Annotated in this window: 76 protein-coding genes and 4 pseudogenes (2 of these 80 running past the window's edge); 10 read left to right on the top strand and 70 right to left on the bottom strand. The window is 40.1% G+C overall.

Annotation, left to right across the window (positions count from 1 at the left end):
- Positions 1-185, bottom strand: partial view of a hypothetical protein gene (locus KI375_RS10610; protein ID WP_212973482.1) — the start only. The gene continues 226 nt to the left of window position 1, outside the view; 185 of the gene's 411 nt are visible here — the first part of the coding sequence; its start codon is at positions 183-185; its stop codon lies off the left edge, out of view.
- A 167-nt stretch (positions 186-352) separates the two neighbouring features.
- Between KI375_RS10610 and KI375_RS27370 the strand changes: the two are divergent.
- Positions 353-609, top strand: a pseudogene (locus KI375_RS27370) (Tn3 family transposase); the annotation flags it as partial.
- A 74-nt stretch (positions 610-683) separates the two neighbouring features.
- Here the strand turns inward: KI375_RS27370 and KI375_RS10615 are convergent.
- From KI375_RS10615 to KI375_RS10630, 4 genes and pseudogenes are all read right to left on the bottom strand, one after another.
- Positions 684-1,248: pseudogene (locus tag KI375_RS10615) on the bottom strand (hypothetical protein).
- Between the two features lie 327 nt (positions 1,249-1,575).
- Entirely contained in the window at positions 1,576-2,151 is a 576-nt protein-coding gene (locus KI375_RS10620) for a PadR family transcriptional regulator (RefSeq protein ID WP_212973483.1), read from the bottom strand.
- 169 nt (positions 2,152-2,320) lie between these two features.
- Positions 2,321-2,674, bottom strand: a complete 354-nt coding sequence (locus KI375_RS10625) for a VOC family protein (protein ID WP_212973484.1) — start codon at positions 2,672-2,674, stop codon at positions 2,321-2,323.
- Between the two features lie 433 nt (positions 2,675-3,107).
- A complete protein-coding gene (locus KI375_RS10630) occupies positions 3,108-3,668 on the bottom strand; it encodes a hypothetical protein (RefSeq protein WP_212973485.1) in 561 nt (186 codons plus the stop codon).
- Between the two features lie 175 nt (positions 3,669-3,843).
- Here KI375_RS10630 and KI375_RS10635 point away from each other — a divergent pair, with 175 nt between their 5' ends.
- Positions 3,844-4,446 (top strand): TetR/AcrR family transcriptional regulator, encoded by a 603-nt coding sequence (locus KI375_RS10635; RefSeq protein WP_212973668.1) that lies wholly within the window; start codon positions 3,844-3,846, stop codon positions 4,444-4,446.
- Positions 4,447-4,963: 517 nt separating this feature from the next.
- On the opposite strand, the gene KI375_RS10640 is transcribed toward KI375_RS10635, so the two are convergent.
- The 4 genes from KI375_RS10640 to KI375_RS10655 are packed head-to-tail and all read right to left on the bottom strand — an operon-like array spanning position 4,964 to position 7,951.
- Positions 4,964-5,413 (bottom strand): YdeI/OmpD-associated family protein, encoded by a 450-nt coding sequence (locus KI375_RS10640; RefSeq protein WP_212973486.1) that lies wholly within the window; start codon positions 5,411-5,413, stop codon positions 4,964-4,966.
- An 18-nt stretch (positions 5,414-5,431) separates the two neighbouring features.
- Positions 5,432-6,235, bottom strand: coding sequence for an alpha/beta fold hydrolase (locus KI375_RS10645; RefSeq protein ID WP_212973487.1), 804 nt, complete (start codon positions 6,233-6,235; stop codon positions 5,432-5,434).
- A gap of 4 nt (positions 6,236-6,239) precedes the next feature.
- Positions 6,240-7,520, bottom strand: a complete 1,281-nt coding sequence (locus KI375_RS10650; RefSeq protein WP_212973488.1) for an RNA polymerase sigma factor — start codon at positions 7,518-7,520, stop codon at positions 6,240-6,242.
- Entirely contained in the window at positions 7,517-7,951 is a 435-nt protein-coding gene (locus tag KI375_RS10655) for a YciI family protein (protein WP_212973489.1), read from the bottom strand. Before KI375_RS10655 ends, KI375_RS10650 begins: the two co-directional genes overlap by 4 nt.
- A gap of 1,296 nt (positions 7,952-9,247) precedes the next feature.
- On the opposite strand from KI375_RS10655, the gene KI375_RS10660 reads away from it, so the two are divergent.
- Positions 9,248-9,847, top strand: a complete 600-nt coding sequence (locus KI375_RS10660; protein ID WP_212973490.1) for a hypothetical protein — start codon at positions 9,248-9,250, stop codon at positions 9,845-9,847.
- Between the two features lie 522 nt (positions 9,848-10,369).
- Here the strand turns inward: KI375_RS10660 and KI375_RS10665 are convergent.
- From KI375_RS10665 to KI375_RS10700, 9 genes are all read right to left on the bottom strand, one after another.
- On the bottom strand, positions 10,370-11,284 hold the full coding sequence (locus KI375_RS10665; protein ID WP_212973491.1) for a phosphotransferase: 915 nt from the start codon (positions 11,282-11,284) through the stop codon (positions 10,370-10,372).
- 77 nt (positions 11,285-11,361) lie between these two features.
- A complete protein-coding gene (locus KI375_RS10670) occupies positions 11,362-12,351 on the bottom strand; it encodes an IS1595 family transposase (protein WP_483861600.1) in 990 nt (329 codons plus the stop codon).
- 107 nt (positions 12,352-12,458) lie between these two features.
- A complete protein-coding gene (locus KI375_RS10675; RefSeq protein WP_280528641.1) occupies positions 12,459-13,055 on the bottom strand; it encodes a transposase in 597 nt (198 codons plus the stop codon).
- Positions 13,056-13,136: 81 nt separating this feature from the next.
- A complete protein-coding gene (locus tag KI375_RS10680) occupies positions 13,137-14,120 on the bottom strand; it encodes an ISL3 family transposase (protein WP_306419815.1) in 984 nt (327 codons plus the stop codon).
- Entirely contained in the window at positions 14,080-14,427 is a 348-nt protein-coding gene (locus KI375_RS27375) for a transposase family protein (RefSeq protein ID WP_244852533.1), read from the bottom strand. Before KI375_RS27375 ends, KI375_RS10680 begins: the two co-directional genes overlap by 41 nt.
- Positions 14,428-14,580: 153 nt before the next feature.
- On the bottom strand, positions 14,581-15,495 hold the full coding sequence (locus KI375_RS10685) for an NADP-dependent oxidoreductase (RefSeq protein ID WP_212973492.1): 915 nt from the start codon (positions 15,493-15,495) through the stop codon (positions 14,581-14,583).
- A gap of 217 nt (positions 15,496-15,712) precedes the next feature.
- On the bottom strand, positions 15,713-16,051 hold the full coding sequence (locus tag KI375_RS10690) for a VOC family protein (protein WP_212973493.1): 339 nt from the start codon (positions 16,049-16,051) through the stop codon (positions 15,713-15,715).
- An 83-nt stretch (positions 16,052-16,134) separates the two neighbouring features.
- A complete protein-coding gene (locus KI375_RS10695) occupies positions 16,135-16,698 on the bottom strand; it encodes an NADPH-dependent FMN reductase (RefSeq protein WP_212973494.1) in 564 nt (187 codons plus the stop codon).
- A gap of 55 nt (positions 16,699-16,753) precedes the next feature.
- Positions 16,754-18,106, bottom strand: a complete 1,353-nt coding sequence (locus KI375_RS10700) for an MFS transporter (RefSeq protein WP_212973495.1) — start codon at positions 18,104-18,106, stop codon at positions 16,754-16,756.
- A gap of 228 nt (positions 18,107-18,334) precedes the next feature.
- On the opposite strand from KI375_RS10700, the gene KI375_RS10705 reads away from it, so the two are divergent.
- Complete coding sequence (locus KI375_RS10705) at positions 18,335-19,264, top strand: LysR family transcriptional regulator (RefSeq protein ID WP_212973496.1); 930 nt, start codon at positions 18,335-18,337, stop codon at positions 19,262-19,264.
- A gap of 377 nt (positions 19,265-19,641) precedes the next feature.
- On the opposite strand, the gene KI375_RS10710 is transcribed toward KI375_RS10705, so the two are convergent.
- From KI375_RS10710 to KI375_RS10720, 3 genes are all read right to left on the bottom strand, one after another.
- Positions 19,642-20,403 carry an ABC transporter permease gene (locus tag KI375_RS10710; protein ID WP_244852535.1) on the bottom strand — a complete coding sequence of 254 codons (762 nt, stop codon included), beginning with the start codon at positions 20,401-20,403 and terminating at the stop codon, positions 19,642-19,644.
- The gene (locus KI375_RS10715; protein ID WP_212973497.1) at positions 20,400-21,371 is read right to left on the bottom strand and encodes an ATP-binding cassette domain-containing protein; all 972 of its coding nucleotides are present in this window, start codon (positions 21,369-21,371) and stop codon (positions 20,400-20,402) included. The genes KI375_RS10710 and KI375_RS10715 overlap by 4 nt, the downstream gene beginning before the upstream one ends.
- Before the next feature lie 69 nt (positions 21,372-21,440).
- Positions 21,441-23,474 (bottom strand): multicopper oxidase family protein, encoded by a 2,034-nt coding sequence (locus tag KI375_RS10720; protein ID WP_212973498.1) that lies wholly within the window; start codon positions 23,472-23,474, stop codon positions 21,441-21,443.
- 250 nt (positions 23,475-23,724) lie between these two features.
- Here KI375_RS10720 and KI375_RS10725 point away from each other — a divergent pair, with 250 nt between their 5' ends.
- Entirely contained in the window at positions 23,725-24,201 is a 477-nt protein-coding gene (locus KI375_RS10725) for a MarR family winged helix-turn-helix transcriptional regulator (protein ID WP_212973499.1), read from the top strand.
- A gap of 322 nt (positions 24,202-24,523) precedes the next feature.
- On the opposite strand, the gene KI375_RS10730 is transcribed toward KI375_RS10725, so the two are convergent.
- From KI375_RS10730 to KI375_RS10745, 4 genes are all read right to left on the bottom strand, one after another.
- Positions 24,524-24,955, bottom strand: a complete 432-nt coding sequence (locus KI375_RS10730; RefSeq protein WP_212973500.1) for an SRPBCC family protein — start codon at positions 24,953-24,955, stop codon at positions 24,524-24,526.
- Between the two features lie 34 nt (positions 24,956-24,989).
- Complete coding sequence (locus KI375_RS10735; protein WP_280528642.1) at positions 24,990-26,627, bottom strand: FAD-dependent monooxygenase; 1,638 nt, start codon at positions 26,625-26,627, stop codon at positions 24,990-24,992.
- 16 nt (positions 26,628-26,643) lie between these two features.
- Positions 26,644-27,282 (bottom strand): PadR family transcriptional regulator, encoded by a 639-nt coding sequence (locus KI375_RS10740; RefSeq protein ID WP_244852537.1) that lies wholly within the window; start codon positions 27,280-27,282, stop codon positions 26,644-26,646.
- 706 nt (positions 27,283-27,988) lie between these two features.
- On the bottom strand, positions 27,989-28,525 hold the full coding sequence (locus KI375_RS10745; RefSeq protein WP_212973502.1) for a dihydrofolate reductase family protein: 537 nt from the start codon (positions 28,523-28,525) through the stop codon (positions 27,989-27,991).
- Positions 28,526-28,629: 104 nt separating this feature from the next.
- Between KI375_RS10745 and KI375_RS10750 the strand changes: the two genes are divergently transcribed.
- Complete coding sequence (locus KI375_RS10750; protein WP_212973503.1) at positions 28,630-29,592, top strand: helix-turn-helix transcriptional regulator; 963 nt, start codon at positions 28,630-28,632, stop codon at positions 29,590-29,592.
- Positions 29,593-29,660: 68 nt separating this feature from the next.
- Here KI375_RS10750 and KI375_RS27945 read toward each other — a convergent pair.
- Positions 29,661-29,771 (bottom strand): annotated as a pseudogene (locus KI375_RS27945) (hypothetical protein); the annotation flags it as partial.
- A gap of 215 nt (positions 29,772-29,986) precedes the next feature.
- Here KI375_RS27945 and KI375_RS10760 point away from each other — a divergent pair.
- The 3 genes from KI375_RS10760 (at position 29,987) to KI375_RS10770 (ending at position 33,572) form a co-directional block, all read left to right on the top strand.
- Positions 29,987-30,691 carry a helix-turn-helix domain-containing protein gene (locus KI375_RS10760; RefSeq protein ID WP_306419812.1) on the top strand — a complete coding sequence of 235 codons (705 nt, stop codon included), beginning with the start codon at positions 29,987-29,989 and terminating at the stop codon, positions 30,689-30,691.
- 1,053 nt (positions 30,692-31,744) lie between these two features.
- Complete coding sequence (locus KI375_RS10765) at positions 31,745-32,725, top strand: AraC family transcriptional regulator (protein WP_212973504.1); 981 nt, start codon at positions 31,745-31,747, stop codon at positions 32,723-32,725.
- A gap of 187 nt (positions 32,726-32,912) precedes the next feature.
- The gene (locus tag KI375_RS10770) at positions 32,913-33,572 is read left to right on the top strand and encodes a peroxiredoxin-like family protein (protein WP_212973505.1); all 660 of its coding nucleotides are present in this window, start codon (positions 32,913-32,915) and stop codon (positions 33,570-33,572) included.
- A 457-nt stretch (positions 33,573-34,029) separates the two neighbouring features.
- Here the strand turns inward: KI375_RS10770 and KI375_RS10775 are convergent, their stop codons facing one another.
- From KI375_RS10775 to KI375_RS10800, 6 genes are all read right to left on the bottom strand, one after another.
- On the bottom strand, positions 34,030-35,019 hold the full coding sequence (locus KI375_RS10775; RefSeq protein WP_212973671.1) for a ketoacyl-ACP synthase III: 990 nt from the start codon (positions 35,017-35,019) through the stop codon (positions 34,030-34,032).
- Between the two features lie 99 nt (positions 35,020-35,118).
- Positions 35,119-35,277: a hypothetical protein gene (locus KI375_RS10780; RefSeq protein ID WP_212973506.1), complete on the bottom strand. Its 159-nt coding sequence runs from the start codon at positions 35,275-35,277 to the stop codon at positions 35,119-35,121.
- Positions 35,278-35,432: 155 nt separating this feature from the next.
- Complete coding sequence (locus KI375_RS10785) at positions 35,433-36,032, bottom strand: TetR/AcrR family transcriptional regulator (protein ID WP_212973507.1); 600 nt, start codon at positions 36,030-36,032, stop codon at positions 35,433-35,435.
- A gap of 79 nt (positions 36,033-36,111) precedes the next feature.
- Positions 36,112-37,131 carry a glycoside hydrolase family 113 protein gene (locus KI375_RS10790; RefSeq protein ID WP_212973508.1) on the bottom strand — a complete coding sequence of 340 codons (1,020 nt, stop codon included), beginning with the start codon at positions 37,129-37,131 and terminating at the stop codon, positions 36,112-36,114.
- Positions 37,132-37,800: 669 nt separating this feature from the next.
- Positions 37,801-38,223 (bottom strand): hypothetical protein, encoded by a 423-nt coding sequence (locus KI375_RS10795; protein ID WP_212973509.1) that lies wholly within the window; start codon positions 38,221-38,223, stop codon positions 37,801-37,803.
- The gene (locus tag KI375_RS10800) at positions 38,204-38,677 is read right to left on the bottom strand and encodes a MerR family transcriptional regulator (protein ID WP_212973510.1); all 474 of its coding nucleotides are present in this window, start codon (positions 38,675-38,677) and stop codon (positions 38,204-38,206) included. The genes KI375_RS10795 and KI375_RS10800 overlap by 20 nt, the downstream gene beginning before the upstream one ends.
- A 490-nt stretch (positions 38,678-39,167) precedes the next feature.
- Here KI375_RS10800 and KI375_RS10805 point away from each other — a divergent pair.
- A pseudogene (locus tag KI375_RS10805) lies at positions 39,168-39,332 on the top strand (ATP-binding protein); the annotation flags it as partial.
- 96 nt (positions 39,333-39,428) lie between these two features.
- On the opposite strand, the gene KI375_RS10810 reads toward KI375_RS10805, so the two are convergent.
- The 38 genes from KI375_RS10810 to KI375_RS10995 form a co-directional block, all read right to left on the bottom strand.
- A complete protein-coding gene (locus KI375_RS10810) occupies positions 39,429-40,340 on the bottom strand; it encodes a conjugal transfer protein (protein WP_212973511.1) in 912 nt (303 codons plus the stop codon).
- Positions 40,341-40,355: 15 nt separating this feature from the next.
- Positions 40,356-41,366: a bifunctional lytic transglycosylase/C40 family peptidase gene (locus tag KI375_RS10815; RefSeq protein ID WP_212973672.1), complete on the bottom strand. Its 1,011-nt coding sequence runs from the start codon at positions 41,364-41,366 to the stop codon at positions 40,356-40,358.
- An 8-nt stretch (positions 41,367-41,374) separates the two neighbouring features.
- Complete coding sequence (locus tag KI375_RS10820; protein ID WP_374706833.1) at positions 41,375-43,573, bottom strand: CD3337/EF1877 family mobilome membrane protein; 2,199 nt, start codon at positions 43,571-43,573, stop codon at positions 41,375-41,377.
- Entirely contained in the window at positions 43,560-46,013 is a 2,454-nt protein-coding gene (tcpF, locus tag KI375_RS10825) for a conjugal transfer ATPase TcpF (RefSeq protein ID WP_212973513.1), read from the bottom strand. The genes KI375_RS10820 and tcpF overlap by 14 nt, the downstream gene beginning before the upstream one ends.
- Positions 45,997-46,389, bottom strand: coding sequence for a conjugal transfer protein (locus KI375_RS10830; protein WP_212973514.1), 393 nt, complete (start codon positions 46,387-46,389; stop codon positions 45,997-45,999). The genes tcpF and KI375_RS10830 overlap by 17 nt, the downstream gene beginning before the upstream one ends.
- Positions 46,390-46,450: 61 nt before the next feature.
- On the bottom strand, positions 46,451-46,951 hold the full coding sequence (locus KI375_RS10835) for an antirestriction protein ArdA (RefSeq protein ID WP_212973515.1): 501 nt from the start codon (positions 46,949-46,951) through the stop codon (positions 46,451-46,453).
- 39 nt (positions 46,952-46,990) lie between these two features.
- Positions 46,991-47,254, bottom strand: coding sequence for a hypothetical protein (locus tag KI375_RS10840; RefSeq protein ID WP_212973516.1), 264 nt, complete (start codon positions 47,252-47,254; stop codon positions 46,991-46,993).
- Positions 47,255-47,458: 204 nt separating this feature from the next.
- Positions 47,459-47,680 carry a hypothetical protein gene (locus tag KI375_RS10845; RefSeq protein ID WP_010097509.1) on the bottom strand — a complete coding sequence of 74 codons (222 nt, stop codon included), beginning with the start codon at positions 47,678-47,680 and terminating at the stop codon, positions 47,459-47,461.
- Between the two features lie 25 nt (positions 47,681-47,705).
- Positions 47,706-48,908 (bottom strand): MobT family relaxase, encoded by a 1,203-nt coding sequence (gene mobT, locus KI375_RS10850; RefSeq protein ID WP_212973517.1) that lies wholly within the window; start codon positions 48,906-48,908, stop codon positions 47,706-47,708.
- 227 nt (positions 48,909-49,135) lie between these two features.
- The gene (locus tag KI375_RS10855; RefSeq protein WP_212973518.1) at positions 49,136-50,476 is read right to left on the bottom strand and encodes an FtsK/SpoIIIE domain-containing protein; all 1,341 of its coding nucleotides are present in this window, start codon (positions 50,474-50,476) and stop codon (positions 49,136-49,138) included.
- A complete protein-coding gene (locus KI375_RS10860) occupies positions 50,476-50,856 on the bottom strand; it encodes a YdcP family protein (protein ID WP_212973519.1) in 381 nt (126 codons plus the stop codon). The genes KI375_RS10855 and KI375_RS10860 overlap by 1 nt, the downstream gene beginning before the upstream one ends.
- Before the next feature lie 12 nt (positions 50,857-50,868).
- Positions 50,869-51,183: a YdcP family protein gene (locus KI375_RS10865; protein WP_212973520.1), complete on the bottom strand. Its 315-nt coding sequence runs from the start codon at positions 51,181-51,183 to the stop codon at positions 50,869-50,871.
- 141 nt (positions 51,184-51,324) lie between these two features.
- Positions 51,325-51,468, bottom strand: a complete 144-nt coding sequence (locus KI375_RS10870) for a hypothetical protein (RefSeq protein WP_212973691.1) — start codon at positions 51,466-51,468, stop codon at positions 51,325-51,327.
- Between the two features lie 79 nt (positions 51,469-51,547).
- The gene (locus tag KI375_RS10875) at positions 51,548-52,609 is read right to left on the bottom strand and encodes a DNA cytosine methyltransferase (RefSeq protein ID WP_212973521.1); all 1,062 of its coding nucleotides are present in this window, start codon (positions 52,607-52,609) and stop codon (positions 51,548-51,550) included.
- Between the two features lie 425 nt (positions 52,610-53,034).
- Positions 53,035-55,524, bottom strand: coding sequence for a S8 family peptidase (locus KI375_RS10880; protein WP_212973522.1), 2,490 nt, complete (start codon positions 55,522-55,524; stop codon positions 53,035-53,037).
- A 2-nt stretch (positions 55,525-55,526) separates the two neighbouring features.
- On the bottom strand, positions 55,527-56,486 hold the full coding sequence (locus tag KI375_RS10885) for an AAA family ATPase (RefSeq protein ID WP_212973523.1): 960 nt from the start codon (positions 56,484-56,486) through the stop codon (positions 55,527-55,529).
- A gap of 285 nt (positions 56,487-56,771) precedes the next feature.
- Positions 56,772-58,325, bottom strand: a complete 1,554-nt coding sequence (guaA, locus tag KI375_RS10890) for a glutamine-hydrolyzing GMP synthase (RefSeq protein WP_212973524.1) — start codon at positions 58,323-58,325, stop codon at positions 56,772-56,774.
- 289 nt (positions 58,326-58,614) lie between these two features.
- Complete coding sequence (locus tag KI375_RS10895; protein ID WP_212973525.1) at positions 58,615-60,810, bottom strand: transglutaminase TgpA family protein; 2,196 nt, start codon at positions 60,808-60,810, stop codon at positions 58,615-58,617.
- Positions 60,807-62,021 carry a DUF58 domain-containing protein gene (locus tag KI375_RS10900; protein ID WP_212973526.1) on the bottom strand — a complete coding sequence of 405 codons (1,215 nt, stop codon included), beginning with the start codon at positions 62,019-62,021 and terminating at the stop codon, positions 60,807-60,809. The genes KI375_RS10895 and KI375_RS10900 overlap by 4 nt, the downstream gene beginning before the upstream one ends.
- A gap of 2 nt (positions 62,022-62,023) precedes the next feature.
- A complete protein-coding gene (locus KI375_RS10905) occupies positions 62,024-62,977 on the bottom strand; it encodes an AAA family ATPase (protein WP_212973673.1) in 954 nt (317 codons plus the stop codon).
- A gap of 584 nt (positions 62,978-63,561) precedes the next feature.
- Positions 63,562-64,389, bottom strand: a complete 828-nt coding sequence (gene nadE / locus KI375_RS10910) for an ammonia-dependent NAD(+) synthetase (protein ID WP_212973527.1) — start codon at positions 64,387-64,389, stop codon at positions 63,562-63,564.
- 18 nt (positions 64,390-64,407) lie between these two features.
- Positions 64,408-65,889 carry a nicotinate phosphoribosyltransferase gene (locus KI375_RS10915; protein WP_212973528.1) on the bottom strand — a complete coding sequence of 494 codons (1,482 nt, stop codon included), beginning with the start codon at positions 65,887-65,889 and terminating at the stop codon, positions 64,408-64,410.
- A 210-nt stretch (positions 65,890-66,099) separates the two neighbouring features.
- Positions 66,100-66,660, bottom strand: coding sequence for a cysteine hydrolase family protein (locus KI375_RS10920; RefSeq protein WP_212973529.1), 561 nt, complete (start codon positions 66,658-66,660; stop codon positions 66,100-66,102).
- Positions 66,657-67,247 carry an HAD hydrolase-like protein gene (locus KI375_RS10925; RefSeq protein WP_212973530.1) on the bottom strand — a complete coding sequence of 197 codons (591 nt, stop codon included), beginning with the start codon at positions 67,245-67,247 and terminating at the stop codon, positions 66,657-66,659. Before KI375_RS10925 ends, KI375_RS10920 begins: the two co-directional genes overlap by 4 nt.
- A 398-nt stretch (positions 67,248-67,645) precedes the next feature.
- Positions 67,646-75,403 carry a non-ribosomal peptide synthetase gene (locus KI375_RS10930; RefSeq protein ID WP_212973531.1) on the bottom strand — a complete coding sequence of 2,586 codons (7,758 nt, stop codon included), beginning with the start codon at positions 75,401-75,403 and terminating at the stop codon, positions 67,646-67,648.
- Between the two features lie 219 nt (positions 75,404-75,622).
- Positions 75,623-77,326, bottom strand: a complete 1,704-nt coding sequence (locus tag KI375_RS10935) for an ABC transporter ATP-binding protein (protein ID WP_212973532.1) — start codon at positions 77,324-77,326, stop codon at positions 75,623-75,625.
- Positions 77,319-88,049, bottom strand: a complete 10,731-nt coding sequence (locus KI375_RS10940) for a non-ribosomal peptide synthetase (RefSeq protein WP_212973533.1) — start codon at positions 88,047-88,049, stop codon at positions 77,319-77,321. The genes KI375_RS10935 and KI375_RS10940 overlap by 8 nt, the downstream gene beginning before the upstream one ends.
- Before the next feature lie 413 nt (positions 88,050-88,462).
- Positions 88,463-100,201, bottom strand: a complete 11,739-nt coding sequence (locus KI375_RS10945) for a non-ribosomal peptide synthetase (protein ID WP_212973534.1) — start codon at positions 100,199-100,201, stop codon at positions 88,463-88,465.
- Positions 100,202-100,210: 9 nt separating this feature from the next.
- A complete protein-coding gene (locus tag KI375_RS10950) occupies positions 100,211-104,098 on the bottom strand; it encodes a beta-ketoacyl synthase N-terminal-like domain-containing protein (protein ID WP_212973535.1) in 3,888 nt (1,295 codons plus the stop codon).
- A gap of 80 nt (positions 104,099-104,178) precedes the next feature.
- On the bottom strand, positions 104,179-105,426 hold the full coding sequence (gene ectB / locus KI375_RS10955) for a diaminobutyrate--2-oxoglutarate transaminase (protein WP_374706834.1): 1,248 nt from the start codon (positions 105,424-105,426) through the stop codon (positions 104,179-104,181).
- A 183-nt stretch (positions 105,427-105,609) separates the two neighbouring features.
- Positions 105,610-106,305, bottom strand: coding sequence for a thioesterase II family protein (locus KI375_RS10960; RefSeq protein WP_212973537.1), 696 nt, complete (start codon positions 106,303-106,305; stop codon positions 105,610-105,612).
- Positions 106,302-107,237 (bottom strand): ACP S-malonyltransferase, encoded by a 936-nt coding sequence (locus KI375_RS10965; protein ID WP_244852581.1) that lies wholly within the window; start codon positions 107,235-107,237, stop codon positions 106,302-106,304. Before KI375_RS10965 ends, KI375_RS10960 begins: the two co-directional genes overlap by 4 nt.
- A 272-nt stretch (positions 107,238-107,509) precedes the next feature.
- A complete protein-coding gene (locus KI375_RS10970) occupies positions 107,510-108,214 on the bottom strand; it encodes an ABC transporter ATP-binding protein (protein ID WP_212973539.1) in 705 nt (234 codons plus the stop codon).
- Positions 108,215-108,283: 69 nt separating this feature from the next.
- On the bottom strand, positions 108,284-110,794 hold the full coding sequence (locus KI375_RS10975) for an ABC transporter permease (RefSeq protein ID WP_212973540.1): 2,511 nt from the start codon (positions 110,792-110,794) through the stop codon (positions 108,284-108,286).
- Between the two features lie 18 nt (positions 110,795-110,812).
- Entirely contained in the window at positions 110,813-111,508 is a 696-nt protein-coding gene (locus KI375_RS10980) for a 4'-phosphopantetheinyl transferase family protein (protein WP_212973541.1), read from the bottom strand.
- A 629-nt stretch (positions 111,509-112,137) separates the two neighbouring features.
- Positions 112,138-113,046, bottom strand: a complete 909-nt coding sequence (locus KI375_RS10985; RefSeq protein WP_212973542.1) for a glycoside hydrolase domain-containing protein — start codon at positions 113,044-113,046, stop codon at positions 112,138-112,140.
- Between the two features lie 215 nt (positions 113,047-113,261).
- Entirely contained in the window at positions 113,262-113,726 is a 465-nt protein-coding gene (locus tag KI375_RS10990) for a GNAT family N-acetyltransferase (protein ID WP_212973543.1), read from the bottom strand.
- Between the two features lie 462 nt (positions 113,727-114,188).
- A protein-coding gene (locus tag KI375_RS10995) for a catalase (RefSeq protein ID WP_212973544.1) crosses the window boundary here: on the bottom strand, positions 114,189-115,343 show its 3' portion. The gene runs 894 nt beyond the window's last position; the window shows 1,155 of its 2,049 coding nt (coding positions 895-2,049); the start codon falls outside the window, past its right edge — the gene reads right to left on this strand; its stop codon occupies positions 114,189-114,191.

Here is a 115,343-nt window from a genome sequence, read left to right on the forward strand (position 1 = left end):
TGAAACCACTTTACGAAAATCATGGCCCCGGCGATATTTGCGATGATCGAAGCAACCGCAATGGAGATCCAATTTAACTGGGAAAACCACAGGCCTGTTACAGCACCTAACAGGTAAGCCGTGGCAACACCGGCAGCTCCTGAAATAACTCCCGCATATAAACCGACTAATAAACCTTTTCTCATTATTACTTGTGCCTCCTTGATTTATTGTATTAAAAGCATATCGAAAAGCCGACGGGGGCCGGTAGTTATGTATATCACTTTTTTGAAATGATAAATATCACTTTTTTTAGAAGGTATTTCGGATCGATTCATGTTATTTAAAATGACTTTTTATGCGGGAAAATCTACGGACTGAAGATCAGGAGATTGCGGTTCTTTCCCTCTATCTATTGCAAAACTGTCTCGACTATATTAACACAATCATGATTCAATCCGTTTTATCGGAAAAGAAGTAGCTGGATATGATGACGCCTGAAGATTTGAGGGCGTTAAGTCCGCTTATCTATGGCCATGTAAATCCTTATGACATTTTAAATTGGATATGATGGAACGAATTCCAATCGAAGAAAGGCAATCAGAAATAGAAACCCCTTTACATTTCTAATTTTCTTCCTTATTGCTGGTACTACCCCTTTTCTCTGAGCACTGATCTCAAAATATTAATTCTAGACGTAGTATTCATACTTCTTTTTTAGTACTAAGTTTGACATTTCCATAATGATCGACAGCGAAGCTAAACAATACTTTCACCAGAAACAGTAAGCCAATGATCAACATATATTGAGTTCCTGGCAGCATGGGCATCACCCCTAGACCAACAGACAAAAACAAGCCCGCTACAAATAATTGTACATGCTTCCCAATAAGGGCGTTTACGATATAAGCCCCGATGATTGTATGAGCCCATATCCCTACTGAATACCCAATATTAGTATTGAGAAGCAGGGAAATGAGTACGATATGGACGTGGATCGTGATGAATACGATCCGATTTTTTCCGCGCCGCATAAAAATTGCTAGTTGATGCTGTAAAATTCGCTATAACGCCCGAAAAAACATCGAAAATCGATAATAATGCCAGGGCGCTGCGCCATACTGGCAAATCGTTAGCCAATTCAGGGAATCGGTAATATAACGCAGCCGTCAATACACCGCCAAAAAGCAGTATCGCTAAAATGGATCCAACAGACTGTTTCTCACCAAATACATCGTGCAAAAAAGGAGGAAATCGAAACTGTCTCATTTCACGCCACTCCCATCATCAAAAAATAACATTTTGTTCTTTGTAAAGTTTTGTACTAAAAATGATCGTAATAGAGAACATTAATAGGGCTTATCTATAGCCTGACGATAGATGGCGCATATCAATGAAAATAAAAATCCCCAATTTCTCAGTGTGAAAGTGAAGAAATTGGGGATGTAAGGATGATCTAAAAATGTTTTTACTTGTTATCGGAAGTCTTTGAATGAAATGCTGTTATCTTCCATTCTCATTTCCTATTAACAGGAACTTTTGTGTTAATTGAATCTCTCCTTCTGAATCATAATCAGGGCGTTAAGCTTTCTGGTTTTACTCCCTTTCAATCCCTTCTCCATTCTCCCGATGATTATTGATTAACTGTAAAATCCACTCTTCGTCAAAACGGAGCTTTTCTAACCGATGCTGGAAAAAGATCAGCATATACTTTTGTTCTCCCTTGGGGATCCGTTCATCCTTGCCCGCATACTCCAATCGTTCTTCCTCATGGCGGATCTCATATCGCAGGTAATCCTTGTATTGGTGTAAAATTAAAAATTGTAATTCCTTACTGATCAGACCAAAATTCTTCAACTTCGTATAAAAATGTAACTCGTAATCCACTGAGTATGGAATCGGTTCTTCCATCAACCGAAAAAAACGCATTCTGCCTTCATCTGTGAGTTTATAAATTTTTTTCTTTTTTCCTTTTCCCCGTTTAGTGCCCTCCGGTTGTTCATCGAGGACCTGTTCGATCAGACCATCTGAAAGCATGCCGTGAATGAGTGGATAAAGCGCCCCCCAGCTAATTTTTCGCGTAGGTCCAACAATTCCGTTCAAAATCTGATGCAGCAAATAGCCGTGCATCGGGTTATTCATCAATTCGCCGAGTATGAACAATTCGTTCAAACAAGAGCCTCCCTTTTTAAATTTAGCTGCTATAGCATACAGTTGCCCGAAAACCGTCACGCAGACTGCTGCTAGGCCAGCCCATCGTGGGGTTGCGGCAGAAGCAGCGCGGCGGCGATCAGGTTCACAGTTGCGATGCCGTACTTAAGCAGAAAAATTCTCATTGTCTTTAATGACCGCTAACCAAGTAAAGGGTATTACCTTCAGGATCACTGAAGTGTACGACCTGGGCTGCTTTACCCTCAACAGAATCATGGAATTCAACACCGCGGGATTTCAATGTCTCGACGGCTGACTCTAATTCTTGAACCTCAAATCCAATAGACATGCTTCCTGATTTTTCCGGTTGAGATTCTTGTTCTTCGGCAAGGTGCAGGAGACCAATTGTTAATCCCGGTGCTTCGATCTGTACAAAATGCTCGTCCATTCCGTTTTGTAGCTTTAATCCAAGAGTTTCGACGTAAAATTGAACGGCCCTTTTTAAATCCGCTACCATTACAGTCACATTGGCACTTTTAAACATGGTATATTGCCTCCTTTAAATGTTTGATCGTTTTTATTATATCAAAAATTTATAATTAGTAAACATGTTTTTATGATATATATTTATGGATATTCCATTTAAAATAAAGTTGCACCGTTTTGAAAAGGTGAATGTTGATAAGGTTACATCGTTGACATGCATTTCGAAAAAAGGAAAATATTTTTCCAAAGAATCATTGCTAATAAAGTCAAGAAAATGGTTGGTTTGATTTATGTTGGATAAAGTATACGTTTAGCCCTTCAAACTCAAGAATAGATGAGGAATACGGATCAGTCGTTTTTCGAACCCTAAACAACTTTATTCTCTCTGGACATGTGCTTGTTTTGGAACAACTCAGTCGTGACTCGTACTAACTCAATTGTGGCTTACAAAAACTAATAGAAACCTCAGAGTAAAACCAATCTGCATGTTTTTATTCAGCTTCTTCACTGGTATTTCCATAATGATCGACTGCAAAGCTAAACAATACTTTCACTAGAAACAGTAAGCCAATGATCAACATATATGGAGTTATTCCTGGCAGCATGGGCACCACCCCCAGACCAACTGACAAAAGCAAGCCCGCTATAAATAATTGCCCACGCTTCCCAATAAGGGAATTTACGATAAAAGCCCCGATGATCGTATAAGCCCATATCCCTACTGAATAACCAATATTAGTATTGAGAAGCAGGGAAATGAGTACGATATGGACGTGGATCGCGATGAATACGATCCGATATTTTTTCCGCGCTGCATAAAAATTGCTAGTTGATACTGTAAAATTCGCTATAACGCCCGCAAAAACATCGAAAATCAATAATAATGCCAGGGCGCTGCGCCATACTGGCAAATCGTTAGCCAATTCAGGGAATCGGTAATATAATGCTGCCGTCAATATACCTCCAAAAAGCAGTATCGCTAAAATGGAGCCAACAGACTGTTTCTCACCAAATACATCGTGCAAAAAAGAAGGAATTCGAAGCTGTCTCATTTTACGCCACTCCCATCATCAATAAATAACACCTTTTTACAAAGTTATGTAGTATGTATAGCACTTATCTCTAAAATTATTATATCTATATGAACTGCATTGTTCAATATATTTTGTACTATTTTTATTGAATCAGTATAAAACTTCGGTTACACTACATATGAGGTGAACAATGATGAACGGTTACGAACGACGGAAACAGAAAAAAATTGATCAAATATTCAGCGTATCGATTGAATTATTTTTCAAATACGGCTTTCAGAAGGTTAGCGTGAATGAGATTGCACATAAAGCGAATGTTTCCCCTGCAACCATATATAATTACTTCGGGACGAAAGAACAGCTCTATACTGATTCCCTGATGAATTGGCTGGACAAGCAGTTGAGACAGTACGAGGACATCCTAAATTCCAGGTTATCTTTTCTTGAAAAGACTAAAAAAATCATGCTGTTCGAGGCTAAAAACTTAAAAATTTTAGCGGATGAGTTTCCGAAAGCCCCATCCTCTGATTTAAGAGGGTTGATACAAATGATGGATGGATATAACGAGCAGAAGGTCGTGCCTTTTTTTAAGAAGTTTGTCGCGCTTGGAAAACAAGAGGGGTATATTCGAAAAGATCAATCTGAAGAGATGATGATGCGTTATTTTACAATGTTCCAAAATGAACTGGTCCGGAATTGGGAGGGATCGAATCAAAAACGGATAACCGAGAATATGGATCATTTGATGGAGTTGTTCTTTTATGGGGTAGCTGGACGGGCACAGCCTCAGGAATAGTACAAACCGAATCCCTTTTTTGCGAAATTAACAATACTACTTTGTAATCATTAGAGCTATTAAGAAAAAACCTATTTTATTAAGATTTTATCAATGATCGTCTTGCAGTTGAGTGTCAGTAATAATGCTACTTTTAGAGTGTTAAGAGTCTCTCCTTCACCAAAGAAGTTTTACATGTAGCTTTGAAATTAAGTTTATCAAAAGTCCCGCAAAACCTCATTTTAGGGCAAACAAAAAGAATCCCTTTTGAAAAAGATTGATCAAAAATGGATTCTTCTCTTGTGAATTAGTAAACATTTTATAAAAAAGTTCGATCATTTTCTACCTATGATCTTTAAATATCGCCAGATTGCTGAATAACAAGGAAATACATAAGTTGTTATATGCTTAACTTTTAATACACTTCTCCATATCCCTCTAATGGCGCCCTGTTGGACGACTTATGCGTAAGTTTCAAGGCCATGCTGTTCTAAGCCGCATACTGATAAATTTGTTAGAACATTAGTGGAGACGCCATTTACCGAAGTTTGCCTTCGCGCAGCAAATTGACGGACTTCTCAATGCGTCGCTGCCTAGTTTCGGCGGTTTTGGCGCCCTCGATATTCAATACAAACCGACGCTTGTTGCTGTAGGATAAACTATCGAAAAACTGCCGGGCCGCCGCATGACGATCCAACGCTTCTGCAAAATCATCCGGCACGTTGACCTCACGCGGCATAGTGTCCAGCTCGATGTCAACCTCTATTTCATCGCCGGCCTGAATACCGGCCCCATCCCGATTCTCTCGGCTAACCGGCAGCATGAACTTTCCACCCATCAACGCTACTGTGCTGCGATATGTATACGAGCCGATCGTCACTTTGACTGGTGGCTTTTTTCCAGCTCCGAGAGCCTCAACAATTTCCTCAGGGACTTGAATTCCTGTAGCCGTTTTCCTGCTCAATTCTAATCTCGTTTTAAATTTCATGAACGTTCTCTCCTCAAATTATTTATTATTTCCACAAAACTCTTTTATTAAGGGGGCAAGCGACTTCGGCTTCACAATGTGAGTCTCGCCCTCCAATACATGGACATCCGCTTGAGGCAGCACCTTGGCGAGCGACTTCATTCCGTTTTGCATCCATGAATGGCTTTTGCTGCCATATACAACGAGTACCGGAACTCTCACAGAAGACCAGTAGTCGGCTGGTAGTGGCTTTCCTCTCTGGAAGTCCACTGTCAGCAGCGTATCGTACGGAAGCGTGTGTGCAACCGCTTTAAGCTTCGACCACGCTGGCATAAGCGGCATCATCGCCACAGCGATTGCGGGAAGACCGACACCTTTTCTCATAAAATACTTAACTGCTGCGCCTCGTCGATTCACAGCTAGCAGCTCATCGAACTTAGATGCGTAATCATCCGGCACCGGGGATCGGCTATGATCGACGACAAACGGCGACTCATACAAAACGAGCTTCGTTACGGATGAGAGTCGTTTGGCCGCTTCGAGCGCCAAGGCTGCACCGGAAGAAATGCCGTAAATACAAGCCGATCCTCCCGCTTCTTTAATCAGCGCCGAAATATCCTCGACTTCCCGCTCGATTGCATAAGGCTTCACCTCGTTACTGTCTCCCCGTCCGCGGCGATCATAGGTGTATACGGTAAAATACGAGGATAACTGCTCAGCCAACGGACCGTTCGGGCCAGATGCCCGATAGCAGAGCGCGCCGTCGACTAAAATCAAGGCAGAGCCATGACCGATTTTCGTATAAGCAATTGACGTTCTGTCCTTTGAAATAACGTGATTCATATTCTCATCCCTCTTTCCGACTAGTGTCTTGCTTTTCCATACATACCTCGGCCCGTTTCCGCAGTAATTCTTGTTCACGCGTATTGTTCGTTAACGATGCCGCGCGTTTGAATTCCCCACTTGCTTCCTGAAAGCGACCAAGCTTCATAAGAAAATCCCCACGTACGCTCGGCAGCAAATAGTAGTCACTCAGCGCTGGCTCCTCGCTTAGCGTATCGACTACCTCCAAACCGATGGCCGGACCAAATGCCATGGAAAGCGCAACTGCGCGGTTCAGCTCGACAACCGGTGACGGCATAATTTGGGCAAGCCCATCGTATAGAGCGGCAATTTGCACCCAGTTTGTTTCTGCAGCTGTGCCGGCTCGGGCGTGACAGGCGGCAATGGCGGCTTGCAATGCATAAGGACCGAATGCACCGCCAAGCTCTTCCACTCTCTTCAGTGACACGAGCCCGCGCTGGATTAGCAAATGATCCCAAAGCACACGATTTTGATCGAGTAATAAGATCGGCTCGCCAGCTTCAGCGACACGAGCCCGAAACCGCGACGACTGAATCTCCATAAGCGCCACCAGACCATGCACCTCGGGCTCCATTGGGGCAATCGCGGCCAGGATACGACCGAGACGAAGCGCCTCCTCGCAAAGCGCCGGTCGCATCCACTTGCCTCCCGAAGTCGCCGCGTAGCCTTCGTTGAACATCAAATAGATAACCTCAAGCACGGAGGACAGGCGTGCATCCAGCTCCTCCTTCGCAGGAAGCTCGAACGGTACGCGCGCTGATGCAAGCGTACGCTTTGCACGTACAATCCGCTGGGCAATCGTCGGCTCTGGGAGCAAGTAGGCATGTGCGATTTCCTTCGTCGTCAACCCGCCCAGAAGACGCAGCGTAAGTGCAACACGCGCTTCCGGAGAAAGGATTGGATGGCAGGTCATAAAGATTAGACGGAGCATGTCATCGCCTACATGGTTATCCAGTTCCGCTTCAAGATCGTGTTCGATACTTGTATAGTACTCGCGACCAAACTCTTCATATTTGCGTACCATTGTTTGATTTCTCCTCAATTGGTCGAGAGCACGGCGTTTGGCAACGGTCATCAGCCATGCACTCGGATTATTCGGTATTCCTTGCTTCGGCCACTTCTCCAAGGCGATAACCAGCGCATCCTGCGCCAGATCCTCGGCAAACCCTACGTCCCGAACCATTCGGACCAGACTGGCAATCAAGCGAGGAGATTCAATCCTCCAGACGGCATCGATCGTTCGGTGGGCTTGTGAATTGCTCATGAATGCTTATCCTGTTCTACTTGCTGACGTAGTCGGGAATCCAGCTCCAATATATTCGTATCCTCCGTCAATCCGGACGTGTCAAACACTTGCCTTAATTCGATCTCGCCTTGACCGAAGCCATGGGGATCAGGCATACGCAATGCCCATTCAATCGCCTCTTCTCTCGATTTCACCTCGATCAGCGTAAATCCGGCAATCAATTCCTTTGCCTCGGTGAACGGTCCGTCTTTAATGACTGGCTTGCCCCCGGGAACCGGATATGAAATGCGAATGCCTCCCGAGCTCGGGTGTAAACCTTCTGCCGCCAGCAGCACTCCGGCCTTTACCAGTTCCTCGTTGTATTTCATCATCGCATCCATTAATTCCTGGCTCGGTCGCGTCCCTGCCTCCGAGTCGTTCGTCGCTTTCACAATCATCATAAATCTCATGTCGTATGTTCCTCCTTTTCAACTTATTATTCACTGCCTTCATTTAAACGACGAACGGAATGTTCGAAAATCGACACGTCCGCGAAAATTTTTTTCAACGGCCATATCCTCTTTAGAAAAAAATTCCACGCCGAATCACTATACCACTTTAAAGTAAGTATAGAAAATATGTATAAAATTAGTTAATCGAATTTTAAATGATACAAAAACCACTCATTAGACTTAGATAAATTCAATTTGCTTATTTTACACTTAATCCAATCCTATTTATATTTTAACATAAATATCCAAATTTTCTTTAAAGCTATTGTTCAACTGGACAGTCAAAAGTTCTTGTCAAAAAATTATTGAATTTTTAAATGGAAAAATAAACCAATTACGCGGATTTTATGATATCTTGTATAGACACCGCTTTCAAATAGAATGTACTTTCCATGAAATTAAGCAAGTTATCGGTGGACTTGGATATCAGTTCTGGAGTAAGTCGATGCCAAAACTGAAACGATGGACTAATTTTTCGTTACTTGAGAATACCTTCCAAGATTATCGTTTCTGAAGCAACAGTGATGGTGTATTTGGCTCAAAACCCGCATTTATCCATAAACAAAATAATTCAAGCTAAGCAGGATTCACTGGCTTCTTAAAGCTGGGAACTTTTGACTGTCCAGTTGTTCAACAATACCAGCTAATATAAGGTCAACCGGGTGTAAAAGACGTGTTACAATAAAAAAAGAATGAACTAAATACCCCCACTTTCGACTTTCAGAAAAAAGAGCACACTGAACTAAACCCGTCCTGATTGGAAAAAATTGGCCAGGTTTGTCTAGAAGGATTCGTGTTCTTGCTTTTGACTTACACGCTCACAGTCTTATATCGGAAACCGAACTACAGGAGTGAACAGCATATTCCCAGTAGGATCCATTCCAATTCTAATATCTAGGGATATCGCGCAGTATCCAAGAATGAAATAATTGGTAAAGCCCGCCACCATTGACCTAGCTTTTGTCCGTGTTGTAATACGTAACGTAGGATGGCTAAAAATAAAGCCTAGAGGCTCATCCTGCATTTGATGGTAACACGGACAAATCGATTCTAAGTATTCGTTGATGGGGCCCCGACCCCTTCCACCGCATACTTAGAATCGGGCACTACGGTCAATGGCAAGCAGCTATCGCTGTGGCTTTGAGCAAACATTAAATTTGATACTTCTATTTACAGCCGAAGGTAACGAAAATATTTAATTGTCAAAGATCAAATTTTTGTTCTTGAAATATATAATACGAGGGAGTGTTGAAAATGATAAAACAGGAAGAACTACTTGCCCACCAACTGCAGCTGCAAGCTGAAGCAGATGCAATTGTTGAAGAAATGCACCTTAAGCAATTGCTGGAAGAAGCCGGTACACCAGTAAAGGTAGGGAGTGCGGCTCTAGGTTTAATGGTTTGGAGAGACCTTGATATTACAGTCGTTTGTTCTAAGTTAAACATCGCTACAATTTCTGGAATAGCTTCGCAATTGATGTCCAATTCTCAAGTCCGCGATTTGAAATTCATCAATGATACGGGCAATTGGAACACTGATCCAGCCTATCCCGACGGTTATTTTCTAGGTATCACATACGAATCCAACATCGGGGACAAATGGGAACTGGATATTTGGTTTGTGGACGAGCCTGAAAAACAGCCCGATTTGAAGCATATTCGCACGATGCCTGATCGACTAACTCCGGTAGCGATTGTCTCTATTTTAAGCATTAAAACCGTTTGGGCTACACGACCCGAGTATGGGGAGAAAGTAACAAGCTTCGATATCTATACTGCTGTATTAGATCGTAACGTACGTACACCTGACGAATTCAAGAAATGGCTGGAAAGCCGAAGCAACCATTTCAAGTAAAAAATCCAAGAGTTTATTGCTTCTTTTTAATCTCGGCTCTTTTGCCCATATTTAAGACGAATGTAGCCAGCTCTTCGGAATATCCGTAATCATGATCAATCCTATTCCGGACTATTACCCGTTTCGGTTCCTATCGCGAAAGGAGTGTATACATTTTCATAAGCCCATCACCGTTCCGATGCCGAAAAACGCGGTCAAGATGTTCACGGCAATCCAGGACGGGATGTTGTAGCTTTAAAATAAGGTTTGTTCAAAACGGGTTCTTCTTTGTGAAAACTGCACAACTTTTATAAAAGGCTATGTTAAATTCTAATGTTGATATTTGACCATAAGAAAACCGCCTTCGTTGAAAAGGCGGTTTATTGCTATCGTGTCCTGTTAGCGCAACGACTTACTCTGTTGAATTTCGTGTTCCTCAACATAAAGCGGCATCAGAGAAGGCGGATCGTACCTTATCGCGGCCTTTAAACGACAAAATGGTGCCCATAGCCATAGCCCCATAGCCGCAACGAAATAATGAGCCTAATCCGACAGTGCCCGCATGATGTTGGATTTCGCCTCTGCCGCAATCGCTTCATTCCCGTCATCGACCGCTTGCATTAAGATCAGTATGGGGATGTATACCGCGATCAGCCGCGCCAGCAGCTTCGTTTCCTCGTCCGCTCCTCCGTACGTTTCGAAAAACACGCCGCGAGCGTAAGGTGGTAAAAAGCTATAAGCAACGCTCAAATCGCAAGCCGGATGGCCTACGCTCAGATCGCCCCAATCAATGATGCCGGAAACGATCCCGTTCTCATTCACAAGCATATTTTTGAAATGAAGATCGCCATGTAGCAGTGCATTCACCGCCTCGACACGGTCCTTTTGCAGCCTGCTAATATACGCTTCGATCATACCGGACTCCTCCGGCGACAAGTGTTCAACCACCTTCGATAGAAAGCCCTCCAATTTCACTTTGCGCGATGCTTTGTCAGTCAAATTTCGATGATCTTGCTGAACTCCGCACTTCAGCGCCGCCTGCACCGGAAACTCATGCAATCTCCGCAAAAATTTCGCCAGCGTCTCTGCCGATAAAGCCCGGCGTTCTTCCGTCAAACCGATTGGGAAATCTCCTGGCACGTAGGCATAGCCAAGAAATGGTGCCGGGTATTCGTCACTTGCTTCGCCATAAAACAACGGTTTCGGATAGGGGATGGTCATATATGCCTCCAGCTTCGGCAGCAGCTTCCCTTCCATACGAATCGAGCCAACTGCAATCGTTCTTCTTGGAAACCGGAACACGTACTCGTCACCGATGAGAAAAACCGTATTGTCCCAGCCCCAGCCCAATCGCTTCACTTGCTTCGATGACAGCTGAGGAAATTGTCTGCCGATCAGCGTCCGCGCCTGCTCTTCGTTAACCTCCCACTCCGCATCCCATACATTCGTTCCTCCCATGAATTGTCTGCCTCCTCGTTCCTTACGTTATTTAGATGTTTACATTCCCTAGAAGTTACGCATAACTGCCCGTTAGCTTAACAAGAATAAGCAGAAAGCCGAAGTTTGGTGTTCGTGTCGGTCACAGTAAACAGGCACGATTTGACCAACATATTTTTCTTATTCGATGCGGTATTCTCATATTCCTTGTTGTCTAAGTAACGAAACCACGCCAAGTAATTCTGCAAATACTTTGTTGCAACACCATTGAAGCGATCCATCCATTTCTTCAAGCGGCTGTGGTAGCTGTTTACGTTTTGGATATGGTACACGCCTTTCACACGTTGTTTTCCGTCGGACTTGAATCGGTAATGAGTCATACCTTTTGAATTCGCATAGGAGCTAAATGCCCTCCATGAATCAGTGCATAACACGTTTGAGTCAGATAGATGACCACCAATCGCTTTGTCTAATTTTGTAGTCCGAATACGTCCACGCCCAAGTACGCCAGAGTAAATCATTTTCTGACGGTCACAGGCAACCAGCACGCACACTTGATCGTGGCTTATACCACGATATTTCGCTTTGCCGCCACGTTTACGTGGCTTGCGTTCGGCAATATTCCGCTTGCCCTTTTCCGAGTAAAGAAAGTAGGTCTCGTCCATTTCAACAATATCTTGAAATGCTTCGGTTGGAATCTGCTTCAGAGCGGAAAGAATCTTATGCCGCCAGTAAAACAAGGTGACATGCGTGACTTCATCGTTTAACTGCTCTGCACATTTTCTCAGAGAAAAGCCCTCAATCATGCATTCGATAAAACGAACCCACATATGAGGTCGCCTCGTTCGTTGCAGAGGGGTGTTCGTAAGGTCATTGAATGTTTGGTGACAAGACTTACAACGGTAACGTTGACGTTTAACCTCTCCAGTGCGTGTTCTTACAGCGTACTTTCCAAATCGAACAACAGAATGGTTTTTGCAATGCGGGCAAACAAGTCCATCTTTATGCTTCTGCTCTTGAATTTCATCAATCGCTCGAACTGGAAGTGCCACTCCCTTGGTTCGGGACTGCAAAAAGTAGATATTTATATTGCCCTTATTATAGAACGTTTGTTCTTAACTATCAAATATCAACAACAAAGTTTAACATAGCCTTATAAAAAAAGGGGTAATCGGAAAATAGTGTGGAAGGAGGGTTAAAAAATACCCTCCTCCATTGCCTTAGTCAGTGTGGAAAAATCAGCACCATAGATTTCTTCATACACCCATTCATAGCCAGTTAGTTCCCAATTTGGGAATTGATCAGGTAACACTTTTCCGAAAGTAACTTCAATTTTTTTGAATTTCTTTTTCTTCTTAACTTTACGATAGCCTTGTGTAAACAAAATTTTTGCTCTAAGGGCTTCGAAAGAATAACCACGACCAACATGATTCATTGTCTTAATTAAACGGTTCAAGGACTCGGTATAGGCGTTGGTAATCGGAGGATCGAAATAGTTGAATATCTCTTCTTCCCAATTATTCATTGACTTTATAAGATCTTTAAAATATGTCATTAATTCTTTAGGAACATTTGAAAGCCAGTTTTGGTACAGTTTATAGGCTTCATCAATTGATTCAGCTTCATAGATGTCAAAGAAATCCTCTTTAAGTTCGTATGCTTGACCAAGTAATGGGAACTTATCAGTCCATACTTGCAACTTTATTTGATCATCGAAGTCGTTAAGGTCTTTTCGTCTTGTAAGAAGCACATAACGATCTCTCATAAGTTGTCTGCGTTCTTTGTCTGACAATTCATTAGGGTTAATGTAATAATTTCACCAGAAAACCCCGCAAATAATTTCGGGTAATCGGAAAATAGTGTGGAAGGAGGGTTAAAAAGTACCCTCCTCCATTGCTTTGATCAGTGTGGAAAAGTCAGCTCCATAGATTTCTTCATACACCCATTCATATCCAGTTTGTTCCCAATTTGGGAATTGATTAGGTAACATTCTTCCAAAAGCAACTTCAACTTCTTTGAATTTCTTTTTCTTTTTAACTTTACGATAGCCTTGTGTAAACAAAATCTTTGCTCTAAGGGCTTCAAAAGAGTAACCACGACCAACATGGTTCATTGACTTAATTAAACGATTCAAGGACTCTGTATAGGCGTTTGTAATGGGAGAATTGAAATAGTTGAATATTTCTTCTTCCCAATTATTCATTGACTTAATCAGGTCTTCAAAATATATCATTAATTCTTTGGGAACATTTGAAAGCCAGTTTTGGTACAGTTTATAGGCTTCGTTGATTGATTCAGCTTCATAGATGTCAAAGAATTGCTCTTTAAGTTCGTATGCTTGACCAAGTAACGGGAACTTATCAGTCCATACTTGCAACTTTATTTGATCATCGAAGTCGTTAAGGTCTTTTCGTTTTGTAAGTAGCACATAACGATCTCTCATGAGTTGTCTACGTTCTTTGGCTGTCACATTTTGACGGTTAGCTTTTCGGATTTTTTCTAAGGCTTCATTGGCTAATTTAACAACATGAAACTTGTCAATTACGATTTTGGCATGTGGTATCACTGTATTAACAGCACTTTTATAAGGATTCCACATATCCATTGCTACAAGTTCAATTTTATCAATATTTTGAAGATTTGAAAGATAACTAATAACCGTATCTTTATTACGTTTTCTTAAAATATCAATCACTGACTTATTTTCAACATCTGTGATGACGCAACGATAGTTTTTCAGCAAATGAATTTCATCAATACCAAGCCATTCAGGAGTTCTATAATCTGTTTGAGCTTCAAGTTCAGCAACATAATCATTAAAGATGTTTCGTACCGTGACTGGCTTCTTTAATCCAATCTATAAGTCTATTAGTAACAGAACGACTAACATCCATATCTATCAAATCCTCAAAGAATGTTCCATTACATTCACGGCATTTATAACGTCGTCGTTTTACATAGATACCTACACGTTTTGCGTGCATTGGTAAGTCAACAAATAGTTGTACTTTCTTACCATGCTTATACAAATTAGGAATGGCACCACATTTTGGACAGTGTGAGGGAGGTGTAAGAATAGTCTCTACTAAGAATCGATAATCATCTTCACTCTCCATCATATCAAGAATAATAAAGTTTGGTAGATTGAGCATATTGGTTAACATATATTTTTTCCTTTCTTGATAGTTCAATGATCTAATGAGACTTAATCCGCTTTACTTTGTTGGTAAAAAAAATGAAAAAGAGGTTGTCGCCAAAAGTAAAATTTTTGGGACAGCCTCCAATTATCAGTCTCAAAACATGGTTTAATAGCATGTTTAGTTGATTGTAAGGACAACTTTTCCGCAACCATGCCCAATTTCGACTTCTTGGTGTGCCTTCGCAACCTCGTCAAGAGGGAACATATTTCTAACATGTATGTTTATCTTCCCTTGAATGTAAAGATTAACAAGTTCGGAAAGCCGATCAGTTGAACGTTGGCTACGTATAGGGCGAACACCAAGCTCCTCTACTCGGTCGAAAGCAACAATTGTACCAATTCGATTCTTGTTTTCAACGAGCTTCACTGAGGCTTCCAATGCTTCGCCTCCCGCAGCATCGAAGGCAACGTTCACTCCCTCTGGCATGAGAGAACTTACTCTGTCTACAAGTCCATCTCCATAGGTGACAGGGATTGCGCCAATCGATCGAAGATAGTCGTGATTGCGTTCGCTGGCGGTACCGATGACAGTTGCTCCCCATGCTTTGGCTAGCTGAACAGCGAAGGTACCAACTCCACCAGCTGCAGCATGAATCAATACGGTGTCTCCCTTACAGACTGCGAGTTCCTGTAAGGCGGTGTGAGCAGTTTGACCAGAGGCTGTGATGACTCCAGCTTCCTCCCAAGGCATCTCCAATGGTTTTCGTACAATCTGATCAACATTGACAACTACATATTCAGCATAACAGGCCATTAACTCCCAGCCTAAAACTTCATCGCCAACTGAAAAATCTGTGACACCATTCCCGAGCTGGTCAATAGTTCCGGCGAACTCGTTGCCTAGTATCTGCGGGAAACTCACCGTTAACCCCGGTGGAGTCCAACCGCTACTACGAACCGCACAGTCAAATGGTTGGATTCCAGCGGATTTGATTCGGACTCGAACCTGGCCGGTACCTGCTTGTGGGTCATCAAATTCCATTACACGCAACACATTCGGCGGGCCATAACTAGAAAATGCAGCTGCTCTCATGTAACATCTCTCCCTCCATTTAAAATCTCTTTTTCTTGTTTGGTCGGGCTGAATAATTGAATCATGTGACCTTTACCCATAGAAAATCATCCTTTCTTACAAAATTTTATTCAGTCAACGATTGAAGATCCCATTCTTCTGTTAATAATGCGGTTCTGGAAATCGTAGTTTCAAGGTAACAAGTTCCGCTATAGAATGCTTATTGGATTCGTCTCATTCAACTGAAAACCTCGATAGTAAATCCACCTGGAGCTTTAACATAGAATGTCCATCGATGAGCCCTTTTTGGCGGTTTTACATCAACTCCATCATCCCTCAAGTGTCTGTTGATCTCATTTACCTGATCTTCGCTCTCCTGCTCAAAACCTATATGAAACGACTTAGGATAACTGACCTGTTTACCTTTCATCAAAGCGAGCAATAAACCCTTGTCATCTAACAGTACAGCGAATGAATCGCTATAAGTACTTTTGGTTTGTAAGCCAAAATATTTTTCTAGAAACTCCCGAGTAGCGTTAACGTCAGTGACCGTAAGGTTAATGTGATTTAGTTTCATAGTTTACACTTCCTTCTTAAATTATAAGTTTTATTGACTCATGGCTGAAGCTTTGCAAAAGCATGACCATCGATAAGGTTTGCTCATTTATTTCGTAGAACACTCAACGCACTACTCCAGGAGATAACCTGATCAAGCATTTGATTAGAATTATCCTCATGGTAACTAGCAGGTTTAAATTCGGTCATGTTTTCAAAATCGGTCATGAGAGAAAAAGTAACTGCTGTACGTACGTCTGCAATTTGTAATTCTCCTAAAATAAGACGTAGGTTTTCTATTGCACGCGCACCGCCCAAGCTACCATAAGCTACAAATCCGGCTGCCTTGTTGTTCACTTCTGGATTCAAATAATCAAGTGCATTTTTTAATACTCCTGATGTTGCATGATTATATTCGGGTGTTACGAAAATATAGCCATCAAAAGAAGCCATCTTTTCAGACCATGCCTTAACATTTGACTCTGTGACTTTTTGCATTGCTTCAGGTATTGCAGAACCCAGAAATGGTAGATTGAATTCTAATAGATCTACTAATTCATACGTTGCTTCATCGTTACGCTTTTTCGCAAAATTGTTAATCCAATTAGCAACAGCTTCTCCATTACGACCTTTACGTGTACTTCCAAGGATAATGCCTATTCTTAACATTATGATTCCCCCTTGTAATTGTATTGTTAATCGTTAAAGATACTTTTTAGTTAATTTAAGGAGAGTTTTTTCTAATTTTAAATTGACCACTTCTCCTCTCTACTCTGGCAAACTGAAAATTATATAGCAATAAAATGATCACATGCAAACAAGCCATGACAAGATAAATATTGCTGTACACGACATCTTCAGGATATAAATTTCCCGGATTCCAATGGGATCGAGATCCCATATCTACTACCTTGCTGAAGATACTTGCAGAAATGGCTCCAGCTATAAAATTCAGCATCGATAACATTCCCATGCCCACCCCAGCCTGCTCCTTTGGAAGCGTTTGGGAAATTGTATTCGACATGGCGATGAGCATGAATGTTTGCCCTACATTACCGAAAATCAAAAAGACAGCTATGATAATCGAAGAGACTCCCGCAAAAGAAGATAATAATATAAAGCTGGTTACCAGTAGTGTGGATGCAACATAGAAAAGATTTGAATTACCTTTGGTATCAGCCATTTTGCCGCCTTTTCTTCCCAGAATCGCTGCTGTGATGGAAGCCGGTACCATCGTGAAGCCAATTACTTCGGGATCAAGATTATTCACATCTGACAACAGCAGAGGACTCAGAAAAGGGATAGAGAATCCAATCCCACTGACCAGAAACGCAATCATTAGTCCAAGCGAATATTGCTTATTTCGGAATAGTTCGGCACGAACAAACGGTTCCGCTGTATAACGAATGCGTATGATAAACAAAATGAGTAGGAACAAACAGATAACGGCATATATCCAAGCACCGTTTGTAACAGCTAAAAGTAATAGTGCTACCTTTCCAGCTAAAAGTCCTCCGCCAATCCAATCTATTTTCCCCACCTTTCCTTGTTTATCATCCAAATATTTACGATAAAAAGGTAATGTGAGGAAAACGAAGAGTGGCAGGCAAAACAACCACCGCCAATGAACAACGCTGACGATGAGGGAAGCAACTATTGGACCTAAAGCACTACCAAGAGCCAAACCAGCTGCTGATATCCCTAAAGCACGTCCCCGGCTTTCTGGAGGAAAATAGCGAACTGGAATGATCATTGCCGTTGCTGGAATTACCGCAGCGCCCATTGCCTGTAGTATCCTTCCAAGTAAAACCATCCAATATGCTTGGGATGCAAGACCGATCATTGAACCGAGAGCAAAGATAATCAGTCCGACCGTCAATAAATTTTTTAGTTTATAGGTATCTGCTAACCTCCCGTAAGTGACTGATCCGATTGCATAAATCAACATATAGGCTGTTGAAACCCAGCTTACCTGTGCGAAGGAAAGATGAAAGTCCTTACTGATTTCAGGTAGGACGATGTTAAACATCGTTGCACTCATCACTGATATAACAAGAGTGATAACGAGAATACGCATCAATTTTTCTCCTGTGTGCTGCTGACGTCCGATTTTTTATCCCTCCTTTTAAATGACTAAACTCAATTGAGCGTTTCTTCATTTTTTACCTATAATTTTGCATGCTCTTTTAGGAGGCATGTTTGTTGTCAACTCTCAATATTTATTCTAATATGGATGATAAATAACTTATAATATATATTTAATTATCATTTTATAACCTTAAGTGTATGGAAAGAGGTGACGAACATGGAACTGTTGCAACTGCATTATTTTCGAACAGTTGCCAGATTGGAACATATGAGCAAAGCGGCACAAGAGATTCGCATCGCACAACCTGCTCTCAGTAAAACCATCTCTCGGTTGGAGGAGGACTTGGGGGTACCCTTATTTGATCGAAAGGGAAGGAACATCCAACTCAACTCGTATGGAAAGGTATTTCTGAAGAAAGTGGAAACTGCGCTTTCAGTACTAGAAGAGGGTCGAAAAGAAGTTGAGGATCTCGCAGGGATGGAGCGAGGGCGTGTTTTTTTATCAACAACAACTCATAAATGTTTTTCTGACCTTATAGGTTCTTTCATATCGATGCATCCTGATGTCAAACTTCAAATCAACCAAGCAACAACACAAGAAAAGGTGAAACAATTAAGAGATGGTGACATTGATTTTTGTATTACTTTTCCACCACTAGAACTGGAGGGAATAGGAGGGAAATCTTTTCTCACTGAAGAAATATTATTAGCTGTTCCTCTCACACATCGATTCGCTAATCGTAAAGGTATCGACTTGAGTGAATTGGCTGATGATTCTTTTATAAGTATAAAAGAGGGTAATCCTTTTAGAGGAATGACGGATGATTTTTGTAAAAAGGCAGGTTTTGCTCCTAATATTGTTTGTGAGGTTGATGAACTTTCTGCAATAAGTCATTTCCTTCGAACCGGCATTGGTGTTGCACTTTTGCCAGAAACCTTAATAGAAGATAAAAAGACACCATTCCACCTGATTCATATTGATAAACCTATTTGTCAGCGTACCTACCAAATCGCATGGCTTGAAAAACGCTATCTGTCCATAGCGGCACGTAAATTTCTAGATTTCGTGGACCATTATTTTAACGAATTTCGAAAACAAAACAATCAAGTTTCACCTCAGGCGAATCTTATGAGCCAAAAGTCATAAACGAAAGGAACCTGGTGATGACGTAGTGCCAGGTTCCTTTATTAACTCAAAGAGAAAATATTGTAAGATTTTCTACACAATTATCCGATTTATGTTTTTACTAACATGAATTGGCTATAACAGCATTTCCACACGATAATCCGAATACCCATAATTTCTACTCCCAAAATTATTATGTTTTAGTAAAAATATTTTTCTACACGATAATCCGAATTAGTGCTTTATGATCATTAATTAAATAAAAATGAATTTCCACACTAAAATCCGATACCCAAAAAAAGTTTGATAATTTTATGACTGTAATCTTCAACAATTTCTCCCGATTTTGGAAGAAAGAATTAAATTCAATTAATTACTTTTGCCACTCCATTAAAATCTTATGCAATGGCCTTGTTATAAACGCGAGTTGACCAAATCAATGTGATAATTGTAATAACCACAATGACAATAAATCCTACGAAAACTGATTGGTTCACAATTGATCCTTCCGCTAATTTTTTGGATGCTTCTACTCCATAATATAGCGGATTGACATGGGCGAGTACTTGTAACCACTTTGGTCCAAATGACATTGGTAGTAAAATTCCGGAAAGTAAGGTTAACGGTAATTGTAAACTTGTTACTACGGCAGCAACCCCACCCACATCTTGGAAAATCAAACCCAGACTTCCAGACCATGCTGAAACCATCATCGTAAGAACCGAGAGTAATATTAATTGTAATAAAATACCAACAAAGTGCATTTCATAACCAAATAAACTTGAGATTACTAAAACGATAATTGCTGGAATAAGGAACGCTACGACATCTTTTAATACCCCTCCCATTAACATAGCGAACCGACTGGCTGGGGTTACACGTAAACGTTCAATAATCCCACTTTTCAGGTCAAAAACCATTGACCATCCAGCACCCATTCCTGAACTAAATGCTAAGAGAACTAAAATACCCGGCACAAACATATCTAAGACCTGAGCTGTAGTCATAGCAGGATAGGTGATTTTTTTCAATAATGGACTAAATAATAAGATATATAACAAGGGAGTCATCAAACCTGAGATTACCCAAACAATTTGGCGAGCTGACTCTTTTAATTTACGAACAAAGAAAATATTCGTTTCCCGTACAACCTGCATCATTGTTCTTCTTCCTTTCCGCCATCACGCAATTCTTTACCAGTTAATGTTAAAAAGACATCATTTAAGGAAGGCATTGATAACGATAAATTGGCTAATTCAATCTGATGTTCTTTTGTGAAGTTAATAATATCAGTAATTAATTCTTCACCTATGTCAGTGTAAATGGAAAATTTCATATTTGTTTCTGTCACTTTATCAAGCTCTAATTGTTTAAAAAATAATTTCATTTTTTCGCTGTCCTGCAGATGTTTCATTTCCATTGAAACAACTTCACTCGAAATCTTTTTCTTTAATTCTGTAGGTGTTCCTTCAGCGATAATATTGCCGTGGTCTATGATAATTAAACGGTCACATAACGCATCCGCTTCTTCTAAATAGTGAGTCGTTAGGAAAATGCTCATTCCATTGTCACGTAATTTTTTAATGTGCTGCCATAAATTAGCGCGGTTTTGTGGATCAAGTCCTGTCGTTGGTTCATCAAGAAATAAAACTTTTGGTTCATGTAAAATTCCTTGAGCAATCTCAACACGACGTTTTTGCCCACCAGACAATGTGCGAACAAAGCGCGGAAGTAATTCATGAAAATCTAGCAATTTACTCAATTGCTCAATTCTTTGCACTGTAACATCATTTGATAGCCCATATAATTTTCCTAATAATTCCAGATTTTCCCGTACTGTGGCGTTTGGATCAGCACCACCAAGCTGACTAACATAGCCTATATTTGCACGGACTTTTTTGGCTTCGGTTAACACATTATATCCAGCTATATAAGCTGTTCCGCTACTAATGGGCAACAATGTTGTCAGTATTCTTTGTGTAGTGGTTTTACCTGCTCCGCTCGGTCCAAGAAAACCAAAAATTTCTCCTTGATCGACTGTAAAGCTAATATTATCAACGGCAATAATTTTTTCCTTTTTGCTCACATAAGTCTTACTTAAACCTTCAACACTTATTAATTTGAACATAATGTTTATCCCCTTCATTCTTTGTTTTTCAGCTTCTTTTAATACCCAAGCTTTACGATAGCATCAAGCCTATTCCGGACTATTACCCGTCTCACTTCCTATCGCGAAAGGAGTGTATATATTTTCATAAACCACATGCATCGTCATGCCTCTTAACGCATGATCCAAATTGTGACAATGATCCATCCATAGTCCGGGATTATTTGCCAAGAAAGCAACTTCAAATGTCTCGCCGGGTTCAATATTTACAGTATCTAGAACAAGTGGGCTACCACTAATCGGTTTTCCATTTTTACTAATGACTTGGACGTGGTGTCCATGAAGGTGCATCGGATGGTCGGCAAAACTCCGGTTTACAAATGTTGTCTTCACTAGATCTCCCTCCTTGACCATAAGGGTCGGAGTATCAGGGAACGTTTTTCCGTTAATAACCCACTGTTGTCCTGCCTCACCGTCATAGACACCAAAATAGGTCTGATCAAGAATGAGTGTAAACGTTCTGTCGAACACGGTCGAGGTATTGAATGGAGCCTGTACCGGTGATCCATATTTAGTGATATCTAAAATCTCTCCTTTATCGAGCACATTTCGTTCCCCATGTCCGTCTGGGCTATACACTATTCCTATTGGTTTGCCTTCCATTAGCATTGCCAGCGTAACGGCAGTGTCAGGCATGATGAATTCGACATCGTAGCGCCCCCCTCCTCCGATTCGTAATAAATTAGTCGTCAGAGTACCTGGCTCATTCAACTCATAACCATCGATGGCTACAACCTTGAAAGGCACGTCGTTCAAAGAAAACGTACGAGTTAGATTACCCGCATTTACGAGACGAATCCGTACGGGTGTTCCCGAATTAATCTCTTTCCTTTGGAATGTATCTGCCGTATCGAGGGCGGGAATATTCCTGCCGTCCGGAGTGATCCAATCATGAGCCACAATCGTCGTATCCATCGTTTTTGTTTCATGTTGACTGGATGGATGTATAATAAAGGCCCCGAATAGCCCCTTTTGCACTTGGATGGAGGACTGCTGGTGGGAGTGGTACCAATGAGTTCCCTCCTCTTTTACAACAAAACGATAGGTATACGACTCTCCAGGCATGACGGCATCCTGCGTCATCCCTGCAACGCCATCTTCACCATTAGGGACATCTACTCCGTGCCAATGAATGGTAACCCCACTATCGATATTTTTATTCACCAATCTTACTTCCACCAAATCCCCTTCATTGGCGACAAGCTCTGGGCCTGGGCTCTGACCATTAAACGTCCACGCTTCAATGGTTTCACCGGAAGCAAGGCGAATCTTCTTTGTCTCTGCGTAGAGGACGTATTTTTTGTCAGGAATGTCTGTTTGAGGTCCTTTCAACTCCACAACACTAATCGGCTTACTGTCTGAATTGGAATCATGACCGTCATGGTGGGCATTTGTATTTTCATCTAAGCTGGAATCTCCACCCCCAAAATCAGCAGTATGGTGATGGACCATATTCATCCTGCCAGGAAATTCACTCATCTTTTGAGAAACGACTAATCCTGTTATGGCTACTACAAACACCAAAACGAAATATACAGCTCCTCTTATGATTCTTATGCTAAATCGTGGAAGCCGATTTTCAAGTATCCTTATCCTTCTTCCATGGTAAAGCCATAGCAGACCTGCTGAAATGATCAGTGCCCCACCATAAATCAAAAGATCTTTTGTATTAGGAATTGCAGGTATGTCTATCGTTACTAAAAAAAAGGCAAGTACTGCTCCCACAGTCATTACATGTACAGACACAATAAAGAACAGTAAAGACTTTTTATTGGTTTCCCTCGATAAGTTAGGCAGCGCAAAGATCAACACAATTGCCGCTGGCAAGCTTAACAGAGGCAATAGGTTCAAGACCCGGTCCATGATAAATAGCCATCCGTAATTTACGAAAATTATCATGATGTCCAGTGCCCAAACCATGATTAGGGCGGTACCGATATAGACGCCAACTTTGGCTGCTTTTAGCCATAATCGGAAGCTCGATTCACTCTCTCCCACATATTTGAGGTGATTCGCGGCATAGCCAGTAGCCCCTGAGACACCCACTAGTACCAGTAATAACAAAAATTCTACTCCCATAAGGAATTCGAACACGACTGTTCCCTCTTTTCCTGAAATTTATCTTAATCATTAAGATATATGGATGAATCATGTTTATGTCATAATATCAATCAGTCGTTACCTTTACCTCAGTCTTAAGGCTGATTAAGAGTTCCTAAACTCTAGTTAAGACTGCCCCAACATATATCACTCAGTGAATGGATCCTTTATGCTATACTTTATGAATCGAGATAAATTAAAGGGGGAATGTATAATGCGACCGACACAAACAGATCTTCATCTGTCACTTTTAGAAGCTTCCAAACAGTTATCCACTCAAACGATCATGTTTCATCAGGCGATAGCTGGGCATCTTGGCCTTAACATTACAGATCATAAGTGCTTAGATTTGATTCTAAGCAGAGGGAGAGCCACTGCAGGACAGCTAGCAGAGTGGACGGGACTAACCACGGGTGCTATTACAAGCGTGCTAAATCGCTTAGAAAAAGCGGGTTATATCCGCCGGACGAAGGATCCTAACGATCTCAGAGTGGTCTATGCCGAGCCGCTCTATTCACAATTGCATACGATTAAAAAGGCATTTGCTCCGTTAAACGATGCCATGCTTGAACTCTACTCGAAGTACAGTCAAGAGGAGTTACAAACCATACTCGATTACTTGATTCTCTCCTGTCAATCTCTTCGAAATCTTACCGATGACCTACGTAAACCGACTATAGAGAATCAGTAAAGCCGATGTTGTTAGAACATCGGCCACCTGTACTAGCATGATTGGGGCAAGTGTAATATTCTGGATTGAACCCAGGAAATCCGATTGCTTTCAGCGTGTTGTAGAAATACACCAGTGCATATTATAGATGACTAGTTGTTAGTCATTGAATGAATCCCCGCCTTCAATCGTGACAGTCCAACCCCACTTTATCTTAATTATTAAGATAAACGGCAAAAAAATGACGTATTACTGCTACAAATTTAGAACTAGTTTTAGTCCTAGACTTAGCAGGCGATGCTGAAACCTATGCCACTCTCGCACTGCAGCAACCGTATGGAGGTTAACCCTTAAGGACAGCCTTCAAGCCAGCAGCTGTTCGCGGCTGCTCTTTCTTCATCGATTGACGCATGAAAAATTCAGCTACCTTCGGAACGTTGTCAATTTGAATTGAGAAATGAACACGGCAAGATTGATCCGAGATCGCCTCCATACGATAGCTTTCTCGAAACGATTGCTTTTCATCAGGAACTGTCTCCATCGTTAGCAATTGATCCTGAACAAGCTCGGTCACGATCATGTTTTTTTCGCTCTTGAAGCCTGAGTATTTTCCACTTTCGAAATACTTGGTCCCCAACTGAGCTGGTCCTTCAGGAGTAACTCGCGCCTCCATAATGCCCTTAATCCAGGAAGGTCGCCCCTTTAAATCGATGAGGTGTGAAAAAACGATAGATGCGGGATAATCATAGATTTCGGTATATTCAAATATAAGCATAATTATTATTCCTTTCCTTTTTGATGTAGTTGATTTAACGAAAAAGGATTGTCGACAGAGCATTGGTTAACACTTTTTCCATTTCTTCCTTATTCTCCTCTGTACCCGGTTTTCGCCAACCGATATACCCGTCTGGCCGCACGATGATAGCCCCTGTGGAAGTTATACCGTATGCATCAAGAAAATCGTTCCTAGGATTATTGAAATCAGCATTATGCCCATCAACCTGATAAATATCCATCGGGAAACGTAGCGTATCTTTAACCTGTTGAGCAGCCTCCACCCAGTTTTGTCCGTCTGCTCCAACGAGTAAAACAAATCGAGAACCAAATAGATCTAATGAGGAAATGCTATTGCCATCACGTTCGAGAACGATGTGCGCTGCGCGGGTTCCCGGCTGTCCCTTCCATAACTCGGGCGACTGTACAATAGGAAGGTTCTTTCCGTCCGCTTCCGGTACAAATGCGCCATCTTGATAACGATACCCCATATTGACATGCAGGGTGCTAACTGTAATCCCATCCGACCCTTCATGTTCGCGCTGCTGGGAAAGCGTGACTACCTGCTCTACCGTGTAATCTGCTACAGGGCGCCGTTCAGCATCGTATGTGGCAAGCAAATCTGAACCGGCTTCACCACGTAAGACAGCTGCCAGCTTCCAAGCAAGATTCTGCGCTTCGGCGATGCCGGTATTTCCTCCCAAACCGCCGCTTGGAGGCTGAACCCTTGCAGAATCGCCAACTAAAAAAATCCGGTCTTCTTGGAAACGATCAGCTACGCGACCAGCCATTTCCCAAGTTAGTATCTTTTTAATCGTAACAGGAATGTCAGGTATTCCGATTGCTGCTCGAACTAATGACATACAACGTTCTTCTGGATAATCCTCAATGTTTTCCTCTTCGGGATCATATATAACATCCAACCGATATATATGCGGTCTTCTGAAAGTTCCAGGGTACAGAACAAGACTTCCGCTTACAGTATCATTGGCGAAAAAACACATATGTGCGTTTTGCCTTCTAAACAGTTCATAAATGTCTGCATCAAAAACTATGCTGATCAGATGGAAGAGCGTACCTTCTCCGTGTTGGCCAATACCTAATTGTTTGCGGATCCCACTTTTACTTCCATCCGCACCTACCATGTATTTGGTTCGAACACAGCGCGTATCGCCGCTAACTCGATCACGAATCAAGGCCGAGATGCCACCCTCATCTGTTTCAAACTCAATCAACTCCGTATTATAGCGCAAATCAACACCGATTTTCTCGGCCTGTGCACGTAGAACCGGCTCAAGCAGATCTTGTGCAATGCCGTTTCCTTCAACAGGACTAGCATCCGTAAAGTAGGCACTCATGTCTTCCATCAAATTGTCAAATAATTGTCCAGCCAAGCTCTCTACAAACATAATGCCAAACTCCCGCGGAAAAGGGGGCTCTTCACGACGAATCTCCTCCTCGATCCCTGCTGAACGAAAAATTTCCATCGTTCGGGCGGTTAGGCTCGAAACGCGCGGGTGAATGGACGTTCCTGGATGGCGCTCTACGACCAATGACTTAATTCCTTGGCGAGCTAGGAAAAGGGAGAATGACAGGCCCACCAGACTTCCTCCCACAACGAGGACAGGCACCGTTTCATCGAATGATGAAGACTTACTTAATCGTGTATTCATTAAAAATCAACCTTTCCTATAAGTTTTCTTTCTCCCGCAACTCTTCCATGCTCCATTTTAGCTTTTTAGCATGAATATCCTCGATGATGGATTGGATCCATTCCATTTCAGCCGCAAGTACTATTTGTTGATATTCAGTCTCCAGTAAAAATAAGCGCGGAAGACCCAACGATGCTCCTTTCTGAAACTGATCTTCAAGATGTGAAAGTGTCTTTTCAAGAGCGCTTACTCTTTGTTGGAAGAGCAATGCGACATCTTCAGGGGTTAACAATGCCAGAAAAGACACGGCAGCAGGAAACTCTAAAAACTCCTGAGCCGGTGTAGAAATCATTTCCCTGATCCATGAATAAGCAGCATTTCGACCTAGGTCCGTGATTTCATAAACAATTAAATCGGGTCTCCCTTCATTCTTTTTCTTTTCTTGGATGGCAATGGCCTTATCTCGATGCAAACGATCAATTGTTTGGTAAATACTCGTTCGATGACGAACGTTAATAACCTCATCTTTCCCCCTCTCTTTAATAAGCTGTTGCATACGATAAGGATGCATAGGCTCCTCAATCAGAAAACAAAGTATGGCTAAAGCGACAGGTGATTTTTTAATCATGTTGTTTTTCATAGTTATAATATTACTATTAATAATATGACGTGTCAAGATGGACACCACATATTTTTTGATAAGCGGAGCGGTAAGGATTTCGAGCAGCCGCGATATCAGCCAAGCACATGATGCTCCGCGAAGGGAACCTGGTGTATCAGGGCGCATTGGATTGGCTCGGCCGGAATTACGATGGGATCATTAGCGAATGGAAATAAATCACGCGAGGGATTAGGGCAGACATTGTATGTCTGAATAAAGAAACGTTATCCGATTCCCGGAAGTTCAAAACGATCCGGCGACTTTGGGAAAGTCATGAAGGGCCAGTTTTTAAGTTTGCTTGCGTATGGGGTAGAACAGAAGCGGAAGAAGAACCGACAGCGCTAAGCAGAAGGGATTGAGGTTGCCCGTATGGAAGGCCTCACAGCAGATCTTGACGTCAGGATATTGGCTACCAAACATGCGTAAATCAGCCTTGCAAGAACGAAATAAAGTACTTTTGAAATAGGTAGTGAAGATGCTCCCGGGGGGCCTCGCAAAGGTCTGGGATCATTCCTTTTTGCAAACAACAATAGCCAACCCGCCGTCATTGTACAGAATGGATTAGGCTATTGTCGGCTGTTTATTCGTTTTGGCTCCGTCATTCCGGGTGGCTTCTACCGTTACTGTATTGATTTTTGGTAAGCTATCCGATTTGTACGTATTTTTAACAGCTATAATAAGGAGAGCTGTTACTTGCATATTATTTTATCTGTCAGACGTTTTACCTCTTAACATCATAATGTAATTCTACAAATTGATTGAATTTCCTTGAACCTTTTAATAACAATTCTAAGTGATAATCCCCATCCTTAAACAAAGGAACCCCGCTTCCAATGAGCGTTGGTGCGATAGTTATGATGAGCTCATCAACAGCATTTTCTTTTAGGAAGGAATATAGCAGTTCTCCTCCTCCAACGATCCAAATATTTTTCCCTTCTTGTTTTTTTAATTCATTTACAAAATCAGGAATATTGGGGCTAATAAATTTCACCTGCTCCGTATCAGCAATTGAAGACCTTGTAAACACAAAACAATTTTTATCAGAATACGGCCAGCTATTGTCACCCTCATGTTCCATAATCCAATCGTAAGTTGTTTTTCCCATTAAAATGGTATCAATAGCGTCTAAAAACTCAGAAATGCCATTATCCCCTTCTCCCTCTACTTTAAACAACCACTCAAGTGACTCCTCTTTTGTCGCAATATACCCGTCTAAACTTGTTGCAATAAATAATACCACTTTCCGACTTTCAGTCATAAATCATTCTCCTTTCCGTTTCTATAGATTAAGTATAAAATATTAATATGACATCTCTTGTCATATAACAATAAACTTGCACTTCGAAAGAAGGTTCAGAGATTATGCGGGCTGATCGGTTACTCAACATAATGATTTTGCTGCAAAATAGAGGGAAAATGACAGCCAAGGAGTTGGCAAGTGAACTTGAGGTTTCAGAAAGAACAATTCTGAGGGATATGGACGCCTTAAGTCATGCGGGGATACCGATTATTTCGGATCGAGGGAAAGACGGAGGTTGGCGTCTGTTAGATAATTTTCGCTCTCACTTAAGCGGGTTGAACACTAGCGACATCAAATCGCTCTTTCTTTTCCCTTCGGAAGAATTGCTGAAAGACTTAGGATTCAATAAAAAGACATTGGATACGAGACAAAAATTATTAGCCTCTATCCCAGAAACTTTTCAAAAAGAGGCACAAGTGAGCTGGGAAAGAATTCATATCGACTCAGGTACTTGGCGACAAACTAAGGAAAACGTTCATGCTCTTAAAACAGTCCAGCAAGCAGTATGGGAAAGCAAAAGACTAACAATCGTTTACAAACAGGCGAATGGAGAACAAAAGGAAAGGCTGGTTGAACCATTAGGATTAGTAGCAAAAGGGAATAGGTGGTATCTTGTGGCATCAAGAAATGGAGAACTGCGTAATTACAGGGTATCACGAATACACACAGCAAAGATTGAAGATGAAACTTTTAGAAGGCCGCTTGATTTCAATTTGGCAGATTACTGGGAGCAATCGAAGAAAGAATTTATACAAAATTTACCACAATATGATGTACAAGTAGAACTACATCCGGCTATTATTAAAAGAATTGATTTTACAGGTAAGTTTGTTCAATTTATAAAAATAGAAAATCCAAATGGAGATAAATGGATACCGGCGGCTTTAAGATTTAATGATAAGCAAGAGGCTATCGAGTTCATATTAGGATTTGCAAATAAAATTAAGGTGATTTCGCCAAAGGATCTTCCGAATGAAGTCGTGTCGTCGGCTATATCTGTTATTAAATTTTACAAAAATAAATAGAAATTCCTAACTGTATATTTATCTTGGAATTAATTTTATCTTAAATGGGGTAAAAATGGATATTTTCTTCAATTAACGGGATAATGGAAAAACAATAATGCTTTTATTTGTTCCAATGTATAACCGATGGATTTTAACAATAGTATTTTTTGAAGCTGAAATAAAGCATTGTCGTCATAATAGCGATAGCAATTTTCTGCAACAAATGTAGGCTTGTAACTGCTAAACTATAATAAACCATTTCTGCTAGATAAGAATGGACACTTTATGGGGGTAGGTATTCGCATTTGATAGCACCTATCAAATGCGTCGCGGCGGCCACCCCTCAATAAAAATTCACCTCATTACGATATAAACATTATTGTTGAATATCAGTAATGGGGGAAAAGAAAAGGTGAAAATTCTAGAAATGTATATGAGGATCAAGCAATTTAAAGAACAAGGATTTAAGATACGACGAATTGCCAAAAAACTAGGGATATCCAGAACGACGGTTTATAAATATTTAGAGAAATCACCGGAGGAAATAGCGGAGTGGATGGCATCCACCAAGATCCGAGCCAAAAAACTGGATCCTTATGAAATACTTATTCATACATGGCTTAGTGAACATCCTGATCTTTCGGCATCACAGATTCATGACTGGTTGAAGGAGAGATTTCCTAAGTTAGTCGTTGGGGACAGCACAGTGAGAAGTTATGTCAAAGAACTTCGAAATAAATATGGGATTCCTAAAACGGAGCCTAAACGTATCTATCAAGCCATACCTGATCCGCCAATGGGTGAACAGGCTCAAGTGGATTTTGGGGAAACCAAACAGAAAACATCTCAAGGTAAGGAGGTCAAACTATATTTTATTAGTTTCGTGCTCTCCCACTCCAGATATAAATATGTGGAATGGCTGGACAGGCCGTTGACCACAAAAGATGTGATTCAAATGCATGAGCATGCATTTCAGTATTATGGTGGTATACCCTATGAACTTGTCTATGATCAGGATTCCCTAATCCTTGTGAGTGAGAATGCAGGCGATTTGATACTGACAAATGAGTTCCAGGCTTATCGCGATGAGCGGAAAATGTGGTGTCTTGGAATGTGATCCACTGGCTGGACGGAACAGTAAGGCTAGACTATCCGGGTACCGGCTATTCACTTGACGATAGCGCTCATGGTTTCCGATTCTTCAAAAGTAACAGGACTCCATACCAGAGTTGGTGGGTCGTTAGACATTCTGATGGAACTATCTCATTTAAAAATCAAAAAACCGGCAGGTGTATTGATGATACTTCCCAACATGGCTTAAGAACAGTCGGGTGTCATTATGGCACTTACCAAAGATTTTACTAATGCTTGATTTTGGTTAGAAGATTTCTAGTAATGGTTTTACGGCGGTATAATACATTTGTGAAGGAAAAAAAGCCCTCATGTTATCCGTAAGAATTTCTATGTTTAAAAATGTATTGCCTGTTGCTAAATGGGAATCATACTAGCAATCTTTTAATCCTGAAAGGGTCATGACCCTTGGCCTTGAATAAAGCTCGCTTTTTAGTGGGCTTTTTTGGTCCCAATAAAAATCTATTCTGTCACCTTTAATCTCTTACTGGCTAGAGCTTTGCTCTAGCCAGTAGCTTTATCTTCCCTTCTTTATCTGTTCTTCAAAATTTAATAAACCATTTCTTATCATTTCTCCCTTTTGTTCAACAGTATCTCTGTACGGACCAAAAAACAGTATACATTAGAATGTTTTGTTGTAGCTTTGAAATAAAGTTTGATCATTTGTAAAAAAGATTGATCGTTTTTAAAAAGGTTTGATCAAAAATGTGTTATTAGTCCCCTCAAGGTTGGTAACTTTACAATAAAATTTGTATACTGAAACAAGTTACCGCGATCTTCACCAAACGGGCCATATTGCGGAATAAAAGAAGGATTCTGGAAAGGGAAATAGAAGGGATAATACATGTGTTTATTTTTATTAAAGCCGACAGTTAACATTTATCTGAAAGAATAAGAGGTGAATGATGAAGCTAATCCCTATCTCACCAAGCAACGTTTTAGTTGATTCACCGGTCGAGATCTATATCACTGGTCTAAATAGAAAGAATGGGAAAATATCCAGCATCGTTTTGCTGATTTTTAGAAAGGAGTTTGTGAGATGAACGTTAGCGATTTTCATCAGAATTTTAATCTTTTTTTCGATGGACTTCAATTACGTCGACAAAATGAAAATCGGACCGAACAGATGGAACTTCATTCACAAATCGGAAAGGGTTCTATTCACCGATTTGTGCCACGTACCGACTTGGAGATGACCATTTCCAATTTTAAGTTTTATCAAGACCACAAGTTCAATCTATTCACCCATTCTGCCATGGTTGAGCTTAGCTGCTGTTTCAAAGGTGCAAGAACAACCAGTGTATCTGGTATTGAGTACGAGGTTACCCCTGGCAGCTGTACGCTTCAATTCATAAATCAAGTTGATGCTAAATTTGAGTTAAACAAGGATGAATCTTTTCATATGTTGAGCGTCGGTATCCCCGTTTCAACCTTTCATCGTTTTATGGAAGAGGCGAGCGGGGCAAGATCGATCGACTTTTATAGCATTCTAGGAGAAAATTCTTTTCGATTATTCCAAGATACCATCGATCCGTCGGCTTCCGTCATCCTTAAACGAATCATGGAATCCGTTGAAGAGCAAAGAATCAAAAACTTGGAGATGGAGTACTCTGTATTGGAACTTTTATCCTTGACCTTTAAAAGATTTCTATTTGACGACCCTTCGGAATTAACCAGTCTGTCAAGAAGCGATATGACAAAAATTAGGAAAGCGCGGTCGATTATTCTGGACCGTATGGAAGACCCCCCATCACTTTTGGAACTGTCTCGATTGATTGGGATGAGTGATTATAAATTAAAAAATGACTTCAAAAAAATGTTCGGTCAAACGCTGTTCAGTTATTTAAAGGATAAACGTCTTGAGAAAGCCTTCCATTTGTTACAAAATGACGGCTTCCGCGTGATTGATGCATCCTATACTGTGGGTTATTCGAATCCAAGCTATTTTGCGGAAGCATTTCGTAGCAAATATGGTGTTAACCCAGGTGAATTCATTCGCCGTTCTTCTATTTCACGTTAACCTTTCCTTGTAGCTATTTTTTATTGCTCCCAATAACCAGCATTGATCTCCGTCAGGTGGTAGAACACTCGCTTAAGTGAATGTTACGATATCAACATTATCACAGTAAGGTGAAAGGATGTGTATAGGGAATTCGGAAAAGCCCACTTACTTAAGTGTCAAAATGATATTAGGAGTGATTGCACACATGGAGAAAACACAATTTGAGAAATTACAAGATGAACTGGATTCAATATGGGTACATGGGAAAAAGACTCTTCCTACGGAAGTTGTGGAGGCATTCGAAAAATCGATTCAGGATCTTAGGAACTCGAATTCCGCCAGAGGTTTAGTGATTGGGGAAAAAGCGCCCGACTTCACCTTAGAAGATCAAATAGGTAAAAATATAACGTTGTCTAAAGTGACGGCAAAAGGGCCCGTTATTCTTACATTCTACCGTGGCCTCTGGTGCCCATTCTGCAATGTAGAGTTAAGAGGCTACCAGCAAATCATCGACAACATTCATGCGACCGGAGCTCAGTTACTTGCAATTAGTCCACTAACTCCGGAGCATACGTTGTCTGTCCAGGAGAAGCATGAATTGAGTTTTCATGTATTAAGTGACCTGCATAATCAAATAGCGGAAAAATATCGTCTTAAATTTAAAGTCCCTGGATATCTACATGACATCTACAGATCTTTAGACTTTGCATTAGACAAATACAATGGTGACAACTTTTGGGAGCTTCCTGTACCAGCAACCTATATTATTGATCAACAGGGAGTCATACGCTTTGCTAACGTAGACCCTGATTATAGAAGACGTACGGAACCAGGTGAAGTATTAAACTTTCTTCGTTCCTTATGATGAGCTCTGAAGTTTTTTAAACCATTTGTGAAAACAAAGAAATGTAGTAAGTTTTTTCTGTTAAACAAATACCAGCTAATACTAGAAAAGACTATTCCGACATGAAAAAAGCCGATTTTTCCTACGCTAAGGAATCACCGGCTTTATTTTATTGAACAAGAGGACGGAGTGAATCTAAGCTTGCTACTTTCTTTATGTCAAAAGTGTATTCCCCAAGAAAATTGATATGCTCCCATTGTAGCTTTGAAACAAAGTTTGATTAAAGAAATCACGTGAACCTGCAATTTACGGTAATAAAAAGCATCCATTTTGAAATAAAAGTTGATCAAAATGGATGCTTTACCAGCCGATTTTAGTTGAACTTTTATAAAAAAGTTTGATCATTTTATATCTGTGATCTTCGACAATCTCGCCCTTTTCCGGAATAACTGAAATAAAACTTTTGAGGCTTTTGATCTTATCGGTCTGGAACTCCCCAGTTAACAATTAATCCAGTATAAGTAAGTCCTCCACCAAATCCATACAGAATCACCGTATCTCCATAATGCAGCTTTCCTTCTTTTATGCCGAGATCGAGTGCTAAAGGTATAGATGCTGATGAGGTATTCCCCATATTCTCAACACTATATAAGGTATTGTCCATACTAATATTTGATTTTTCACAAATGGATTCAATCATTCTTAAATTAGCACTATGTGGGACAAACCAGTCAATGTCTTCCGTTCCCATATTGGCTCTTTCTAATAAAGTTTGCACGCCATTAGGAACCGTTCGTGTGGCCCATCTATACACTTCACGTCCATTTTGAACCATGTTTCCATCTCCAAGCAGTTCATTGCCGTTCATTTGTTTTGATAACCCTGAACGATAAAGATGGATACCGCCTTCCCCATTTGTGTCTAGAACAGAAGTTATAAAACTGGGATTTTCTTCATCGGATTCAACTAAAACTGCACCAGCGCCATCACCGAAAAGAACACATGACGAACGGTCAGTGTAATCCGTGACTTTCGACAATGTTTCTCCACCAATTACCAAAACCTTTTTATGGAGACCAGAAGAGACAAGTCCATTTGCGACATGTAAAGCATATGAAAATCCAGCACACGTTGCGTTCAAATCAAATGCACCGGTATGTTTCATTTTAAAATGTTCTTGAACTTGACAGGCTACACTCGGAAATGCGTAATCTGCTGTAGAGGTGGAAACGATGATTAAATCAACATCTTCAACACTCTTATTATAATCTTGTATTAATTTCTCCACTGCTTTAATACATAAGTCGGATGTAAATTCATTTTCTTCTGTTATGTGTCGTTCTTTCATACCTGTTCTTTTAATAATCCACTCATTATTTGTGTCGACAAACTTCTCCAAATCAGCATTGGATAATATACGACTTGGAACATAAGTTCCGATGGCTGTAATACGGGCTTTTGATTGAATCACCCAATTCACTCCTCCCCTTATTCTTACTCCATTTTAACACATGGTATTATTACCTGGTACTAATTTTATATAAAATTATAAAAGGTTTTCCAAAATTTACTCTGTTGATCTTATAGTGAAAGGAGATCCAGGACCACCATGAACTAAGATCAAAACGGAGTTTGTTGGATTTTCACCTCGAATAGTAACCCATTGGCTGATACCGCCAATCTCAACATATTGATAATCATATACGCCTTCGGGATTTGGTTTCAAAGATCAGAGCCTGCTTTTGAAAAAAAGATTGATCAAAACAGGCTCTCAAAATATTTCGTTCCGGAGAATCTTTGTAAAAAAGTTTGATCATTTTCTGTTTGTATTGTTCTAAAACGGCGGATATTTCATTAAGTTTATAAACCTTCTATAATTTATCAAGAACCAGTTATAATTCGCAATAGAATGTCAACTTCCGGCTTATAATAGTCTCCATCCCCTTGTGCTGCACCCAGCAGCATAAGACCAGAAATAATCGACAAATAACAAGAAATCAGTTTTCTTGAATCGCCAGCTACTATCTCACCTACTCGCTGTCCTTCTTCAAATAATGGAAGTAATTGATCAACATACGTTTTTATGGGATATTGTTTAATAAGCTCATTGGCCCTCTCAGGAACGCCATCTGACGTACGCGCCTGATGAATTAACATAAAATAAGCTGAATCCCCTTCATGAAGTATTATTTCTGTCAAAGTTTTTATTTTTTCGATTGGTGATCCTGGAAGTTGATATACGTACATCATTGTTGAATGTGATTGTTCCATTGCCCATTCAACAAGCGTAGTAAAAAGTTCGTCTTTCGATTTAAAATAGTGGTACAGAAGGCCGTGACTGATACCAGCTTCCTCAGCAATCATACTCATTTTCGTTCCAACGACGCCTCGCCGAGAAAAAACCTTTACTGCAGCGCCTAATATCTGTTCCCTGCGCTCATTATGAATCTGATGCTGTTTTTCCTTTTTAGAAGGTGCCATTTATTATCAAACCCTCTTTTCTAAGTTTTATTAATTGGCGGGATTCTCATGTCCATAGTTTCTGATCAATAGACGATTATTAATTGGTTCTGTAAAACTTGGCAATTTCATTAAATGCTTCTTTAGGCTCCCAGTATCCACTCGTATATGATTTTTCGGAATCTTCCGGATAGACCTTAACAATGCCGTAGCTCGCCATATCTAAATCATACTGAGGGTTTGGAGAGAACGGTTTGTTGGGCATAATATAATCAAAAACGAAAGCGCCATGGATATTCTCTGATTTGTATATTTTAAGCAGCTCAATTATATAATCAGCCTGTACTTTCTCGCTTCTTTTAATATCGCCTTTTATTTTGGGAACGGAAGTACTCCAATCTATAATTTCATGACTTTCCGGCCCCTTTTTCTCCGCTCCTTCAAAGGTGCCACATCCGAATTCAAAGATGACAATCGGTTTATTATGCCGATGGAATTTCCTTAAACTTTTAATATATCTCGATTCATTGTAGGCTAGTTTGTAAAGATTCAAACCGATCATGTCGAACTCCTTCCAGTCAACCTGTTCCCAGAGTGCTGCTCCGTAGCTTATTTTACCGTTGAAGCTTGATCTAACAACTTTACAGGCTTTCCTAAGATAGTCGTTCAATTTTTTGTTATACCAAGGAAGCAACCACCACATAGTGCGTAACTTCGAGGCTCTTTGAGCATGATTACTACCAGGCATGATGCCTGATGAAAAGATTGAAAGCTCGCAGCCTAAGCTTAGATCAATTTTCTGGTATTTCTTTCGCAATTGCTCGGCTGCAAGTGCCACTTCCGACAAATGTGTCATTGTTTCTTCTTGATTTCCCTCGACAAGTCTTGGCTGAAGCCATACGTGAAGGCCGATTTCCAATGCAATCGTTGCACACTCAACCAGTCTATCGATATCGGTACCATAAATTTGAACTGAAGTGCAATGCAACTGATCACTTATTACCCGAATTTCTTGCTCCATCAAACCCTTTCGAAATTCACGTGTCCGAGAACCCGGGCTGAAATTTGTACCCACATCATAATTTATTCCCTTTTGAATAAGTGCTTTTTGATTTTTCATTTATATATCTCTCCTTTCTTTAATTCCCCCCTAAAAACAACAAAGAATTGAAGGAATTGTTTTAAAAGTCCGCAAGCAATGAAACTGCATTATTGAGGATCACCTTAAGCGGAGCACCACCAAATTGATAATTGATTGACCCAGTCAGTCAACCCAATGATAGAACAATTTCCAATAGCAGTCAACAGAAATATTGATCACTCGTACACTTAAACACACCTACATAATTAATTTAAAATAAATAATCTAATTCTAAGCAATATACAATTTCTCAATGGCCTATTTGTCATAAACAAAGCTGGCACCTAATAAACTCACCTACCTTTTTTCTTTTGACAGCAAAAACCCCTTCAGATAATCACATCCAAAGGGTAAAGCTTCGCTGTAGATTTGGAATAAAGTTCGATCAAAAACACTTTACTGTAGCTTTGAAATAAAGTTTAATCAAAAATACCTCTCAAACCCACATCTTACGTTAACCTAAGGGGACCCGTTTTTGAAAAAAAGATTGATCAAAACGGGTTTATTCTTTGTAAAGTATTATACATTTTTTATAAAAAAGTTTGATCATTTTCTTGCTGTAATCTCATGAATACTGGTTGCAGCAAAGCCTCTTATATCGCACCCCTTTTACTAAAGCCACATTCGGACATTTCTGTTACTGTAGTCCTAACCAACGGACTGTTTTTTCTTCATAGTTGTGCCAAGTATGATTAAGACAACATAGATTACGATGGCAATTGAATCTATCAACGTATCCGTAAGAGCTGAAACGTCAAGTAATGCTGTTACACCAAGAATGATCATCAGTCGGACGATTAGGATCACCGCGATCATCCATGCGGCAAAATGGATCTTCGATAGTTCACTTTGAAATGACATGAAAATGAATGCGATGCCGAAGACCAGATTTTCCACCGTTATAATGTGCCAAACATACGTGAATACCGTCCGGGTATCCATGGGCATCCCCCTAATGTCGAGCGTCGGCAGCACAGCGGATTGCCCGTTCCATGCATGCGTGACGGCAAATAGCACCGCAAGAACGCCTACAATCAGATAATAAAAATTCCTAACCTTGATGTTGATCACAACCCTCCTTAAAAATTGCCTGTTCATTTTCTCGGATATCCTTGTAAAGCTCGCGGACGAATTCTCTCAACTGTTGATCGCTTTCGTTATTAAAATCCCTTAACGTTCTAGCCGCTATGTTGAGCAGCTGACTTACCTTTTCCAGATGGTTAATCTTCTTGCGCATTGCTGCGTTCTTAGCATCGAGGAACGCAGCAACCTCTTCGCAGTATGCGGAATCGATATTTTCCATCTTGCGAAAATCAAATTTTCCCTTGATTTCGTCAAGAGAAAAGTCCGCATACCGCATAATCTGAATATTCATCAAGTCTATGAGGTCTTCCCTCGAATACATGCGGTACCGATTGTCTTTCCGAGACGGCGAGACGATTCCAATCCGGTCATAATACCGAAGTGTATCTTTGGACATTCCAAGTATCTGAGAAACCTCTTGTATAAAATAAAGTTTTTCCATGAATCCAGAATAACATTTGAGTTGACTCCAGTGTCAAGTTGTTTTTCAATTACTTTTTATAATCTGTATATTAATCTTAAAGATATTTTGATTGTCTTCTTAATTAACAATATTTATCTTTTGTAAATAAACTTTCTTTATTTCGTAATATGGCCCAATTGCTGAACAGAAAAATCCTACATCAATAAACAGGACTCTTGATTAATCCTTTTTATAAACGGTGCAACTTTATTACAATCGGTTAAACTTTGTTTTAAACGGTCAAACTTTATTTTAAATCTACACCAAATGTAGCTTTAAAATAAAGTTCGATCAAAAACACTTTACAAACCCAAATATTACCGTACACAGAAGAATCCATTTTGAAAAAAAGATTGATCAAAATGGATTCATTCTTTGTGGAAAGAAACCCCTTTGGATAAGTTACATCCAAAAGGATAAAACTTCGCATCTTTTTTATAAACATCGCGGCTTTATTTTAAATCCACAACAACTCATTCATACATTAAAAACTGAGGAAGTTACAAGAAAGTCCCAAACAGGAATGAAGCGTATTCGGGATGCCAACCTTGTCATCATTGATGACTTGATGTTCATGGCAATGGATACGCGAGAAGCAAATCTATTCTTTCATCTGATTAACGACCGTTATGATGATCCATATAAATTGTCAATAACCAAAGCTGCTATTAAAAAACAAACTTCTCAGGAGGAGGATGAATTTGGTTTTTAATGCCTAAAAAGATATTCCTTATTCTACAATCATCCAGTTATTATCTTTTTCTAATGTGAGTTCAAACTGTGAAAGCTGTATAGCTTTAGTAGTTTCATCCAAATACTTCACAATAACCCACACCTTAATTTGATTCTCTTTTTCTTGAAAGACTGGATTAATCAATTCAGAAAAGATGTAGTTCTTTTCAATAGTTGGTAAAGCATTGTTTTTCACATAATAAGCAAGTTCTTTATCAGTCGCAGTCGGATAAAACGCAAAAAACGTCTCTAAAAAATCTGTCACTTCTTGCACAGTATCGGAATCGACCGTACCATTACTTTCAGGTAGTTGTGGCTCATAATCTGATTTATTCGGTATGCTCCATAAAGTAGGGTTTTGTGTAATTACTAAGTTTCCTACATTATCTTGATGAAGCAAGATTCGATAAGTGGACCGGACCCATTGGCTATTTTTATCTTCCGTAATTTTTTGATCTAACGAATAAATAACCGCATAGGTATCATCATTTTCTGGTGACACTGACCAGATATCAATATTACTCACACTAGAACTAGTAGGAATATCTGCTCTCACGGTATCAGTATTTAAGGCTTGTAAATTCTCTGTCAAGTAGTCATTGATCTTTTCCGCTCGTTGTTCAATGGAATCTTTTTCGTTTTGCCATGTGTAGTAGTCTTTCACAAAGTTTTTCGTAAAACTCTCTATAGGATTAGTGTCCAAAATATTGGTTTCAACGATTTCTCTTTCATGTATGGTATGCTGGTCAATCGCTGTAAAGTTTTTATAAATGCCAAAGGCAAGGCTGCCAATTAGTAATATCCATAAAATAGTTACTGATTTTTTACGTGTACCAACAGTACGCACTTTCGTTTTTTTAGGTTTTGTTTCTAGCGGTTGGTTTTCTTTTTTCTTAAAGAAGCTTTTCATTTGGTTCAATCCTTTCTATTGTTTAATACGTCCAGCTCCAATTAGGTGCTTTTGCCAGTAAGAAGAAGTCAGATTGGCATAACCAATTGGATCTCCGGCATTATACATTTGATTATTTCCAAGGTAGATTCCCACATGGGTGACATAGGTTCCTGCATTATATGTGGAATGAAAAAACACTAAATCCCCAGGTTTTGCTTCAGATAAAGATATATGCTCGGTCACGTCATATTGCTGTTGTGCTGTTCGAGGCAAGTTAATCCCTGCCTTTCGATAACTCCATTGTGTTAATCCACTACAATCAAACGAGGTTTTTGGATTATCTCCACCAAAGACATAGGGGTATTCCTCATACTTCAAGGCTTCATCCATAACTATCTGAACCATTTCATCATCAAATTGAGGTGAAATGAAATACTGACTCACTAAATCAACATAAAACATATTTCCGTAAAGATAACGCCAGCCGCCGTTTTTCTTTACAGCTATCGGATTCGTATAGGTAACTTTGCTTCCACCCGAACGTTCCCTAGCAAAGTTTTTGGCTAATTCAAAGCTGTATTGTGTTCCCCTTTTTGCGACATAATCAATAAAAGCACCGCCATAGTTATAGGCTTGAATGACTGCATTGCCATCGATACCACTTGTTTCTGTGGAACGTACCAAATCAGCAAAGTATTTTGTTCCTTGTTGAATCGAGGCTTCGGTATCTAAGGAATTGGGTGGAAGTCCCAATGATTCGCTCGATTGCATCACGTCCGGAAGTTTCCCGCCACTTTCGACTTGGATAATGGCAAGCAGAGTAGAGACATACTCACTAATGCCATATTCTTTCGCATACTTTTCTACCATTGGCTGATGTTTTAACACATCTGCTGACACCGATATACTACCTCTATCACTAATTAAATCAGCGTTCCCTGTTGAATCGTCCTCATTGGAAATAAAAATCGCTACAAACGCTAGTAGCCCAAACAAGGCAAGAAAGCCTAGCCCCCAAGCAAGTAATAGGATCTTTAACCTCATGACCTTCATCAGCGTTCCCTCCTACTTGTATGCATGGAACGTTTGCTGATCTGTTTCTGCTTTGTACGTTTCAAAGGTTTTGAGGGACGCTTGATGACTTGATACCTGTTTTTTAGTCGAGAACGTTCTTCATTTAGAGATGGCTGTCCTTTTTTGATAGGTTGTTTAGGCTTAACGGTATGAATCAAATGTTCTTTTCTGTTGGGACGTGATGGCTGTTGTTGTAATGTGGTCTGCTCAATCTGACCCATTTTAGTAATAGGTCTTGTCTTTCGTTCTTGATAAACAGTTGGTTTCTTTGATTTTTCCTGATGGAAAGGTTCATTGACCCCCTGTCCAACTGGTCGCTCGTGGATGGGAGTATCACGAGAAGGTGTGCGCTTTTTTTCCAATGCCAGCCGTTTATTTGCAAGATTTTGACGGTGGTTCGCTTTGCGCGTTGCATTTACGTGTTGTCTTTTTTCTTTCGCCTGCGTGATGCCTTCTTTAAAATCACGAGCAGGCTTTTTGAGTTGTTCTTTTCCTTGCATAACGGCATATTTGGTATTCGTTGGCAAATCGTGCAGTTGTTCTTTACGGTGCTCTATATTCGCACGAAACTGACTTTTTGCACCAAACACCTTTCCTGTTACTTGACCGATTTTCTGGCTCATTGAAGTTGGTTTTGTACTATCATTTGTCCATTCCTTACCCCTTGTTGCAGGTGATGTTAGCCGTTGTAATGGTCGGAGATGATGAGAGGAACCCTTTGTTTGCCTTGACTTGCCAACCATCGCTCCAACTGTTGCACCCGCCGTTGCGCCTGCAAGTGTTCGTCCAATCGAGCGTTGTAATCGACGACTACCGCGGTTGAACATTCGGTAAGGACGGCGCATGACTTTACGTCCAACATTTTGTGAATCATTACTTTGCAGATTAAACATGCTCATGATGTCACCGAGTTTCATGTAAATGCCTGCAAACGTCACAATCTGTAAGAAGGCAATCAAGAAAAATGGATAGCTCATCGTTAAACTGTAAAGCATGGATGAGATACTAAAGGCAACTGTAATAATCAAGGTGATGCCAGCTCGTAACATAATCACATTAAACAACTTCATAATCGCTTGTTTCCCCATGTTTTCGAAAGTCGGTATCATTGATAATAAAAAGCTAATGGGTAAAAACATCGCATAAATAATAAAAAGTATTTGAGAGAAAATCATAATCCCTGAGAGAAGAAATACGAAAATCGAAATCCCGATATTAAACAGAAATAAAAAGAAGACCATTCCCAAGCGAGTAGTGGTCTTCGTAATCGTTAAATTTTTATTGTCATGGTCTTCGATTTCCGCTTTGACGGCATTCTCACGGTCTTTCCCGTTATTTGTATCAGGACTGATTGAGGCCAAGGTTTCAACACGATTTTCCCCAATCGTTTCTTTGTCCGAATCATCAAACTGTAATAACATCCATGGTTGCTCTACTTGAATGGAAAAGAGGTTATTCCGTATCAGATCGACACTGTCTTTTCCTTGACTATTCGAGTTTGGCATCAAGATTTTGGTTCCTAAATCTAAACTTGTTTGACTAATGTCAGCGGAAAAATCATTGATTTTAGCAATATACGTTGGAGCATAGGCAATAAAGGAAGCAGACAAAATAAACACCACTAAAAAGTTGAGGATCGCCCGAATCGCTTTCGTCGTTTCTCGTTTCATTAAGCCTGTATACGCCACATACATTCCAATCACTAAAACGAAAAGAAGCAGAAATCCCACATAAAAGCCAGAACTGCTGAAACCACTTGCGGTAATCCCTGCTAATGTCTGCATATTTTTACCAATTGCATCCGCCGTTTGTGAAATGAAATCAAGTGAATAGGCTTGTTGGATTAAGTAGCCTGTCGCATTAGACAAATACAGGCTAATAATCCAAATGAAATTGGTAATCGTATAAAGCCCATACATAACCTGCTTTCCAATCCCATCTGTCCAATTCCACGGTAGCCACTCCCAACTTGTATCAACATAAAAGTCTAGTTGGTAATGATCGAGTGGATACTTAGAAAAAAGATTGTCTTCGGATACCGTATCATCAACTAATCCGGCTGCTTGTGCACATGTACCAAGCAAAAGAAGCAATAAAAAAACAGCAGCACCAATGAGTACCGCCGTCATGACTATCTTTTTCAATTTTTGTTTGTTCACATCGTCACCTCGTTTCATTCTCCTTGATAGGTGGTCGAGTATCAAAAGCATCAAATAAATCTTCAAAGACAGGATGGACTTGAATAATTCCAACACGCCCATACAAATCTTGAATTAAACATTGACCATTTTCCAGTTCACGAAGTTTCCTTTGATTCCCTTCATCTTCTTTATCTACTCCAAAAAATTCAAGTGTCTTTTTTATTTCATTTATATCCCTAGAGCGAAAAGCAAACTTTATACCGATATTATTTTTTAGTTTTTCATCGGTTAGATCATCCGCATTTTGTGTGACGAAGTACACACCAGCATTCATCGCACGCCCTGCTCTCACTAGTTTGTTAGATAATGTCTTTCCTTGTACTACTTGCAAGAATGACCAAGCTTCGTCTAAATCTACAATTTTGAATACACTTCTATCCGAATGGATAAAATCCAATGCAAATGTAGAAATGACAATCAGCATTGAGACGCTAAGTAACTCCATCGTCGTATATTCTTCAAAGTTTGTTTCTGCATCTGGTAACACTAAATCCGCAACTTGAATGATATTTAATTGTTTTTCTAAGCTAATCGAGTTTTTCACCGTTCCATCTGAAAACAGAAGGTGGGCAAAGTCATAGTCGGTAAAACTTTCGATATGGTCAGCGATAGGACCAGCCAATGGATTAGGATCACTTCTTAGTTCATGAATGACAAGCATTAAACCACGTTCCTCCTGTTGACTCACGGCTCGTATCGCCCTTCTTAACACAGGAAATTTCTCACCATCACGACTAGATATGCCTGTAAGGAATGTGAGTATATCAATCGCTAGACTTTCCGAATCCTTTTTCTTTTTCATAATGACATACGGGTCAAGCAATCCTTTATTGTGATCATCACTTGTCAAATTCACAATATTTATTTCATGGGCCATTTCAGGCAATGTCTTTTTCCAGTTTCCCCGTTCTGCCTTTGGGTCAACAATGAGAGCCTGACCACCAAAGAGAACCGCATAATAGACAAGCAGATTATTAGTAAAAGATTTTCCGCCACCAAGTGAACCTAAGAATGCAGAAGCTAACGCATTGGTGACTGAACCTTTTACACCTTGACTCGCTAGACTGGGATTCAAATAAACATTGCGTCCTGTATCCAAGTTGTAGCCCATATAAACTCCTTCCGTTTCTCCTAGCATTTGTGTTGCCCCAAACCCAAGTCCTGCCAAAAAATCAGATGTGACATACTGAATATAATCATTCATATACCGTTTACTGGCTGGGATAAATTCACTGTGTAAACCGATCATATCTCCAAATGGACGAACAAGTTTGACGTTCAAATCATCATAAAAATCCTTTACTTCATTACAATGCTGTTTGAGTTCATCCAAGTTAGGAGCAGACACGCGAATCACGTAGCTTAACTTATACATCGATTCTTTACTTTGATCAAGCACATCTTCTAATTCATTCACCTGTTCCAAGGCTTCTAATACGTTATTTCCTGTTTCGTTATCAGACTCCCAAGCATGGTTATCCAAGTCTTTGAGTTCCTTTTTCTTATTCCGAATCGTAGATAAGGCTTTTTTGTTCGTGACAATTTCTACATTCATGGATGTGTCAATCGGAAAATCAAATTGTTGTTGCTGATAATAAAAGATTTCATCCGATGGAAACTCAAGATCACCAACAATAGAATTAATCGTAAAGTAGGCCACATAAGTGATTTGTTCTTCCTGCTCAATCTTTAAATAACGTTGGTTTTCTTCAATCAGACAACGTGTTGGTTTAATGATGTCATAACGTTTAACTAATGTTTCCTTTTTCAACTTTTTTAGCGGGAGAATATAATCATACTCTTCATAAGCAATTCCCGATTGCCCATGAAGATGTTCGATTAGATAACCAAAATCATTTTTATCTAAAGGACGTATCTTAAAACGTCTTGAAATTTTGTTTTGTAATAAAGACTCCATTTTAAGGAATCGTCTAATTTCATCATGTGGCATGGAAACAAAATCGCCCATTAGATGATGATTCACATCACGGACAAAAGAAGAAAGTGAATTTTTAATGGAGTCCCCCATTGATTTCATACTGACTTCTTCTTCATTCAGCAACAGTTTAAAACCGATAAAAAAACGATAGTCTACTTGATGTTCACCAATCATGGAAACAAGGGCTTCCGTTTGGTCATCAATACGCTCATAAGCAACTTCTTGTAATCGCCCCGTCACTAACTCCTTGCTTCGTTCCTGCGCTGATCGGATACTGCTTGCGGTACTAATTTGTAACGCATGGATTTTACCGTCCTGATTTTGCGCAATCAACTGACGAAAGTGGTCATGTACCTGCATTTTTTCTTCTGGTGAGAGAAAGGAATAGTTGTAGGGAAGTAACTCATAGTAGGCAAAACATTCCCCATCATGGTTAAAGAAAAGATTATTTTCCATGTATTTAATCGGATAGCGCATGCAATTCACTCCTTACAGCTGTCATGTTTTCATTTATTTTCACCTGTTGTAGTTTGACGGGTTTACCTGCATAAGTGACTTTGGGTCGGAACAAATATGTCAATACGGACTTGAGAAAGCTATACGGTTTTTTGCCATCAAATGTCTTCTGGCTCATAAACCATGTCAAACCAACTGGTATTCCGACATATTTTAATAACGCCCCATCGATTAAAGAAAGTGGAGGAAGATTTCCTAACAACATGACGACTAAGAGTGAAAGTACAAACCATGACATTTGATTGAATGTTACGGGAAAAGGTAAACGAAAATCATTAATGGCATAAATCACTTTTTCGACTGACCAAATACGGGTATAGCTCTTTAGTTTTTTCAAATGAAGTCACCCTTTCATCAATAGGAAAAGCAGCCTGTACGATAACAAGCTGCTTTTCCACTTACTGCGTATATTCAAATACACCATTTGAAGTAATTAGAAAACTACCCTCAATTTCTAGATCACGTCCAAAGGCTTCATAATCAATATAATTTTGTAGATTAGAAGGGACCTCTCCCAACATTCCTGTTTCTTCGACTAAAACCCGTGCGACATCTGCCATATTCTCACAATCAGGATAATACATAATATCATCTTGGTGTTCCAGTAATTCTTCTATACTGTTAAACCAACAACTTTGCACTTCAGAAAGAGAATCATAAAGTGGTGTACCTTCAATTTCTGCCACCATTGCACATAAACGGTTTACCTCGGAAATGGGCGTATATTCACTGATTTCAAAGGGAAGTTCGTAATCGAATATTGCATATTCTTCATATTCTCCGTTCAAACCGATGCGCTCTTTCACTTCCTCAAAATCGATGGGTGGTGAAAACCATGCACCATTGATTTCTCCTTCATTATATTTACCGAGATTCGTTATAAAAACTTGCATTTCCATCGAATTTTCACATCCTTTTGCAAAAAGTTAATAAAGTGATTAAAAAAAATGAAATTCTCTAAAGGAAAGCTTTTTTATTGCAGGATTATCCTCATCCTTTACTACTTCAAATACGGTCATAGATAAATCTGCTGGGTCATTTTCCAGTTTAATAACTATCAACTCCGAGTCATTCACATTCATGTCATTTGCTTCTTCCATTGCCTTGTCACAAATTTCATCTCCCGTTTTAATGGACATACCAACTTCCAATAATGCTTCATCTAACTCATCCCTTTTTTCAACAGTTACAATCGTACTCAATTACTACACCTCCAAGCGAAGAATTAAATGTTACCATTGAAATTCATGACCTTTTCAGAAAAGATAAGCATAAAAAAGAGCAACTACGTTTAATTTACTGGTGCATAAAAGTAAAGTTGTTAATCCCTTCCGCACTACCGTTTGGATCAACATTTGTTTGTAGAACATAAGAAGACCACTTATCTTCACAAACAAACGTTATAATTAAGCCCCTATGATCCGATTAAATAGGTTTAACAACACATCTTTCACTCCAGCCGCATTAAAGACTAATCCAACCGCAACCAAAGCAATGATTAGAAAGCCGATTAGTTTAGAAAACTCTCGTTTAAAACCTAAATAAATTCCAATTACGACGATTGCCATTAATACTAAAGATTGTGCATTACTAAGAAACCAATTGTATAAATTCTGGCCAAAGTTCATTTGAATTTCTCCCTTCATAAGTTAATCAATCGTCGCTTGACAATGGTTGAATCACTTTCTCTATGGGAATGGTTTGTTGCATGAGTATTTTTTGGTGTCGTTCGGATAATTCTACTTGCTCCAACATATCCTTGATTACACTGGTTTGATTAAGTTCATCTATCTTTGTCGCTAGTTTCCAAGTAGGGGCAACTTGGCGTGCAAGCCATCTTAGTGATTTTTCAAACGTATAAGGTTCAGGCTTTGTTGTTAAAGAAATTTTTCTGTTCACGCCTAAATCAATAAATCGTTGCCATTCTTTATTGATTTCCCAACTGCTGCGACGCTTTTTCTCGTCTTTATCAACAAAACGAATATACCGATTAATAATGGAAAAAGCAGTCCGTCCAGCATCTTCATACATCATTAAATCTACAATCGCATGATAAGCACGATCATTCTTTAAACGAATTTCAAAACGATTTTTCACGTCTGTATCTTCGAGTGATGTGCCATGTTTCACGTATTGTTCGTAATCCTTCTCATACGCACAGAAGTACACGTCACTTTTTAAAGAACCAATATATAAGGTATTTCCCATGTCGGGCTTTTCTTCATTCTGTACAAGTTCACCAGAACGATAGCTTTTAAAACTACGAAAAACAGAAATACATTCTTCATGACGACATTTTTGTGTTAGAAACGGAATATCCAATATGCTTGTCTTATCGTTTATCGCAAGATCAATTCGTTTAAAAACACCACCAACGCGAAACACGTCCATAAAAAAATCGAACCATGTTCGTTGTTGGGCTAATAAGAAATTCTCAAATTGCCTACATCCTTTTCCTTTAAGTTCTAATAAACAGCCTTTTTCTTCATCTGGAGAAACCATGACGACAATATCACCAAAAATGTATTGTTCCATATAGGAGTAAAATGCATAATCCTCATGTAACATATACTCCATTTTCAATTTCAAAATATCTTTAATAACAGGCTTTGGATTTGTTGTTAAAAATCGAATCCGAACATAATCAAACAAGATTTCCAGTGGAGCATTTGGATTAAATTGCTCTAAAATATCGAACAAGATATTTTTTAGTGAATCAGAGGGAATCACTTTTCCTGTTTCAATTTCACTAATATATTGTCTTGAAATTCCAATATGAACAGCCAGTTTATTTTGAGACACACCGTATTCCAATCGTTTTTCTTTTAATTGTTGATACCAAGGTACTTGATTCATGTGCATTCCTCCAAACTCAAAAAAGATGTCAACTAAAGGTTAAAAGCTGACATCTTCTTCATATGCTCCAAACCGTTGTACCATCAGGTGTTATTGGCTTTTGGAACAGTTTCTTATTGTTTTTCTACCCCCCTGTTAGAAATGGGGGGTTAAGGCGTGGCTGTCGCCACGCAGGCTTAGCCCAGCACAGCGGCTTTCGCTTCACACGCCGCCGCACTGGGCAGCCTTTATTGGGCTAGTTTAGCAATTTCTTTTAAAAAGTCATGCTCCTTTGGGACAAGTGGTGTATAAAATTCAGAAATGACATTATCTCCTTTATCGACATACCCTCGGCCTTTGATCTGTTTTAAGAAAAATTGTTTTTGTACGTCCGCCCCAAACATCATGCCATACCCGAGCTCACTCATACGACCTAAAGCGACTCTAAAATTAAACTGATCGCGTATGCCATCTCCAAGATATTTTGCATCTGGTCGTTGACAGGCGAGAATAAGGAAAAATCCTGCTTGTCGTCCTAACATGACGATTTGTTTCAGTTTAGTTAATACTGCCGTATTTTCCTTGGAAACAAGCATTTCCATAAATGCGACATATTCATCAAAGACTAAAAAGTGAGGGGATAAGCCCAAATATGCATAATTTTCCCCTGTTTTATAGCCCTTCATATGTTTCATTTCTTCACTACGAGTCATCATATCATCATAAAATTGGTCAATACATGCCATCATATCTTCCTTTTTATAATACACATCAGACATAACCGTGGCTAAATCCGCTAAATCTGCATTTTTGGGATCTAAGATATACAATTTTGCATCTGTCTTTAATAGGGCCTCAATTAGTGTGAGAATAAAGTACGTCTTCCCGCCGCCTGTTCCACCAGCAATTAACATATGCGGAAGTTTATCATATTCCCAATACATTGAGTCCATTAGCTTTAAGCTGCCATTTTGTGCAATGACTTCATCAATCGAAATCCGGTTCGCAATCATATCATAGAAAAGTACATACTCGACAAAGGAATCATGTAATTCTTTGGATACCAACTCACAATACAATCCACTTTCTAATTTCCTTTCCAAGTTTAAAAGCGGTTCTTGATATTTCCCAAGTGTGATTTCCACTTGAATATGAATCATCCCTTTTTCATACCGATAATACATTTTTGGAAAGTGACTGATTTTTTCCTTTGTTTTTCCTGATGGTATATCCTTAAAGAAACCCTCTTGAGCGACTTGCTTTGTTTCATACCACCCGTTTTCTAAAATCATTTTTGCGAGCTTTTGGCGATGAATAATCTGTTTAATATGGTTATAGCGATACCGATAATAAACAAAAGCACAACAAGTGACCATTACTAGACTAATCACCAATGAAACCAATCCATACCTACTCATAAAATGTGCTTGAAATAGATCGAGCTGCCACGTTGTAGAAAGTAAAAATGATAGATGAAAAGGGATAAAAGAAGCAAGCCATACACCTACGAGTCCAAAGAATATAAATTGAAAAAAGAGGGACGCATCACTGGATCGAATCCGTTTCCCTCTTCTTCTGTAAAGTTTCATTATTTATCCTTGTTAAGCACAGCTTTTTGAGTACTACCAGCCGATGTTACTGCTTTTCCCTTTAATATTAAATCATCTGCTTTAATGTACCAATCAACATCTGCCCCGCGAAACGTTGCATTTGCGACCGTATCTGCGACAGGGTTAATGAGTTCTACTTCTGCATTATAGTCAAACTCTTTTAACGGAACTGAAGCAGGAATACTCACTTGAATCATGCGACCTTGTTCACGGGACTTTAAGTCATAAGTGCGTTCCTTAACTTCTGATGATACCGTACCATCTTCATTTTGAAGGAATACCTCACGTCGCAATGACGAAAATTTTAATAAGCCAAATGTCTTTTCCTTATCAATGACAATTCCTTGTGCTAATCTCATCTTTTCTCCTCCTTATGCTTTTACCATGTCATCTGCATGTAAAATATAATTTGTGAAACCACGTTCTCCAATTTTATAACCTTCTGCGGTGATTCTTGCATTGACTAATTTTACTTTTTCCTCATGTTCAAAGAATTTTTCCCCAGCTTCTTGAGGAAGAACCACTTCGATATCATCTGCACGTTGAATATCGGAATACAGATTATAGCTGCGGGATAGAGTGGTCATACGCCCATTAATCCGTCTCTGTTCGACTTTGCCCTCTCCTGCGTATTCTAAATTCCCAAAAGTTTTGTCCATATTGGGAATGACATATTTTAATTCCATGATACATACCTCTTTTCTTATTTTTAATTTCATTTATGCGCTAAAGTGAAAAAACAATAAGGGAGGTGAACGGGATATATTCATGGCATACCATGCTCCTTACGCTTCTTGAAACCGATAATCCACACGCCCATAAATCACTCACCAAAATACAACCATCGTCTCCCCTTGCTTATCACGAATCAATTTCCCACAAGGAAAAAACGGAAAGTCTTCAATCTCAATCACATTTAAATCAAAATGATCATCAATCCATTCCATCACCTTTTCTTCATTTCCTTCCAAAGAAAACACGCTCCCCACATTAATCTGGCCAATAAAAAAAGCATGACAAATGAAATTTGTCACACATTAGCTTGTCAATCTATAAAACTTCTGCAATACCACCCATGATATATTCAGCGCATGGTAGAGCAATCGCATTTCCAAGCGCTTTGTATCTTGCATTATCACTAATGGCTTCACCCTTATTACCCAAGGCTGTCCAATCCTCTGGTAATCCCATTAAACGTTCACATTCCAATGGTGTAAGTTGTCGGATAAAACCTTCCTTTTCCATGCCTTCATACCAAAAAGAAAAGATATTGACTGCACCAGCTAACAGGGTGGGGAAAGGGTCATTTGTCCGTCCAAAACTTCCAATGAATCCTGTTCTGTTTTTATCTTTTGTGGTACTTCGCATGCGTCTTTCTTGAAAGGGGCGGACGACGGGTATTTTCCTCCTTGTTTTTTGAGCAGATATTCGACTGGCGCTGGCGGAGGACAGCCTGCCCTTTCCGCAAGACGGAGGAAGCGATTGCAAATCGCGGGCTTTAAATAATATTTCTCTGGAACGGTTTCCTCTAAAATCTGACACGAGAAAGATACGTCTTCTTCTTTGAGCGAGAGTGGGTTTTCCCCAATATTGGGCGTCCAACAATCGCCAACACACATCAACATCATTCCCTCGGACCATTCCAGCGTTTGCCCAGACTCCAGAAGCAGGCATTGGAATTTCGGTATTTGTGAACGACTCCAACACGGCTTTAAAATCCAACCGGTTATTTGATGAAAAAGCTCCCATGACGTTTTCCCAAACAGTGATAACTGGATATGTTCCATTCGTTGCACACCTCATTTCCTCAATAATTCGTATCGCGTGATAAAACAAACTCGATTGACTTCCTGCAAGACCTTCTCTTTTTCCGATATTTGATAAGTTCTGACATGGAGAACCAAATGTAATGACATGAACAGGTGGTATTTTGCCACCATCTATTTTTGTAATATCTCCTAGATGTAACATGTTGGGAAAATGCCATTTTGTAATAGAAATAGGTGCTTTCTCTACTTCACTTGCCCAAGTTGGCGTAATTCCATAACGAGAAGCGGCTAAAGGAAATACCCCGATTCCATCAAATAAGCTTCCTAATGTAATAACTGTCATAGGCAATCACCCTTTGATAATGGTAGTTCATTGTAAATAATCAACGTATTGTGTTTTTCAGATCCTTAAAAACTATCCTTTTGAGGAAAAATTTATAAAGAATATTTATAAATGGAGTTTTTTTAATTGCTCCTTTTACTTTCTAATCCACAAGTGCAAAAAGATACTGATAAACAATGATTTTTTTAAAAAAAGGAACAAAAAAAGAGATATTGCTTTTACACAATATCCCTCATCTTTCTCCGTTTCCTCTGGTGGAAGCTTGGTGGAGAAACTATTCAATTTTAGTTGTTTGATCCATTTTACGTACCATCAAAATGCGGCCAAGTCACCGTTTCATTTCATATATAAAACGATAGGAAAGAAAACTATATCTTTTGTATATTGATTTTATAGTAAAGATAGAAATAAGTTATTAAATTAACTTAATACTCTATATCAATTTCTATTTGTTGCTCTATATCAATTTGATTAATGATAGAAGTATATAAATCCGTATCAACCCCAGGTGTTTCAATAGAAACAATCAATGAATACTTTACTTTTTCGTTGAATTTTCCAAGATGACTTCTTTCTCTCCACCAACCAATTACAGGATAAACAGCAATGAAATTTGCATCACAAAGATCCACTGCTGGGACAGAACAAAAATCAGAATGAATTGATCCAACGTCGCGATTCTCTTTACCTAAGTACCAATCCCTACTACTTCCATCACCACTGTCTTTTCGATCTTCTCCCCGCATTTTTACATTAACACGTTTTTTAAAATCCTCTAGGGTTTCATTACTATTAATTACATCAAATCTTAATCCACAAGAAGGATATCTATATTTATTTTTCCATCCTATTTCTCCTGGTCCTGGCTCAATAAAATATGAAAGGGTCACTTTTAACTTTGCTTCCACTTCTCCTAGTGATTCTAAAATTTCTCTTGGCCAAGGTAACGTATGAACGTGCATTTCATTCATACTATCCTTGATGAATGGTTGTAATTCTGATTGTATAACAAGGTTAACAGAATTATTAGCACATTCTATTGCCTTATTTAAATTAGGGATTCCATATCCACAAGTTCTGAGCAATTGCCTTCTACCCTTGGTCTTTTTATCTTCTTGACAAAACTGCTCTATCATTTTATCAGTCCAACTTGCTGAGTGAATTAAAAGACCTCTTACTGTTTCTGGCCATATATCAGGATACTCATTATAAATTTGAGAAGCCATCCATGACGCCTGAGCTGTAGCAGAACTAGTTCCCCAAATAGTTGATAACGGTTTAGAAAATACATCTCTATTGGTAGTTAGTAAAGCTAAATCATCACAAGAATCAAAATCAGATCCATTAGTAACCATATTTCCACCATCTAAAAGTATTTCTGGTTTAACAGGCCATTTGTTATTCCATGTTTTTGAAGTCGAACTATATGGTGAAAGTTCTCCGACATCCGCAACTGGATGAAATCCTTTATAAACCGCCGATTTAACTTCTATATCATTACAATATGCTCCTACAGTAATAGCATTCCATGATTGTCCGGGATTTTCAATACTGTGAGAGATATTTACATCTGGATAAGACAATTCAGTTAATTCTGTTGGATGAACATTCCCTCCACTAACAAAGAAAAGTCTTCTATTATCATCCCCATCACTTCCAGATGTTATATTATCAATAGCTGCTGACCATGAGGTTGGACTGCCATCATCCGTATTGAAATCTCTCGATGTTATTGCCATACATATAGTTCTTAAAGCATTAGGGCTTTCTATTTCAGAAAGAAATACCGCATTCTTTGTTAATGCTCCATATAATTTTGGAGAATTGCTTCCATCTGGTGGTAAAATTTTCACTGATTCAATTCCATGTTTAATAGTTATTAGATCATCATCTACTAGACTTTCCTTTAAATTATTATATAATGCAACTCCTGCCATTTCAGTTCCATGACCAGCATGATCATCACTTCCCCAATGACTATCCACCGACTGAATTACGTTTTCATTTTTAACAGCCGGTAATATTAATGGGTGGTTTGAATTTAATCCAGTATCAAGTAGACAAATAGTGGATTTACCAATATCAAAACTTGTTCGCGTTAGAAGTTCATCAATCCACTCCTGTTGTTCAGAAGCAGATAATTCTTCAAAGAAATTTATCTCCTCTGGTGAACGACGGAACTCTGCGATATAATCGCAAATTGTAATTAAGTTACCTAATTGAGTTTTATTTGCATATATTAGTTTAATAATTCTTTCCGGAAAGACAATTTCACTTGTATCCAAACTAATATTCAATAATTTGCAACAATCAGTTAACTCTTTTAGAGCCTTCTTCTTATTGTCATCTGTTTGCTCTTCAGACCTATTCGCTTCAAACCTTAACCAAACTTCACACCAACGTGCTTTATCAGTAGGCATATCGACATTTTCACCTATCCAAAATGCATCTAATAAAGCCAAGGAAATATCCTCTATACTGCTGATGAGATCATTGTGCCTCGGCTTACCTTTTTTAGTTGTTTTTTCGATATATTCCTCAGCTTTTTCCATAAAGTATTTTTCTTTTCCACCTGGAACATATACTGTAGCCTTTGTTATAGTATTTTCTAAGTCTTCCCTCACATTTAAAATTCGAATCCCCTGCTGTATATTTTCCAAACTTTTTAGGGCTAAATCATATCCGGATTCACTAGAAAATTCAAGATATGTTCCGTTTTTATATTTTATTGCTGCTGCACGTTTTTGATCTGTTAAACGTTCATAACTATCTTTTAGCTTTTGCTGAATAAATTCTCCGTGAGTTCTAACATTTGGACGCATAGGGAAATTAGAACTCCCCATTCTTGGAGGAGAAGAATATTCTAAAGCATTTTTTGTGTTCTTTAAAAATATATTTTTCTTTTCTACCGCCAATCTTATGCCTCCTTATTAGAATAAACAGTCATTCTTTCATTAATTAATTTTAAAAGTTCGGATTGCGTAATATTTCTATCTTGCAAGATAGAATCTTTTATTGCATCATCACAAACTCTAATTAGTTCAGCATGGCTCAAAGAAAGTGAGCTATCAATTAATTTATCTGATGGTGTAAAATTCTTTTGAAATACGGAAAGCTTATATTTAAATAATTTGCATATTTCATTTTTCGTTGGAAGAGAGTAATGTAATACATCATCAAACCTACGAAATAATGCTTGATCCAGCAACTTTTGATTATTGGTAGCAGCAATTATAATACTTTCAGAAGTATCTTGTTCAATAAATTGTAAAAAGGAGTTCAATATCCGTCTCATTTCTCCAACTTCATTATCTAAACTTCTATCTGAACCAATCGCATCAAATTCATCAAAAAAGTATACGCCGATATTATTTTCTATAGATTCAAAAATTTGTCTTAATTTCGCACTAGTTTCTCCCATAAACTTTGTTACCAACTTATCTACTTGAACGGTATATAATGGAAGTTCTAACTCAGTGGCAATTACCGATGCAGTATATGTTTTACCAGTTCCAGGATGACCTTCAATCAGAATTTTCCTTCTGTTATCCATACCATATTGCTTGAGTTTATTTTTATTTCTATACTCATTCAAAATTCTAATGATTCTTTCTCTAATTTCCTCCGAAACAATTAACCCATCCAATTGATTGTTAGGTATAGTCATATGCAACATAGGATTAGTTTTATTTAGTGAAACTACATTAGCGCGGGGGATCTGTGATTTATCCACGAGTTTTTTCAACTCTCTGGCAAAATTAACATGGTTTTGTTTGGCTTCATATGCTGCAATTTGTAATACAATCGTTTTAAATTTTTCATTGTTTCCATCCAAATGTGCTTTCACCAAACTTTTTATATGATCCGCTGTAGCCATTTAAAACACCTCCTTTAGCATATTTACCCTTTTAATAATTGTATTCTTCAAAAAGAACAAAGTCAATTTAGTGTATTATATGACATTTACATGGACACTGCTTTAAAAAAGGGAGATATCACTATTGATTAAAGTGATATCCCCCTACTCATCAAAAGCTTATCCTATTTTTTCCTCTGGCGGAATCTTGGCGGAGAACCTATTCATTTTTGATTGTTTTATCCATTTTACGTACCATCGAAATGCAGTCAAATCAACGTTTTCACTTCAAATGCTTTTAGAGAATTATTCCCACTCAATCGTAGCAGGTGGCTTACTTGTAATATCATAGACAACCCGATTGACATGGTCTACTTCGTTGACAATTCTGGTGGAGATGACTTCTAGGACGTCCCAAGGGATTCTTGCCCAGTCAGAGGTCATGCCATCAATAGAAGTGACGGCCCGGATCCCGATGGTGTGGTCATAGGTTCTGGCATCGCCCATTACGCCGACGCTGCGAATATCCGGAAGGACGGTGAAATATTGCCAAATCTCTTGTTCCAATCCGGCCTTGCTGATTTCTTCGCGTAAAATATAGTCGGATTCTCGGACAATTTCTAGTTTTTCGTCTGTGACTTCTCCTAGAACGCGTATGCCTAATCCAGGTCCTGGGAATGGTTGTCTCCAGACGATTTCGTCGGGGATTCCTAATTCTGTTCCTAGTTTTCTTACCTCATCTTTAAAGAGCGTATTTAGTGGCTCGATCAGTTGAAATTGCATATCTTCTGGTAATCCACCTACATTATGATGGGATTTAATGGTTTGTGCTGTCGCTGTACCACTTTCAATGATATCTGTGTAAAGTGTTCCTTGCGCTAGGTATTCGATGCCTTCAAGTTTTGTTGCTTCATCATCAAAGACGTAGATAAATTCATTCCCAATGATTTTCCGCTTTTTCTCAGGGTCTGTGACTCCTTCGAGCTTGCCAAGAAAACGATCTTTTGCATCGACCTTAATGACGTTCATATGAAAGCCTTCGCTAAATGTTTTCATGACACTTTCCGCTTCTTCTTTACGTAAAAGTCCATGATCAACAAAGATACATGTTAATTGGTCTCCAATCGCTTTATGGATTAAAACTGCGACAACAGAAGAATCAACACCACCACTTAGTGCACAGAGCACCTTTTTATCGCCGACGGTTTGGCGAATTTTCTCCATTTCAACGTCAATGAAGTTTTCCATGGACCAGTCGCCTTTACACCCACAAATTTCAAATACAAAGTTCTTTAAGATTTCATTGCCATGTACGGAATGACGAACTTCTGGATGGAACTGTACACCGTAGAATTGCTTGTCTTCATGGCTGATCGCCGCGATCGGGCAAGATGGATTTGTCCCAACAATTGAAAAGCCATTCGGCACATCCTTTACTAGATCTCCATGACTCATCCAAACAGTCTGCTCTGTTGGTAAACCTTTAAATAGAGGACTTTCTTCTTTTATTTCCAGGGTAGCTTTCCCATACTCTCTTCCCTTTGCTCTTTCTACAGAGCCGCCAAATTGTACAGTCATTAACTGCATGCCATAACAGATCCCAAAAATCGGAATCCCAAGTTCAAATAACCGCTCATCACATCCAAAAGCATTTTCACCATACACACTATTCGGTCCACCTGATAAGATAATGCCCTTCGGATTCATTGCTGAAATTTCTTCCGCTGTAATCGTGTGGGGATGCAATTCACTATATACCCCAAATTCCCGGATTCGTCTTGTGATTAATTGATTGTATTGACTGCCAAAATCAAGAACGACGATCATTTCCTGATTATGTAATTCAGATTTTCCTGCCATGTCAAATCCCTCCAATTCTTTCCTTTTCCTATCCTTTTATATGTTTTACGAGCTTGCTACTAGCATTACTGGAAAAAAGCATCTTAGGCTATTGATCATATTTTTCCATGGAGGGATGAAGGAAACCCTCCTGATTGAAGTTCCACTTTATCTTTTGACCTTCCATTCTGAAATATGTAAGACGATTGAAATGCTCCCTCGATTTTCGAAGGAGCATTTCAGCTCATCGCCCAGACTAGTAGATGCGTGATCTGTTTTATCTCATTTTATACTTGAGAACGGCCCATGGTCAACCTGTTGCTTTTTTTATTAAATTTTCCCATAATTCCTTGGTTGCATTCAGGTCGATTTGCTCGCTAGAAGGGGATTGGTAAACTAACTTTTCATAGTTCATTGTTAAGATCCCCATATCTTTCGTTTCATAATAGGCATCCACATATGCGGCAAAATCACGAAGAGTTTGGCCCTTTTCTCGTTTTACTCCCACCCTTGCTAGCTGTTTCAACAGTTTTCCATAAGCCTCTATCAATCGCTCTTGATCAAAGTTCTGTTTATATACATATAACCAATAATATGGGATCCATTTTCTTCTTGTCATATATAATAAAAACCCGATGATCATCAAAGCAATCAGTAGATAGATAAAATACTTTTGATATTCTTTTAAAGAAATGGTTTCTTTTTTTGCAGAACCAGGATTCTCCTGTTCCTTTTGTTGTACTTCTTCATTCTCATCTTCTTTAGGTTCTTCGTTTGCTTGTTCCTCAGGCTCTGAAGATTGCGGATCTGAAGAATCTGGTGATGTAACATTATCCTGTTCATCATATGCATAGCTCACGGTGTTTTGAAAACCAATGGTTGGTTCAAATGGAACCCATCCTTCTGTTGGGAAAAAGACTTCTACCCAAGAGTGTGCATTGTTATTTGTAACTTCATACTTTCCGTTTTCTGGCTTGTATTGCCCATGTGAATATCCTTTCGCCCACCGTGCGGGAATTCCTTCCGCTCGTAACATTGTCACCATGGACGTAGAAAAATTATCACAATAGCCTAGCTTGGTCTCAAAGAGAAACTGATCTACGTAATCCTGGTCCCTTTCTGGAACAGGAACCTCTGATTGATTGTACGTAAACTCGCCATTTTTAAAATAACGTTCGACTGCCTTCGCTTTATCAAACCAATTATCCTCATCGCTCATAATCTCATGGGCAAGCTCTTTCACACGCTCAGGCAGTGAATCAGGTAATTGGATATAGGATTCCATCCATTCTTCCATCTGGGAATCAATCGTATCATGACTGACCTCACGCATTTGTTCCATACTAACATCCGTGTCCTGGTATGTGACTGTATATTGCTCCAGTTCAACAGCTTTATTTTGCTCATTAAAAGATCGTAGTTTATTTAGCCTGGCATCATATTGAAAAAAACCATCTTCATTTCCTTTTACTGTCGTAAATCCATATGGAATAAGGACATGAGGATAAGGGATTTTCATCGTAATATGGGCTTCTTGTGTTTCTTTATGCTCATTATTCATAAGTGGATCAATAGGGATATACTCACCTGACTGAATATTTTCATGAGAGCTTTGACCCTTCGATGTTTCCCAGCCTTTTCCTGTATAGACATCCTTTGTTTCTACCCGCCAATATTGCTGTGTTGGCGCTTCTGCCTCAAATACTACTCGATCATCCGGAAGAAAAGGGCCGCCTAAACTTGAATCATCTTCCCCATATCCAATCCGTGACAACTCATTATTTCTCGGCAAAACATTATCTGCCTGTGATTGAATAAACGGCACTGGATCAGGCCAAATCGGTCCTGCTTTTGGTGACATATAACCAATAAATACACTAATGCCAACCAGTATCACAAGCGGAAACGTCCATTTCCATTTTGCTTTGAATGGCATCTGGATCTTTTCCTTTTCAAGCAATCTTTTGAAAAAGAGGAGCCCAAGTAAGATAAAACCGATTGAAACAATGCGGACGATGGCCCACTTTGCATCATATTTCGTAAAGGTATCCAGCACGCTTATATAAAAAATCGTCATCATAAAGAAAACAAAGATATTCCTTTTTACTTCTACCCAATATTGAAACAGATAGGCAACAATCCAGATGAGAATATACAGAAGGCCTGTACGGAATAGATCCGATAAACCATCAAATTGTCTTGTTAACAGGAGTTTGATGTTATCTATACTATCTTGAAGAAAGAGATAACTCCACCCACCGAAACCACTGCTCCCTTTTCCAAAAACAAGAAAGAGCAAGCAATAGATAATTAGGAGTTTTAATAGAAAGCCAACCCATGGGCGAACTTGGAAAAAGTACAAACAAAGGGTAAGCAAAAGAAAATAAACAAAATAATGAACATGCCCTGTATTGGTAATATACTCCATTGGCCGCAGCCATTCCCATAATAAGAAAAAACCCAAGCCATATAGGAGGAATAGATCGCCTTTTTGCTTAAGCTTCATGCTTGCAACACCTCCAGAAAGGCCGCTCGAAACTGGCCTTCATAGAGAGTTTTTACGACAATCCCTCTCTGATTGGCAAGCGAAATATATTTTCCTTCATTCTGATTAGCTGGCGTATCCCGCTTTTTTATATTATAAACAACCGTTCCACCACTTCTTCTTAACTCCCCGCTTAATCCATCAATCAGCTCTTTATTAACCGTTGAAGTAATGACCGCGAGCGTAGCAGCTGGCTGATAAGGAGCTAATTCTTTCTTCACTACTTGATCGAGCGGGGCCGTACAATTTGGCAGGACTCGAGCAAGATGATCAAAGATTACACTCTCTTGCATAGCTTCTCCACGAATGGGGATATAGGTCACTTTTTCTCCAACCGAAAAAAAGCCAAGCTTCCCACCATGTTGAATAATTGTTTTCACTATTGATGCAGCAAATTGAACCGCTGCCTCAAAATGCTCCGTATTCACCCGATTGAAGACGATCATCAGGTCATTCGTTTGCCTTACCTCGAATTCTTTTGACATCATTGTATTTGTACGCGCCGTTGCCTTCCAGTCAATCCAAGAGACTCTGTCACCTGGTTGATATTGTCTTACACTGGAAACGAGAGAAGTATCCCTTTGAAATTGCATTGGGTTCACCGTCCCCCCATGTTCAAAGCGACTTTCCAATGGTTTATAAATTAATTCCTCATATCGAGGATAAACTAGGACCCTTTGCTGATGATCAAACCATCTTTCTTTTTTAAATATGCCTAGCACATCTCCTGTGATGAGGCGAATTCCCTCCCACTTATATTCTCCTCTAGAGACTTTTAATGGATATTTTAGGTCGATCCTCGTTTTGAACCCAGGAAAAATTAATTGCTTATGCTGCTTGGATTGAATACTGGCAGGTAGAATATCCTCGACCACTAGAAACAAAATCGGGAACGGAATTTTTCTTTTAAGTGTAATTTCGATTATAATCGTTTCACCCGCTTTTAAATGGCGCTTTGGCATCCTTCTTTCCATTTTAAATCCTTGCAAGGGATAACATAAAAGCAGGAAGGAGTATAGCGCAAAAGGTAGAAAACTATAAAAGATAAACCAACTGACAAATCCGCCTTGAAACATCGCAAAAACATAGGAGCATCCTAACAAAATAAGCAATAACACCAGTCTGAAGAAGGACTCAAATCGTCGCAGACGCTTCAATCTAGCTTTGAGCATCGTCAAACAGTCCTTTTTATAGGAACATCAGTATTCCTAATAATCTGGTCTAATACATCTTCTGAATCTGTTCCTTGGTATTTAGCTTCCGGCCTTAAGATTACACGATGGGAAAAAACATACGGCGTTAGATATTGAATATCATCCGGTATCACGTAATCTCTCCCGGCAATGAAGGCATGTGCTTGTGCAGCTTTCATTAAAGCAATAGAAGCACGTGGACTTGCCCCTAAATAAACATCCTCATGTTCTCTCGTCTGTCTGGCCAATTCTACTATATAGTATTTTAATCCTTCTTCTACATAGACGTCTTTCACATGTTTCTGCATTTCGATTAAGGTTTCAAGAGATACAACAGGGTCTAATGTTTCAATTGGAGTATGTCTTTGTGCTCTCGTCAACACTTCCACTTCCTCCGAATGATCTGGATACCCCATTCTCATTTTTAATAAGAAACGATCAAGCTGAGCTTCGGGAAGTGGATAGGTTCCTTCATATTCAATCGGATTTTGTGTGGCCATCACAAAAAAAGGACTTTTCAATTGCAGAGTCGTCCCATCTACTGTGACACTCTTTTCCTCCATTCCTTCTAAAAGAGCGGATTGTGTTTTCGGTGAAGTACGATTAATCTCATCAGCCAAAATAATATTCCCCATAATCGGGCCTGGCCTAAAAATAAATTCCATATCTTTCTGATTATAGACGGATACCCCTAGAACATCTGATGGCAATAAATCGGGGGTAAATTGGATACGCTTGAATGTAGCATTTACGGATTTAGCCAAGGCGCGGACCATCATCGTCTTTCCAACTCCTGGTACATCCTCTAATAAAACATGCCCTTCTGCTAATAAAGCTACAAGACTTAAACGGGTAATATCGGTTTTCCCGATCATAACCTCTTCAATATTTCCAATAATTTTCTGAACTTGTTTTTGCATCATCTCACTATTCATCGGCAGCATACACCATCTCTCTATTATATTAAATCACTGGCCATTTTCTCATCTACTTATAGCAAGCTTACACCTTTCTATGGCTAGCTCTGGCTCCTAGCAAACTTACAACCTCTGATTGCGCAAGTCAACATCGGCTCATCCTTCGCCCTTGTTGTCTACCTACAGACGGCAGGATGCGAGTCCATCGGTGTTTCGACAGGACGTCGAGCCTTTTAACCGATGTTCCGCAAAATAACCCTGAATCGCCGAAGGGAATTTTCACCCTTCTTCGGTTCCGGAACATTTGCTTGTCGCTCCTAATCAGCCGTCTTCCGCATTTCACTTTTCCTTTATCTCGTCAGAAGTCTTTAAATTTAGGCCCACAAGATGTGGGTCAGAACGGCGTTGCGACGTACAGGATGTACTAGTGCAAACAAAGCGACAGGACGTCGCGGTTTGAGTTTGCCGCCAGGACGGCGCGACTTTAGCCGTTCCTCCTTTATTCGCTTTTCTTTATTATAACAAAAATGGCAGGTAAAAAGTTTTGAATTTTCCTCACTTTTTACTCTGCCTGTATGGTTTTGTGTATAATTTGTTAACGATTAATGCCAGAAGTCATCAAATATGTTAATCGGCAGGTGGCGTTTATGAGCCGATTTGCGATAGAGTGCTTCGATTGTATTTTTGGCTGTTTCTGGTACTTTCTTTCCTTCGAGGTAATCATCGATTTCTTCATATGATACACCTAGTGCAACCTCGTCTGGAATTAAAGGGCGGTCATCTTCAAGATCTGCGGTAGGGATTTTCAGATACAAGTGCTTTGGGCATCCAAGTTCCTTAAGAATTTTACGGCCTTGGCGTTTATTCAAGCGATAAATGGGCACTAAATCAGATCCTCCATCGCCGAATTTCGTGTAGAAGCCTGTTAGGGCTTCAGCGGAATGATCTGTTCCCAACACAATCGCATTAAAATGAGCGGCTACACTATACTGTGCTTTCATTCGCTCCCGAGCTTTTTCATTCCCTTTCGTAAAATCACTTATGGAAATTCCTGCATCCTGAATCGCTTTTACACTCGCATTCACAGCAGCCTGAATATTTATCTCATACACTTGACTGGGTTGAATAAATGCCAGGGCATCCTCTACATCCTGCATATCCGCTTGTGCCCCATATGGCAATTTTAAAGCAATAAATTGATATTTATTATCCTGACGCTCCTGATTCAATTCGTCCACTGCCATTTGCGCAAGCTTACCAACAAGCGTAGAGTCCTGCCCGCCAGAAATGCCTAATACAAAACCATTAAAGAATCCATATTTATTCATATAGGCTTTCATAAAATCAATGCTCTTGCGAATCTCTTCATTTGGATCGATGTTTGGGCTCACTTTTAATTCTTCAATAATTTTTTTCTGGAGTGTGTCCATGAAAAAACCTCCCTATCTTCACTGACTATCTGCAGAATGTTTAAATCGCCTTACTTCCTCTTTTACTTTCTTGATATTATCCATTTTGTTATCCCAACATTTTTGACTAAGATCAACTGGATATTCTTCAGGGTTTAAAGACCTTTTATATTCATCCCATAAGACCTGCAAAGCCTGCTTCGCATATGCTTGAATCTCCATCAGTTCCGGCAGTTGATAAACCCGTTCCCCATTTTCAAAAATAACATGATGTAAATGAACGGCCTCGAAATCAGTCACAAACTTGCTGATATACGTATGAATTGGATGAAACATTTTTAATCGCTCTTCCTCAGCAGGCTGTTCATCCCAAAGTGTAATATAATCCCCCTCCGATTTATGATTTAACCGATTTATAATCCGATAAACCTTTTTTCTTCCTGGTGTCGACACTTTATCAGCATTGCTGGAAATTTTTATCGTATCTTCCATTTCTCCCTGATCATTTTCGATCGCGACTAATTTGTACACAGCACCCAGCGCAGGTTGGTCATATGCGGTAATCAGCTTTGTCCCTACTCCCCAAGAGTCGATTTTGGCCCCTTGGGCCTTCAAATGTAAAATCGTGTATTCATCGAGATCACTGGAGGCAAAGATTTTCGCATCTTTCAGGCCTGCCTCATCTAACATTCTTCTTGCTTCTTTTGATAAAAAGGCCATATCACCACTATCTAAACGGATCCCTTTGAAATTAATTCTATCACCGAATTCTTTTGCTACTTTAATCGCTGCAGGTACTCCTGACCGTAAAGTATCATACGTATCAACGAGAAAAATACATTCTTGATGGGTCTCAGCATATTTTTTAAACGCCGTATAATCATCATGATAGGCCTGCACCATCGCATGAGCATGTGTACCGGAAACAGGCAATCCAAAGATTTTTCCTGCCCTTACATTACTTGTGCCATTAAAGCCGCCAATAAACGCCGCTCTCGTTCCCCATATGGCAGCCTCTGTCTCCTGAGCTCTTCTTGTTCCGAATTCCAAAGCCAACTCATCATTGACTACTTGACGAATCCTTGAGGCTTTCGTGGCAATCAATGTTTGGTAATTCACAATGTTAAGTAACGCTGTCTCCACTAATTGAGCCTGCACCAACGGAGCTTCTACTTGTAGTATCGGTTCATTCTGAAAGACCACTTCCCCTTCTATCATGGAACGAATGGTGCCTGTGAATCTTAATCCTTGTAAAAATTGGATAAAATCTTCCTTATATTGTAACTCATTTCGTAAATAGGCAATATCGGTATCACTAAATCTGAAATTCTCAATATATTGAACGATTTTCTCCAAGCCGGCAAAAATGGCATAGCCATTCGCAAAGGGTAATTTTCGAAAATACAGATCAAATACGGCTTTGCGGTTATGGATTCCATCCCGGAAATACGTTTCCGCCATATTAATCTGGTATAGATCTGTATGTAATGTCAAACTGTCATCATCGTAATGATTATTCATATTCATTAGCTCCTTAATTTAGGTCTAGCGCCCAACTAGCAAACTTTTAGTATCTGCTTGCATCAGTTAACATCGACTCACTCTTTCTTTGTCCAGCTGCAGACGACAGGGCCTTGAGGTCAAATAACCCTGAAACCCTAAAGGGAAAAACGCCCTTCTTAGGTTCAGGAACATTTGCTTGTCGTCCCTTCCCAACCGCCTTCCGCTTTTCTAAGTAACTGTTGTTACTTTGGCTCCAAGTGTATTCGTAAAATGAGTGAGAGCCCACTTATGCCCTGCTTCGTTAAAGCTTGCCACAGCGTCAGAGTAAAGAACGATATCGAAACCTTTATTATAAGCATCAATCGCCGTGTGCAGCACACAAATATCTGTGCAGACACCGACAATATGTACTTCTTCAATTCCACGTTCTCGCAGCTTTATTTCTAAATTCGTCCCTGCAAATGCACTATATCTCGTTTTATCCATATAGTAAACATTTGTGGCTTGTTTATTCTTCTTATACCAATCTTGTAGAGAACCATAAAGCTCTCTTCCTGCTGTTCCACTCACATTATGCTCAGGGAAAAGTTTTGTTTCTGGGTGATGAGAATCTCCTTGCTCATGTTTATCAATCGCTAAGACTATATATTCATTTGCATCGAAAAAATTTTTCGTCACCTGAACAATCGCCGCTTCAATATCTTGTCCCGGCTTCCCACAAGTTAGTTTCCCGTCTGGTGCAACAAAATCATACGTATAATCTACATTTAGTAAAGCACGTTTTTTCATATCAACGGCCTCCTTAGAAGATCGACAACTTCATCCGTATATTCTTCAACTTTAAGATCTGCTTCAATATCAGGATTTTGAAAGGCACATGTTCTTAAGCCCACCTGCTTCGCGGGAATTAAATCAAGCGACCGATCCCCAATTGCCCAATCTAATTGATATTTATTATGTATGTATCGATAAGCATCCACTTCAGGTTTGCGAGGAAATCCATCATCATCTGGGCTAACAATCTCATCAAAGTACTGTGCAAGTCCCCATTTCTCCAGCAGCTCTTTTGTCGACTCGCGCGTTCGATGTGTCACAATCACATTGATCTCTGCAGCCGATAAAACTTTCTCCACACCAGCAAAAGGCTCACTGCCTGTCTCCGAACATGCGTGATCCAACTCCTTAAAGCGATCGCGATATTGTTCAGGAATACCGAAATGAGCAAAAGCTTCCTTTGACGTTCGTTTCAGCCAGCGAAGGGCCTCCACTTCATCTGCTTGCTTCCCATGATACTCTTCATGCACCGTACAAAAACTCTCGAGAATCGCCGGATATGTATTAAAAATTGTTCCATCTAAATCCCACAGTAACCTCATCTTACCCCCACCTATTTCCATTCTGTAATCTTAGATTACCATATTTCAGCCAAAAATATATTTTAATGTTGGCATTTTACTAAAAATATGAGAAAAGTAAAGTGAAATTTCTTTTGATAGAGGCATACAGCCGATTCATCCAGAATTAATGTTTTTTCATTTTCAAAAGAGAGGCTGGGACAAAAAATGCTAAATTCCAAAAAAGAACAATGTATTACCTTAGCGGAGGAAATATACGGAAACTCCTGCGGGAAGTGAGAGTCCGGTAAGACCCCGGAAGGCGAAGCCTGAGGAGGCTTGCCACTCGCCCAAGGAAAGCGAAGTATATTTCCGGAGCGAATATAAGCTCCCTACCAGTTCTTTTTCTTTGGAAAACACTTTTGTCCCAGCCTCTTCTCTTACATAACGCTTATTTCTTTCTCTAAATACCTTTTTAACCCTTCGGTTTGGCCTGCTATGCAAAATGTGCTAATTTGGATTTTATCCTGATAGCATAATATGCTTATAAAGTTCTGGTCTTTAAATTCTTCCTGAGAAGTGTTCAGTAAGTCAATATCTATGTCTTCATAATCTTGAACCTGTTCAAATAACATCAACTGATTATGAATCGGAATTGTAATATTTCTTGGATTTAATTTTGTAAAGGCTCCGAGAATTTTCGGATATCGCCATTGCAATTTCAGTTCAGAAAATAGTGTAGCCATATTAATATTATGTTCACGCATAAACTGTAATTTATCCGTTACTTGTCCCATAATCGATTGATCTTGATTGACATCCACAACATGAGGAATAAAATCAATAAACTCTCCAATATAATTATAATACTCTTGATCCAAGTATTTTCTTCCATTATGGACAACAAGCATAGGGATTTTTAGGTCTGGGAAGAAATACTGTAACACCTTCACATAAAGTCGTTCAGACAATTCAATCGGATGCTGCTCCCATGGAGCCCTTTCCTCTTCATTTAAACGGAATGTATATCGGACCTGTTCAAAATCTACTTGTTTCACGAGTTTTTGATACTGTTTAACCGCCTGTTTAAAATCAGCCAATTCAAGCTTTTGATAGATCTCCTCTTGCGTTGTAGCTTGCGGACCTTTTTGGATCTGCTCTATATAGTTTCCATAATCATAATGCGTTTTAGGAGCTTGGATTGCTTCTTCCTTATACAGGCTTACTAGCTCATGCTTCAAAATATCCTGGCTAAAACCGTCAAATACAAGATGACTGCACAAGAGAATAAGTCGATAATCTCTTTCGTCTTTTTTTATTAAAATAAACTTAGCCATTAACTGATCTCCAGCAAAATAATCATCCTGATCAAAATCAGTGTACATACTGATTACTTGCTGAACGATCCTTTCTTTTATAGTCGTTGTCACATACGTCAAATCCAAAAACGGAATATTTAATTGGGCAGGACAGTCGACTTCAATAAGTTCTTCCTTTTTTATATTGATTTGTGTACGTAGTATCGGATGTCGTTTCAATAACGCTACCACTGCTTTTTCTAGTTTAGGAACATGGATCTTTTCCTGAAAATGGATTTCCGCAAAGCTGGATCGGATCCCCATTGTATAAGACAATTTTTGAATAGCCGATAACGGTTTTCTAGTTGGAAATGGCTTAGCTTGAAAATATTCAGTATAGCCAGCTAATTTTGTTTGTGCCTTTTCTAGTAATTCCCGCTCGGGAATCTGCCGATAATGCTGCTGCAAAATAGCATCCACATATGATTGCCCTTGTCGCATTCCTTCACCAGGATCAAAGGAAAGTGGGAATAAATAGTGAGCAGCGATCGAATTCGCTTTGCCAAAGAATTGAGCGATTTCGGCCTTTCTGCTCTCTAGAATCGCATCTTCTACCAATACAACTGTTCCATGGCTTGTATCCACTAGCTTTATTTCATCAGAATTTAGCCCTAATGTTTGAAGCTGATCAACCTTTTGATCCTGCTCTTGGCTCTCCGTTATCAGTGCTGCTATTCTTTCAACTGTTTTGAGATTGAATAATTGAATAACACTGACTTCAAATCCATGCTCCCTTAATTTAGAAACGAATTTTATCGCTTTTAAAGAGTTTCCTCCTAATTCAAAGAAACTTTCATGGATTCCAATCCCTTCAACGCCTAATACTTCTTCTAAAATCGTCACAACTGTTTTTTCAATTTCTGTATTAGCTGGTTTGTACGGTGTTTTTTCGATTACATTCGGTTCTGGAAGCTTTTGCTTATCTAATTTTCCATTGGAAGTTAGTTCAAACTTATCTACTTTACTTATATAGGTTGGGATCATATAATCCGGTAATTGTTGACTTAGTGCTTCTTTGATCCTATGCTCATTAAGTTCAGTATCACTCATAATTAGATATGCACAAAGCTGCTGATCGCCGAGCTGATTTTCTTTCACAACTACTTCCGCTTCCTGCACACCGGGTTGGGCTAAAAGCAAATGGCTTATTTCTTGTAGTTCAATTCTTCTTCCTCGAATTTTAACTTGATCATCCATTCTCCCTAAAAATTGCAGTGTACCATCAGGAAGCCATCTTCCTAAATCTCCCGTCCGGTAGATCTTTTTATCTTTGAGAAGTGGATGGGAGATGAATTTTTCTGCCGTTAATTCCGGTCGATTTAAATAGCCCTCGGAAACGCCCAAGCCACTGACACAAATTTCTCCCGGCATGCCAATCCCACATAATTGCTCTCCTTCTAGGAGATAGATTTCCATATTGGCAATGCCTTGACCAATCAACACATTTACATATGAATCTGTTGGTTTATAAATATAATCACAACAACCAATGGTTGTTTCAGTCGGTCCATATTCATTATGAATGTGGATATGCTCTCCAAATTGAGTAAGAGCGGCTTGCGCTATTTTAGCTGACAATTCCTCCCCGCCGACAATAAGGCTTTGCAACTGCGGTAATACTTGGCGCTTGTTTGGTTCACATACAATTGCCAGATGAGATGGTGTCAATTTGATCATCGTGAGCTCTCTATTTTGAAAAACAGAGTAAATATCCTTTTCGATCCCCTCCGTATATATGACTAATTTTCCGCCAAAGCACAGGGGAATAAAAATAGAGGTCATCGTCAAGTCAAAACCAATGTTTGTAAAAAGCGGCATGATGGCTTGGCCTGTGACATATTCTTGCTCACAATATTGTAAATAATTGACTAGGTTGCGATGAGAGATTTTCACCCCTTTTGGCATACCAGTAGAGCCTGATGTATAGATGCAATAGCAAAGTTGATCAATATCAATCGAAATTCCTGGATCATCGATAGTCGAACCTTGCAACAGACTTGGCAGAGCAAGTGCTAGACATTCTCCTGTATCGATTTGCGGGGCATCTTCCTCTGTTATAAGAGCCTTTGCCTGACTATCCTTGATAATAAATTCTAAACGGTCCTGTGGATATTGATGTTCCAACGGTAAAAATCCAGCGCCACTTTTCAATATCCCTAAAATCGTTGCGATTAGGTCAAGGCTTCTTGATAAAGAAAAGGCAACAAGATCATTCTTGCCAATTCCAAGTGCTCGTAAATGATTCGCAATTTGGTTTGCTTTCTTATTCAATTCTGCGTAGGTAAGTTGCTGATCCCCTTGTTCTAAGATTACTTCATTCGCCCTTTTCTCCACCTGTTCTTCCACTAAATCCTTGATCGACTTTTCTTCCTGAAAGATCACTTGATTATCATTAAATTCATACAATACTTGTCTTTTTTCTTGTTCTGGCAAACAATCCAATGCGTTTAATGTTTTATGAAGATCACTTGGGAGTGCGGTGAGCATTTGTATATACTGATTAGCTAGACGAACAATCGTTTCTTCCTTATAAAGATCTGTACAATATTCTATATTTAATAAATAACCATTTTCTGTCATATCAATGGTGAACGTTAGATCAAATTTGGCAATCTGGCTCTCCTGTATGACATCTTGATGGGCCAATTGTTTAACAGTAAGTTGTTCTTGCCCTTGATTCTGCAAAACCAACATGCAATCAAATAATGGGTTTCTTGATAAGTCGCGTATCGGCTCTACTTCGTCAACTAAATCTTCAAACGGGTATTCCTGATGCTCATAAGCGTTTAATGTCGTCTGTTTAATTTCTGTTAGAAATTCGCCGAAGGTCTTCGTTTTGGTTGGACGTCCGCGCAGCGCTAAGGTATTGACGAACATACCGAGCATCCCTTCGGTATCCCGATGAGTCCTGCCTGAAATTGGGCTGCCTACGACGATGTCCTCTTGGCCGCTGTATTTTTGTAATAACACCATAAAGGCGGCTAAAAAGACCATATATTCTGTTGTGTTCGTTTGGCGCGTAAGGGTTTGGACCGCTTGTTTGATCTCTTGCGTCATCTCTACTGGCCACGTAGCTCCACGGAAGCTTTGCTTAGCTGGTCGTGGAAAATCTGTTGGCAGATCTAAGATCGGAATGTCCTCCCGGAATTGGTCGACCCAATAGGCCTTTTGTGCCTGCAGATCTTTGTGCTGCATCCATTCACTATAATCTTTATAATGCACCGTCTGTTTTTCTAAGGATTCCCCCCGGTACAGTTTGGAAAATTCTTTGGTTAATAGATTGATTGATTCCCCATCGGCAATCAAATGATGCAAATCAAACAACAAGTAAGCTTGCTTGGTTCCTTGCACCATCTTCACACGAAACAACGGAGCTTGTTCGACATTGAAAGGACGAACAAAGTCTGCTAAAGCCGCCGCGGCTGTCAGCTCATCGTTTTCTTCATACTCCACCTGAACAGATACCGTATCCGCTATTTTTTGTACTGGCTCTCCTTCCACAAGGTGGAAGCTGGTGCGTAAGATTTCATGGCGGTCAACTAGCTGCTGGCAAACCGTTTCGATCTTGTCACGATCGACCGTTCCTTTCATTTCCAGCACCCCTGGGATGTTATAGGCCGTCGCGGCTCCTTCCATCGCTTGGATAATATACAAGCGCTTCTGCGGAGAAGACATCTTGTAATACTCTTCTGCAGGTGCAGCTGGGATCGGCTCATAGGACTGATCGGCTTCTAGCTGCTCGATTTGTTCACTCAGTTCGGCAACCGTCGGGGCGTCAAAGATCATTTTTAAAGGCAAGCGGATGCCCATTTGTGCCTCGATCACATTGACGAGTCGAGTGGCACGCAGAGAATGGCCGCCAAGCGCAAAGAAATCATCGGTCGTGCTGATATTCTCGACTCCTAGCACGGTTTGGAAAATCTCAACAAGCGTTTCTTCCCGTTCATTTTTAGGGGCGACATACCTAGTAGAACTGGTGAAGGTTGGCACTGGTAAGGCTTGGTGATCCAATTTTCCATTGCGCGTGACAGGCAACTGGTCCATCTCGGTCACGGTTGTTGGGATCATATAATCCGGTAATGCTGTTCGCAATTGGGTTTTAAGCTGGTCTAGGTCAGGTCGCTCGACCCTGTCATGATACACGACATAAGCCGCAAGGAAGGGTTCCCCCGTTGGGGCTGTTTGCACTAAAACTGCGACATCTTGAATCCCCGCCTGTTGCTTGATCACTTGCTCAATTTCCCCTGGTTCAATCCGGTAGCCACGAATCTTTACTTGGTCATCGATTCTCCCCAAGTATTCGATCGTCCCATCTGGCAGCCATCTCGCCAAGTCGCCTGTGCGGTAGAGTCGGTCACCTGGTTGATACGGATTGGCGACAAACTTCTCAGCAGTGAGCGCTGGTTGGTTCAGATAGCCTCTGGCCACTCCGTCGCCGCCGACACATAATTCGCCTGGCATCCCAATCCCAGCTAATTGCTCGCCTTGCAGGATATAGGCACTGCTGTGCTGGAGCGGTCGGCCAATTGGCAGCCGGGTATCCCCTGGTTGTATTGGATAATAAAGCGAAAACGTCGTATTCTCTGTTGGGCCATAGCCATTTATTAATCGGATGGAATGGTGAGCGAGGAATCGCTCCACATGTGCTTCCGACAGTTTTTCTCCACCAATTAAGAGTGACTCCAGTGGCGTAAACACATCTACATCCAAATCGACGAGATTATTAAACAATTGTGCTGTCATCCACATCGTATTGATCGAGTAGGTCTCCAGGGCGTCTCGTAATTGAGACGGATCGGTTACAATATCGGTCTCCACTAACGCAACCGTACCGCCATTGAGAAGCGGACCCCATATTTCGAATGTGGAGGCATCAAAGGATAGCGCACCGGTTTGTAATACGCGAGCGGACTCCAGCGCCACATAGTCTTGATTTTTCACCAACCGCACCACATTGTGATGTTCCACGACGACCCCTTTCGGTTGTCCTGTAGAACCGGAGGTGAAGATAACATAGGCGGCATCATGCGCGCTTCCCTTGCTTTCCTGTCCCTCTTCTTGATAGTTTCCATGAAGAGAGAGAAGCTGTGGCACATTGATGTCCTTGAACGCGGTCCAGTGTCGCTCCCCACATAAAATGGTCTCAATCTGACAATCCGCCATCATTTGGTGCAATCGTTTGGCGGGGTAATCAGCCTCCAGCGGCACATAGCCACAGCCATGTTTCAGAATCGCGAGCAGGCCTGCGACCATGTCAACCGATTTCTCTGTGACAATCCCGACTAAGCTCCCCGATTTCACGCCAGTACGCTGCAATTCGCCCCATAATTGATTGGCACGCTGCTCTAAATCTGCATAGCTTACACGTTCATTCGCCGTCACCACCGCTTCCCGTTCTGGATAGCGTTGGACTTGTTCCAGCCATAGCGTATGGATCGGCTTTTCTTTTGGATAGACGGATGGAGATGGATTGAACCCATGCAGTAATTCTTCAGTTTCCGCTGCTCCCACAACATTCAACGAATCTATCTTTTTTGCAGGGTAACGGACAATGTCCTCGATAAGCAGTTTAAACTGTTGGAGGATCCTTTTTATTTCATTCGAACTGTATTTTTCCGTATCGAACATAATCGATGTCACCCATACATCAGACTTTTGAATGACTAGACTGATCGGATAATTGGTCTCCTCGCGAAATTTCTCGGTTACGATAAACTGGTCATCAATTTTATTCTTCACATAATAGTTTTCAAACACCATCAAAGTGTCGAATGTTAAATCATTCATTTGCTGAATTGTGGCCAATGGACAGTAGTCAAATGGAGTAGAATCGATAGCTTGCTTCGCAACAGTTTGCGCGATTTTTTCAAAATAATCATCGGCATGACTTGTCACACGAACAGGAATGGTATTAATAAATAAACCTACCATCTCCTGAATATTTTCAATATCACTATTTCTTCCTGACACGACTTTTCCAAACACAACATCATTAGACTGAGTATATCTTTGTAATAAAATCCCCCAGGCTACCTCGAACAATGTATTGACTGTAATGTCATTTTGGGTACAAAGCTGTTGAATATCATGACTAAGTTCCTCGCTATAGCTTACTACCACTTGGTTGTTTTCGACTTTTTCCTGTGAAATAGAACCATCTGGCGGAATCGTTGCCACATTCGAATAATTTTCTAAAAGTTTTTGCCAATAGCTGAACCCTTTATTCACATCTTGCTTTCTTAACCATTTGATGTAATCTTCAAAATCAGGTAAACGATTCGCTTCTTGACGCACTTCTTCCGCTAATACGTCAAACCGCTTTCCTTCCTGCAAAGCAAGATAATACTTCATGAAGTCGGAAGAAATGATCGATAAACACCATCCATCTAAAATAATATGATGAAAAGTCCAGATAATTTTATAATCCGATGGCCCATTCTTGATCACTTTCAACCGTAAGAGGGAGTTTTTCTCTAGATCAAAGCCTCTTTTAATGTCTTCTTGCGTTATTTCTTGCTCTTGTTCTTTTCTTGCAGCCGGGTCTAAATCACTTAGATCGATGGTCTCCATTTCGATCTTTCGGTTTGATAAGATAATTTGCTGTGGCTTTTTTACCTTTTTATAGACAACAGCTGTCCGTAAAATTCGGTGCCTTATGCTTAACAGCTCCAGAGACTTTTTCACTTGTTGTTCATCAAGCTGCTTCTTTATCGACATCACTTCCTGAACAACATAGCTAGTCGATTTTTCATCGAACATTTTGTGAAAAAGCATTCCTTCTTGCATAGGCGTTAACGGATAAATTTTTTCGATTACACGATTTTTAGCCGTTTTCACCATTTATATTCTTCCTTTCATACGAGCGATTTAATGAAGGGAGACTGGGACCAAAGTATTTTGCATACAACCCGCTCCAGAATCGCGGGTGTGGCAAGTCTCCTCAGGCTTCGTCTTCCGAGGTCTTGCCGAACTCCCACTTCCCGCTATATTCCACCGCTGAGGTAATGCGTTATTGGGCTTTGGAGCTTAGCTTTTTAGTTATGTCCCAGCCTCGTTTCTTCAATGTGTGACATGATAAAGAGCATGGAAAAATCCTTTTTGGTCGATGAGCTCTTCAAATGATCCTTTTTCTACAACTTTGCCATTTTTCATCATAATAATTTCATCATAACGAGCTAGCATGGCCCCATTTAATTTATGGGTCACAATTACCCTCGTAATATCTTCAATATTTAAAATCGATTTTTCGATTGCTGTCGAGGTTTCATTATCAAGAGATGAGGTTGCTTCATCTAACAAGAGAATTGGCGTCCCTTTAATTAAAGCTCTTGCAATCGACACTCTTTGTTTTTCTCCTCCAGATAAAAGTGATCCATTTTCACCACACTGAAAACCCGGTCCCTTTTTCTCCATCAATGGCTCTAATCCTGACATGCTAATGGCATTCTGTAGATGCTCATCTGAATAGGATTTAAATAATTTTATATTGTTCTCAATTTGTGTATCGAACATAAAGATTTCTTGCTGAATCATCGAAATAAGTTGATACAGACTAGAAGGATCAATTTCGCGCAGCTCCGTATCATCAAGTAAAATCCGCCCATCATAGTTGTCATAGTACCCCATTAATAGATTCAACAAGGTGGATTTTCCACTTCCACTTAACCCAACAACTGCATAGGATTTGTTCTTCTCCAATTCAAAATTAAGGTCAGACAATACTTGATTCTCGCTATCTTTGAAAGTGAAGGAAACATCTTGGAAACGGATCTTATCCGCAAATTCTTCTTTTTTCTCTCCTTTATCTTCCTTCTCTTCTGTTAAGAGCATTTGATCGATTTTGTCACTCAGGACCAATCCAGCTTTGCGTTTAGGCAGATACTCTGCCACGATCGCGATCGGTCCTAATAAATAATTCAACAATTGGATATAGGCTACTACATCCCCTGCGGTTGATTTTCCGTTTAGCGCAAGGTAAGCTCCGAATGAGAATGTCCCGACAACTGCCATAAAACCAGATACCTCTGTCAAACTATTGATTAAGTCTGTGAGATTATTAAAGGTTCGTTTCTTTGTTTCTAAACTTTGATTGGCATCAGAGATCGCATTGGAAACTTCCTTTTCAATTCCAAAGCTCTTTACCACTGTAAAACCATTGAAAAAGTCTTTAATGGTTGTTGTGAAGCCTTCGTTTTTCTCAGAGACACCAGTTTGATGAAAAGCTACTCTTCCATTAAACACAACGGACACGATAATCGGTACTAAACTCAAGATCAGTACAACAATCGCCACTAACACATTTAAATAAAACATGGCTGCTAACCCGAGAATAAATAACGCTATTTGTGTAACAAGGATTAAATTCCCTTGTACATAATCTGTTTCAATTGTTTTCACATCATTACTGATGACGGAAATATAGCTGCCAGTATTTTTCTTCTTAAAATCAGTTAAATCTTTCCGAATAATAATTTGGCAGATCACTTCTTTGTACCTCGTGAGTGCATTTTTTATATACTTATTTTTCAACAAATAGTGGGTAATACTCAGCAATAAATAGAGAACTAAGAAACCAATTACCATCTGAACTAAGCGAATTAATTCGCTAGTGGTTCCATCGACACTAATATCAACTAGCCATTTTAGAATAAAGGCAAGACCTATATTAAAACAAGCTAACAAGATAGAGATGATAATCGTGCTAATGAATAAAAATTTATTTTTAAATAGATTTTCTCTTAAAGATCGTCGTGGTTTAGTCATTTTCTTCACCTACATATAATTCAAGAACATCCTCTAGTTCATTTTCATCCCATTCGACATGATCGCCGTAATCAGATTTCGTAAACTGTCCTTCTTCCACCGTCAGACAATGGTTAATAACAGCTTTTAAGGCATCTTCGAAATGGGTGCAGAAAGCCTTCATCAGCGTTTGATCATGAGAAGATGATCGGAATTGAATTGTAAATCGTAATCTTTTTTGTTCTATGACACCATTAATCGTCATAGACTTTCCATGATCGTTCTCGTCCGCACTCATCTTTCCTGGATGGAGCGTGGAACTTTCGAACATTCCGCTTTCGTTTTCATGGATATTGCCTAAATAATTAAAGCTAATCCCTAATGGAAGTTGCTTTTGTTTATCCTGAATCTTGGTCTCAACTAGATGCTTGAAGACCCCGTATGTCAAGCCATTGTTAGGGACATTGCGCAGCCGTTCTTTTATCTCTTTAATGGTCTGTCCGATATCGTCTGGCACAGCCTCTAGAATCACTGGGTAAATATTGGTAAACCAACCGATTGTTCGATCGATATTTACCGATTGTTCGAGTGGATATCTCCCATGTCCTTCCAGTTCAATACCGACTTGTTTGATTCCAGCCGTTTTGTAGAGTGCCCAACCTAATGCCGATAAAAGCAACTCATTGATTTCTGTATTATAGGCTCTTCCTGCCTCATATAATAAGGAGGAAGTAAATTCCTCTGATATCTCAATATCATAGCTAAACAAATCTTGTCCTTTTTCAACAAACGATGGATTGGCTATCGTTTGTAATGTATCGACAACCCCTTCCCAATAAGGGATTTCCTGTCTCGCCACATAGGTTTCACCATGGGCAATAAGGGCTTGCTGCCAATCCGGATAAGCCATTGTTTTAAGCGGTAATTTTACTTGCTCCTTCTCTTGCAGTTGAGAATAGGCAATAGTAAAATCTTCCAGTAAAATTCGCCAAGAAACACCATCCATGACAAAGTGATGTACACAGATAAAAAGATGAGTGCCTTCGGATGTGTGGTACAGGGCCACTTGGAATAAGGGGCCATTTTCCAAATCTATCGAAGCTTGAATGCTTTCACATTCTCCCTCGATTTGTGTTCTTATTTCATCCTCACTCGTAATATGTTCAAGATCATAGACCTTTAATTTATAGAGGCTATCCTCATCTGCACGGCGAATCCGTTGTTTTCCATCTGCCAATACAGCTCTCAGCATATCATGGTGAATGACTAATTCATTGAGCACAGAATCAACCATGTTGTCTTCAAGCTTTTCCTGAGTATAGAGCATGATGGCTTGATTAAAATGATGTGGCTTTGGAAATGACCAATTTAAAAATTCGTGTTGAATTGGCGATAATTCGTATAAGCCATTGATTGTTTTTTGCGACTCAGCTAACTGATCGGCTGCTACGTTTTTTAACTTATTAGCGATTCCTCGAATTGTCTTTTCTTGGAACATCATTTCATAATCAAGTTCAAATCCAACCTCACGCATTTTCGAAATAATACGAATCGCTTTGATAGAGTCTCCACCAATCTCAAAGAAAGGATCATCAATCCCAATCTTTTCTAACCCTAGTACTTCTTGATAAATGGCGACAAGCAATTCTTCCCGTTCATTTTCAGGTGCTGCATAGGCTGTTGAACTGGTGAATGTTGGTACTGGTAAGGCTTGATGATTCAATTTTCCATTACGTGTAACCGGCAACTGGTCCATCTCGGTCACAGTCGCTGGGATCATATAATCTGGCAATTCCCAACGCAATTGTGCCTTTAGTTGGTCTGGATCAGGTTTTTCGGTCCTATCATGGTATACAACATAAGCAGAAAGGAAAGGTTCGCCGGTCGGTGCCGTTTGCACCAAGACTGCGACATCTTGAATCCCCGTCTGTTGCTTCATCACTTGCTCAATTTCACCTAGTTCAATACGGAAGCCACGAATCTTCACTTGATCATCGATTCGCCCTAGGTATTCGATCGTCCCATCTGGCAACCATCTTGCCAAGTCGCCTGTGCGGTAGAGTCGTTCACCTGGTTGATACGGATTGGCGACAAACTTCTCAGCAGTGAGCACTGGTTGGTTAAGATAGCCTCTGGCGACTCCATCGCCCCCGACACATAATTCGCCTGGCATGCCGACCCCGGCTAATTGCTCTCCTTGAAGGATATAGGCACTGCTATGCTGGAGTGGTCGGCCAATCGGCAGCCGGGTATCCCCTGGTTGTATTGGATAATAAAGCGAAAACGTCGTATTTTCTGTTGGGCCATAGCCATTAATTAGCTGCGTGGAATGGCGGGCTAGAAATCTTTCTACATGCGCTTCCGATAGTTTTTCTCCACCTATTAAGAGAGAGTCCAGCGGAGCAAATACATCCACATCCAAATCGACGAGATTATTAAATAACTGCGCCGTCATCCACATCGTGTTAATTGCATAGGTCTCAAGCGCGCCTCGTAATTGAAGCGGATCTGTTACCATTTCGGTCTCCACTAAAGCGACTGTGCCGCCATTGAGAAGTGGTCCCCATATTTCAAATGTGGAGGCATCAAAGGATAGCGCACCGGTTTGTAATACGCGAGCAGACTCCAGCTCCACATAGTCTTGGTTTTTCACCAACCGCACGACATTGCGATGTTCCACCATTACCCCTTTCGGTTGTCCTGTAGAACCGGAGGTAAAAATAACATAGGCTACATCATTCGCGCTGCCTTTGCTTTCCGTTTTCCCCTCTTGATAGTCTCCATGGAGAGGAAGAAGCTGTGACACCCCGACTGCTTCAAGCTCAGTCCAGTGGCGCTCCCCACATAAAACTGTCTCAATCTGACAATCCTCAATCATCTGGTGCAGCCGCTTGGTGGGATAATCAGCCTCAAGCGGCACATAGCCACATCCATGCTTCAAAATTGCAAGCAGGCCTGCGATCATATCAACAGATTTCTCTGTAGCAATCCCAATTAAGGTTCCCGGTTTCACACCGTTGCGTTGCAATTCTCCCCACAACGGATTGGCACGTTGCTCTAACTCTGCATAGCTTACACGTTCGTTTGCCGTAACTACCGCTTCCCGCTGTGGATGGCGTTGAACTTGTTCTAGCCATAACGCATGGATCGTTTTTTCCTTTGGATAGGAAGTGGTCGCCGGATTAAAATCAGCCAGCACTTGTTGACGTTCTTTTTCGGTTATCAGACTAATTTCCTCTATTGGTTGCGTGAGTTGTTCACTCAATGACTGTAATAAATACGTCATTCGCTCAGCCATCCGGCGGATCGTCTGCTCCTGAAATAACGCCGTACAATATTCCCACTGCAGAACATAGCCTTGCTGCTCAATATCAATATTCAAAGTTAAATCGAATTTTGCAATCGTGGAATCATGATCGATACTACGAAATCCCTTGTGATGAGAAGGCAACTCATTGTTTTCCTGATTCTGCAGGACAAGCATATGATCGAAAATCGGGTTGCGTGACAGGTCACGTTGAACATCGACTTGCTCGACTAACTCTTCAAACGGATATTCTTGATGTTCATAGGCTTGTATTGTAGTTTCTTTCATCTCCTGTAAAAATTGATTGAAGCTTTTCTCTCCCTCTGGCTGTCCGCGCATCGCCAATGTATTGACAAACATACCCAGCATGGTTTCTGTGTCATGATGCAGACGGCCAGAGATCGGACTTCCTACGACAACATCCTCTTGGCCACTGTATTTTTGCAACAACACCATAAAGGCAGAAAGGAACACCATATATTCGGTTGTATCGGTCTTCTCACACAGCTTGCGTACGCTTTTCTTGATCTCTTCCCCTAATGTAAATGAAAGGGTCGCACCTTGAAAACTTTGTTTTCTTGGGCGCGGATAATCTGTTGGTAAGTCCAATACCGGCACTTCATCCGCAAATTCAGTGACCCAGTAGTCTTTTTGTGCTTGCAAATCCTTTTGCGCCAGCCAATGACTATAATCTTTATAGTGGACCGTAAGAGGCGCTAGCTCGGTGCCATTGTATAGCTCCGAAAATTCCTTTGTGAGAATGTTGATCGATTCTCCATCTGAAATAATATGATGCATATCAAAGAACAAATAACTATTTGTCGGACCTTGCAACACTTTCACCCGAAATAATGGACCATGGGCAAGATCAAATGGACGTACAAAATCGGTAAATGCAGCCTGAGCTTCTGCTTCATTCAAGCTTTTATGCTCAGACCATTCTACTTCTATAGGCAGAGCAGAGGCAATATGCTGGACTGGTTCACCATCCACTGTCGTAAAGGTTGTCCGTAAGGCTTCATGACGTGCGCTTAATTGAGCGCATGCTCGCTCAACCTTTTCTCGATCCAGCTGTCCCGCCATCTCAAGCAGTGCTGGCATATTATAAACGGTTCCCTGCTCGCCCATTTCATGGATCAAGTAAAGACGTTTTTGTTGGGAGGAAACCGGATAGTACGCCTGCTCCCCCACTTTTGTAATCGTGTGGTAAACAGCAGATTTCCTTTTAAGAATTTGCTCACTTAACTGTCTGACTGTTGGATATTCAAAAATGGTGATTAATGGCAAGCGAACATCCAGTTTCGTCTCGATTAGATTAATGACTCGTGTCGCCCGCAGGGAGTGTCCTCCCACTTGGAAAAAGTGGTCATTTACACCGATTTCCTCTCTGCCAAGTACCTCTTGATAAATTTCCACTACCATCGCTTCTGTATCATTTTGCGGTGCTACATAGGTAGTAGTTGGTGTGAAATCTGGTTCAGGTAGTGCATGGCGATCTAACTTTCCGCTTTTATTAAGAGGGAAGTGATCCATTTTGACAAAATACGTAGGAATCATATAATCCGGTAATTCTGTTCCTAAGCTTGTTTTTATATCTGCCTCATTCAGCGGAGCTTGATCAGGATTTTCCACATAATAAGCACATAAGACCTGTTCTTCCATCTCGTCATTTCTTGCTATCACGGCCACATCTTGAAGATGAGCTTTTCTCTTTAAGACATGTTCAATCTCTCCAAGTTCAATTCGGAACCCGCGAATTTTCACTTGATGATCCAGTCTGCCTAAATATTCAACATTGCCATCAGGCAGCCATCTTGCCAAATCCCCAGTTCGATAGATCCGCTGTTCACTTATATGAGGAAGAATCACAAATTTTTCCGCCGTTAATTCTGGTCGTTGCCAATATCCTTTGGCTACACCTTCTCCGCCAATACAAAGTTCGCCTTTCACTCCGATCGGTTGGATCGATCCCTCTTCATCTACGATGTAGATATCTGTATTTAAGATTGGCTTTCCAATCGTCACTTTTTCACCGACATGAAGCTTCTTCATAGTAGACCATACTGTCGTTTCTGATGGTCCGTATAAATTATAAATAGAACAATGAAACTGCTGTAATAGCTTATTCGACAAGCCTTGTGGTAAAGCTTCTCCCCCTACGATTACTTCTGTTAATGAGCGAAAGTCGTCTGGGAATCTTCCTTCGTTGTCCAGCATTCCCTTCATTCTGGAAGGAGTAAGCTGCAACATATTGACTTGGTGTTTCGCGATGGCTTCGCGAATCAGCGCCGTATCCTTTTGCTGCTCTTCATCTACTAACACAATTTGCATCCCTTTGACTAATGGCAAAAGGGATTCAACCACAAAAATATCAAATGAGATCGTCGTAATGTTTAAAATCCTTTTTCCTGGGGTAAAGTCAATTGCCTTTGTTATTCCCTCGATTAAATTGACAATCGACCGATGTTGAATCATAACCCCCTTCGGCTTACCTGTGGAACCAGATGTATAAATAAGATAAGCTAATTCTTCAGCATTCGTATCAATCACAATATTGGAAGAATCCTCGCTATATTGATCAGCTTGATCCAAGTTTACCGTCGTTCCATGAAAATGATCGCTTATTTTCTCCTCGCCGCTTGTGTCTGTTAATAAAACTTTCGCCTCACTATCTGTGAGCATATACTTGATTCGTTCACTCGGAAATGTTGGATCAATAGGCAAATATGCTGCTCCTGCTTTTAGGACCGCCATAATTGCAACAAACATATCCGGTTGACGATTCATAAGGATTCCCACCACTGAATGCTTATTTCCTTGTTGTTTGATCGTTCTTGCTAGGCGGTTCGCTTTTCGATTAAGAGCCTCATATGTCAGTTTTTGACCTTTAAAAATAACAGCTGTCTGTTCCGGAGTCCGCTTAACCTGCTCCTCAAACAAGGAAGCAATTGTTTTCTCCTTTGGAAATTCTCCCTTTGTATAATTAAAGCCATGAAGAAGCTGCTGAGTCTCTTCCTGTGATAAAATATTAATCTCTTTGATTTTCTTACTTTCATTTTTTACTAGAGATGATAATAGAAAATGAAACTGGTTAGCCATCCGTTTAATGGTTTCAGCTTGGAAAAGCTCAGTAGAGTATTCCCATTTTCCTAAGTAACCTTTTTCTGTTATGTCAATATTTAAAGTGAGATCAAATTTGGCGACAGTTGTATGTTCCTCGATATCGGCTTCACCATTGCTAAAATCCAGCTCTTCTTGTCCTTGATTCTGCAGAATCAGCATACAATCAAATAATGGGTTTCTTGATAGGTCGCGTGTTGGCTCTACTGCTTCAACTAAATCTTCAAACGGATATTCCTGATGCTCATAGGCGTTTAATGTCGTCTGTTTAATTTCTGTTAGAAATTCACCGAAGGTCTTCGTTTTGGTTGGACGTCCGCGCAGTGCTAAGGTATTGACGAACATACCAAGCATCCCTTCGGTATCCCGATGAGTCCTGCCCGAAATCGGGCTGCCTACAACGATGTCCTCTTGGCCGCTGTATTTTTGTAATAACACCATAAAGGCGGCTAAAAAGACCATATATTCTGTTGTGTTCGTTTGGCGCGTAAGGGTTTGGACCGCTTGTTTGATCTCTTGCGTCATCTCTACTGGCCACGTAGCTCCACGGAAGCTTTGCTTAGCTGGTCGTGGAAAATCTGTTGGCAGATCTAAGATCGGAATGTCCTCCCGGAATTGGTCGACCCAGTAGGCCTTTTGTGCCTGCAGATCTTTGTGCTGCATCCACTCACTATAATCTTTATAGTGCACCGTTTGTTTTTCTAAGGATTCCCCCCGGTACAGTTTGGAAAATTCTTTGGTTAATAGATTGATTGATTCCCCATCGGCAATCAAATGATGCAAATCAAACAACAAGTAAGCTTGCTTGGTTCCTTGCACCACCTTCACACGAAACAACGGAGCTTGTTCGACATTGAAAGGACGAACAAAGTCTGCTAAAGCCGTCGCGGCTGTCAACTCATCGTTTTCTTCATACTCCACCTGAACAGATACCGTATCCGCTATTTTTTGTACTGGCTCTCCTTCCACGAGGTGGAAGCTGGTGCGTAAGATTTCATGGCGGTCGACTAGCTGCTGGCAAACCGTTTCGATCTTGTCACGATCGACCGTGCCTTTCATTTCCAGCACCCCTGGGATGTTATAGGCCGTCGCGGCTCCTTCCATCGCTTGGATAATATACAAGCGCTTCTGCGGAGAAGACATCTTGTAATACTCTTGTGCAGGTGCAGCTGGGATCGGTTCATAGGACTGATCGGCTTCTAGCTGCTCGATTTGTTCACTCAGTTCGGCAATCGTCGGGGCGTCAAAGATCATTTTTAAAGGCAAACGGATGCCCATTTGTGCCTCGATCACATTGACGAGTCGAGTGGCACGCAGAGAATGGCCGCCGAGTGCAAAGAAATCATCAGTCGTGCTGATATTCTCGACTCCTAGCACGGTTTGGAAAATCTCAACAAGCGTTTCTTCCCGTTCATTTTTCGGTGCGACATACCTAGTAGAACTGGTGAAGGTTGGCACTGGTAAGGCTTGGTGATCCAATTTGCCATTGCGCGTGACAGGCAACTGGTCCATCTCGGTCACGGTTGTTGGGATCATATAATCCGGTAATGCTGTTCGCAATTGGGTTTTAAGCTGGTCTGGGTCAGGTCGCTCGACCCTGTCTTGATATACGACATAAGCCGCAAGGAAGGGTTCCCCCGTTGGGGCTGTTTGCACTAAAACTGCGACATCTTGAATCCCCGCCTGTTGCTTGATCACTTGCTCAATTTCACCTGGTTCAATCCGGTAGCCACGGATCTTTACTTGGTCATCGATTCTCCCCAGGTATTCGATCGTCCCATCTGGCAGCCATCTCGCCAAATCCCCTGTGCGGTAGAGTCGGTCACCTGGTTGATACGGATTGGCGACAAACTTCTCAGCAGTGAGCGCTGGTTGGTTCAGATAACCTCTGGCCACTCCGTCGCCGCCGACACATAATTCGCCTGGCATCCCAATCCCAGATAATTGCTCGCCTTGCAGGATATAGGCACTACTGTGCTGGAGCGGTCGGCCAATTGGCAGCCGGGTATCCCCTGGTTGTATTGGATAATAAAGCGAAAACGTCGTATTCTCTGTTGGGCCATAGCCATTTATTAATTGGATGGAATGGTGAGCGAGGAATCGCTCCACATGTGCTTCTGACAGTTTTTCTCCACCTATTAGGAGTGACTCCAGCGGCGTAAACACATCCACATCCAAATCGACGAGGTTATTAAACAATTGTGCTGTCATCCACATCGTATTGATCGCATAGGTCTCCAGGGCGTCTCGTAATTGAGCCGGATCGGTCACAATATCGGTCTCCACTAACGCAACCGTACCGCCATTGAGAAGCGGACCCCATATTTCGAATGTGGAAGCATCAAAGGATAGCGCACCGGTTTGTAATACGCGAGCGGACTCCAGCGCCACATAGTCTTGATTTTTCACCAACCGCACCACATTGTGATGTTCCACGATGACCCCTTTCGGTTGTCCTGTAGAACCGGAGGTGAAGATAACATAGGCGGCATCATGTGCGCTTCCCTTGCTTTCCTGTCCCCCTTCTTGATAGTTTCCATGAAGAGAGAGAAGCTGCGGGACATTGATGTCCTTGAACGCGGTCCAGTGCCGCTCCCCACATAAAATGGTCTCAATTTGACAGTCCGCCATCATTTGGTGTAATCGTTTGGCGGGGTAATCAGCCTCCAGTGGTACATAGCCACAGCCATGTTTCAGAATCGCGAGCAGGCCTGCGACCATGTCAACCGATTTCTCTGTGACAATCCCGACTAAGCTCCCCGATTTCACGCCAGTACGCTGCAATTCGCCCCACAATTGATTGGCACGTTGCTCTAATTCTGCATAGCTTACACGTTCATTCGCCGTCACCACTGCTTCCCGTTCCGGATAGCGTTGGACTTGTTCCAGCCATAGCGTATGGATCGGCTTTTCTTTTGGATAGGAAGTAACTGCTGGATTAAAAGCATCAATGATTTGCTTTTCATCTTCCGGTAAGAGCACATCTAATTGATTAACCTTTTCATCAGGCTTCTCAACCATTTTTTCAATAATATTTTGCATATTGCGCAATATATGCTCGATTTCTTCTTGTGAATATTCATTAGGGTCATGCATAATTTCAAAGCGCAATGTCTCTTCAGGAAAAACAATAAACGAAAGCGGATAGTTCGTCTGTTCTATTAAGTTTTCCACTTGAAATGAAAGACCACCGAATTGCTGCGGCTCATTATCTGCATAATAATTTTCAAAGGCGAGAATTGACTGCATCAGATTTCCTTTGAGCTGGCTTTGCGCTTGAATTTCGGGTAAAGAACAGTAATCATATTGTCCAGATTCAACGGCCTGTGCCTGCAATGTATGGACAAGTTCCTGTACCTTTGTCTCCTGCTTATTTTCTACGCGCACAGGAATCGTATTTATGAACAAGCCAACAACCTCTTCAATTCCTCGGATATTCGCATTTCTACCGGAAACGACTTTACCAAAAACAACATCCTTTTCCCCTGTAAGTCTTTGCAAAAGGATTCCCCAAGCAGCTTCCACTATAGTATTTTCTGTTACCTGTAATTGTACGGCTAATGCTGAAAGCTTATCATTCAAGTCTTTCTCTAGTTTGATAGAAGTCTGACAAATCTGTGTATCAACAGGATCTGGTCTTTTGTACCCTAAACCGAGCTTTACATCATTGGAATAGTCTTGAAGCAACTCTTTCCAATAATGTAAAGCTTTATTTTTATTTTGCTTAGAAAGCCATTGAATATATTCCTCGTATTTAGCTAGGCTTCTTGAGCTGTCCTCTACTTCTCTTGTTAATTCACCCAACTGCTTCCCCTTGATTAACTCGTCATAATAAGCCATAAAGTCTTTTACAACAAGAGACATGCACCAGCCATCCATAATAATATGATGAAAACTCCAAATCATCTTATAGGTAGACTCTGATAAGCGCACAACTATGACTCTCATCAGTACATCTTTTTCCAAGTCAAATCCTTGTTGAACATCTTGCTTCTTCAATTGTTCCAGCTGTTCTTCTTGCTCTTGCACTGAAAAATGCCGAAAATCAAGACTTCGCACCCCGATTTCCTCATGCTTTAAGACGATTTGGCGAGGATCTTTGATCTTTCTATAAAATATTTTCGTGCGTAAGACAGAATGTTTCTTCGTTAATAATTGCAAGCTTGCCTTAATAAAATCCAAATGGACATCGCCGGTTAATTCAATCACATTTTGCACAAAATAGCTGGTCGATTGTTCATCAAGTAGCTTATGATAAAGCATCCCCTCTTGCATCGGGGTCAATCGATATATTCTTTCGATATTGTTACTATCCACGTTGTACCTCCATTTCTAAGAAAAGCGCAAGCGCCTTGATGTAAGGAGAAAGGATAAATACGCGACGTCCTGTCGCTTCGTCTGCACTAGTACATCCTGTACGTCGCAACGCCTTTCTGACCAACATCCTGTTGACCTCCGACAAGCAAATGTTCCTGAACCTAGGAAAGGGCTTTTTCCCTTCATAGGTCAGGGTTATGAAGCAGAACATCGGTTAAGTTCGCGCCGTTCTATCGCTTCAACTGCACTAATTCATCCTGTACGTCGCAATGCCGCTAACGCCTGGAGCTGGATCAAACATTAGCCAAAATTTATACTTTCTTATCCCCCAGAATAAGCAGAGTCCTGTAAAAAACATAGATCCCTGTACTATTACAGGACTCTGTTAAAATGAATTTTGCGTAAGCATACTCTTAGTTAAAGTGCTTCATAATTTCATCTAATTCATCCATTTCAAGATCAGTGTCACCAAAGTCGGAAGCAGTTTGTTGTGTATCCTCTTTTGTAATACAGTGTTCAATAATTTCTATCAATGATTTTTTATACCCTTCAGCAAATCCTAGCATTTGTTCATGCGTAAGACTTCCGTTATTGTAGATGAACTCCATTACAAATCGGCCGTTGACAATACTCGTATTCATTGTGATGACATTCGGGTAATGATTTTCGCTTGCACTACTTTCCCCTACCGGGTTATCTGCTAAAGTAAAAAGACTCGCTTCTGATACTTCGCTATCTACTTGTCCCAAATAATTAAAACAAATATCAGCATGTATTTCTGGCAAAACTTCCTTCCGCCATTGTTGTATGACTCCATAGCCTATGCCATGATTGGGCACACGGCGCAACATTTCTTTCGTATCGATAATATCGCGGCTGATATCATTTTCTTCCGTATGAAGAACTACAGGATACAGACTTGTAAACCAGCCTACTGTCCGATCAATTTCCATCTGCTTATGAATCGGCTCTCTTCCATGGCCCTCAAGTTCAACGGACACAACCTTTTGCCCTTTCCATTGATGCACAGCACGACTTAATGCAGTCAAAAGTAAATCATTGATTTCCGTATGGTAGGATTCGCCTGCTTCATGTAAAAGTTTTTCCGTATGTTCAGGATCCATCTCGATCTGGAAGATCGGATATTCCCCAGCTGTCTTCATTTCCACATCGCGAAGCTTTCCATCCTCTGCCTCGGCAAGCACTTCCTGCCAGTAAGGAATCTCTAATTCTACTTGCTCACTGTTTGCATATTCTTTTAAAGCATATGCCCATTGTTGGTAGCTGGCTGTTTTCATTGGCAGCTGGCTTGAGCCTTCTTGCTCCTGTTGTTCATAAGCTGTTTGTAAATCTTCTAATAAAATCCGCCAAGATACACCATCAACAACAAGATGGTGAATGCACAATAATACTTGATCAGCATCAGGCATTTGGAATAGCCCTACTTTCACAAGCGGTCCCGCCTGCAAATCTATACTTTGCTGCAATTGATTCGCCTGCTGCTCACATCTTTCAGTTCGTTCACGATCAACCACTATATTTGTAAAGTCATATACTTCTAAATCGAATAGTTTACTTTCTTCTGACCGCAGGATATGCTGCTTCCCTTCTATAAAGACAGTCCGTAAACTATCATGATGATGAACAAGCTCGGTTAACGCCTTTTGCAGCACTTGCAAATCTAAGCGTTTATGAGCACGCACCATTAGGGCTTGATTATAATGATCTGGTTTTGCTAATGACCATTGCATAAACCGATCTTGGATAGGTGTGAATGGTACTTCACCTGTCACTTCTTCTTGCGGATATGCAGAGAGTCCATTTTCCACTTTTTCCATTTTATCGGCTATAAGGCGTATTTTCCGTTCGAAAATTAAATCCTTCACTGTGAGTTCATAAGCTGCTTCTCGCAATTTGGAAATCACCCTGATCGCTTTGATCGAATCTCCGCCGAGTTCAAAGAAATTATCCTCAATGCCTACCTGTTCTACTCCTAAAATCGTCCCAATTACTTCGGCTAGTAGAGCCTCTTTTTCATTGCTTGGTGCTACATATTCTTCCTTGCTTTGAGACGGGGGTTTTGGTAAGGCAGCTCGATTTAATTTTCCATTGCTTGTAACAGGGAGCCTGTCCATGCTTACAATATGCATAGGGATCATGTAATCAGGCAAATCATGTCTTAACTCATCCTTGATCTTTGTTGCGTCAAGGGTTGCACCTTCATCCTCTTGGACGATATAGGCGCATAACCGCGGATCCCCTGCTTCATCTACTTGGGTGATGACAGCAACATCGCGAATAAGGGGTTGTTTTCTAATCGCATTTTCAATTTCTCCTAATTCAATACGAAATCCGTGAATCTTTACTTGTTGATCCATTCTGCCAATATATTCAAGCGAACCATCTGGAAGCCATCTCGCTAAATCACCAGAACGATACATACGCTCATTAGGGTTAAATGGATTTGCAACAAATTTAGCTGCTGTCAGTTCTTTTCTATGCAAATATCCTCTTGCTACACCAGCACCAGCTACACAAATCTCTCCAAGCATTCCAATACCGCATAACTGCTCACCATTCATAATATAGACGTTTAATGTTGGAATGGCCTTCCCGATATTGCTAACACCTTTTTCAATTTCTTTTTGCGTAATTTCTTTATAGGTGACATGGACCGTAGTTTCCGTAATCCCGTACATGTTCACAATTTTGGTTTGCGGATAGCGCGCATACCAGTCTTGTAATTTACGAGGATTTAAAGCTTCTCCTCCGAAAATCAGATACTTTAATGCCAATTTTGGCACTTCACGGAAAGATTCAGCATGCATCAATTCATAGAAAGAAGACGGAACCTGATTTAAAATCGTCACGTTTTCCCTTTCTAACAGTTCGAGAAATTCAAAGCTATCCTTTGTAACAGCTGGCGGCACAATCACCAATTTTCCACCATATAACAGAGCGCCATACATTTCCCACACAGAAAAGTCGAACTGATAAGAATGGAACATTGTCCATACATCTTGATTGTTTATCTCAAATGGAAAGGCATCATTTTTCAATAGCCGTACGACATTTCGATGTTCAATTAAAACACCCTTTGGATTGCCTGTCGTACCTGAAGTGTAGATCACGTATAAAAGCTGATCCGGGTGAATTTCCACATTAGGATTATCGGGATTTCCGTCCGCTACTAGTTCTTCGGCTCCAACTGTTTCACCAGCGAATTCAATTTGACGGTTTTGATGCTGTTGTTGGATAAGCATGGCTGCCTGACTATCTTGCAGTATATATTCCACGCGCTCATCCGGATTTTCAGGATCAATCGGTAAGTAGGCATACCCTGCTTTTACAATGCCAAGCAAGGTAGCGACGAGATCAATTCCTCTGTTGAGCATGACAGCAATAATCTCTTCACTTGCTAGATTTTTCGCTAGTAAATGGTTCGCAATCCGATTCGCCCTTTGATTTAGCTCCTCATACGTAATCTGATCATCTTCAAATACTACGGCTATCTGCTGCGGCTTCGCTTTAGCTTGCTCTTCAAATAAGTCTTTAATCGTTTTTTCCCGTGGGTACTTAATGTCCTTTTGATTAAATGCTTCAAGTAGTTGTTGTTTTTCAGTTTCTGTTACGATATCTATTTCTTGAATGCTGGTCGCCATAGATTGACTGAATTGTTCAAGCAGCCTTTGGTAGTGGCAAGCTAACCGTTCAATCGTCTCTGCTGTAAATAAATCTGTACAATATTCCCATTCAACCTTATACCCATGTTCCGTCAAATGAACAGTAAGTGTTAAATCGAATTTAGCAATATCCGTACGATCATCAAAACTTTTTATAGGTGTTCCCGATAAAGTAATCTCTTCTTCCCCTTGATTTTGCAATACAAAAACACAATCAAAAATCGGATTACGTGACAGGTCGCGTTGAACATTGACTTGTTCGACTAACTCTTCAAACGGATATTCTTGATGTTCATAAGCTTGTAATGTCGTTTCTTTCATCTCTTGTAAAAATTGATTGAAGCTTTTCTCTCCTTCTGGCTGTCCGCGCATCGCCAATGTATTGACAAACATACCCAGCATGGTTTCTGTGTCATGATGCAGGCGGCCAGAGATCGGACTTCCTACAACAATATCCTCTTGGCCACTGTATTTTTGTAATAACACCATAAAAGCGGAAAGGAGAACCATATATTCGGTCGTATCAGTTTTCTCACAAAGCTTATGCACAGTTTTCTTGATCTCTTCCCCTAACGTAAACGAGAGGGTTGCACCTTGAAAACTCTGTTTTCTTGGGCGCGGATAATCTGTTGGTAAGTCCAATACAGGCACTTCATCCGCAAATTGGTCTACCCAATAATCCTTTTGTGGTTGCAAATCCTTTTGCGCCAGCCAATGACTATAATCTTTATAATGAACCGTAAGAGGTTCTAGCTCGGTACCATTGTATAGCTCCGAAAATTCCTTTGTGAGAATATTGATCGATTCTCCATCTGAAATAATATGATGCATATCAAAGAACAAATAACTATTTGTCGGACCTTGCAACACTTTCACCCGGAATAATGGACCATGGGCAAGATCAAATGGACGTACAAAATCGGTAAATGCAGCCTGAGCCTGTGCTTCATCCAAGCTTTCATGCTCAGACCATTCTACTTCTATAGGCAGAACGGAAGCAATGTGCTGGACTGGTTCACCGTCCACCACCGTAAAGGTTGTCCGTAAGGCTTCATGACGTGCGCTTAATTGAGCACATGTCCGCTCTACTTTTTCTCGATCCAGCTGTCCCGCCAGCTCAAGCAGTGCTGGCATATTATAAACAGTTCCCTGCTCGCCCATTTCATGGATCAAGTAAAGACGTTTTTGCTGGGAGGAAACCGGATAGTACGCTTGCTCCTCCACTTTAGTGATTGGTTGAGTATCTGCATCCGTTGGATGAAGCTCAATCTGTTGTCCTAGTTGTTCCACTGTTGGATGAGTAAAGATTGTTTTTAATGGAAGCCGAATGCCAAGTCGCACTTCTATTTGATTCATCACTTTGGTTGCTTTTAACGAGTGTCCTCCCTGTTCAAAGAAATGATCATCGACACTGATCTGCTTGACACCAAGTACATCTTGATAGATTTCCACTAAAACTCTTTCCGTTTCTGAGCGTGGTTCCAAGATACTCGTTTCACGATCAAACTGGGGATCTGGCAATCTCTTTTGATCTAATTTCCCGTTGCTTGTGACAGGTAATTGTTCCAGCATCATAAAATGATCTGGCACCATATATTCGGGTAATTCTTTGCGGATCGCTGCCTTCAAATGATCTTTTTCGATCTCACTCGTTTCATCGGCAACGAGGTAAGCACATAAGTATAGATCATCTGCATGATCTTTTTTAGCTACTACTGCCACTTCCTGTATACCGATTTGTTTACGAATAACGGCTTCAATTTCACCTGGTTCAATGCGGAAACCGCGGATTTTGACCTGATTATCCATCCGGCCTAAATATTCTAGTTGACCATTCGGCAGCCATCTAGCTAGGTCTCCAGTACGATACATCCTTTTTTCTCGTTCCGTCTTTCTTTCGGTAAACGGATCCTCACAGAAGACTTGTCTCGTTTTCTCAGGACTATTCACATATCCTCTTCCAACAGCGATCCCCGCTACACAAAGCTCACCGGCTACACCAGGCGGACATAAACGATTATATTGATCCAAAATATAAATTCTTATATTACGCAAAGGTTGCCCAATCGGAACCCGTGACAGCCCATCTTCCATTGTCGATAGCCGGTATTGACTAACATCATCTGACGCTTCAGCTGGTCCATAGGCATTAATTACCTCAATATCAGGATAAGACTGAAACCAGCGATCAACTATATGCGGCGGGACCGTTTCCCCTGTAATAATCAACGACTGCAATGATGGAAATGAGTGCTTTTGCGTTTCAAGTTCATCTAACATAACCGCTAAATAACTCGGCACAATCTCTAATAAAGTAATTTGGTCAGCTGCGATTTTTCGAACAAACTTTTCAGGTTCTAAGACAATTTGCTGGGCATAGATAACCGTTTTTCCACCTAACGCTAACGGCCCAAATAACTGCCAAACCGAGATATCGAAGGTTTGATTCGCATTTTGCGCAAACACAAGCTTGTCATCCAGCTTTAAATCGTTCTGCTCTGCAAGAATGTGATTTAACATTCCTTGATGTTCGATCATTACGCCTTTTGGTTTTCCTGTAGAGCCTGAGGTGAACAGAATATAGGCAAGATTAGTCGGTGATACCTGCTTCCCTAGATTTTCACAAGAATGGGATAGATCCTGCTCTATTTGATCCAGGTAAATAATTTTCCCTTTATAGGCTTCTCTAAATTCATCTTCTACATATTCAGACAGTGTCACAACAAATTTCACATTGGCTTCATGTAAAATATCAATTCTTCGTTGCATTGGGTGAGCCAAATCAAGTGGTAAATAAGCTCCGCCAGCTTTCCAGGCCCCAACGACACTACTAATCATTTGCGGTGATCGTTCAAGCATGATCCCAACTATGTCTTCCTCTTCAAGGCCCAAATTCATGTATAATCGAGCAATATGATTTGCTTGTTCATTTAATTGCTGATAGGTCAGTTCATGCTCCTCATCGGCCACGGCAATCTTATCTGGTGTCTTGACAGCCCAGTCCTCGAATAGATCAATGATTGTCTTTTCTGAATAAGAATGATCCTGATTATTGAATTGCAGTAGTTCCTGTCTTTCTTGCTTCGTCAAAATTTGGTATTCTGTCAAATTAGCAGTCGGGTCGCTCAATATCTGGTCAATCAATGTGACAAAATGTTGCAGGATCCGCTGAATACTTGCTTCTCTATAAAGCTCTGTTGCATATTGCAGCGTGATCGTATAGCCTCCCTCCTGATCAATCACTTCAAACTCTGTATCAAATTTGCTATCATCTGGCAATAAATCCTGATATTCAAATGTCGCTTGATCAGTATGAATAGAAAGTTGGTCAAAGTCTTGATAAGAAAACATCACATCGAACAGAGGATTGCGGCCAATATCATTTTTTGTTCCAGCTAATTCGACAATCTGATCAAACGGAACATCTGCATGAGCAAATGTTTGCATCACAGATTTTTGTACATGTTTTACATATTCGGCATAGGTTTGTTCAGGTGGAACCGAATGGACCATCGGCAATGTATTGACAAACATCCCGATTAAACCTTCTATATCCCGATGATTCCGTCCATGAACCAATGTCCCAATCGTCACATCTGCTTGACCTGAATAAATCGATACAAGGATGTTCAAAGTCGATAGGAAGAAGCTATATGGTGTACATTCCCGTTCCCGGCAAAAGTCTGTTATCCGCGCTTTTAGCTTTTGATCCAATTGATATTCAATCGTATGGCCTGCATAGGTTCTTTCTAATGGACGCGTAAAATCAGTCGGAAATCCACAGTTGAGTGAAGCCGTCTGCAATAGCTCCTGCCAATACTGTTGTTGAGATTTCATCTCTTCGGATTGCTCCTGTTTATTTTGCCAGTGAGCAAAATCCTTATATTGAATTGGAAGCGGAGCTAAGGCCTTATCCTGATAAGCGGACATCATTTCCTGAGCAAAAATAAGTGCACTTGATCCGTCAAAACTAATATGATGAAAATCGAAAAAGATATAATAAAACTGTTCACTTCTTTTCACAATCTTCATTCGCATTAATGGTGCTTTCTGTAGATCAAATGGACGGACAAATTCCGCTGTCATTTGCTGAATGAGCTCGTCTTCCGCTACCTCTGTCGTTATTTCTTTAAAATCAACCGGCAATTCAACTTGCTCATTGACAATTTGAACGATTTTCCCATCTACCTGTTCATACGTCGTTCTTAAAATTTCGTGTCTTTGTAGACAAGCATTTGCCGCTGCTTTAAATTTTTCTATATCAAACTCCCCTGCTACTTTGACAACAGATGGAAGATTATAATTCAGACTTTCTTTATTTAATGTATGAATCACATACATTCTCTGTTGGGGAGCGGACGTTTCATAGTGAACGGCAGGCGCAATTTGCGGGATCGCTTCTGCTTGTCCTTCCTCTCCTAATGAACGAATCGTCTTAGCAATATTTTCGACAGTCAATTCCTCTACTAACATGGACATCGGAATGCGAATGCCATCATAAACCTCTTGCAATGTTGAAATCAATTTCAATAAGTTTAATGAATTCATGCCAAGTGACATCAGATGATCGTCTTTATGAAAATGTCCATTTCCAATTAAATCTTTAACTATATCAAAAACAATTTGTTCTTCATGATTCAATGCCTCATTCGCAAATTCAAGTAAAATGGCGGCTTGTCCATCACCAACCTCTTGATAAAACCTGTGAGGAATAAAAGCAAAAGGAAGTTTGCTTTGACACCATTTAGGCAGATCACTTTTTGCCCCTTCTTCCGTCGCCCAAGTGATATAAGCTTCCAAACTCTGTTGATCTTGGGTTCGTTTTACTGTTACTTCACAAATATCTGAATGTTTTCCAATCACCTGTTCTACTAACCAGAGACTCACAAATGTTTTTCCTTCATAAAAACACCGTTCTTCTGGTCCAAACAATTCCAGTTCTCGATTGGCCGTAAATCTAGCGATCCAGCCTGTGGGATAGAGTGCTAAACGATTGGAACCAATATACAATAATCCATAGCTATTCGTGGGGACTGGTTTTCCATCCTCACTTAAAACATAGGCCGTAAAATTGCCGGCATTGATCTCCATATCTTGTTCATTTATTTGTAAGGTTTTGGCTAATTCATCCCAATTTGCTTGTTCAATTGCTTGTTTTCTAATCTTTTCATCATCTTCTGAATAGACATCTACTTCATACAACGAAAAGTTTGGCTGGTTACAGATCTGTTCCAACAAATCAATATATAGCTGCATCCATCTCGTAACCATTGCTTCGGAGATTTTATTCGTATTAAAGTCAATATCGAAAATAATTTCTCCTTGAAATTCGGTCAAATTAAAGAACAGATCATATCCTACATTTTGCACCTGAATCGGTAATAATTCCGTCTCTGTCCCAAGAAAATGGTTATTTTTTGGCATACGATCCATATTAAATAAAATTGTCAATTCGGGTTGGACAAAATCTTCGTTTCCCGTGAAATCATGCAGTGTTGCATGATGCATCTTCTCAAATTTTTGGAAGATCGCTTGATTCTTAGCCACTGCTGTCGCCATATTGCTGTCCTGATTAAGTTGCACATGCAGTGGCACCATCGACACACAATCCCCAATTAAGGATCTCGTCGCACATGCTTGTTGTCCTGCAATTGGAACACCAATCATAAAATCGTTCTGTTGCGAAATTTCCCTTAGCATAAATTGATACGTCGTAAGCAACACAAGGAAAGGACTACTTTTTACATTGGCTGCAAGCTTTCGTATTTTTTTAAGAAAAGCAGCATCTAGACGATACGTGAATCGACTTCCTTCTTTGTTATGCTCCGACATTGTCAACGGGTCCCGTTGTGGAAGACGCAACTGGGTAGGATAGCTTGGTAAATACTCTCTCCAAAAGCTTTTGATTTTTTCTTCATCCATACTTTGTAATACTTTTTCCCTTTGTCTCCTATATTCACTGTATGGCAATACTTCACGAAAGCTCGGTGCACGATTTTGCAATTGACTATTGTACGCTTCAATCAATTCCTCACAAAAGACGGAAATCGACCATCCATCCATAATGAGATGATGCGCAATCACGAGTAGTTTCGTTTGCTCTTGCTGATCAGGAGGTTGTAAGAGAAAAACTTTGATTAATGGACCATTCTGAACATCAAGGGAAGTATGGATGCAATCACTTATCACTTCCTGCTCCTCTTCAGAACGGACCTCCAGCTCTGTTAAGTCGAGCTTAGCTGGTTCCCCAACCTTTAAACACTCTAAATCATCGGACACTGTATACCGTAATGCTTCATGTCTTTTCGAGATGGAGCGGAGTGCTTGTTCTAATGCTTGTCGATCGAGAGTTCCTTGAATATTTAATAAAACAGGTTGATTAAAGGCACTCGTACTTGGATGAACGACTTCAGAGGCCAGCATCTCTTGTTGTTGATGAGTTAAAGGAACTTTATTGTTTTTTTTTGAGTCCTCACTCTTTTTCGCAAAAAAGACAGTTTTCATTTTCAAACAAGTTTCTTTCACAATCCGAATCACGTCTTCGATATCATCATCTGTATGGGCAGCTGACAAGAAACAATTTCGTCCTTCCCAAATATAGACACCCTCTGAAAGCAGATGATAATAAAAGAGTTCCATATTTCCTCTTAAGACAAAGCGGAACAGTGATTCACAATAGACAATTTCAGCTGGAACCTCATGTTCTTGGAAGAATTCATTTAATGTGTCCGCAAGATATTTGGTTTTCGCCGCAAGAGCTGGATAAATATCATGACTTTCTTCCTTTATTTTAAGCAATACTGCTTTTGCTGCGGCCATTGTCAATGGATGATGACAGAAGGTTCCTCCTGCAAAGGTCCTTTTATTTTCAAATGGAGGTGTTGAGTCGTCTCCATAATGCCACATCCCACCATCTAGACAGTCCATCACTTCGTGTTTTCCGGCGACAATTCCGATCGGCATTCCACCGCCAACGATTTTTCCGTAAGTGACAAGATCTGCTTCTACGTTGAAAAACTGCTGGGCACCTCCAGGGCCGAGACGGAAACCAAGGATCATTTCATCAAAAATTAACTGGATGCCAGTCTTCAATGTCACATCTCTTAATTGATGGAGAAACTCTCTCGGTTGTAAATCTGGTCTTCTACTTTGTACAGGCTCTACAAGGACACCGGCAATCTCATCACGGTGCTCTTCAATAAACGCCAGCGACTCAGGATGTCCATACTCGAGAACATATAGACCATCGATATAACTTTGGAGAATACCGCCTGCGATCGGTGAAGCTGAGCCCTTTTCCTTGGACATCGCATCCATCCCCAGCACACCATCAAATGTACCGTGATACGAGCCGGAAAAAATAACGATTTTATCCTTACCTGTAATCGCACGGGCTAATCTAATTGCGACCATCACAGCCTCTGTTCCCGAATTAAAAAAGGAAACTCTCTCTACGCCCGTCATCTCGGAAATCAACTGGGCAACTTCACCTGATAAACGCGAGATTAAGCTGAGCGGAAAACCTTGAGCTGTTTCTTCGACAATCGCGTTTTTGATAAAATCTGGATTATGACCAAATAGACTCACACCAAAATCCATTGCTAAATCTATATATTCATTGCCATCTATATCCGTAATATGAGACCCTTTGCTATCTTCAAAGACTAGCTGATATACCATTTCCTTAATATTTGGCTTAAAGCCGGCAATATTTCTCCAGTCCGCATAAACATTTCGATAGTTTTCAGCATACTGCTTGGAGGAAGGCGTTTTTTGATTATATTTTTGAATTAACTCCTGTAACTGCTGTTCTTGCTTCGGATCTTTGTCTTTTCTCGCCAAATTTAATTTTTGGAATGGTACATATGATTTTTGTTTCGTCTCCGCCTTTTTTTCCGGCTGCTCCACAACTGAACGTGGAGACGCAGCGGGCGGTTTTTGCTCGTTTCGCTCTTGCGCGGGATTCGGTGCTTTAACCACTGTCGCTGCTACTTCCTGTTGAGGGGACAGAAGCTGAAGCTGTTGATTGATCACCGCTAATTGTTGAGAAAATAACTGCTGTAATCCATTCTCACTCGCACTCACCGGAGCTGAACTGAACTGTTCGTTTGCTGCCCACACCTCATCCATGACCGTTTGTCTTTGCTGATTTTCGATTGGTTCAATTTCCTCTGTCTCAGCTTGTTCCTCTACAACCTCTTCTTGACTCACAGCTGGACTGCTTGCTTCCTGCTGTTGATAAATATAATCAGCTATTTCTCGTATAGAGGTTAGATCGGAGAAAAATAAGGTCATAGGAATTTCCACACCAAATTCCTCTCTAATCAATCCATTGACATCTGTGAGAATCATAGAATCTGCGCCAAGTTCAATTAAATTTTCAAATTCATTGATTTCACCCGGCTCCATTCTTGCGGTTGTCTCAACCATTGTTGTTAGTCTATTGACAATCCTTTCGTAATCAAACATCCTCATCACTCACCCTTTTACTAGATCATTTGTTTCTGGCCAGCATCTTGTCGCTCTAAATGGATAAATAGGTAAGCTTACCCGCTTAAATGTCTCTTTCTCAAAAAGTGCTTCCCATTGTGGATCAGCTCCGCGAACATACAGATTACATATTTTCTCCAGCAAAGCTTCTCGATTCTTTTCACTTTGTTGTTGGAATGAGTCAAGGAGATTACTTGTGATCTGTTGCAAATATTGTTGCTCTTCTGTTGTAATATCTCTCCAAGATTGGTTGGCATTTAACCCATTGACCATTTTCACGAGCCCAACATATCTCTTATCCTGTAAATTAGTTGTATATTGATAGCGATCTAATTTCTCCACTAATTCCGCTAAATTCCTGACAATGAAAGCCATCCGATACGGATAATGCCCTCTTCCTCTCGCTAATGTATAGCTTACGTCTGCTATATCCAATTCTTTTTGGTTAGTAAAAAACAGATGATATTTCTTCAAGATATCCTCTAGTTCTTGCAGCGAGTGTGCCGAAAAAATAATCGGAAAGGCTTTTTCTTCCTGTTTCTTTTCCCGAGAATCGATATATTCCTCTAAGATGACATGAGCATTGGTTCCAGAAAAACCAAAATTACTGACACCAGCACGACGTGGTGCTGTTTCAACTTGCCAATCTTTATATTGTCTGTTCACCCAAAAAGGTGTCTCTTCAAAATTGATATTACGGTGCAAATTTTCAATATTAATCGTTGCTGGGATTTTTTTATGCTTTAACATCAAGGAAGTTTTAACAATACTTGCCAGCCCAGAGGCAGCAAACAAATGCCCGATATTCGATTTAACTGATCCAATCGAACAAAATTGTTTTTTATTTGTGGTCAGACGAAAGGCATCAGTCAAAGCAGTCATTTCTACTGGATCTCCTAATTGCGTTCCCGTACCATGGGCTTCAATATAAGAAATATCTTCAGCCCGTAATCCTGTCTTTTCAAGCGTATGGTGGACAAGTTCAGTTTGAGCAGCAGGATTAGGTGCAGAAATCCCCACTGAATAACCATCTTGATTGACACCGATGCCACGAATCACTGAATAGATATTGTCATTATCTTCTATCGCTTTTTTATATGGTTTAATCAGGATGGAGACCACACCTTCTCCTTCCCCTGTTCCATCTCCTTCATCAGCAAACGGGCGGGTATGACCATCAGTTGACTCAAAGCCCACTCTTTTTTCTTTTTTTATTGGTACTGTTTTGATTTCAACACCACCGACAATCGCTTGATCACAGTCTCCATTTCGAAGCGCTGTACAGGCATGCTGGAGAGCGACCATTGATGAAGAACAAGCACTATCAATATTCATGCTTGGGCCTTTGAAATCCATGAAATAGGAAACTCGGCCGCTTATATTTGAACTTAATAAACCTGTGGCTGTTTGTGAATCTGCTGATTGCCGTAGAATGTCTTGATATTGATGTCCATTCACATCTGCCAGATACCCAACATACACCCCTGTATTGCTAGACTTTAATGCAGTTCCACCATACCCTGCATCCTCTAATGAGGAATAAGCCGTTTGTAAAAATAGACGCTGAGCGGGAGACATGGCAATTGCTTCTTTTTTTAAGATTTTAAAAAAGTGATAGTCAAATTTATCAATTTCATATAGATATCCCGCATTCTGTGGATCGACTTCCCCTTCAACCTGTGCGCTGTTCAAATAGGCTTCGATATCTGCCCGTCGTTTTGGCGGAATGCTCCCAACACTTTCCACTCCTCCACATAGGTTTCCAAAGAACTCCGATATATCCAGCGCTCCCGGGACAGTGGCCGCCATCCCGATAATCGCTATCTCTGCCTGGTCCTTTGCTCCATCAATATGATCGCGAGGGGCATTCACTTGGATTGGTTTTTCCTCGCCGCATATATAGGCAGCTACTTGATTGACACTGGGGTATTTAAAGAAAATTTCGCCAGGCAAGTCAACAGCATATACTTCCTCTATGCGGGCTGCAATTTGATTCAATAATAGCGAGTTCACTCCATAATCAAAGAAATGATCTGTTAACCCCAGATTAAGATCTGGAGAAACATCTCGACAAATCCTTAAAATTTCTTTTGCAACATCTTGGCGGTTATTTTTTCCGCTATCCTCGTTGTATTTCCCTTTGGCATCATGCTGCTCTTGCCCTGCTAGCAAAGAACATTGCTTGAGGACTTCATTAAATTCCCCATTTTCAAATTCATCTCGAAGTTTAAAACGCATTGGCTTACCACTAGAGGTTTTAGGAATTTTAGCAACAGGCACAATTTCATCTAACGTAACGCCGCAGCTTCTCGAAATATGAGATCTTAGTTGTAAGGAAAGAGGAATAAATGTGTCGATATCTCCTTTATGTACGACAAAAGCAACGACTTTTTCACTACTTGTTCCTTTCACATGAGCAGAAATCATCGCAATCTTATTTTCATCAATTGATTCAAGCTCACCAGCAACCTGTTCAAGATCATTAGGGAAGTAGTTTTGTCCATTTAAAATAATCATTTCTTTTTCTCGTCCTACAACAATCAAGCGTTTTTGATGAAAAAAACCTAAATCCCCGGTTCTTAACCACCCATCTTCGGTGAACTGCTTTTCATTTACTTCGGGATTTCGATAATAACCTGGTGTCACATTTGGACCTTTTATTTGGATTAGCCCTAATCGGTCCTCATCTAATAGATTATCCTCATCATCACATATTCGAATCTCACAATTTTTCACGGCAAAGCCCTCATCCGCATAAGACGAAGCATTTTCTTTCTCATGATCTTGAAGATACTGAACCCGATCCCCTACCTTTAATTTCGATCGGTCGACAATCACGCTATTCATCTGTTCATCTATTAGTGGAAAAGCGATAGCAAGTGAGGCTTCTGCCATTCCATAAACCGGAAACATGGCATTAGGGTTCATTCCAAAAACGGAGGTTCTTTGCAGGAATTGTTCACATATTGAAACAGAAATGGGTTCCGCTCCATTAATAATGATTCTTACAGATGAAAAATCGAACTGCTCCTGATGCCTGTCCATTGCTTTCATCGAATATTCCAAACCGAAGTTTGGAGAAGAAATAATTGTCGCCTTATGTTCATCAATTTTCTTGAGCCATAAAGCCGGCCGCCTAACAAAAAGCAAAGGATTCATCGAATATTGCATCACATTCATACAAGTAACCGTTAGATGACAACCAATCAAACCCATATCATGCGTTAACGGCATCCACGATACAAGTACATCATCTTCTGTGATTTGCGCACCTGAGATGATTGCATCCATATTGGTCAGCAGATTTTGGTGGGTTAATACAACCCCTTTTGGAGCACCTGTAGAACCTGAAGAAAACTGAATAAAAGCAATGTCTTCTGGCTTTGTCTCTGTATAAATGTCCCCATCATGCGCATATGCGATGGCCTCTTCAATCTCTAAATACGAATTTTGAATAAGTTGAACATCCTGTCCCTTCCTATAAGCAAAATCTTCAATCTTTTTCAATGAAGTAGACCTTCCAATCACAAAGGCATCTTCCAATGTTTTGAGCACATTAAACAATTTTCGCCTATGCTCATCCACTTCCTCCGCAATAATCGGTACTGGAATCATCCCTCCCAATACACAAGCCCAAAATGTAAGAATAAATTCTTTGTTATTCGCCAATTGTAAGACCACATGATCCTTCGGCTTTAATCCTTTATTTTGCAGAAAGCCTAACAGCTTCTTCGCTTTACGCAAAATCGAATCATACGAATAGAATTCTTCATCTGTCTTATTGAGGATAAAAGAGACTCCCTTTTCCTTCTCATCCTCTTTATCTATAAATATATCTGTTAACGTCGTATATGGAATATCAATCTGTTCAGGCAAACCATTCTCCTCCTTTCTAGAAAACACAACACGGATTTTAGAATTCATGATACTTTTTCAACTATCTCAAGATATGCTAATCAAAGATAAGCTTCTAAAACTTCCCGCAAAATCTGACAGCCTTTTTCAAGCTTTTCTCTGGAGATTGTTAAAGGCGGTAAAATTTTGAGAACATGACTTTGTCGGCCAGCATTTTCAATAATCAGGCCAGAGTGAAAACAGTCATCTATAATTCGATCTGTTAAGCCGATCTCTTCAAAAGCACTCAAATCAATGCCCCATATCATTCCGATTCCGCGGATTTTGATTCTCTGATCAATGGCACAAAGATTATCACTTAGAAATTGTTGTAAATAACGTTCATTTTCGCTGACTCGTTGGTCTAAATCCAGCTCTTCTCTTAAATGTAGAGAAGCCGTAGAAGTAACAAACGCAAGCTGATTCCCTCGGAATGTACCATTATGTTCACCAGGCTTCCAAACATCCCATTCTCGTTGCAATAATAATAGTGACATAGGTAGGCCGTAACCACTAATCGACTTCGATAGAATTACCATATCTGGAACAATTCCCGCTCGCTCAAACGAAAAGAAGGTGCCCGTTCTCCCACAGCCAACCTGAATATCATCACAAATCAATAAAATATCATGTTGTCGACAAAGGCTTTCCAGTCCTTGGAGCCACTCATTTGAAACAGGATTGACTCCTCCTTCGGCCTGTACCGTCTCAAAAATAATGGCAGCTGGTTTTTCCACACCTGAATGATCATCCTCTAAGAGATTTCGTATATACTGAAGTGTATCAACTTCAATCGGACCCCCAGGATGAGGAATAAATGTCACATTGTTTAGGGGAACCGACGCACCAGCTCGGCTAGAAGTGTTGCTTGTCACAGCTAAACTGCCTAGCGTCATACCATGGAATGCCCCCATAAAAGCAAATACATTGTTCCGCTTTTTTATTTTTCGTGCCAACTTCAAAGCGGCTTCCACAGCATTCGTCCCTGTTGGTCCACAAAATTGCAGCTTGTATTGCAAATTTCTTGGTTCTAGAATTTTTGAAACAAACGTATCAACAAAGGCTTGCTTCGCTTTTGTATACATGTCTAAGCCATGGGTGATGCCATCTTCATTGATATAGTCAAGCAAATACTTTTTAATAAATTCAGGATTATGACCATAATTTAAAGCCCCTGCTCCAGCTAAAAAATCAATATATTCTTGTCCATCTTCTGAATAGATAACATCATTTTTAGCTTTATGAAACAGATTATTAAAATGGCGATTATAGTAACGAACTTCAGATTCATATGTTATAAATGGCTCCACTGAAACCCTCTCTCTTTCCATTAGAAATGGACATATAATTTCTCTTCTACTAGCGGTTGTTCAAAAATTCCAATAAAAATGACACATCGAATTTCTTCGTTGGCTTGCTTTTCCGGTACTCACGTATGTAAAGCATACGCTCTGTTCCTCAAAGCTGCGCCGCCTTGAACTTCTTGGTCCTTTTTATCGGACTTGTTGAACTTGCTTATTAGCTAGCTGATTGATCGTTTCGACGACGTCAGAAGGATGTTCATTGATAAAGAAATGGGATCCCTCGAATGAGTGGTATTGAACACTTGAGGAAGTATATAGATTCCATTCTTCTATATCATTACGACTGATATCTGCTTCACTATTAAGCAGGTGAACATCGCTTGAGAAAACAGATTCAATTCTCTTTTGATATTCCTCGACTGCTTTAAAATCGTTTCTTAATAACCGCAAAATATAAGCGGAAAATTCTTGATCTTGCATCACTTCTTCGGGAAGACCACCTAAATCCATCATTTTCTCTTTGAATGTTCCTTCATCCAGCAAATGGTGTTGTTTGTGAATGTATAAATGGGGTGGTTTCATAGCGGAGAGAACAACTTGTTGGGGTAGAGGCCGATTGTTAGCTTGGAGCTTTTTATATACCTCTAATAAAACATAAGCACCCATACTATGACCAAACAAGATATACTCTTCACTAGACACATTGATTTGCTTATAGGCATGCTCAGCCATCGCTTCAATGGATGTACACAAGTCCTCTTTCGCCCTCGTTCCTCTTCCCGGTAATTCGATTGGACATAATTCGATACCAGCATCCAAATATTTTTTCCACTTATAATAGGTAAAAGCAAAACCACCAGCATAAGGAATAGCATAAAGCTTCATTGCCCCACCACCTGCCTAAGATCCATTTCATTTATTTGAGCTTTATCGATTTCATAGCTTAAGGCCTGTAATTCATCATCTCCCTGATTGATCAGGTTCGTTAAGATCATTCCACTCCCGAGCTCAATCAATAATTCAACATGCTGTCTTTTTATATACGATATCGTCTCTTGCCAACGAACCGGAGCGACGAGATGTTGAATGAGATTGTCATATATATTGTCGATCGTATGAGGCATAACCGTGTAGTTAGAAATCACAGGAATAGAAGGGGAACAGATCTCCACACCTTGAATCGCCTCAGCAAATTCATCCGTGATATCCTGCAATAATGGACAATGAAAAGAGGATTTTCCCATAAGACGTTTGTATGCTCCTCCTTTATTTGCCACATACCATTCCAATTCCGCTATATCGGCTGCCTTTCCAGAAATCGTGGCTTGTTCATGCGAATTATAGCACCCGATCCAAACAGATCTTCCTTCTGCTCGTAGTGCTTGACAGATTTTTTCACTCTCAGAAATGGGAAATTGATAAACAATCGTCATCACACCCTCTTTTTCCGCAGCGATACGATCCGCTAATTCCGCACGGTGAGTAACCAAGGTCAAAACATCCGAAAAGGGCAAGACACCAGCACAGGTTAAGGCACCATATTCCCCTAAACTGTGACCAGCCATTAAAGAAGGCTTAAATTTGTACTGATCAGTGATATGCCGATACGAAGCAACATGAGCCATTACAATAATAGGAGCACTTACAGCAGCCTGATGAAGAAAGTCACTATCCTCTCCAAAGCATACTTGGGCAACATCATATCGCAGAACCTCAGAAGCTTCTGCAAATGTATCCCGTACTATTCTGCTCTCTCTATATAGATCACCTAGCATTCCAAGCCTTTCAGAGTTCTGCCCTGCAAACATATAGGCCATCTTTTTCAATGTTCCATTTCACTTCCTTCTTTCTACTTTCCTTACAGAAGATGTTCAAAAGGATCAGCTAAGTTCGCGCTGTTCTGGCGCAACGTCCCATTGGCTTAAATTCGCGACATCAATCGACACGCCTTTGTCGCCAGCCTACCGCAGGTAAAAATGATGCGGCGAGATAAAGGATCTTCGACTAGTACCGACACGTTCTTTGCCGAACGTCGAAGTCAGCGCCTTAGCCGACTTGGTCCTTTTTATCCTCCCTTTCGAACACTTACTTACACAACGACATGGGCTTCATTTTTTTGATCTGATTCAATCAACCCGTCTAACATGCGAATCGTTCTGCTTCCATACTCTGCTGATTCCTGAGAATGGGTCACTTGGAGAATCGTAATGTTTTTTTCTTGATTAATCTTTTTGAACAGCTGCATAATTTCAGTTCCGGATTTACTATCTAAGTTTCCAATCGGCTCATCCGCTAGAATAATTCTGGGATTCATAATTAAAGCACGGGCAATTGCCACTCTTTGCTGTTGCCCGCCAGATAGTTCTCTAGGCGTAAAGTTTTTTCTTTCTAACAGCCCAACAGTCTGTAAAATATCATCTAACTCTTGCTGGTAATGACGCGGTTTTTTCCCATCCATTGTCAGCGGCAATAATACATTTTCAGCCACCGTCAAGTTTTGTACCAGATTATAAAATTGGAATACAAATCCGATATTTTTGCGTCTTAACCTACTTTTCTGCTTATCTTTCATTTTGTTTATATCTTCGTTATGAATCAATACCTTTCCAGATGTAGGAGCATCAATGCCGCCAAGCATATAAAGCAGTGTACTTTTCCCACATCCGGAAGGTCCCATAATTGAAACAAATTCTCCTTCATGAATTTTCAAATCAATTTTCTTAATTACTTCAATTTCTTTCCCACCATTTTGAAAACTTTTTCGCAAGCCTTCTGTTCTAATCACTTGTTCCATATAGACCTCCGCTTAAATTAAATTTGACATTCCGTTATCCCGTGTGACCGTCCGTAAGCTCCCACCGCTTTATTCAAACCGCAGGCTCTGGACAATATTCATTCGATAAATCTTTCTAATAATTGATAGGATGGAAAGCAGCAACAATATGAATACGACTGCAGATAAAATCAAAAACAAGTCGGTGTTAAATTGAAAATTGATTCTTAGACCAATGGCATACAAAAGTTTTGTCATAATGACATTCATGGCTAGGCTGCCTGCAAATCCAACCGCTACTACCGATATAAACGTCATAAATGTTTCAACAAGCAATACCTTCACCAATTGCCCTCTGCTCATACAAACTGAATATAAAACAGCATATTCTTGTTTTCTTTGAATAAAGGAAACAAGTAGATTATTAGAAATGCCGAGGATTCCAATCAACAAACCTAATAAGACAATAATCGTCATACCAAGAATCAATGTATCAATGGTACTTTTTTGTGTTTGTAAAATTTCATCGAACGTGTTGACTGTCATGTCAGAATCTGAATATTTATCATTAATCGCTTTTTTGAGCTTTTCTAGATCAGTTCCTGGAGTTGCCTTGATATTGATCTGATCCAAGGTTCCCTCAAAGTCTTTCTTGAAAAAACTTAAATTAATCAACGCAGTTGCTCTATTTTGGGAGAATCCTAAACTTTCCATCTCCCCTACTACAGTGGCCGTTACAGTCGAATTCTCACCATCTAATGGTTCAAGATTCGCATCAAGAGGCTGTAACTCGATCTTATCCCCCAATTGTAAGTCGAACCGTTCTAATTGGTATTCATCCAGAATAACCCCATCATCCGTACTTTTTAATTGTTCCTTCGCATCACCAAGAAAAGTAATACCGGAAAAGAATGAATCAAAAGAATCTAGATTATCAATCCCAATAACCCCAAATGCCTCTCCTTGACCACCGATTTCTGCTTCCGCTGTATCCACATACTGTGTGTATGTTTCTGATACACCATCTATCTCTTTTATATCATCATAATCCTCTATATCATCCTGCATCTCAGTGACGGCAATATCAAAATCCCTAACTAATGATTTGTTCAGGTACTGATCAATCCCATCCGCAATCATGCCAACAAGCATAAGCAAGACAAAAACGACAATAATCATATTAGAATTATTTGATGCCATTTTATTATTCCCTAAGTTTTTCACACCAAGTAAAAACTCTCCAGAACCAACGCGCTTAAATACAAGGTCGATCCCCTTTGATACAACATTGAGAAAGCTTGGCATCAGTAAAACAATCGATATAAATAAACATAGAATGGAAAGAATGCTTATAACAAGATCGTCCGTTCGATTGATGTAATATAACGCAAATGCACCAATAAGTAGAACAACACCAATGATAAAAGGAATAATTGAACGCTTTTGCGCAGTGTGTGTCGTATTAAGAATAATTTCCTTGAGTGGTTTTTTATTCATCCTGATAATTTGGAAATAGCTAATGATCGGCGGAAATAAAGTACCAAACAAGAAGGCAATACTTAAATAGGTTATATTATAGCTAACCTCTGTTTCGACACCGAATTCTTTATATTCATTAAATATATCTGCAACATATGGTAAAAGCGCGACTCCCACGGCAATTCCTAGAATACAACCAATCAAACCATAAAATAGAAACTCCATAGTTAAGATAAAATTGGTTAATTTCTTGCTGGCTCCGATGCTTCTAAAGGTACCAACAACCGGCATTCGTTCCACACCGATTAATTTTGCCAAAGAGATAATGATATAGGAACTGATCATAACAATCGTGATAATGGCTAACATCATCGTTGTTTCAAAAGTAGCTTCATCACGTGTATTGGCAGCAGTTGATTGATTTTGAATTTGAAAATCAGCATTGTCATCTTTTAATGATTCAATCGATTCACTAATCTTGTTTTCCGGTACAGATAAATAGGTAGTATTCACCTTATTTTTCGTATCAAATATGTCATTTACTTGTTCTTCGGTAACGGCAAGGGTAATCGTATCGATCTCCGAGAAAAAAACACCTCTCGCCTTCCCGATCGCTCCCACCTCATACTCGTATGTTTCTTCTCCAATTTCGACAGAGAGCTTATCTCCTAAATCAAGATCATACTCTGAGGCCGTATGATTACTAATAATGGCCATATCTTTTTCAAGCTTAAACCCATCAATTTGATTGATTTTTTCAACTAACCCACTTGCTTCAGCTTCTGCATCATCTAATCCTATTAAAGTGACATCTACATCTTCATTCGTCACCTTCGTTTCCCCTTGGGCAAATATCATGTCATTCCGTGATTCAATTGAAACATCTGTTGTGACTAAATCTTTCTTTTCATACAATGGTTCATCATCAGACTTCGAAACAATAATATTCGTATCTCCATAAGCACCTTTTAACATTGAGGTATATGTATTATTAATAATCTCATTAAGACTCAACCCAATAAACACGACTAAGGTTGATAATAAGACCGTTAGTAAGACAATCAATGTTCGGAATTTCTTTTCAACCAAATTAATCATAATATGCTTTATTACACTTCTCATAAAAGCCTCCTAGTTCACTTAAGCCCGATAGATAAAATGATCTATCAACTCATTTGATGATATAAATTCAATCTGGGCAAACTCACGCGATTGCCCGCAAACAACCGTTATATACTGTGGTGAAATATTATACTCTTGAAACCAAAAGGGGTCATTCATATCATTTTCTTTTAAGCTGATGTCTTGCTCTTGCACGACAATCGAAAATGAATCTAATGATCGATAGAGCCCTTTTCCCAAAGCTTTCAAATAACTTTCTTTGGCGCACCAAATCCGGAAAAAGGCTTCATTTTGTTGATCTCTCATCCTGTTGGTAATGTAATCAGCTTCAATATGTGTAAAAAAATGCTTGATAATCGAATTGTCAGCTGATTGAATCTTCTCCACATCAATCCCTACTGGTGTATGTGTTGCTATGGAACAAACAACCATATTCGCAGAGTGAGAAATATTAAAGTGAAGATTTGGATCATTCATACATACTGGTTTTCCATAATCATTTTCTGTAAAAATAATCTCTTCATTACGAATATTTAATTTCCTACTAATTAAAAATCGAACGACAAGTTCACCCAAAAGTGATCTTTTGGCATCCGCAAAATTTCTGAACCTCTCGATTTTCGCTCTTTTCTTTAATGATATTTTTCCTTTGGCTAAACGAAAAGATTGGTCATCTATATGAGAGGCTATTTTTACAGCATAAACTTCAATCATTTTTACCTCTTACTCTCTCTAACTATTTTTCATTGTATTCAGAAAAAAATTTATTATCATTTCTTTTTCCCTCTTATTTCCTCTTTAAACCATAAAAACCTGTAATTGGAATGGTTTCCCAATATTTACCATACGGTATCCTTAACGAAAAAGTTTCACCTCGGAACTTCCTAATAGCCACTGAACAAGTTCAGAAAAATAAGCTTTATTACTAATAACTGTTTTACCCTAGATAAAAGTAATATCATTAGTTCACACTTCGGTCAATGGAGTAAAAATACAGTTTCAAACAAATTGTTACAAATTTCCCATTTGAAAATTTTCAATGAATATTCCGATAAGGTCTATTGCCCTTAATTTTCTTTCAATTTTTCGCTATCTGCTAAAGTTTTCCTTTTTTAATTGGTAATTTTTACCTCTCCTTTTTTGAAAAATAGGAAATTCTAATCATTTTTCATTTTTTTATCCCTGTTCTGCCATCCATAAATTCCCACTTCAAGACTAGGAAATTTCTAAGCAATCTAAGTGGAATTGTAAAATTTCGACTGATGGAAGCTTGTTTATTTTCCTGTATCTCATCTTTTCTAGCTACTACATAAAAAAAGACTGGTCTTAAAAATCTACCAGTCTTACCACAAATATTCGTTAATCTCAGCTTTGAACAGATTTGTATCAATATTACACTTCTCGGCATCAAGCCCATACTGCCACCCCAATAAAAAGCTTCCCTCTGGTGCAAACGGCTCATATTCTGGTGCCTTTTCTTTAGATGTAATTTCGATTTGAGGATGAGCTGACCAAATGATCAGTTGCTTCTCGATCTCCTTCCTGTCCTTTACAGCTTGTTCATATTCCTTGAATAAGGGCTGTTCTTCTGCAAAGACACCATAAATTCCGGGGTGATAAGAGGCGTCTTTTATTCCGTCAAACCATCCTTGGATAAACGCAGCATTTACTGGATACTCTGGTTCAATATCAGCAAAGATCGCTTTCCCTTCAGGGAGCCCAGCCTCTTCTGCAAGGGAAACGGCATGTTGAGCTAACTCAACACCATGATCATATCCCTTCGCTCCATCAAAGTGATTATAGATCGCCAAAACTTTAATCTCTTGCTCATGCAAATACTGGCTTTCCTCTTTCGTGATTCCCTGTGATACATCCTCTATAGTCCCAAGGTATCTTCCCCATATTTCTGGTTTTCCGAAATGTTGATTGACACAAACATAAACTTCCTCTGTTGTGACACTTGCAGAATCTACACCCCAGATTACTTTTTCACTGTCTTGGTTTTTATTCGCCTTATCTTTGTCTTCAGTTTTCTCTTTATCTTTTTTGTCTTTCTTGTCTTCCTCTTTTCCATTGGTGTCCTTTTCATCTTGATTGTTCTGATTCTCTTGCTGTTCTTGTTCCTTATTTTGATTAAGGTCCTTATCAAGCTTTCCTGTTGTCCAATCCATATTGTTAATCATGAAAAAGAATAATGGAATCATCAAAACAAGTAGGATGACAGCTATGGAAAAATCACCTTTTTTCCCCATAAAAATCCCCCCTACTTTCCTTCATATGCTGAAAGAAAAGCAAGGGGGACGGCGAATCTCCAAAAAGCTTAAGATAAAAGGAAAACACAATGAACCTGAAAGAAGAGCTGATGTTGAAACACCTCCTGAACCCCAAAGTGTACTAGTTTCTGGGTGCCAGCCGCAGCATAGAAAAGCGCAAAAGACGTGCCCACCTATCGTACGAGTCAATCAATCTAGCCATCTAACATTCCTTTATAAGCTCCATTATTGGAATCTGGTATCTCGATAGCCCCTACCGTCTTCTGATAAAAAGCAACAGGGCCAGCTCCACCAATAATGGCATAAGCGTATCCCATATGCTTCATTTCAAGTAAGCTCAGTAATAGCAGTTCTCGCCCGATTCCTTTGCCTCGCGCCTCAATATCTACTCCAGTTGGACCGAAAAAATTCAAATAGGTAACATTGAAGCAGGCAAAACCTAATATCTTATTCCCTTCTATTGCGATAAGACAAGATGCTGGTGTTTGTGAACAAGCAACTTCACACTCACTCGCCCATTTTTCAGAAAAATGCTTCCTTACCCAATTCACCACAATATGTTTTTCCGGTGGGATGGGCCTGCGAATTGTATACGTTTTCTCTTCATCCATTTTTACATCAGCCGATAATCGATAAAGTGGTACTAAAAGATCTCCCATGTTCTTCCCCCTTTACGGCGTTTTCAAATTCCGCCTTACTCATCTTCTAATATAACATGAAATAGTTTTTATTTTCGCTTTTTTGTTATCGATAAAGTGAAACTTCAATCAGTGGGGGTTTTCTTTCATCCTCCACTGATTGTTAGTTGAACCGTACCCCCCACCTATGCTTCTCCGTATTCTCTAATGCCTTGAGATGGGAGGATTACTGCCAGTTAATGCGGGATAAAGGAGAATCTATTATGTATCCTAATTCTAGAGAACGTTTCTTATATTTAATGAATATGGAAAGAAGCTGGGACTTAGCGGAGGAAATATTCGTAGGCTTCTGCAGGAAGTAAGAGTTCGGTAAGCCCATGGAAAGCAAAGTATATTTCCAGAGCGGAGTATATGCACTTTATAAATTAAAGTTTTTCTTAGATGAAAACACTTTTGTCCCTAGCATCTCCCGTAGTGGCATAATTATGTCCGATCCCAAAAGCGTTGCGTCGCGATCGCTGTAATAAATTCCTCTCCAAAGTTAGGATTATTCTCGGCAAAAACGACACCTGATGAAGCTTTAATTTGAAACTGAGACTGTGCCATTATTGCAACGCCAATTGGTTTATAATGGCTGTATGCATCTCTTATAAAGGACATGACATCTTGGTGGAATTTCGCATCATTTCTAGCGTTTCCGCCAACGACATATAACGAATCCACCAAATAAGGACTTGTGGTGAGAAATGTTTTATCAACTTTAAGTTTTGTTCCATCTGCTCCAGAAACAGTACCCAGTTTTTCACTTACAATTTCTATAAATACTCCATTTTGCTTTAAGTAATTCAGAACATTGATGACCTCTTGACTGTTAAAATCATTACCTACCAATACACCTACTTTTTGAGTATAAGCATATTTTGGCGTATTGGCCTGACTAAGAGAAGGGTAACTTGTAGAAACAGTAACACTATCACCACTAGGCCTGACGACACCAATATTATCAGCGACGATATATGCCAGCTCTCTATCCACATTAACAAGTAAATCAACAACTTGCTGGCGGACAGATTCGCTTTTTACGCTCCCAACTTGATAACTTAATCCCTCGATAGTATGCTGTTTTTCAATGGGCGTCAAACTGTTCCAAAAGATTCGTGGTTGTGAAAAATAATCCTTGAACGAATCGCTTCTGGCTCGAATTTTATAGCCCTCTACTTTCTCCGGATAATCTGTATAGCCTCCTTCTTCTGGAGGCACCGTATATGGTGTGTTATTTGCTAGTGAATTTTGATGATAGTTCACCTTGTCAACATCAATTCGCTGTCTCATATAGCCTCGGCGCTGGTTATTATGAAACGGACAGAGTGGCTTATTAATTGGCAATTCAACGTAATTGGCGCTGCCAAGTCGATGTTGTTGTGTATCTCTATACGCAACTAACCTCCCCTGTAAGACAGGATCATTTGAAAAATCAATTCCAGGCACAACATTTGCAGGGTTAAACGCTACCTGTTCAGACTCTGTAAAGTAATTATCAATATTTCTATTGAGTGTCATTTTACCAATCATTTGAACAGGGACAACTTCTTCTGGCCAAAACTTTGCAGGATCAAGCACATCAAAGTCGAATTTGAA

It is taken from the genome of Bacillus sp. J14TS2, assembly GCF_018333015.1.
Taxonomy (GTDB): Bacteria; Bacillota; Bacilli; order Bacillales; family Bacillaceae_C; genus Lederbergia.

What these genes read in the sequence shown, in the direction of transcription:
- KI375_RS10770 (WP_212973505.1), top strand. Translation starts at nt 32,913, where the DNA reads ATGGAGAAAACACAATTTGAGAAATTACAAGATGAACTGGATTCAATA.
- KI375_RS10905 (WP_212973673.1), bottom strand. Translation starts at nt 62,977, where the DNA reads ATGAATAGTGAGATGATGCAAAAACAAGTTCAGAAAATTATTGGAAAT.
- KI375_RS10725 (WP_212973499.1), top strand. Translation starts at nt 23,725, where the DNA reads ATGCGACCGACACAAACAGATCTTCATCTGTCACTTTTAGAAGCTTCC.
- KI375_RS10640 (WP_212973486.1), bottom strand. Translation starts at nt 5,413, where the DNA reads ATGAAATTTAAAACGAGATTAGAATTGAGCAGGAAAACGGCTACAGGA.
- KI375_RS10665 (WP_212973491.1), bottom strand. Translation starts at nt 11,284, where the DNA reads ATGGGAGGAACGAATGTATGGGATGCGGAGTGGGAGGTTAACGAAGAG.
- KI375_RS10655 (WP_212973489.1), bottom strand. Translation starts at nt 7,951, where the DNA reads ATGAGATTTATGATGATTGTGAAAGCGACGAACGACTCGGAGGCAGGG.
- KI375_RS10855 (WP_212973518.1), bottom strand. Translation starts at nt 50,476, where the DNA reads ATGAAACTTTACAGAAGAAGAGGGAAACGGATTCGATCCAGTGATGCG.
- KI375_RS10750 (WP_212973503.1), top strand. Translation starts at nt 28,630, where the DNA reads ATGCGGGCTGATCGGTTACTCAACATAATGATTTTGCTGCAAAATAGA.
- KI375_RS10630 (WP_212973485.1), bottom strand. Translation starts at nt 3,668, where the DNA reads ATGAGACAGCTTCGAATTCCTTCTTTTTTGCACGATGTATTTGGTGAG.
- KI375_RS10820 (WP_374706833.1), bottom strand. Translation starts at nt 43,573, where the DNA reads ATGAAACGAGGTGACGATGTGAACAAACAAAAATTGAAAAAGATAGTC.
- KI375_RS10860 (WP_212973519.1), bottom strand. Translation starts at nt 50,856, where the DNA reads ATGAGATTAGCACAAGGAATTGTCATTGATAAGGAAAAGACATTTGGC.
- KI375_RS10975 (WP_212973540.1), bottom strand. Translation starts at nt 110,794, where the DNA reads ATGAGAAGTGTAATAAAGCATATTATGATTAATTTGGTTGAAAAGAAA.
- KI375_RS10625 (WP_212973484.1), bottom strand. Translation starts at nt 2,674, where the DNA reads ATGTTTAAAAGTGCCAATGTGACTGTAATGGTAGCGGATTTAAAAAGG.
- KI375_RS10645 (WP_212973487.1), bottom strand. Translation starts at nt 6,235, where the DNA reads ATGAATCACGTTATTTCAAAGGACAGAACGTCAATTGCTTATACGAAA.
- KI375_RS10845 (WP_010097509.1), bottom strand. Translation starts at nt 47,680, where the DNA reads ATGAACTTTGGCCAGAATTTATACAATTGGTTTCTTAGTAATGCACAA.
- KI375_RS27375 (WP_244852533.1), bottom strand. Translation starts at nt 14,427, where the DNA reads ATGTTAACCAATATGCTCAATCTACCAAACTTTATTATTCTTGATATG.
- KI375_RS10660 (WP_212973490.1), top strand. Translation starts at nt 9,248, where the DNA reads ATGATAAAACAGGAAGAACTACTTGCCCACCAACTGCAGCTGCAAGCT.
- KI375_RS10700 (WP_212973495.1), bottom strand. Translation starts at nt 18,106, where the DNA reads ATGCGTATTCTCGTTATCACTCTTGTTATATCAGTGATGAGTGCAACG.
- nadE (WP_212973527.1), bottom strand. Translation starts at nt 64,389, where the DNA reads ATGGACACACTCCAGAAAAAAATTATTGAAGAATTAAAAGTGAGCCCA.
- KI375_RS10960 (WP_212973537.1), bottom strand. Translation starts at nt 106,305, where the DNA reads ATGAAGCTTTATGCTATTCCTTATGCTGGTGGTTTTGCTTTTACCTAT.
- KI375_RS10785 (WP_212973507.1), bottom strand. Translation starts at nt 36,032, where the DNA reads ATGGCACCTTCTAAAAAGGAAAAACAGCATCAGATTCATAATGAGCGC.
- KI375_RS10935 (WP_212973532.1), bottom strand. Translation starts at nt 77,326, where the DNA reads ATGACTAAACCACGACGATCTTTAAGAGAAAATCTATTTAAAAATAAA.
- KI375_RS10985 (WP_212973542.1), bottom strand. Translation starts at nt 113,046, where the DNA reads ATGGGGAAAAAAGGTGATTTTTCCATAGCTGTCATCCTACTTGTTTTG.
- KI375_RS10980 (WP_212973541.1), bottom strand. Translation starts at nt 111,508, where the DNA reads ATGATTGAAGTTTATGCTGTAAAAATAGCCTCTCATATAGATGACCAA.
- KI375_RS10815 (WP_212973672.1), bottom strand. Translation starts at nt 41,366, where the DNA reads ATGAGGTTAAAGATCCTATTACTTGCTTGGGGGCTAGGCTTTCTTGCC.
- guaA (WP_212973524.1), bottom strand. Translation starts at nt 58,325, where the DNA reads ATGGCAGGAAAATCTGAATTACATAATCAGGAAATGATCGTCGTTCTT.
- KI375_RS10920 (WP_212973529.1), bottom strand. Translation starts at nt 66,660, where the DNA reads ATGAAAAAACGTGCTTTACTAAATGTAGATTATACGTATGATTTTGTT.
- KI375_RS10900 (WP_212973526.1), bottom strand. Translation starts at nt 62,021, where the DNA reads ATGCTCAAAGCTAGATTGAAGCGTCTGCGACGATTTGAGTCCTTCTTC.
- KI375_RS10710 (WP_244852535.1), bottom strand. Translation starts at nt 20,403, where the DNA reads ATGATGCAGGTTGTACGGGAAACGAATATTTTCTTTGTTCGTAAATTA.
- KI375_RS10930 (WP_212973531.1), bottom strand. Translation starts at nt 75,403, where the DNA reads ATGGTGAAAACGGCTAAAAATCGTGTAATCGAAAAAATTTATCCGTTA.
- KI375_RS10650 (WP_212973488.1), bottom strand. Translation starts at nt 7,520, where the DNA reads ATGAGCAATTCACAAGCCCACCGAACGATCGATGCCGTCTGGAGGATT.
- KI375_RS10810 (WP_212973511.1), bottom strand. Translation starts at nt 40,340, where the DNA reads ATGAAAAGCTTCTTTAAGAAAAAAGAAAACCAACCGCTAGAAACAAAA.
- mobT (WP_212973517.1), bottom strand. Translation starts at nt 48,908, where the DNA reads ATGAATCAAGTACCTTGGTATCAACAATTAAAAGAAAAACGATTGGAA.
- KI375_RS10970 (WP_212973539.1), bottom strand. Translation starts at nt 108,214, where the DNA reads ATGGAACAAGTGATTAGAACAGAAGGCTTGCGAAAAAGTTTTCAAAAT.
- tcpF (WP_212973513.1), bottom strand. Translation starts at nt 46,013, where the DNA reads ATGCGCTATCCGATTAAATACATGGAAAATAATCTTTTCTTTAACCAT.
- KI375_RS10800 (WP_212973510.1), bottom strand. Translation starts at nt 38,677, where the DNA reads ATGGAAAAACTTTATTTTATACAAGAGGTTTCTCAGATACTTGGAATG.
- KI375_RS10835 (WP_212973515.1), bottom strand. Translation starts at nt 46,951, where the DNA reads ATGGAAATGCAAGTTTTTATAACGAATCTCGGTAAATATAATGAAGGA.
- KI375_RS10865 (WP_212973520.1), bottom strand. Translation starts at nt 51,183, where the DNA reads ATGGAATTAAAATATGTCATTCCCAATATGGACAAAACTTTTGGGAAT.
- KI375_RS10895 (WP_212973525.1), bottom strand. Translation starts at nt 60,810, where the DNA reads ATGAAGCTTAAGCAAAAAGGCGATCTATTCCTCCTATATGGCTTGGGT.
- KI375_RS10790 (WP_212973508.1), bottom strand. Translation starts at nt 37,131, where the DNA reads ATGAAAAATCAAAAAGCACTTATTCAAAAGGGAATAAATTATGATGTG.
- KI375_RS10885 (WP_212973523.1), bottom strand. Translation starts at nt 56,486, where the DNA reads ATGGCTACAGCGGATCATATAAAAAGTTTGGTGAAAGCACATTTGGAT.
- KI375_RS10685 (WP_212973492.1), bottom strand. Translation starts at nt 15,495, where the DNA reads ATGAGAGCAGCTGCATTTTCTAGTTATGGCCCGCCGAATGTGTTGCGT.
- KI375_RS10715 (WP_212973497.1), bottom strand. Translation starts at nt 21,371, where the DNA reads ATGTTCAAATTAATAAGTGTTGAAGGTTTAAGTAAGACTTATGTGAGC.
- KI375_RS10915 (WP_212973528.1), bottom strand. Translation starts at nt 65,889, where the DNA reads ATGAATAATCATTACGATGATGACAGTTTGACATTACATACAGATCTA.
- KI375_RS10635 (WP_212973668.1), top strand. Translation starts at nt 3,844, where the DNA reads ATGAACGGTTACGAACGACGGAAACAGAAAAAAATTGATCAAATATTC.
- KI375_RS10730 (WP_212973500.1), bottom strand. Translation starts at nt 24,955, where the DNA reads ATGCTTATATTTGAATATACCGAAATCTATGATTATCCCGCATCTATC.
- KI375_RS10765 (WP_212973504.1), top strand. Translation starts at nt 31,745, where the DNA reads ATGAACGTTAGCGATTTTCATCAGAATTTTAATCTTTTTTTCGATGGA.
- KI375_RS10705 (WP_212973496.1), top strand. Translation starts at nt 18,335, where the DNA reads ATGGAACTGTTGCAACTGCATTATTTTCGAACAGTTGCCAGATTGGAA.
- KI375_RS10875 (WP_212973521.1), bottom strand. Translation starts at nt 52,609, where the DNA reads ATGACAGTTATTACATTAGGAAGCTTATTTGATGGAATCGGGGTATTT.
- KI375_RS10690 (WP_212973493.1), bottom strand. Translation starts at nt 16,051, where the DNA reads ATGAAACTAAATCACATTAACCTTACGGTCACTGACGTTAACGCTACT.
- KI375_RS10990 (WP_212973543.1), bottom strand. Translation starts at nt 113,726, where the DNA reads ATGGGAGATCTTTTAGTACCACTTTATCGATTATCGGCTGATGTAAAA.
- KI375_RS10745 (WP_212973502.1), bottom strand. Translation starts at nt 28,525, where the DNA reads ATGACTGAAAGTCGGAAAGTGGTATTATTTATTGCAACAAGTTTAGAC.
- KI375_RS10925 (WP_212973530.1), bottom strand. Translation starts at nt 67,247, where the DNA reads ATGAGGTTACTGTGGGATTTAGATGGAACAATTTTTAATACATATCCG.
- KI375_RS10965 (WP_244852581.1), bottom strand. Translation starts at nt 107,237, where the DNA reads ATGGCCTATATGTTTGCAGGGCAGAACTCTGAAAGGCTTGGAATGCTA.
- KI375_RS10735 (WP_280528642.1), bottom strand. Translation starts at nt 26,627, where the DNA reads ATGAATACACGATTAAGTAAGTCTTCATCATTCGATGAAACGGTGCCT.
- KI375_RS10945 (WP_212973534.1), bottom strand. Translation starts at nt 100,201, where the DNA reads ATGTTTGATTACGAAAGGATTGTCAATAGACTAACAACAATGGTTGAG.
- KI375_RS10695 (WP_212973494.1), bottom strand. Translation starts at nt 16,698, where the DNA reads ATGTTAAGAATAGGCATTATCCTTGGAAGTACACGTAAAGGTCGTAAT.